At 65.6% G+C, this 113463-nt stretch carries 108 protein-coding genes and 2 riboswitches (1 of these 110 only partly in view); of the genes, 44 read left to right on the top strand and 64 right to left on the bottom strand.

Translation table 11 applies throughout. The features are described 5' to 3' along the window. The first annotated feature begins 244 nt into the window (after positions 1-244). The 4 genes from hemP (at position 245) to RPC_RS09865 (ending at position 3337) form a co-directional block, all read left to right on the top strand. Entirely contained in the window at positions 245-451 is a 207-nt protein-coding gene (gene hemP / locus RPC_RS09880) for a hemin uptake protein HemP (protein WP_157043169.1), read from the top strand. 62 nt (positions 452-513) lie between these two features. Continuing rightward, positions 514-1437, top strand: a complete 924-nt coding sequence (locus RPC_RS09875) for a heme/hemin ABC transporter substrate-binding protein (RefSeq protein ID WP_041802665.1) — start codon at positions 514-516, stop codon at positions 1435-1437. Further along, on the top strand, positions 1434-2531 hold the full coding sequence (locus RPC_RS09870) for a FecCD family ABC transporter permease (RefSeq protein WP_011472428.1): 1098 nt from the start codon (positions 1434-1436) through the stop codon (positions 2529-2531). Before RPC_RS09875 ends, RPC_RS09870 begins: the two co-directional genes overlap by 4 nt. Next, the gene (locus tag RPC_RS09865) at positions 2528-3337 is read left to right on the top strand and encodes a heme ABC transporter ATP-binding protein (protein WP_011472427.1); all 810 of its coding nucleotides are present in this window, start codon (positions 2528-2530) and stop codon (positions 3335-3337) included. Before RPC_RS09870 ends, RPC_RS09865 begins: the two co-directional genes overlap by 4 nt. Positions 3338-3688: 351 nt before the next feature. Here the strand turns inward: RPC_RS09865 and RPC_RS09860 are convergent, their stop codons facing one another. The 3 genes from RPC_RS09860 to adh form a co-directional block, all read right to left on the bottom strand. Beyond that, entirely contained in the window at positions 3689-4729 is a 1041-nt protein-coding gene (locus RPC_RS09860; RefSeq protein WP_011471442.1) for an IS110 family transposase, read from the bottom strand. Between the two features lie 350 nt (positions 4730-5079). Next, positions 5080-6231 carry an L-threonine dehydrogenase gene (gene yiaY, locus RPC_RS09855; RefSeq protein ID WP_011472426.1) on the bottom strand — a complete coding sequence of 384 codons (1152 nt, stop codon included), beginning with the start codon at positions 6229-6231 and terminating at the stop codon, positions 5080-5082. Between the two features lie 115 nt (positions 6232-6346). After that, entirely contained in the window at positions 6347-7867 is a 1521-nt protein-coding gene (adh, locus tag RPC_RS09850; RefSeq protein WP_011472425.1) for an aldehyde dehydrogenase, read from the bottom strand. 297 nt (positions 7868-8164) lie between these two features. On the opposite strand from adh, the gene RPC_RS09845 reads away from it, so the two are divergent. Beyond that, positions 8165-10108, top strand: coding sequence for a sigma-54-dependent Fis family transcriptional regulator (locus RPC_RS09845; protein ID WP_011472424.1), 1944 nt, complete (start codon positions 8165-8167; stop codon positions 10106-10108). Positions 10109-10387: 279 nt separating this feature from the next. Here the strand turns inward: RPC_RS09845 and RPC_RS09840 are convergent, their stop codons facing one another. The 10 genes from RPC_RS09840 to RPC_RS26110 all read right to left on the bottom strand — a co-directional run bounded on the left by RPC_RS09840 (position 10388) and on the right by RPC_RS26110 (position 19188). Beyond that, positions 10388-11086, bottom strand: coding sequence for an energy-coupling factor ABC transporter ATP-binding protein (locus tag RPC_RS09840; RefSeq protein ID WP_011472423.1), 699 nt, complete (start codon positions 11084-11086; stop codon positions 10388-10390). Then, a complete protein-coding gene (gene cbiQ, locus RPC_RS09835; RefSeq protein ID WP_011472422.1) occupies positions 11070-11855 on the bottom strand; it encodes a cobalt ECF transporter T component CbiQ in 786 nt (261 codons plus the stop codon). The genes RPC_RS09840 and cbiQ (RPC_RS09835) overlap by 17 nt, the downstream gene beginning before the upstream one ends. Before the next feature lie 11 nt (positions 11856-11866). Beyond that, positions 11867-12478, bottom strand: coding sequence for a cobalt ABC transporter permease (locus tag RPC_RS09830; RefSeq protein ID WP_415914820.1), 612 nt, complete (start codon positions 12476-12478; stop codon positions 11867-11869). 25 nt (positions 12479-12503) lie between these two features. Continuing rightward, a complete protein-coding gene (gene cbiM, locus RPC_RS09825; protein ID WP_011472420.1) occupies positions 12504-13130 on the bottom strand; it encodes a cobalt transporter CbiM in 627 nt (208 codons plus the stop codon). Positions 13131-13142: 12 nt separating this feature from the next. After that, on the bottom strand, positions 13143-13937 hold the full coding sequence (locus RPC_RS09820; RefSeq protein ID WP_011472419.1) for a DUF4198 domain-containing protein: 795 nt from the start codon (positions 13935-13937) through the stop codon (positions 13143-13145). A gap of 137 nt (positions 13938-14074) precedes the next feature. Further along, a riboswitch (cobalamin riboswitch) is annotated at positions 14075-14287 on the bottom strand. A gap of 537 nt (positions 14288-14824) precedes the next feature. Continuing rightward, positions 14825-15652 carry an iron uptake system protein EfeO gene (gene efeO, locus RPC_RS09815; RefSeq protein WP_011472418.1) on the bottom strand — a complete coding sequence of 276 codons (828 nt, stop codon included), beginning with the start codon at positions 15650-15652 and terminating at the stop codon, positions 14825-14827. Between the two features lie 4 nt (positions 15653-15656). Further along, positions 15657-16985 carry an iron uptake transporter deferrochelatase/peroxidase subunit gene (gene efeB, locus RPC_RS09810; RefSeq protein WP_011472417.1) on the bottom strand — a complete coding sequence of 443 codons (1329 nt, stop codon included), beginning with the start codon at positions 16983-16985 and terminating at the stop codon, positions 15657-15659. Positions 16986-16998: 13 nt separating this feature from the next. Further along, complete coding sequence (locus RPC_RS09805; protein WP_049766083.1) at positions 16999-18099, bottom strand: cupredoxin domain-containing protein; 1101 nt, start codon at positions 18097-18099, stop codon at positions 16999-17001. A gap of 1 nt (position 18100) precedes the next feature. After that, a complete protein-coding gene (gene efeU, locus RPC_RS09800) occupies positions 18101-18970 on the bottom strand; it encodes an iron uptake transporter permease EfeU (RefSeq protein WP_011472415.1) in 870 nt (289 codons plus the stop codon). After that, positions 18970-19188 (bottom strand): hypothetical protein, encoded by a 219-nt coding sequence (locus RPC_RS26110; protein ID WP_157043167.1) that lies wholly within the window; start codon positions 19186-19188, stop codon positions 18970-18972. Before RPC_RS26110 ends, efeU begins: the two co-directional genes overlap by 1 nt. Before the next feature lie 366 nt (positions 19189-19554). Between RPC_RS26110 and nikR the strand changes: the two genes are divergently transcribed. The 5 genes from nikR (at position 19555) to cbiQ (RPC_RS09770) (ending at position 23041) form a co-directional block, all read left to right on the top strand. Beyond that, the gene (gene nikR, locus RPC_RS09790; RefSeq protein ID WP_011472414.1) at positions 19555-20058 is read left to right on the top strand and encodes a nickel-responsive transcriptional regulator NikR; all 504 of its coding nucleotides are present in this window, start codon (positions 19555-19557) and stop codon (positions 20056-20058) included. A gap of 116 nt (positions 20059-20174) precedes the next feature. Continuing rightward, the gene (locus RPC_RS09785; protein WP_041802662.1) at positions 20175-20951 is read left to right on the top strand and encodes a DUF4198 domain-containing protein; all 777 of its coding nucleotides are present in this window, start codon (positions 20175-20177) and stop codon (positions 20949-20951) included. A 19-nt stretch (positions 20952-20970) separates the two neighbouring features. After that, positions 20971-21606: a cobalt transporter CbiM gene (gene cbiM, locus RPC_RS09780; protein ID WP_011472412.1), complete on the top strand. Its 636-nt coding sequence runs from the start codon at positions 20971-20973 to the stop codon at positions 21604-21606. 2 nt (positions 21607-21608) lie between these two features. Beyond that, entirely contained in the window at positions 21609-22241 is a 633-nt protein-coding gene (locus RPC_RS09775) for a carboxypeptidase regulatory-like domain-containing protein (protein WP_415914819.1), read from the top strand. After that, on the top strand, positions 22238-23041 hold the full coding sequence (gene cbiQ, locus RPC_RS09770; RefSeq protein ID WP_011472410.1) for a cobalt ECF transporter T component CbiQ: 804 nt from the start codon (positions 22238-22240) through the stop codon (positions 23039-23041). Before RPC_RS09775 ends, cbiQ (RPC_RS09770) begins: the two co-directional genes overlap by 4 nt. Before the next feature lie 182 nt (positions 23042-23223). Here the strand turns inward: cbiQ (RPC_RS09770) and RPC_RS09765 are convergent, their stop codons facing one another. The 6 genes from RPC_RS09765 to RPC_RS09740 form a co-directional block, all read right to left on the bottom strand. Then, positions 23224-23976 (bottom strand): ABC transporter ATP-binding protein, encoded by a 753-nt coding sequence (locus RPC_RS09765; protein WP_011472409.1) that lies wholly within the window; start codon positions 23974-23976, stop codon positions 23224-23226. Beyond that, positions 23973-24743: an ABC transporter ATP-binding protein gene (locus RPC_RS09760; protein WP_011472408.1), complete on the bottom strand. Its 771-nt coding sequence runs from the start codon at positions 24741-24743 to the stop codon at positions 23973-23975. The genes RPC_RS09765 and RPC_RS09760 overlap by 4 nt, the downstream gene beginning before the upstream one ends. Next, a complete protein-coding gene (locus RPC_RS09755; protein WP_011472407.1) occupies positions 24740-25975 on the bottom strand; it encodes a branched-chain amino acid ABC transporter permease in 1236 nt (411 codons plus the stop codon). Before RPC_RS09755 ends, RPC_RS09760 begins: the two co-directional genes overlap by 4 nt. Positions 25976-25979: 4 nt before the next feature. Beyond that, on the bottom strand, positions 25980-26987 hold the full coding sequence (locus RPC_RS09750) for a branched-chain amino acid ABC transporter permease (RefSeq protein WP_011472406.1): 1008 nt from the start codon (positions 26985-26987) through the stop codon (positions 25980-25982). A gap of 224 nt (positions 26988-27211) precedes the next feature. Next, a complete protein-coding gene (locus RPC_RS09745) occupies positions 27212-28564 on the bottom strand; it encodes a substrate-binding protein (protein ID WP_011472405.1) in 1353 nt (450 codons plus the stop codon). A gap of 571 nt (positions 28565-29135) precedes the next feature. Next, positions 29136-31388: an alpha,alpha-trehalose-phosphate synthase (UDP-forming) gene (locus tag RPC_RS09740; RefSeq protein ID WP_011472404.1), complete on the bottom strand. Its 2253-nt coding sequence runs from the start codon at positions 31386-31388 to the stop codon at positions 29136-29138. A gap of 382 nt (positions 31389-31770) precedes the next feature. Between RPC_RS09740 and RPC_RS09735 the strand changes: the two genes are divergently transcribed. From RPC_RS09735 to RPC_RS09725, 3 genes are all read left to right on the top strand, one after another. Beyond that, complete coding sequence (locus tag RPC_RS09735) at positions 31771-32157, top strand: BA14K family protein (protein WP_011472403.1); 387 nt, start codon at positions 31771-31773, stop codon at positions 32155-32157. Between the two features lie 412 nt (positions 32158-32569). Continuing rightward, on the top strand, positions 32570-33838 hold the full coding sequence (locus tag RPC_RS09730) for a cation:proton antiporter (RefSeq protein WP_011472402.1): 1269 nt from the start codon (positions 32570-32572) through the stop codon (positions 33836-33838). A 224-nt stretch (positions 33839-34062) separates the two neighbouring features. Beyond that, entirely contained in the window at positions 34063-35457 is a 1395-nt protein-coding gene (locus RPC_RS09725) for a mechanosensitive ion channel domain-containing protein (protein WP_167532065.1), read from the top strand. A gap of 87 nt (positions 35458-35544) precedes the next feature. On the opposite strand, the gene RPC_RS09720 is transcribed toward RPC_RS09725, so the two are convergent. Continuing rightward, positions 35545-36159 carry an SAM-dependent methyltransferase gene (locus tag RPC_RS09720; protein ID WP_041801617.1) on the bottom strand — a complete coding sequence of 205 codons (615 nt, stop codon included), beginning with the start codon at positions 36157-36159 and terminating at the stop codon, positions 35545-35547. Positions 36160-36342: 183 nt separating this feature from the next. Here RPC_RS09720 and RPC_RS09715 point away from each other — a divergent pair, with 183 nt between their 5' ends. The 5 genes from RPC_RS09715 (at position 36343) to RPC_RS09695 (ending at position 39666) form a co-directional block, all read left to right on the top strand. Continuing rightward, on the top strand, positions 36343-37470 hold the full coding sequence (locus RPC_RS09715; protein ID WP_011472399.1) for an NAD(P)/FAD-dependent oxidoreductase: 1128 nt from the start codon (positions 36343-36345) through the stop codon (positions 37468-37470). A 47-nt stretch (positions 37471-37517) separates the two neighbouring features. Further along, entirely contained in the window at positions 37518-37880 is a 363-nt protein-coding gene (locus RPC_RS09710) for a rhodanese-like domain-containing protein (RefSeq protein WP_011472398.1), read from the top strand. Between the two features lie 164 nt (positions 37881-38044). After that, entirely contained in the window at positions 38045-38338 is a 294-nt protein-coding gene (locus tag RPC_RS09705; protein WP_011472397.1) for an ArsR/SmtB family transcription factor, read from the top strand. After that, positions 38335-39396 carry a permease gene (locus RPC_RS09700; RefSeq protein WP_011472396.1) on the top strand — a complete coding sequence of 354 codons (1062 nt, stop codon included), beginning with the start codon at positions 38335-38337 and terminating at the stop codon, positions 39394-39396. Before RPC_RS09705 ends, RPC_RS09700 begins: the two co-directional genes overlap by 4 nt. 33 nt (positions 39397-39429) lie before the next feature. Continuing rightward, complete coding sequence (locus RPC_RS09695; protein ID WP_011472395.1) at positions 39430-39666, top strand: thioredoxin family protein; 237 nt, start codon at positions 39430-39432, stop codon at positions 39664-39666. 20 nt (positions 39667-39686) lie between these two features. Here the strand turns inward: RPC_RS09695 and RPC_RS09690 are convergent, their stop codons facing one another. From RPC_RS09690 to RPC_RS09635, 12 genes are all read right to left on the bottom strand, one after another. After that, complete coding sequence (locus RPC_RS09690; protein WP_011472394.1) at positions 39687-40403, bottom strand: ABC transporter ATP-binding protein; 717 nt, start codon at positions 40401-40403, stop codon at positions 39687-39689. Continuing rightward, positions 40397-41224, bottom strand: coding sequence for an ABC transporter permease (locus tag RPC_RS09685; protein ID WP_011472393.1), 828 nt, complete (start codon positions 41222-41224; stop codon positions 40397-40399). Before RPC_RS09685 ends, RPC_RS09690 begins: the two co-directional genes overlap by 7 nt. 1 nt (position 41225) lies before the next feature. After that, positions 41226-42218, bottom strand: a complete 993-nt coding sequence (locus tag RPC_RS09680; RefSeq protein ID WP_011472392.1) for an ABC transporter substrate-binding protein — start codon at positions 42216-42218, stop codon at positions 41226-41228. A gap of 170 nt (positions 42219-42388) precedes the next feature. Continuing rightward, complete coding sequence (locus RPC_RS09675) at positions 42389-42757, bottom strand: cytochrome b5 domain-containing protein (RefSeq protein ID WP_011472391.1); 369 nt, start codon at positions 42755-42757, stop codon at positions 42389-42391. Then, positions 42754-44031: a ferric reductase-like transmembrane domain-containing protein gene (locus RPC_RS09670; RefSeq protein ID WP_011472390.1), complete on the bottom strand. Its 1278-nt coding sequence runs from the start codon at positions 44029-44031 to the stop codon at positions 42754-42756. Before RPC_RS09670 ends, RPC_RS09675 begins: the two co-directional genes overlap by 4 nt. 4 nt (positions 44032-44035) lie before the next feature. Next, positions 44036-44377: a hypothetical protein gene (locus tag RPC_RS09665; protein WP_415914818.1), complete on the bottom strand. Its 342-nt coding sequence runs from the start codon at positions 44375-44377 to the stop codon at positions 44036-44038. Between the two features lie 152 nt (positions 44378-44529). Continuing rightward, positions 44530-46377: an ABC transporter ATP-binding protein gene (locus RPC_RS09660; RefSeq protein WP_011472388.1), complete on the bottom strand. Its 1848-nt coding sequence runs from the start codon at positions 46375-46377 to the stop codon at positions 44530-44532. A gap of 29 nt (positions 46378-46406) precedes the next feature. Then, positions 46407-47144, bottom strand: coding sequence for an SDR family NAD(P)-dependent oxidoreductase (locus RPC_RS09655; protein ID WP_011472387.1), 738 nt, complete (start codon positions 47142-47144; stop codon positions 46407-46409). Beyond that, positions 47137-47598, bottom strand: coding sequence for a NifB/NifX family molybdenum-iron cluster-binding protein (locus tag RPC_RS09650; protein ID WP_011472386.1), 462 nt, complete (start codon positions 47596-47598; stop codon positions 47137-47139). Before RPC_RS09650 ends, RPC_RS09655 begins: the two co-directional genes overlap by 8 nt. Further along, a complete protein-coding gene (gene ybgC, locus RPC_RS09645; protein ID WP_415914817.1) occupies positions 47592-48056 on the bottom strand; it encodes a tol-pal system-associated acyl-CoA thioesterase in 465 nt (154 codons plus the stop codon). Before ybgC ends, RPC_RS09650 begins: the two co-directional genes overlap by 7 nt. Before the next feature lie 665 nt (positions 48057-48721). Beyond that, a complete protein-coding gene (gene petA / locus RPC_RS09640) occupies positions 48722-49258 on the bottom strand; it encodes a ubiquinol-cytochrome c reductase iron-sulfur subunit (protein ID WP_011472384.1) in 537 nt (178 codons plus the stop codon). 406 nt (positions 49259-49664) lie between these two features. Then, positions 49665-50591, bottom strand: coding sequence for a hydrogen peroxide-inducible genes activator (locus RPC_RS09635; RefSeq protein WP_011472383.1), 927 nt, complete (start codon positions 50589-50591; stop codon positions 49665-49667). A gap of 101 nt (positions 50592-50692) precedes the next feature. Here RPC_RS09635 and RPC_RS09630 point away from each other — a divergent pair, with 101 nt between their 5' ends. The 3 genes from RPC_RS09630 to RPC_RS09620 all read left to right on the top strand — a co-directional run bounded on the left by RPC_RS09630 (position 50693) and on the right by RPC_RS09620 (position 53233). Next, a complete protein-coding gene (locus RPC_RS09630) occupies positions 50693-51586 on the top strand; it encodes an MBL fold metallo-hydrolase (protein ID WP_011472382.1) in 894 nt (297 codons plus the stop codon). A gap of 33 nt (positions 51587-51619) precedes the next feature. Further along, positions 51620-52345: a peroxiredoxin gene (locus tag RPC_RS09625; RefSeq protein WP_011472381.1), complete on the top strand. Its 726-nt coding sequence runs from the start codon at positions 51620-51622 to the stop codon at positions 52343-52345. Between the two features lie 99 nt (positions 52346-52444). Beyond that, positions 52445-53233: a sulfite exporter TauE/SafE family protein gene (locus RPC_RS09620; RefSeq protein ID WP_011472380.1), complete on the top strand. Its 789-nt coding sequence runs from the start codon at positions 52445-52447 to the stop codon at positions 53231-53233. 22 nt (positions 53234-53255) lie between these two features. On the opposite strand, the gene RPC_RS09615 is transcribed toward RPC_RS09620, so the two are convergent. The 12 genes from RPC_RS09615 to RPC_RS09560 form a co-directional block, all read right to left on the bottom strand. Further along, on the bottom strand, positions 53256-53915 hold the full coding sequence (locus RPC_RS09615; RefSeq protein ID WP_415914838.1) for a class I SAM-dependent methyltransferase: 660 nt from the start codon (positions 53913-53915) through the stop codon (positions 53256-53258). Between the two features lie 210 nt (positions 53916-54125). After that, positions 54126-54656 carry an SRPBCC family protein gene (locus RPC_RS09610; RefSeq protein ID WP_011472378.1) on the bottom strand — a complete coding sequence of 177 codons (531 nt, stop codon included), beginning with the start codon at positions 54654-54656 and terminating at the stop codon, positions 54126-54128. Positions 54657-54668: 12 nt separating this feature from the next. After that, positions 54669-55637: a vWA domain-containing protein gene (locus RPC_RS09605; RefSeq protein ID WP_011472377.1), complete on the bottom strand. Its 969-nt coding sequence runs from the start codon at positions 55635-55637 to the stop codon at positions 54669-54671. Beyond that, complete coding sequence (locus tag RPC_RS09600; RefSeq protein ID WP_011472376.1) at positions 55634-56251, bottom strand: hypothetical protein; 618 nt, start codon at positions 56249-56251, stop codon at positions 55634-55636. The genes RPC_RS09605 and RPC_RS09600 overlap by 4 nt, the downstream gene beginning before the upstream one ends. Next, on the bottom strand, positions 56248-57249 hold the full coding sequence (locus RPC_RS09595; RefSeq protein WP_011472375.1) for a vWA domain-containing protein: 1002 nt from the start codon (positions 57247-57249) through the stop codon (positions 56248-56250). The genes RPC_RS09600 and RPC_RS09595 overlap by 4 nt, the downstream gene beginning before the upstream one ends. Then, complete coding sequence (locus RPC_RS09590) at positions 57246-58145, bottom strand: hypothetical protein (protein ID WP_011472374.1); 900 nt, start codon at positions 58143-58145, stop codon at positions 57246-57248. The genes RPC_RS09595 and RPC_RS09590 overlap by 4 nt, the downstream gene beginning before the upstream one ends. Further along, entirely contained in the window at positions 58142-59017 is an 876-nt protein-coding gene (locus tag RPC_RS09585) for a DUF58 domain-containing protein (protein WP_011472373.1), read from the bottom strand. The genes RPC_RS09590 and RPC_RS09585 overlap by 4 nt, the downstream gene beginning before the upstream one ends. Positions 59018-59028: 11 nt before the next feature. Next, on the bottom strand, positions 59029-60069 hold the full coding sequence (locus tag RPC_RS09580) for an AAA family ATPase (RefSeq protein ID WP_049766081.1): 1041 nt from the start codon (positions 60067-60069) through the stop codon (positions 59029-59031). A gap of 121 nt (positions 60070-60190) precedes the next feature. Beyond that, positions 60191-60487, bottom strand: coding sequence for a methanol dehydrogenase [cytochrome c] subunit (locus RPC_RS09575; RefSeq protein ID WP_011472371.1), 297 nt, complete (start codon positions 60485-60487; stop codon positions 60191-60193). Beyond that, positions 60481-61101 carry a cytochrome c(L), periplasmic gene (gene moxG, locus RPC_RS09570; RefSeq protein WP_011472370.1) on the bottom strand — a complete coding sequence of 207 codons (621 nt, stop codon included), beginning with the start codon at positions 61099-61101 and terminating at the stop codon, positions 60481-60483. The genes RPC_RS09575 and moxG overlap by 7 nt, the downstream gene beginning before the upstream one ends. Before the next feature lie 70 nt (positions 61102-61171). Then, positions 61172-62101, bottom strand: a complete 930-nt coding sequence (moxJ, locus tag RPC_RS09565) for a methanol oxidation system protein MoxJ (protein WP_011472369.1) — start codon at positions 62099-62101, stop codon at positions 61172-61174. A gap of 137 nt (positions 62102-62238) precedes the next feature. Further along, positions 62239-64113: a methanol/ethanol family PQQ-dependent dehydrogenase gene (locus tag RPC_RS09560; protein WP_011472368.1), complete on the bottom strand. Its 1875-nt coding sequence runs from the start codon at positions 64111-64113 to the stop codon at positions 62239-62241. Between the two features lie 377 nt (positions 64114-64490). Between RPC_RS09560 and RPC_RS09555 the strand changes: the two genes are divergently transcribed. The 3 genes from RPC_RS09555 to RPC_RS09545 are packed head-to-tail and all read left to right on the top strand — an operon-like array spanning position 64491 to position 67134. Further along, complete coding sequence (locus RPC_RS09555) at positions 64491-64997, top strand: hypothetical protein (RefSeq protein ID WP_011472367.1); 507 nt, start codon at positions 64491-64493, stop codon at positions 64995-64997. Then, the gene (locus RPC_RS09550) at positions 64997-66478 is read left to right on the top strand and encodes a histidine kinase (protein WP_011472366.1); all 1482 of its coding nucleotides are present in this window, start codon (positions 64997-64999) and stop codon (positions 66476-66478) included. Before RPC_RS09555 ends, RPC_RS09550 begins: the two co-directional genes overlap by 1 nt. Continuing rightward, positions 66478-67134 (top strand): response regulator transcription factor, encoded by a 657-nt coding sequence (locus RPC_RS09545; RefSeq protein ID WP_011472365.1) that lies wholly within the window; start codon positions 66478-66480, stop codon positions 67132-67134. The genes RPC_RS09550 and RPC_RS09545 overlap by 1 nt, the downstream gene beginning before the upstream one ends. A gap of 197 nt (positions 67135-67331) precedes the next feature. Here RPC_RS09545 and RPC_RS09540 read toward each other — a convergent pair whose 3' ends face one another. Next, on the bottom strand, positions 67332-70532 hold the full coding sequence (locus RPC_RS09540) for an efflux RND transporter permease subunit (protein ID WP_011472364.1): 3201 nt from the start codon (positions 70530-70532) through the stop codon (positions 67332-67334). A gap of 27 nt (positions 70533-70559) precedes the next feature. Beyond that, a complete protein-coding gene (locus RPC_RS09535; protein WP_011472363.1) occupies positions 70560-71789 on the bottom strand; it encodes an efflux RND transporter periplasmic adaptor subunit in 1230 nt (409 codons plus the stop codon). 102 nt (positions 71790-71891) lie between these two features. Between RPC_RS09535 and RPC_RS09530 the strand changes: the two genes are divergently transcribed. Further along, complete coding sequence (locus RPC_RS09530) at positions 71892-72497, top strand: TetR/AcrR family transcriptional regulator (RefSeq protein WP_011472362.1); 606 nt, start codon at positions 71892-71894, stop codon at positions 72495-72497. A gap of 131 nt (positions 72498-72628) precedes the next feature. On the opposite strand, the gene RPC_RS09525 is transcribed toward RPC_RS09530, so the two are convergent. From RPC_RS09525 to RPC_RS26770, 3 genes are all read right to left on the bottom strand, one after another. Beyond that, on the bottom strand, positions 72629-73123 hold the full coding sequence (locus tag RPC_RS09525; protein WP_011472361.1) for a ferritin-like domain-containing protein: 495 nt from the start codon (positions 73121-73123) through the stop codon (positions 72629-72631). 186 nt (positions 73124-73309) lie between these two features. Then, positions 73310-73786, bottom strand: a complete 477-nt coding sequence (locus RPC_RS09520) for a DUF3833 family protein (protein ID WP_011472360.1) — start codon at positions 73784-73786, stop codon at positions 73310-73312. Continuing rightward, entirely contained in the window at positions 73767-74021 is a 255-nt protein-coding gene (locus tag RPC_RS26770; protein WP_080507326.1) for a hypothetical protein, read from the bottom strand. Before RPC_RS26770 ends, RPC_RS09520 begins: the two co-directional genes overlap by 20 nt. 136 nt (positions 74022-74157) lie before the next feature. On the opposite strand from RPC_RS26770, the gene RPC_RS09515 reads away from it, so the two are divergent. Next, entirely contained in the window at positions 74158-74889 is a 732-nt protein-coding gene (locus RPC_RS09515; RefSeq protein ID WP_011472359.1) for a DUF72 domain-containing protein, read from the top strand. A 42-nt stretch (positions 74890-74931) separates the two neighbouring features. On the opposite strand, the gene RPC_RS26765 is transcribed toward RPC_RS09515, so the two are convergent. The 5 genes from RPC_RS26765 to cobS form a co-directional block, all read right to left on the bottom strand. Beyond that, entirely contained in the window at positions 74932-75054 is a 123-nt protein-coding gene (locus tag RPC_RS26765) for a hypothetical protein (protein WP_415914816.1), read from the bottom strand. A gap of 67 nt (positions 75055-75121) precedes the next feature. Further along, positions 75122-75859 carry a DUF4336 domain-containing protein gene (locus tag RPC_RS09510; protein ID WP_011472358.1) on the bottom strand — a complete coding sequence of 246 codons (738 nt, stop codon included), beginning with the start codon at positions 75857-75859 and terminating at the stop codon, positions 75122-75124. A gap of 124 nt (positions 75860-75983) precedes the next feature. Then, complete coding sequence (gene cobF / locus RPC_RS09505; RefSeq protein ID WP_011472357.1) at positions 75984-76742, bottom strand: precorrin-6A synthase (deacetylating); 759 nt, start codon at positions 76740-76742, stop codon at positions 75984-75986. A gap of 16 nt (positions 76743-76758) precedes the next feature. After that, complete coding sequence (locus RPC_RS09500) at positions 76759-77319, bottom strand: histidine phosphatase family protein (RefSeq protein WP_011472356.1); 561 nt, start codon at positions 77317-77319, stop codon at positions 76759-76761. A 7-nt stretch (positions 77320-77326) separates the two neighbouring features. Continuing rightward, the gene (cobS, locus tag RPC_RS09495) at positions 77327-78115 is read right to left on the bottom strand and encodes an adenosylcobinamide-GDP ribazoletransferase (protein ID WP_011472355.1); all 789 of its coding nucleotides are present in this window, start codon (positions 78113-78115) and stop codon (positions 77327-77329) included. A gap of 197 nt (positions 78116-78312) precedes the next feature. Here cobS and tcuA point away from each other — a divergent pair, with 197 nt between their 5' ends. From tcuA to cobJ, 8 genes are all read left to right on the top strand, one after another. Beyond that, the gene (tcuA, locus tag RPC_RS09490; RefSeq protein ID WP_011472354.1) at positions 78313-79686 is read left to right on the top strand and encodes an FAD-dependent tricarballylate dehydrogenase TcuA; all 1374 of its coding nucleotides are present in this window, start codon (positions 78313-78315) and stop codon (positions 79684-79686) included. Beyond that, complete coding sequence (tcuB, locus tag RPC_RS09485) at positions 79676-80794, top strand: tricarballylate utilization 4Fe-4S protein TcuB (protein ID WP_011472353.1); 1119 nt, start codon at positions 79676-79678, stop codon at positions 80792-80794. Before tcuA ends, tcuB begins: the two co-directional genes overlap by 11 nt. Positions 80795-80876: 82 nt before the next feature. Further along, a riboswitch (cobalamin riboswitch) is annotated at positions 80877-81094 on the top strand. 116 nt (positions 81095-81210) lie between these two features. Then, positions 81211-81639: a DUF1636 family protein gene (locus RPC_RS09480; protein WP_011472352.1), complete on the top strand. Its 429-nt coding sequence runs from the start codon at positions 81211-81213 to the stop codon at positions 81637-81639. A gap of 9 nt (positions 81640-81648) precedes the next feature. Beyond that, positions 81649-82680, top strand: coding sequence for a cobalamin biosynthesis protein CobW (gene cobW, locus RPC_RS09475; protein WP_011472351.1), 1032 nt, complete (start codon positions 81649-81651; stop codon positions 82678-82680). A gap of 4 nt (positions 82681-82684) precedes the next feature. Further along, the gene (cobN, locus tag RPC_RS09470) at positions 82685-86011 is read left to right on the top strand and encodes a cobaltochelatase subunit CobN (RefSeq protein ID WP_011472350.1); all 3327 of its coding nucleotides are present in this window, start codon (positions 82685-82687) and stop codon (positions 86009-86011) included. Then, on the top strand, positions 86008-86637 hold the full coding sequence (locus RPC_RS09465; protein ID WP_011472349.1) for a precorrin-8X methylmutase: 630 nt from the start codon (positions 86008-86010) through the stop codon (positions 86635-86637). Before cobN ends, RPC_RS09465 begins: the two co-directional genes overlap by 4 nt. Beyond that, entirely contained in the window at positions 86634-87365 is a 732-nt protein-coding gene (locus RPC_RS09460) for a precorrin-2 C(20)-methyltransferase (protein ID WP_011472348.1), read from the top strand. The genes RPC_RS09465 and RPC_RS09460 overlap by 4 nt, the downstream gene beginning before the upstream one ends. Further along, a complete protein-coding gene (gene cobJ, locus RPC_RS09455; protein ID WP_011472347.1) occupies positions 87362-88123 on the top strand; it encodes a precorrin-3B C(17)-methyltransferase in 762 nt (253 codons plus the stop codon). Before RPC_RS09460 ends, cobJ begins: the two co-directional genes overlap by 4 nt. On the opposite strand, the gene RPC_RS09450 is transcribed toward cobJ, so the two are convergent. Then, positions 88090-88869 (bottom strand): cobalt-precorrin-6A reductase, encoded by a 780-nt coding sequence (locus RPC_RS09450; protein ID WP_011472346.1) that lies wholly within the window; start codon positions 88867-88869, stop codon positions 88090-88092. The genes cobJ and RPC_RS09450 overlap by 34 nt on opposite strands. Here RPC_RS09450 and RPC_RS09445 point away from each other — a divergent pair. Genes RPC_RS09445 through cobA form a run of 5 tightly spaced genes read left to right on the top strand, consistent with a single transcriptional unit; the run spans position 88868 to position 93335 of the window. Then, positions 88868-90091: a bifunctional cobalt-precorrin-7 (C(5))-methyltransferase/cobalt-precorrin-6B (C(15))-methyltransferase gene (locus RPC_RS09445; RefSeq protein WP_049766080.1), complete on the top strand. Its 1224-nt coding sequence runs from the start codon at positions 88868-88870 to the stop codon at positions 90089-90091. The two genes, RPC_RS09450 and RPC_RS09445, sit on opposite strands and share 2 nt — an antisense overlap. After that, a complete protein-coding gene (locus RPC_RS09440; RefSeq protein WP_011472344.1) occupies positions 90088-90477 on the top strand; it encodes a cobalamin biosynthesis protein in 390 nt (129 codons plus the stop codon). The genes RPC_RS09445 and RPC_RS09440 overlap by 4 nt, the downstream gene beginning before the upstream one ends. Continuing rightward, the gene (cobM, locus tag RPC_RS09435) at positions 90474-91253 is read left to right on the top strand and encodes a precorrin-4 C(11)-methyltransferase (protein WP_011472343.1); all 780 of its coding nucleotides are present in this window, start codon (positions 90474-90476) and stop codon (positions 91251-91253) included. Before RPC_RS09440 ends, cobM begins: the two co-directional genes overlap by 4 nt. Further along, positions 91246-92571 (top strand): cobyrinate a,c-diamide synthase, encoded by a 1326-nt coding sequence (locus RPC_RS09430; RefSeq protein WP_011472342.1) that lies wholly within the window; start codon positions 91246-91248, stop codon positions 92569-92571. Before cobM ends, RPC_RS09430 begins: the two co-directional genes overlap by 8 nt. Next, positions 92568-93335 carry a uroporphyrinogen-III C-methyltransferase gene (gene cobA, locus RPC_RS09425; protein WP_011472341.1) on the top strand — a complete coding sequence of 256 codons (768 nt, stop codon included), beginning with the start codon at positions 92568-92570 and terminating at the stop codon, positions 93333-93335. Before RPC_RS09430 ends, cobA begins: the two co-directional genes overlap by 4 nt. A gap of 17 nt (positions 93336-93352) precedes the next feature. Here cobA and moaA read toward each other — a convergent pair whose 3' ends face one another. The 5 genes from moaA to RPC_RS09400 all read right to left on the bottom strand — a co-directional run bounded on the left by moaA (position 93353) and on the right by RPC_RS09400 (position 99216). Beyond that, positions 93353-94417, bottom strand: a complete 1065-nt coding sequence (gene moaA, locus RPC_RS09420; protein ID WP_011472340.1) for a GTP 3',8-cyclase MoaA — start codon at positions 94415-94417, stop codon at positions 93353-93355. Then, positions 94414-94719: a hypothetical protein gene (locus RPC_RS09415; protein ID WP_011472339.1), complete on the bottom strand. Its 306-nt coding sequence runs from the start codon at positions 94717-94719 to the stop codon at positions 94414-94416. The genes moaA and RPC_RS09415 overlap by 4 nt, the downstream gene beginning before the upstream one ends. 86 nt (positions 94720-94805) lie before the next feature. After that, positions 94806-97295: a trimethylamine-N-oxide reductase TorA gene (gene torA, locus RPC_RS09410; RefSeq protein ID WP_415914815.1), complete on the bottom strand. Its 2490-nt coding sequence runs from the start codon at positions 97293-97295 to the stop codon at positions 94806-94808. A 65-nt stretch (positions 97296-97360) separates the two neighbouring features. Next, positions 97361-98002 (bottom strand): molecular chaperone TorD family protein, encoded by a 642-nt coding sequence (locus RPC_RS09405; protein ID WP_011472337.1) that lies wholly within the window; start codon positions 98000-98002, stop codon positions 97361-97363. A gap of 38 nt (positions 98003-98040) precedes the next feature. Next, a complete protein-coding gene (locus tag RPC_RS09400) occupies positions 98041-99216 on the bottom strand; it encodes a NapC/NirT family cytochrome c (RefSeq protein ID WP_011472336.1) in 1176 nt (391 codons plus the stop codon). Positions 99217-99349: 133 nt separating this feature from the next. On the opposite strand from RPC_RS09400, the gene RPC_RS09395 reads away from it, so the two are divergent. Then, positions 99350-100057, top strand: a complete 708-nt coding sequence (locus RPC_RS09395) for a response regulator (protein WP_011472335.1) — start codon at positions 99350-99352, stop codon at positions 100055-100057. On the opposite strand, the gene RPC_RS26470 is transcribed toward RPC_RS09395, so the two are convergent. The 4 genes from RPC_RS26470 to RPC_RS09375 all read right to left on the bottom strand — a co-directional run bounded on the left by RPC_RS26470 (position 100011) and on the right by RPC_RS09375 (position 108969). Next, positions 100011-102782, bottom strand: a complete 2772-nt coding sequence (locus tag RPC_RS26470) for an ATP-binding protein (protein ID WP_011472334.1) — start codon at positions 102780-102782, stop codon at positions 100011-100013. The genes RPC_RS09395 and RPC_RS26470 overlap by 47 nt on opposite strands. A gap of 290 nt (positions 102783-103072) precedes the next feature. After that, positions 103073-104602, bottom strand: a complete 1530-nt coding sequence (locus tag RPC_RS09385) for an efflux transporter outer membrane subunit (RefSeq protein WP_011472333.1) — start codon at positions 104600-104602, stop codon at positions 103073-103075. 18 nt (positions 104603-104620) lie between these two features. Next, positions 104621-107761 (bottom strand): efflux RND transporter permease subunit, encoded by a 3141-nt coding sequence (locus RPC_RS09380; RefSeq protein ID WP_011472332.1) that lies wholly within the window; start codon positions 107759-107761, stop codon positions 104621-104623. Next, positions 107761-108969: an efflux RND transporter periplasmic adaptor subunit gene (locus tag RPC_RS09375; RefSeq protein ID WP_049766076.1), complete on the bottom strand. Its 1209-nt coding sequence runs from the start codon at positions 108967-108969 to the stop codon at positions 107761-107763. Before RPC_RS09375 ends, RPC_RS09380 begins: the two co-directional genes overlap by 1 nt. A gap of 203 nt (positions 108970-109172) precedes the next feature. On the opposite strand from RPC_RS09375, the gene RPC_RS09370 reads away from it, so the two are divergent. The 4 genes from RPC_RS09370 to RPC_RS09355 all read left to right on the top strand — a co-directional run. Then, positions 109173-109820, top strand: coding sequence for a TetR/AcrR family transcriptional regulator (locus tag RPC_RS09370; RefSeq protein ID WP_011472330.1), 648 nt, complete (start codon positions 109173-109175; stop codon positions 109818-109820). Positions 109821-110002: 182 nt separating this feature from the next. Beyond that, positions 110003-111220, top strand: coding sequence for an efflux RND transporter periplasmic adaptor subunit (locus RPC_RS09365; RefSeq protein ID WP_011472329.1), 1218 nt, complete (start codon positions 110003-110005; stop codon positions 111218-111220). A 3-nt stretch (positions 111221-111223) separates the two neighbouring features. Continuing rightward, complete coding sequence (locus tag RPC_RS09360) at positions 111224-113191, top strand: MacB family efflux pump subunit (RefSeq protein ID WP_011472328.1); 1968 nt, start codon at positions 111224-111226, stop codon at positions 113189-113191. A gap of 207 nt (positions 113192-113398) precedes the next feature. Beyond that, positions 113399-113463, top strand: partial view of an AI-2E family transporter gene (locus RPC_RS09355; protein WP_041801614.1) — the beginning only. The gene runs 1906 nt beyond the window's last position; 65 of the gene's 1971 nt are visible here — the first part of the coding sequence; the start codon lies at positions 113399-113401; its stop codon lies off the right edge, out of view.

The raw sequence follows: 113463 nt of genomic DNA, 5'->3' as shown, positions 1-113463 counted from the left end.
CATCGCAGCTCCACTGATCTATTATCTGGGCGTGGCTGGCGGGCGATGCAGGAAATGCAGGTAGCTTGCTGGCTGCCGAATGTCTGGCGGCAAGGGATAGTTCCATCGCCGCGAATGCCAACGTCGCGTAGCACGCGGCCATCGTCAAGCGGACGACAAACCATTTTATAACGATTGTAAACCGCAACTGGCCCGGATGGCGTATAAGGCTACTAATTGCCATCCTCAAAGGCGAATGAAATCAATGATCTTCAGATCTGGAAACGATGACATCGACCCTGCAACTTCGGGAAGCGCGGCATCGGTTGCCGGACGCTCGATCACCGTCAGCGGCAATCGTCTCGATAGCCGACAGCTCTTCAGCTCCGATCGCGAGATCCTCATCGCACACGGCGAGGAGACCTATCGCTTGCGGCTGACCTCGCAAAACAAGCTGATCCTGACCAAATGAGCCGCCGCGCTTTCAAACCGTTTTCATGGTCCGCGGGACGCCACTTCGCGTTCGTGGCGACGATGATCTGCGGCGTGGCCGCGCCCCTCGCGGCCGTCCACGCCGGCGGCGTCGTGGTCCGCGACGCGCGAGATCGCGATGTGGAGATCGAAGATCCCTCGCGCATCATCGCCATCGGAGGTTCGATCACCGAGGTTCTGTTCGCGCTCGGTCTTGACGGCCGGATCGCGGGAGTGGATTCCACCAGCCTGTATCCGCCGACTGCGCTGCAAGAAAAGCCCAATGTCGGCTATCTGCGGCAGCTGTCCCCGGAAGGCGTGATCGGGTTGAACCCGACGCTGATCCTCGCCATGCAGGGCGCAGGCCCGAAGGAAACCATGCAGGTGATCGAAGCCGCACGAATTCCGCTGGTCGTGGTTCCGGAGGATTTCTCCGAGCAAGGCCTGCTCGACAAGATCAGCCTGGTCGGCCACGCCATGGGCGCCGATCGCGGCGCCGCCTGCCTCACCGCCGCGGTGTCCGGCGATCTGGCGAAACTGCGCGAGCTGCGCGCCAGGGTGACGAAGCCGGTGCGGGTCATGTTCGTGATGGCGCTGGTCAATGGCCAGGCGATGGCCGCCGGCCACAACACCGCGGCCGACGAGATCATCAAGCTGGCCGGCGGCATCAATGCGGTCGACGGCTATGACGGCTACAAGCTGATCAACGACGAAGCCATCGTCGCGTTGCGGCCGGAGGTAGTGCTGTCGATCCAGCGCAGCAAGGATTCGCTCGAGGCCGAGGCGATCTACCATCATCCCGCCTTCGCGCTGACACCGGTGGCCGCGAACAAGGCCTTCATCTCGATGGAGGGCCTCTATCTGCTGGGCTTCGGCCCGCGCACCGCGGCTGCCGCCCGTGACGTCGCGGCGAAACTATATCCGGAGCTCGCGGACGAAGCTGCGAAATTCCAATCCGCGGCGTTGACGGCGAACTGTCGCCAATGACCGTGGCGGAGGCGATCCACGAGCAACGCAGCGAGCGCAGCACCCGCGCGTTGCGGCCGTCGGCGATCTTGATTTTATCCACCCTGCTGGCGGCGCTGCTCGCAACCGCGCTGATCGCGCTGACCGTCGGTGCCGCCGGCATTCCGCTGTCGCGGCTTCCCGCCGCACTCGGAATCGCCGAACCGGGCTCCGGCAACACGCTGGCGGTGCGCGATCAACTGGTGCTGTGGTCGATCCGCGTGCCGCGCATCGTCGCCGCGGCGATGGTCGGAAGTTTGCTGGCGGTGGCTGGCGCACTGATGCAGGGCCTGTTTCGCAATCCGCTGGCCGACCCCGCCCTGGTCGGCGTGTCGAGCGGCGGCGCGTTTGCCGCGGCCACCGCGATCGTGATCACCGACAGTGCGCTCGGCGCGCAGCTTCGGTTCATGCAGAACGAATTGCTGCCGATCGCCGCCTTCGTCGGATCGCTGGCGACCACTATGATCCTGTATTCGATCGCAAGCCGCCAAGGCCGCACCTCGATCGCGATGTTCCTACTCGCGGGCCTGGCGATCGCCGCGATCGCCAATGCCGGCATCGGCGTGCTGGTCTATGTCGCCGACGATCGGCAGCTGCGCGACATCACATTCTGGATGTTGGGCTCGCTCAGCGGCGCCACCTGGGCCAAGACCGCGACGATCGCGCCGGTGCTGGCGATCGCGCTGTTGGTCTGCGCCGTGATCGCACGACGGCTCGACCTGCTGGTACTGGGCGAATCCGAGGCGTTTCACAGCGGCGTCGACGTCGAGCGGTTGAAACGGTTGTCGATCGTGCTGATTTCCGCGATGACCGGCGTCGCGGTGGCGATATGCGGCGTGGTCGGATTCATCGGCATCATCGTGCCGCATCTGTTGCGCCTGGTGATCGGTCCTTCGCATCGGCTGTTGCTGCCGGCCTCCGCCTTGCTCGGCGCCGTTCTGCTGGTCGGCGCCGACACGCTGGCGCGCACGCTGGTGGCGCCGGCCGAAATGCCGATCGGCATCCTCACCGCCGCGATCGGCGCGCCGTTCTTCCTGGCGATGTTGTTGCGCCAGCGCGGGCTGATCGGACTGTGAGCGGATTTCTCGACGCCGAGGCCGCCTCGTTCGCGATCGGTGGAGCGACGCTGCTCGACCGCATCGACCTGCGCATCGACCGAGGCGAACTGATCGCCATCGTCGGGCCGAACGGCGCCGGCAAGTCGACGCTACTGCGGCTGCTGTCCGGCGACCTGCGCCCGACACGCGGCGCGGTGAGCCTGCAACAGCGCGCGATCCACAGCTACGCGCCGCGCGAATTGGCATCGCGGCGCGCGATGCTGTCGCAGCACGTCAATGTCAGCTTCCCGTTCACGGTCGAGGAAGTGGTCTGGATGGGAGCCGGCGACCGCGGCCGCGGCACGTCCCAATCGCTAGTGGACGCCGCCTTGCACGAGGTCGGCCTCGACGCGTTTCGCGATCGCCAGCTTCCGACGCTGTCCGGCGGCGAGCAGCAGCGCGCGCATTTCGCCCGCGTGCTGGTGCAGCTGCGCTGCGGCGAGGTCGAGCACGGCCCCGGCCTGCTGCTGCTGGACGAGCCGACTTCAAGCCTCGACCTGCGTCACCAGATCGATTTGGCCGGCACCGCGCGCCGCTGCGCGCGCAACGGCACCACCGTGATCGCGATCCTGCACGACATCAACCTCGCCGCCCGCTTCGCCGACCGGATCGTCGTCTTGCACCAGGGCCGGCTCGCCGCGGACGGCGCACCGAGCCAGGTGATCGAGAACTCGCTGATCCGGCGGGTATTCGACATCGCGCTCGTGGTGCGGACCGCCGAGGACGGCGTGCCGTTCTTGCTGCCTCAGATGATCGACGCGGCCCGGCCGCAAAGCGAAGGCTAGAGACTTTTCAAGTTGGGATCGATACCTTCAAGAGTCTCAGGCCGTCATTCCGGGGCACGAGCAGCTTCAGCTGCGAGTGAGCCCGGAATCCATATGTGGACGGCCCCCGAGCCACAAGAGTTTTTGATGTCGGATCGGATCGCTTGCATCCATATGTCCGGCCTGTTGATGCGGTCGCTTTGGACCGCTGGCCAAGATGGTTTCCGCGACGCGAGCTCCACACATAGTCACGACCTTTACGTGCCAATGGATTCCACGGACTGTCTCGCCTCTCGGATCGATCGATCGCGCCATCTGTCTCCTCTTGCAGCTCCGGCCCGGCCGGCGGGCGAATGCCTGCCGGCCGATCTCTCAGGCGGCGTGCGGCGATGCGTTCAGCATCCGCGCGCCGTCGTAATTTTCTCCGGTCAGCATCAGCTTCCAGGCGATCCGGGCGATCTTGTTGGCGAGCGCTACCGCCGCGAGCTTGGGCGGCTTGCGCGCCAGCAGCGCCAGCAACCACGGCGACGCCCGGCCGCGGCCACGGCGCACCTGCTGGATCACCGCGGTCGCTCCCGCCACCAACAGGCTGCGTAGCAGTTCATCGCCGGCGCGGGTGATGGTGCCGAGCCGAAGCTTGCCGGCGGTGGAATGATCCTTCGGCGTCAAGCCGAGCCAGGCCGCAAAGGCCCTGGCCGAGGCGAAGGTCTGCGGCACCGGCGTTTTCATCACCAGCGCACTGGCGCCGATCGGTCCTACTCCGGGAATCTGCGCCAGCCGCCGGCTGCAGGCGTCGGCGCGATGCCAGGCCAACAGCTTGGCGTCGATCACCTTCAGCTCATTCTGCAGTCGCGCGTAGTCCTGGCCCTGCAGCGCGAACAGCTCGCGCGCCAGCGTCGGCACGGTGTCGTCCTGCGCGATCCGCAACAGCAGCGGCTCGATCTTGTCGAGACCTCTCGGCGAGATCAGGCCGAATTCCGCGGCATAACCGCGAATCGCATTGCTCAGCTGGGTACGCCTTGCGATCAGCTGCTGCCGCAGTCCCATCAGCATCAGCGCCGCCTGCTGCTCCGCGGTCTTCACCGGCACGAACTCCATCGTCGGCCGGCTCATCGCCTCGCACAACGCCTCGGCGTCGCGCCCGTCGTTCTTGTTGCGCTTGACGTAAGGCTTGACGTGCTGCGGCGCCAACAGCTTCACCACGTGGCCGAGTTTGCCCAGCTCCCGCGCCAGGTAGTGCGCCGCACCGCAGGCCTCGATCCCGATCGGCGTCGGCGGCAGCTTGGCGAAGAACGCCAGCATCTCCTTGCGCCGCAGCTTCTTGCGCAGCACCGGCTTCTCGGCGGCATCGACCCCGTGCAGCTGGAAAAAATGCTTCGACGTATCCATCCCAATGCGGATAATCTGCTCCATGGACGGCTCCCATGTTTGAGTTTGCGACAACCTCATTCTGGCACAAAGCGATGCCGTAGGGGGCCGTCCACACCATCATAACCACCGCGGGAGTTATGGATTCCGGACTTGCTCGTTGTTCGAACTCGCAATCCGGAATGACGACCACATTTTGGTTGGATGATTCAATCCCAACCGAAATGCTCGACCGCATCAGTGAGCCTTTGGTAACTCGCCTCGACGACCGCAGTCGCACTCCACACGCCACCGCCGGGGCGCAATCTGGAAAGATTGCGCCCCTTTGCTCTAGCCTGCCGCTCGGCAACCGGGCGGAGGGTGGCGTGCCTCGAACTCGCTCACAGCGCGTCGGCTCACGCGGCGACGCGGAAGATGGCTTCGATGTCGGCCTGGCTGGCGCGGCGCGGATTGGTCAGGCCGCAGGCGTCTTTCAACGCGTTGGCCGCCAGGGTCGGAATGTCTTCTTCCTTGACCCCGAGCTGCGCGAGCCCGGTCGGAATGCCGATGTCGGTCGACAGCCGCTGGATCGCATGGATGCAAGCCTCCGCGCCCTGCTGGTCGCTCATGCCGTTGGTGTCCACGCCGAGCGCGTGGGCGACGTCGCGCAAGCGGGCGGCCGAGACCTCCGCATTGAAGGCTTCGACATGCGGCAGCAGCACCGCATTGCAGACCCCGTGCGGCAGGTCGTAGAAGCCGCCCAATTGATGCGCCATGGCGTGAACGTAGCCGAGCGAGGCATTGTTGAAGGCCATGCCGGCCATGAAGCCGGCATAGGCCATGGCTTCGCGTGCCGCCAGATTGCTGCCTTCGGCGACCGCGGTACGCAGGTTGTTGGCGATGATCGCGATCGCCTTCAGCGCGCAGGCGTCGGTGATCGGCGTCGCCGCGACCGAGACATAAGCCTCGATCGCATGAGTCAGTGCGTCCATGCCGGTGGCCGCGGTCAGCATCTGCGGCTTGCCCAACATCAGTTCGGGGTCGTTGACCGAGAGAAGTGGCGTGACGTTGCGATCGACGATCGCCATCTTCACCAGCCGCTTCTCGTCCGTGATGATACAGAACCGCGTCATCTCGCTGGCGGTGCCGGCGGTGGTGTTGATGGCGATCAGCGGCAGCTGCGGTTTGGCCGAGCGGTCGACGCCTTCGTAATCGCGGATGTTGCCGCCGTTGGTGGCGGTGAGCGCGATGCCCTTGGCGCAGTCGTGCGACGACCCGCCACCGAGCGAGATCACGCAGTCGCAGCCGTCGGCCTGGAGTTGAGCCAGACCGCTCTCGACATTGCCGACGGTGGGGTTGGGTTGCGCGCCCGGAAAGATCGAGGCGGCGATGCCCTGCTGCTCGAGCTGTGAGGCGAGCTTGTCGGCCATGCCGAGCTTGAACAGCATCTGGTCGGTGACGATCAGCGCCCGCTTGAAGCCGTAGCGGCTCACGCTGGAGACGGCGCCGGTGAGGCAGCCGGCGCCCATCATATTCAGCGAGGGAATGAAAAAGGTGGTCTCGGTCATCGGATGATCTCTCTTCTGGTTAGCCGACCGGACAGACTCCGGCCGTTCCCCGTAGCGGCGTGCAGGCGCGCAGGGGGACGAAGGTTTCAAGGACGAAGCGGCAGAGACGCGGGGCTTAGAAGAAGCCCAGCGCGTCGGGGCTGTAGCTGACCAGCAGGTTCTTGGTCTGCTGATAATGGTCTAGCATCATGTGATGGTTTTCACGGCCGATCCCGGATTGCTTGTAGCCGCCGAACGCCGCATGCGCCGGATAGAGGTGGTAGCAGTTGGTCCACACCCGGCCCGCTTTGATGCCGCGGCCGAAGCGGTAGGCCCGGTTGCCATCGCGGGTCCAGACGCCGGCACCGAGGCCATAATGGGTGTCGTTGGCCAGATGCAGCGCCTCGTCCTCATCCTTGAAGGTGGTGACCGCGACGACCGGCCCGAAGATCTCTTCCTGGAACACCCGCATCCGGTTGTGCCCCTTCAGCACGGTCGGCTGGACGTAGTAGCCCTCGGCGAGATCGCCGCCGAGCTCGGCGCGCGCGCCGCCGGTCAGCACCTTGGCGCCCTCGTCGCGGCCGATGGTGAAGTAAGACAGGATCTTCTCCATCTGCTCGGAGGAGGCTTGAGCTCCGATCATGGTCTCGGTGTCGAGCGGATTGCCCTGACGGATCGCCGTCACCCGCGCCAGCGCCCGATCGATGAAGCGGTCGTACAGCGACTCCTGAATCAGCGCGCGCGACGGACAGGTGCAGACCTCGCCCTGGTTGAGCGCGAACATCACGAAGCCCTCGATCGCCTTGTCGAAGTAAGCGTCGTCCGAAGCGGCGACGTCGTCGAAGAAGATGTTCGGCGACTTGCCGCCCAGCTCGAGCGACACCGGGATCAGATTGGCGCTGGCGTATTGCATGATCAGCCGGCCGGTGCTGGTCTCGCCGGTGAAAGCGATCTTGGAGATGCGGTTCGAAGACGCCAGCGGCTTGCCCGCCTCCAGGCCGAAGCCGTTGACCACGTTGAGCACGCCCGGCGGCAGCAGATCGGCGATCAGCTCCACCAGCACCAGGATGCTGATCGGAGTCTGCTCGGCGGGCTTCAGCACGATGCAGTTGCCGGAGGCCAACGCCGGCGCCAATTTCCACGCCGCCATCAGGATCGAGAAATTCCACGGAATGATCTGGCCGACCACGCCGAGCGGCTCGTGGAAGTGATAGGCGACGGTGTGTTCGTCGAGCTGCGCCAGCGTGCCTTCTTGCGAGCGGACGCACGAGGCGAAGTAACGGAAATGATCGATCGCCAACGGAATGTCGGCGGCCAGCGTCTCGCGGATCGGCTTGCCGTTGTCGACGGACTCCGCATAAGCGAGCCGTTCGAGATTCTCTTCCATGCGGTCGGCGATGCGGTTCAGCACCAGCGCGCGTTCGGCGACGCTGGTGCGGCCCCAGGCATCGGCGGCGGCGTGAGCGGCGTCGAGCGCGAGCGTGATATCAACTTCATCCGAACGTGCAGCCTGGGTAAAGGCTTGCCCGGTGATCGGGGTGACGCTGTCGAAATAGCGGCCGTTCACCGGCGCCGACCAGCGGCCGCCGATGAAATTGTCGTAGCGCGACTTGAAATCGACTGGGGCTCCGGCGGTGCCGGGAGCGGCGTACTTCATGGTGTCCCTCCACATGATTAGCTGTAGGTCCGTACCGCCTTGTTTCCGGCGGCCGCAGCGTCCTCAGCACGTCGCGTGCCAAGCAACTAACCTCTTGATCGCACAGCAAACCGTCGCGGCCGTGCCGGCCGGCGGCACTGCACCGTTTCGCCACGGCTGTAGCGAAACTGAACAACGCGCGGTTGTTCAATGGTTCTACTTGCACCCGGGCCGGCAGCTCGGTAGTGACACTGATCGATAATAATTTGGAGGCGACCGCCCTTGGCAGGACGCCCCACCCGATGGGAGGGCAACGAGATGACTGACGCCCGGAATCCGGGAGACGCCGCGGGTCGCCATGCGCGACGTCTGCTGAACCGGGGCGAAATCCCGCCGCCGGGTCTGCTCAACACCACCGTCAGCCGCTCCTGGGAGCGCTGTCTGAAGTCCGGCCTCGAACCGCTGGCCGGACCGGCGACGCCCGACCCGGTGTCGCCGCCGCAGCTCAAACAGGCGCTGGAACAGCGGCGCGAATGGCTGCGCCAAGCCCGACCTATTGTCGAATACCTTTACAGCCAAGTCAGTGGCTCGGGCAGCATGGTGATCCTGGCCGACGACCAGGGCCTGCTGATCGAAGCGCTCGGCGATGCGGAGTTTCTCAAGCGGGCCGAGCGGGTAGCGCTGCAGCCGGGCGCCTGCTGGCACGAGCAGGACCGCGGCACCAACGCCATCGGTACGGCGCTGGCCGAGCGGGCGCCGGTGGCGGTGCACGGCAGCGAGCACTTCCTCGACTGCAACCGCTTCCTCACCTGCACCGCCGCCCCGGTGATGGGCAGCGACGGCAAGCTGCTAGGCGTGATCGACATTTCCGGCCACCACAGCGCCCGCCACCCGCACACGCTGGGGCTGGTGCAGATCGCCAGTCACATGATCGAGAGCCGGGTGTTCGAGCTGTGGCACGAAGGGGCGACGCGGTTGCGACTGCATCCGCAGGCCGAGGGCATCGGCACCTTGGCCGATGGGTTGCTGGCCCTCGATGAGGACGGCCGCATCGTCGGCGCCAATCGGACCGCGCTCAACCTGCTGGGGCTGGCGGACATCGAGATCGGCCATGTCGGCATCGACGGCGTACTCGCGTTGGCCTCGGACGGGCTGCTGCAACAGGCCCGGCGGCACCCCGGAGCCGTGCTCAACGCCGAGACGCGCTCTGGCCGGCGGCTGTTCGTCAGGGCCGAACCGGGACGATCGCTCGCGCCCAGCGCCCTGCCCCGCCGGACAGCCCCGGCGCGCGACGCGCTAGCCGAACTGGACACCGGCGACGAGCGGATGCGGCAATGCCTGGAGCGCGCCCGCAAGGTGGTGGGCAAGCCGATCCCGATACTGCTGCAGGGCGAATCCGGGGTCGGCAAGGAGCTGGTGGCCGCCGCGATCCACGCCTCCGGCCCGCGGCAGAAACGAGCCATGGTGGCGGTCAATTGCGCGGCGCTGCCGGAGCATCTGATCGAAGCCGAGCTGTTCGGCTATGCCCCCGGCGCCTTCACCGGAGCCCGCCGCGAGGGCTCTCCGGGGCGGATCCGCGAGGCCGATGGCGGCACGCTGTTTCTCGACGAAATCGGCGACATGCCGCTGTCGCTGCAGAGCCGGCTGTTGCGCGTGCTGCAGGAGCGCCAAGTGGTGCCGCTCGGCGGCGGCAAGCCGACCACGGTCGATTTCGCGCTGATCGCCGCCAGCCACCGGCCTTTGAAGCTCGAAGTCGAGCATGGCCGGTTTCGCGCCGATCTCTACTACCGCCTCAACGGCATCACCCTGACGCTGCCCTCGCTGCGAACGCGTAGCGACTTTCCCGTTCTGATGAGCCGCCTGCTCGAGCGCTTCGAGCCCGGCGCCGGATTGCTGGTCGAGCCGAGCGTCGTAGCGGCGCTGGCGGAGTATTCCTGGCCCGGCAATTTGCGCGAGCTGGCCAACGTGCTGCGCTTCGCCTCGGCGCTGCTGGACCCCGGCGAGACGGTGATCGGCTGGCAGCATCTGCCGGAGGATCTGGTCGACGAGCTGCGGCGACCACAGCGGGCGCGGCCGGACAACTGCGCGGGCTTGCCGTCGCTGCGGGCGGCCTCGGATTCGCTGATCGAGCGCGCGCTGCACAACAGCGCCGGCAACCTCTCCGAAGCCGCCCGCCGGCTCGGCATCAGCCGCACCACGCTCTATCGCCGCATCGGCGGCGACCACCGCCGCAGCGTCAGGGTCAGCCGTGAGGTGCCGTGAGGGAGAGCCGAACTTCTTCCTTTCCACCCGCTTGTTCGGCCCTTTCAACGCCTCGGACGCGGCAAGAACTCCGTCGATGCACATATTGATATCGGATTTGCCGTTGGCCGGATCGAGAGTTCGGCTAGTGGCCGCGGCGCGGCGTTTCCGCTGCGATGCAACTCGGGCATGACGAGATCGGATGGCGCGTTCTCATCAAAAGCACCGCTCTCGCGCATGATCAGCAAGGTTATTTGGACTATTGGCTGCTAGCTCGCGATCCCCGCCCGGCGGTTTCGGTCAGACCGGCCGCGGCAAGATCCGAGAATCGACACGAGACGCCTCGTCGAGCGTCGATAGCCGTCCCTCCTTGAGACCGACGCTGCGCGAGCCGATGGCGTGTCGAAAGTGTGGGTCGTGTGACACCACGATCATCGCCTGCGGAAGGCCGGTCAGAATATCGATCAACCGGTTGTAGAAGCGCTCGTCGAGGGCGTTGGTCGGCTCGTCGAGCAGCAGGACCTCGGGCTGCATCGCCAATACGGCAGCCAATGTGACCAGCCGCTTTTCGCCGCCGGAGAGTTTGTGGGTGACGCGATCGCGCAAATGCTTGAGGTCGAGCCGTTCGAGCGTATCGTTCACGATCGTCGCAACCTCCTGGCGACTCTTGCCGAGGTTGAGCGGGCCGAACGCGACGTCTTCGGCGACGGTCGGACAGAACAGCTGGTCGTCGGGGTCCTGGAACACGAAGCCGGCGCGCTGGCGGACTTCGTGGAAGTCGCGCTCGGTCCGTCGGGCGCGGCCGAACGCCGTCACCGCTCCGGCGCTCGGCACCAAGAGGCCGACCAGAATTTGCAGCAGCGTACTTTTGCCGGCGCCGTTGGGGCCGACCAGACAGAGTCGTTCGCCGGGATACAGCGACAGGTCGACGCCGTCGAGAACCCTGGACTGCCCGGGATAGGCGAAGACGATCCCGCTGACTTCAATGAGAGGTGGCAAGGATCATCATCTCCCACAGGATCAGGCCGCCGACAAATGCGGTGAACAGCGAACCGAAGACGATGTCAATGGTTCCGACGCGTTCCTCGGTATCAAGGAAAAGCCGGCCGGAGAATCCCCGGCACTTCATCGCCTGCAGGATTCGCTCCGACCGCTCCAGCGCGCGGATCAGCATCATCCCGATCAAATAACCGTAACTCACATAGGTATGGCGCGAATTCGCCGGCCGAAAACCGCGCGCCCGCATCGCGACGCGCAGCCGCTGCTGCTCCCGATCGAGCACGTCGATGTAGCGGATATTGAACATGATGAGATGGACCAGACGTTCGGGCATCCCGAGTCGCGCCAGTGCCCGACCGAACGCCACCGGGTCGAGAGAGGACAATAGCGCCATCGCGGCGAGAACCACGGTATTGGCCTTGAGCGCGATCGTCGTCGCCTCGATGATGCCTTCCCGGCTCGCCGGCCAACCGAGGACGGTGAACACCGGATCACCCGGCACCGTAAAGGGCAGCATCGCGATCATGAATACGATGAAGGAATCCATCGCCACGACGCGGCGAAGGGTACGGGCGATCGGAAGCTGCGCGAGCAGCATGATGCCCATGGCGCCGCTCAAGGCCAACAGCAGCGGCGCCAAATTCTGCAGCGACACGACGGTGACGGCGAACCCGGAGACCGCGACGATGCGGACGCGTCCGTCGAGACCGCCGAGCAAGCTCCGACGGGGCGCCGCGGTCACCAGAACGCCGGCCACCTCGTCGGGCATGAGTTGCACCATCAACCGGCCAGCGGCTTCTGACGTCGCGCGGCCAAGAACAGCCACAGGCCGAACAGGCCCACGATGTAGCCGAGGCCGCCGAGGATCGACTGCAGATCGTTCTTCTCCTTCAGCGCGATGATCTCGCGCCGCAGCGGCTTGATCTCGTTGCGCACCGCCTCGGCGAAAGCGGCGCGCTGCGCGTCGCTGATCGCAGAAGGCCCCGGAGCGCCGGCGGGCGGCGCGGCGGCGGACGGCGTTGCGCCCGTCGGCACCGGAGCCACGGCCACCGCCGCGTCCCCATCAGCCGCGACCGCAGCAAGGCTGGCGGGCAGATCGGAGACATCCAGGCGGATGTTGGCGACGTGGCCGCCGCTGAGATCGGCGTGGAAGATGTGGACGACCCGCTTGGTCGGCACGAAGACGAAGCTGCCGTCCTCACCGGTGCGGGCCTCGCCGAGTTTGCTGCCGTCTTCGGCGAGCACCTCGACCACCACGTTCTTGGCCATCGAACCGTCGGAAAAGCCGATTTCACCTTCGATCCGGTCCCCACTGGCGAAGGCACCGGCGACGACCTTGTGTGCGAAGGCTGAACCGGAGGCGCCGCCGGCGACGACCAGCGCAAGCAGCAACGAAGCAATAGTCTTGTTCATGGCATCACGCTCCCTTGAGCACAGGCGCGGCGAAGGCGTTGAAGAGCTCCGGTTTGACCCGGCGGACGAGATAGACGGCGGCCGCGGTGAGCACGGCCTCGATCGCCATGACCGGGATATGAGCGATGAAGACAAGCTTCGCGGCGGGCACGAACTCGTCGCCGGAGAAAGCCAGCGCGATGCCGACACAGACGGTCGTCAGAGCGATCGCCAGCGCGCCGCCGATCGCGCCCCAGATCGCCGCCACCGCTGGCTGCGCGTGGACGATGCCGGGCCGGCAGACGTAGTAGACGATCACCGCCGGCAGAGCGATATCGACGGTGTTCACCCCCAGCACCGTGAGGCCGCCGAAACCGAAGAACACCGCCTGCAGCAACAGCGCGACGAACAGCGCCGGAAAGGCAGCCCAGCCGAGCACCAGCCCGGCCAGACCGTTGACGATCAGGTGGACACTCGATGGTCCGATCGGGACATGCACCAACGAGGCGACGAAGAACGTCGCGCTCAGCACGCCGGCTGCCGGAATCTTATCGATCGGCATCTGGCGGACGCCGATGCCGATCCCCGCAACGGCGAGCGCGGATCCGGCCACCAGGACCGGCATGGAGAGTGCTCCGTCAACGATGTGCATGTCCCGCCCTCCTCACTTGAGGTCGTTGGCGCGGATCCAGATCACCGCGTCCTGCGACAGTTCCTTGCCGTCGAATTTCTTCGACGGTCCGACACCGAGCGCGGCGAAGCCCCAGAAGCCCGCCTTGGGAATGCCGAAGGTGAAGAGGCCGTTGGCGTCGGTCTTGGCGATCAGCGTGCCGCCGGGCGGCGGCGTGACGCTCGGCTTGCCGGCGGTGCGAGTCGTTAGGTCCGGCTCGGCTGCGATGTATTCGATCTCGATCTCGGCGTCGGCAACCGGCTTGCCTTTGGACAGCACGCGGCCGGAGAAGGTCGAGCCGACGACGATCGCGGTCGGCTTGTTGAGCGGCACGATCTCGGTGGGGAGTCCCAGCGGCTTGTCCCAGTCGGTCGGCGCGCCGCCCTGGTTCACGAAGGCCTTGGTGACCTGCTGGATGTACTTGTCCTCGGACTTTTCCAGGTATGGCGCGGGCACCAGACCGAATACGTAGTCGCCGAGGCCCTTGGCGGCGAATTTGCTCTCGAAGGCGGCGGCGGAATTCTCCGCGCCCTTGAAGGTGGTAGGCGAAAGTTTGCCCAGCAGGTCGGTCTTCTTGTCCTTGTTGACGACGAAGAACTGCTCCGGCTTGGCCATGTCCATGACGTGGCCATTTTCGAACGGATGCCAGAACACCAGCAACAGCGGGATCTCCGCCGGCTTCTCCAGATTCACTTCGGGCGTATAGATCAGCTGGAAGTGGGATTCGGCGGGTGCCGCCGCGAAGCAGGCGAACACACCGGCGGCTAAGGTTGATTTGAAGAGTTTCAAGATCGGGTCTCCCAACGCGAGCCGAATTGCGGCTGCGGTTCCATAAGGAGACGCGCGAGGACCCAGTGCTCACACGGGCGGAGTCAGTCCGTGGTGTTGCACAACGCTCACCCCGGCGTCAGACGAACGAGCCGCTCGCAGGTGCGAACGGGTGTGGCAGGTCTCCTGGCTCACGGGTCATCATCTCGCCGAACCTTCCCAGCCGTTGCGGGCCAGTGGTGTTCGTCGGCGAGATTCGCCGCTTACAGTTGCGGGGGCAGCCTCGGAATAACCGCGCGGACGCGGTGCACCGTGTTCCCTATTATCTCGTCCGGCACCGCCGGGCGAGAACCACGGGTGATGCGTATCAAGTAAGAAGACTGCTGTAAATGGTCCTACTGGATGGTCCACTGACGGTACCTGCATCCATCCGAGGCAACAGCCGGCACAACGCGGCCGGTCGATCCGATCCTGAATCGGATCAGCGGATTCGCGCCGCTCCTCATTGAAAAGATCCAGCACTCTGCCCTTACATGGGATCGGGTCCGCCGTGACCTTGATCAGGCTTTCGTCACGGCTTGCGGCACTGCGAGAGCGCCTAGGCGCCGATCGCCTCCGGCCATTACATGGCCCGGGATGGAAAGCGTCGGATCATTCTGCTCTAGCTTTTTGATTGAGCATGATCTTTTGCGAAAACCGGCATCCACTTTTCGGGATCATGCGCTCGGCATCGACGACGATCCGCCTCCAGCGATGACGCGCATGACCGTCGCGATGGCCGATTGAATTGCCGGGAGTATGTCAAGCCGCGCCTTGGCGCAGCCCGGGGGCTGATCCGCCCCCAAGCCGCGATGCCATCGCTTTGGTTTCGACCGCAGGCGCCGCTGCGCGCCTGCGATCGCCAAATGCTACTTCAGACCGAGTTCGCCCCGCAGCCTGGAGAGATCCTCGGCCAGCGCGGTCACCGGACCGCGCACCGTATTGCGGTCCTTCTTGGTCAATTCGTCGTAGCTCTTGTAGCCACCGCCCGGCACCGCGTATTTGGCCAGCACGGTTTCGACCTTGACGAAATTGGCGTCGATCCGCGTCACCAGCTTGGGATTGGCCTTCTCTGTGAGCGGCCGCAGCAGATCGTGGATCTTCTTTGCGCCCTCGACATTCGAGTTGAAATCCCACAGATCGGTGCGGCTGTAGCGGTCTTCTTCGCCGGAAATCTTGGTCTTCGCGACTTCTTCCAGCAGCACCGCGGCGCCGCCAACCACCTTCTCCGGCGGCACGGTCAGCCCCTTGATGCGGCTCTGCAACTCCTTGATGTCGGCATCCAGCTTGTCGGCCAGCGGCGCCAGGCCGTCGACCGACTTCTTGGCGAACAGGCCGTATTCGATGCGGTGAAAGCCGGTGAATTTCGGATCGGCTTCCTTCTTGGCAAAGTCGTCGGCGCGGACGTCGATCGCCTTGTCGAGATCGGAGAACAGTTCGGCGATCGGTTCGATCCGCTCGTAGTGCACCCGCGCCGGCGCATACAGCGCCTGCGCCTTGGCAAGATCGCCGGCGCGGACCGCGTCGGTGAAGGCCTTCGACGTGCTGACCAGCGCCTCGACCTCCTCGCCGACCCAGATCTTGTACTCGGAGATCGGCGTGACCAATTCACCCGGCGCGATTTTCGTTGCGGCGTGAGCCAGCGTCGCGACGGCGACACTGGCGATCATGATCAACGGCAGCTTCAGTCGCTTCATAGTGTCAGCCTTTGTTCGAGGGCGCTTTTGCGGGCGCCTGTTGCGAGGGAGTGGGAAGGGATGCGGCGTCGGCGAACAGGCCTTGGCCGAGATGACCGCCCGGCGCGGCAACGCCCGGAAGCACGAAGTAATAACCGCCGCCGAACGGCTTGATGTATTCCTCGAGCGGCTCGCCGTTCAGCCGGTTCTGCGTGGCGATGAAGCCCTGCGCCAGATCCGATTGGAACGAGACGAACAACAGGCCCATGTCGAGCTGGCCCGATTTGCTGACGCCGTTGGAATAGTTGAAGCCGCGCCGGATCAGTCGCGCCGTTGCTTCCGGAGTCCGCGGGTTGGCGAGGCGGATATGCGAGGTCAGCGGGATCTTCTCGCCGTTCGGGTCGGCTGGGTAGCCGGGCTCGTCGAATTCGTCGGCCTTGCCGAGCGGCGCGCCGGAATTGCGCGCGCGTCCGAAGATCGCCTCCTGCTCGCTGAGCGGCGTGCGATCCCAGCGCTCGACGAAATTGCGCACCAGCCGCACCACCTGATAGCTGCCGCCGACGCTCCAGGCCGGCTCGCCGGCATCCGGCTGCACCCAGACGTAGGCGTTCATCATCGCATCGTCGCGGATGTCGGCGTTGGCGGTGCCGTCCTTGAAGCCGAGCAGATTGCGTCCGGTGCCGATCGGCCCACTGCGCGCGCCATGGGTGGCGGCGAAGCCCTCCTGCTTCCACTTGATCGCGAGCAGGTCCGGCGTCGCCTTGACGATGTCGCGCAGCGCATGAATCACCTCTTCGGGGGTCTCGGCGCAGAACTGGATCATCAGGTCGCCGTGGCACAGCTCGGCGTCGAGCGCGTCGTTGGGAAAGTCCTCCATCTCGGCGAGCTGCTTCGGCTTCAGCGGTGCGAGGCCGAACCGGCCGTCGAACAACGAAGCGCCGACCGCGACCGTCATGGTGAGGTGTTCGGGTTTGATGGTGGGCCCCAACACGCCGCTGTCGGCCGGCGGCAGCGCCTCGTCGAGCTCGGGCGGCGTGCCGCCATGCATGAGAAATTCCGCGCGGGTCGTCAGTGTGATGAAGAGCTGGCGCAACTCCTCGCGGTTCTCCGCGAGCACATCGAACGCGGCGACGAGGCCGGCATAGGGTTGCGGCGTTGTGATCCCGGCCTGATGCGGACCGTGAAACGGGATCACCAGCGATGACACCGCGGCGGGTGTAGTAACGGCCGCCGGCGCAGCCGACGGCATCAGACCGAGGCTGCCCGCAGCCAATCCGAGCAGCAGGCCGCGGCGTTGCGGCGACGCCGGCGCGTCGCTTGATGAGCCGGCCGCGTCTTGATCGTGAGCTTTCATGGCATTATCCTCATCACAGCCCCAGGATCGCGGGCAATCGCGCGCTGCTGCGGGCGAAACTGTCGGCGGCCGCAGCCACGACGCGGCGATCGTCGTCGCCCGCCGGGCGGGTTTCGACGCCGGCTGCCCTGCCCGCCTTGGCCAACGCCTCACGCAAGCCCGCGGCAGCGGCCCTCAGCTCGGCTGCGGCGGCGCTGTCGGCGCGCTCCGTCAGCGGGCCGAACAGCTCGACGACGCGGATCGCGCCGCGCAGGCGAGCCTCGGCCTCGGCAAGATCCAGCGGCCGTTGTGGCGCCGCTTCGCCGAGACGGTCCGCAAGCGTCTTCGCCACGCTGATGGCGCCGGCGATCAAGCGCTCCGGGGTCGGCGTCAGCGCGCGCGCCGCGCGGCGGAAAGCCTCGACGTCGGTGATCAGCGTCGTCGCCGGCTGCGCCAGTCCCTCGATGGTGTTGCGGTCGAAGATCGCGGCCCCCAGTGCGGTGAGATCGACATCGACCGCCTTCGCCTCGGCCGCGATCAACGGCTCAATCGGCGCGACCCGCAGGACTCCGGCACGAACCTCGCGCCAGCGCGCCTTGGCGGCGGCAACATCGCCCGCCGAGACGGCCACACCGAATGACCGCGCCGCCGCATCGAGAGCACTCAATTCGCCCGCCAGCCACACCCGATACTCCGCGACCGGGCCGATCAGCTCGGTCGCGCTGGGCTTCTGCACATTGGCGGCGGTGGTGCCGGCGGCATTGACCACGATCAGCCGTCCGCGCGGATTGTCGAGCAGCCCGCAGGTGATTTCATATTCGCCGGGCTCGAGCCGCGTGGTCATCTTCTGGCGAAAGCCCGGCGCGATGTTCTCGCGCTCGTCGATCACCATGACGCCCTTCAGGATCTCCCATTCCAGCGCGCGGCTGGAGCGGTTGGTGATCTGAAAGGTGACGAGGCCCGCCGGCACCTTGAGCTCGTTGGGCTCACAGGCCTTGGCGGTGACCACGACGGCGACCGGGCCGAATGGCGCCTCGGCCGCGAGGCTTGGCGTCGCAACGATCAACAGGGCGAGCACCATGCCAAGCGATCCAGCCAGATGCTTCGGTTCGGGGATCGGCTTCAACGACATCATCTCACCTCGAAATCGGTTGCGACGAAGGCGCGTCTGCCTGCGCGGCCAGCGGCACGACCGGCCTGGATTCACCGCGCAGAAACAGCACCAGCGTGGGGATCAGGAAGACCAAGTAAGCCAGCACCTCGCCGATCGCGGGCGTATCGTGATAGCCGAACAGCCCGGACAGCAGCGTGCCGAGCACGCCGTCTGTCGGCAGCACCTCCGACCAATTGAAGGCGGTCGTCTGCAGGCCGTTCCAGATCCCCGCCTCGTGCAGCGAGCGTACCGACCCTGCGAGCAGGCCGGCTGCGACGAACAGGATCAGCACGCCGGTCCAGCGGAAGAACCGCGCGAGGTTGAGCCGGCGACCGCCGCGATAGATCGCCACGCCGATCCCGACCGCGGCGGCGAGACCCAACAGCGCGCCGGCCAACGCCTCGATGCCGACCTCGTCGCGCTGCTGAAACGCGGCGAGCAGGAACAGCACAGATTCCAGACCTTCGCGGGCCACTGCGAAGAACGCCAGCGCCACCAGCGCCAGGCTTTGCCGGCCGTCGCCCGCCAGCGCATGGTCGATACTGTTGTGCAGCTCCGTCTTGATCGAGCGCGCCGCCCGCCGCATCCAGAACACCATCGCGGTGAGCACAACCACCGCGAAGATCCCGACGCCGGCCTCGAACAGTTCCTGCAACTTCTGCGGCAATTCCGCCGACATCGATTCCAGCGCGATCCCCAACGCTAGGCTCAGCAGCACAGCCGCCGCGACCCCGATCCACACCAGATGCATCGCGGCACCGCGCCCGGTCTGGCGCAGATAGCCGGCAACGATCCCGACGATCAGCGCCGCCTCGACGCCTTCGCGCAGCATGATGAGAAACGGCACCAGCATCAGAGATCCTCGCGCGTTTGCAGCCGATCGAACGTTTCAACAAACGGCATGCCGGCGTCAGGGCATTGCATCGGCTCGCGAACGCCCAGTCGCTGACCGATCACCGCCAGCTCTAACCGAAAGGCCGAGCGCACTTGCGCAATCAGATGGCTCGATTGCGCGGCAGCCCCGATGGCCGCCCGGATCGCTGAGCCGATAGCTGTGAGGATGGTTTGCATGGCCCTCGACCGGCGCGATCACGCTATTGCGACGCATGCGCAGGCTGCGGAAGTAATCGAGGATAAAATGCGCGTCAACGAGATTGCGCGACCTGGAGTCATTCTAATTTATTCAGATTATAATCGCTCTAACCTCGCTCACGACTCTTCCGAGTAGTTCGAGCGCTTCGTGTGATTTCCAGATCTTCCCGTTGGACGTTGGGCCGTGGCCACCAGGCCAGGTCGAAGCCGCTCGGTTCGTCATGAAGCCTGCGCACCAGCCGCAACGGGTTGACGCGACGTTTCGGCGGCAGGCAAATCAGACATGCCGGATTTGTCTGCCTGTGCTAGATCCTGGTCACATTTTCATCTTACCGGTGGCGACACATGGAACGGGTAACGGTTTCGCTCGACGACGATCTGCTGGAGCAGTTCGACGGGTTCATTCGCCGCAAGGGCTATATGAACCGATCCGAGGCGGTGCGCGACGTGTTGCGCGACCGGCTGCAGGAAGACCGGCTGTCGGAAAACAACGCCCCGCTGTGCGTGGCCTGCCTCAGCTATGTCTACAACCACCACGAACGCGAACTGGCGCGGCGGATCGCTGAGATCCAGCACGCCCACCACGACCTGATCCGCTCGACCATGCACGTTCATCTCGACCACGACAGCTGTCTGGAAGTGTCGATGATGGAGGGACCGACGATCGCGGTGCGCGAACTCGCCGACGCCCTGATGGCACAAACCGGTGTTCGTCACGGCCGGGTCAATGTGGTCCCCGTCGATGTGACGGTGACGTCGCATACTCATGGCCATCGCGGTCATCATCATGACCACGGCGACGAGACAGCCAAGCCCGCTCCGCACTTCCATACCAGCCCGAAAACCTAAGGCACCACCGCAAGCGAAAACACGAAGAGGCGCTAAGCGGCCCATTGCGCTTAAAACCGACGCCGAGTATGAAGAATTACGAAAACGTCGTAACGTCGCATGAGAGTTGCACCACCATGAATAAATTGGGGAAATTTCTTTCCACCGCGGCTGTGATCGGGCTGGCGCTCGGCGCCCGCAGCGCTGCTGCGCATTTCCAGGAGATCATTCCCTCGGCCGACATCGTGGCCGTGGAAGGCGAGCGCACCGTGGCGCTCGACATCGTGTTCACCCATCCGATGGAGCGCGGCCCCACCATGGACATGGGGCAACCGGCGCAGTTCGGCGTTCTGACCAAGGGCAAAAAGACCGACCTACGCGGCGCCTTGACCAAGAAGGACGTCAACGGCAAGGCCGCATTCGGATCGACCTACCGCTTCACCGAGCCCGGCGACTATGTGTTCTATATCGAGCCCGCACCGTTCTGGGAGCCGGCAGAGAAGAAGTACATTCTGCATTACGCCAAGGCGGTGGTCGATTTCGGATCTGGCGAAGACTGGGATGCACTGGTCGGCTTTCCGATCGAGATTCAACCGCTGACCCGTCCCTACGGCGTCTGGACCGGCAACCTGTTCCGCGGTGTGGTGAAGAAGAACGGCAAGCCGCTCGCCTTCGCCGACGTTGAAATCGAATGGGTCAACGACGGCTCGGTCAAGGCGCCGGCTGATCCGTTCATCACCCAGGTGGTCAAGACCGATGCGCAGGGCGTGTTTGCCTATGCGATGCCGCGCGCGGGCTGGTGGGCCTTCAACGCGCTGACCGATGCCGACAAGCCGATCAAAGGGCCGGACGGCAAGCCGGCCCGCGTCGAGATCGGCGGGACCATTTGGGTCAAGGCCGTCGATATGAAGTGATCGGCAGCGGAACGCGCAAATGGCCCACATTCCCGACGGCGTTCTCTCCCTCCCGGTGCTCGCCGTCGGTGCCGCTGTGGCGGCTGCGGGTTGTGCTTACGGGCTGAAGCGGCTGGATGCCGAGCGCATCCCGCAGGTCGCGGTGCTGTCGGCGGTGTTCTTCGTCGCCTCGCTGGTGCATTTCCCGGTCGGCCCCTCGAGCGTCCATTTGATCCTCAACGGACTGGTCGGCGTGGCGCTCGGTTGGGCGGCATTTCCGGCGATTCTGATCGCGCTATTGCTACAGGCCGTGATGTTCGGTTTCGGTGGCTTGGTGGTGCTCGGCGTCAACGTGATGAACATGGCGGTCCCCGCGGTGCTGTGCGGCTTGCTGTTCGACGCCGTGCGCGCCCATGCCGGCGAGCGCTGGGCGGTGCCGGCCGCCGGAGCCGCCGGCGTGTTGGGCGTGCTGTTGACCGCATTGTCAGTGGCGCTGGTGCTGGCGCTGAGCGGACGCGAATTCGTCCCGGCCGCCAAGCTGGTGCTGGTCGCCCACGTCCCGGTGATGATCATCGAAGGATTCTTCACCGCCGCCGCCATCGGTCTGCTGCTGCGCGTCAAACCGGAATTCCTGGATCGCACGCCCGCCTGCCTTGCCGAGGAGATCGCGTCATGAGGATGGTCGTCTTCTCGCTGGCGTTGGCTGCGGCGCTGCTCGGCCCTGCAAACCAGGCGCTTGCCCATAAGATGAAGCTGTTCGCGACGGTGGAGGGCGCCATCGTATCAGGCTATGTCTATTTCAGTCCCGGCGGACGGGCGCAGGATGCCCAGATCACCGCCACCGCGCCCGATGGGGCGACCGTGTTCCAAGGGCGAACCGACCCGCAAGGTGGATTCCACTTCGAAGCCCAGCGCCGGGTCGATTACCGTATCGCTGCGGATGGTGGCGACGGCCACGAGGCAGGCTTCACCATCAAGGCGGCCGAATTGCCGGAGAGCCTGCCCGGCGACCTGACCGCGGGAAACGCCACCGCACCGACGCCAAGCGCCACCATGCCGCCAGCGGTTGCCGTCGCGACGGCGGCCCCCGTTCCTGATCTGGCCGCGTTGGTCGAGCAGAGCGTGGCGCGACAAATCCGGCCGCTGCGCGAACAACTCGACAGCTACCAGGAAGTCGTGCGTTGGCACGACGTGCTGGGCGGCATCGGCTACATCATTGGGCTGGGCGGGCTGGCCTATGGCTTCGCGTCACGGTCGGGCCACAAGCTGCGCCGACGCCTCGCCGATGGCGAGAAGGAAGCGGCACAATGAGCGTGCTCGATGCCAACACGGTCGTCGCAGGCGACGCTTGCATCTGCGACGCGCCTCTCGACCTCGCAGCCGATGCAGGTCCGATCGATTGTCTCGATCCGCGCACGCGGCTGCTCGCCGCAATCGTGTTCGCCTTGGTCGTTGTCGTCCTGAACGCGCCCGCCGCAGCGGCGGTTGCGCTCGGCCTCGCCGCCGCGCTCGGCATCGCGGCGCGACTCCCGCTACAAGCGACGTTGCACAAGCTGGCGACGCTCGACGGCTTCATGGTGATGGCGCTGATTTCGCTCCCCTTAACCGTCCCCGGGGAGCCGTGGCTCTCGGTCGGCGGGATGTCGGCGAGTTGGTCGGGTGTCGAGCGCGCAGTGCTGATCCTGCTGAAGGGAAACGCCGTCGTGATCGCCATGTTGGCTCTGCTCGGCAGCATGGACAGCGTGCTGCTCGGCCGCGCGCTAGCGCGGCTGGGAGCGCCGCACAAGCTGGTGCATCTCTATGCGTTCACCATTCGCTATCTCGACGTGCTGCACCGTGAATACCAGCGGCTGCGCACCGCGATGAAGGCGCGCGCGTTTCGGCTGCGCAGCGACCGCCACACCTGGCGCAGCATCGGCTGGCTGTTCGGCATGCTGATGGTCCGCTCGATCGAGCGCGCCGAACGCATCACCGCGGCGATGCGCTGCCGCGGTTTCGACGGTCGTCTGTGGCCGATGCAGGACGACTCCGCTTTCCGCAAGCCCGACGCTGTATTTGCCCTCGTCTCGACCGCCGGCATCGCGTTGCTCATGGTGATCGCCAGTCTGTGACGAAGCCGGCGCGTGGATGCCCGTCGGCGAGCGGGGATCGACCACCGCTTCCCGAGCACACCGACCGGACCCTGCCCGCTCAGCATCGCGGGCTACGGTCGCACGACTTGCCGTGACGCCGTTGTCGTCTCGACTTCGGCTGAACGGTTGCGCCGACACCTGCGGCAGACCGCGACTCGGCCTCAAATCGCCAGAAATTTGTGACGCAGTTCCTCGCTGTCGAGCACATCGCGGGCGGTGCCGTCGAACGCGACCTCACCGGTATCGAGTATCACCGCACGATCCGACAATTCGAGCGCCGCCACCGCGTTCTGCTCGACGATGATGCTGGTGATGCCGGCGGCACGCACTTCCCTGAGCGCTTTGGCGATGTCTTGACGCACCACCGGGGCGAGGCCTTCGTAGGGCTCGTCCAGCAGCAGTAATTTGAGATCGCGCGCCAGCGCGCGGGCGATCGCCAGCATTTGCTGCTCGCCGCCCGACATCGTCACGCCTTCCTGTTTGCGCCGTTCGGCGAGCCGCGGAAACAGCGCGTAGATCCGCTCGAACGGCCAGCCGACACTGCCGGAGATCACCGCCAGCTGCAGGTTCTGCTCTACCGTCATGCCGGGAATGATGCGGCGATCCTCCTGGACGAGTTGCACGCCCGCCTCTGCCGCATAGTAGTTCGGCTTGCCGTGCAGCTTGATGCCGTCGAGGACGACTTCGCCGGAATGCAGCTCCGGTGTCGAGGCGCGGGCGATCGCCCGCAACGTCGAGGTCTTGCCGGCGCCGTTGCGGCCGAGCAGCGCCAGGATCTCACCCTTGTTGAGCGAGAACGAGACGTTCTGCACGATGTAGCTGTCGCCGTAATAGGCGTTGAGGCCTCGGCAAGAAAAGAACGGCGCGGCCTCGGCGTGGTCCGCGCGGGCGCGTTCGACGGTCTTCGTGCTCATACCTGCTCCTCGCCAAGATAGGCTTCGATCACCTTCGGATTGCCCTTGATCTCGTCGGGAACGCCCTGCGCTATCACCCGTCCGCCGGCCAGCACGGTGATGCGGTCGGCGAGCGAGAACACCACGTGCATGTCGTGCTCGATGATCACGATGGTCATCCCCGACTGCTTGATCTGCCGCAGGATCCCGATGGTGGCGTTGGTGTCGGCGCGCGCCATGCCGGCGGTCGGCTCGTCGAGCAACAGCAATTTCGGCTTCTGCACCAGCCCGATCACCATCTCGAGCCGCCGCTTGTCGCCGCGCGACAGCGCGCCGCCGAGATGATACAGATGCTCGCCAAGCCCGCGCTCGCGCAGCGCCTGGATGGCGCGCTGACCGATTTCGCCCTGCTCGTCGAAGCGCGACACCAGCTTCAGCCGGAACGCGCCGTCGCGATGCGACAGCATCGCCATCATCACGTTCTCGAGTACGGTGAGATCGCCGAAGATCTCCGGGGTCTGGAACACCCGCGCCACGCCGAGCTGGTTGATCTCGTAAGGCTGGAGTCCGGTCAGCTCGGTGCCGTGGAACATCACCTTGCCCTGGGTTGGCGGCAGCACGCCGACGCAGACGTTGAGCAGCGTCGACTTTCCGGCGCCGTTCGGCCCGATGATGGCGTGGGTTTCGCCCTCGCGGATGTCCAGATTTACATCGGCTAGCGCGTGCAAGCCCGCGAAGCTCTTGTGCACGTGATCGATGTGCAGGACGATATTGTTGGTCGCAGTCATGGCGCAACGGCCCTCTTCTTCTCGGCAGTCTCGTGCTCGGCGACCTTCTTTTCCGCCGCCGCCGCGCCGTGGCTCGACGGCATCTCCTCGATCACGCTCTCACCGAGGGCATCGCGCTGCGGCGAGTCGCCGAGCGACTTGACCCTCGGCGTATGCTTGAAGCCGAGCAGCCGGTTGATGCCTTCCATGATGCCGCCGGGCAGGAAGATCACCACCGCCATGAACAACAGGCCCAACGTGAGCTGCCAGCCTTCGCCCACGAACAGCCCGGCCGTCTTGACCACCAACTCGCGGACTCCGTCCGGCAAGAAGGCAAACACGGCTGTGAGTTGCGGCTCGTTGTAGGCCGAGAAGATGTTCTCGAAATACTTGATCAGGCCGGTGCCGAGCACCGGGCCGAGCAGCGTTCCGGCGCCGCCGAGAATCGTCATCAGCACCACTTCGCCCGAGGCGGTCCATTGCATGCGCTCGGCGCCGACCAACGGATCGGTCGCCGCCAGCAAGGAGCCGGCCAGGCCGGCGAACATGCCCGAGATCACGAAGGCGGACAGCAGATACGGCCGCGTATGATAGCCGGTGTAGCCCATTCGGTTCTGGTTCGACTTGATGGCGCGCAGCGTCATGCCGAACGGCGAACGGAAGATTGCGATCGACAGGCCGAACGCCGCGACCAGCACCGCGCCGCAAATGTAGAAGCCGGTCCAGCCGGTGATCGGCAGGCCGAGCAGCGACGGCGTCGGCGACACGTAACCGAACATGGCGTCGAGATGGCGTGGATCCTGACGCAGCACGCGCAATCCGGTCTCGCCATTGGTGATCGGCGTCAGCACCGAATACGCCATGTTGTAGCACATCTGCGCAAACGCCAGCGTCAGGATCGAGAAGTAGATGCCGGAGCGCCGCAGGCTGATGAATCCGATCGCCAGCGCCAGCACGCCCGCGAGGACGACCGAGAACGCCACCGCCGGCAACAGGTCCATCGACACCAGCTTGAACGACCACACCGCGGCGTAGGAGCCGACCCCGAGAAACGCGGCGTGGCCGAACGACAGATAGCCGGTGAGACCGAACAGGATGTTAAAGCCGATCGCGAAGACGCCGTAGATCGCGAACTTCTGCAGCAGGTCGGGATAGCCGGCGCCGATCGGGGTGAAGATCACCGGCCCGAGCGCCACCACGATTGCGAAGCCGATCAAGAGGGCGATATCGGCGAATTTCGACGTGTGCTTCATCGGATCAGCTTTCCATCACGCCTTTGCGCCCCAGCAAACCGCGCGGGCGCACCAGCAAGATCACGACGGCGACCAGATAGATGATGATCTGGTCGATGCCCGGCACCAGGCTCTTGACCTCGTTCATCGAGGCGAAGGACTGCAAAATTCCGAGCATGAAACCGGCCAGCACCGCGCCGGGCAGTGATCCCATGCCGCCGACCACGACGACGACGAATGACAGCACCAGAAAATCCATTCCCATATGGTAATCAGGCGGCACGATCGGCGTGTACATCACCCCGGCCAGCCCCGCGACGACCGTCGCAAGCCCGAACACGATGGTGAAGCGGCGCTCGATATTGATGCCGAGCAGACCGACGGTCTCGCGGTCCTGCATCCCGGCGCGCACCACCATGCCGAAGGTGGTGAGCTGCAGGAAGGCGAACACCGCCGCGATCACCGCCAACGAGAACGCCAGATAGACGATACGCCAGTACGGATAGACGATCGCCTCGGTCAATTGCAGACTGCCCGAGAAGATCTGCGGCGCGGATTGGGCGATCGGATTGGCACCGAAGAAATGCTTGACGATCTCTTGCAGCACAATGGCGAGGCCGAAGGTGACGAGGATCTGGTCCGCGTGCGGGCGCTTGTAGAAGAACCGGATCAGGCCGCGCTCGATGATGATGCCGATCAGCAGCATCACCGGGATCGCCATCAGGATCGACATCGGCACCGAGTAGTCGATGAAGATTTTTCCCCAGTCGCCAAGCATCGCCTGCACGTAAGGCGTCTTGACCTCCAGCGGCGATCCCCACGGGGTCAACTTGGTCGGATCGACACGGATGATCTCCAGCGTGAGCAGCTTGTTGAACACCACGGCGCAGAACGCGCCGAGCATGAACAGCGCGCCGTGCGCGAAATTCACCACGCCGAGCGTGCCGAAAGCGAGCGTCAACCCGAGCGCGATCAGCGCATAGGCCCCTCCTTTGTCGAGGCCGTTCAGGATCTGCAGAAAAATGGCGTCCATGCGTCGTCAATCTCCCATCGAGCCACGCGCGGGGCGCGTGCCCACGAAATCACCGGCGACGAGATCGTCACCCTGAACGAAGTATCGGTCGTACGAGCGCGGTGATGTCGAGACGACGGCAACGCCCGCAAGACACAGCCGGCCGGCTGCGCCGCAAGGACGCAACCGACCGTCATAGGAGTGAGGCCTAACGAATGGCCTGCGGAAAATCCGACAAGGTCAGATTATCCGCACTTCTTGGCGTCCTTGGAGCCGAGTTCGCCGCCGAAGATGCTCGGATCGTAGGTGACCTGCGATGCAGGCACGATCTTCCGGACCTCGAGCAGGTCGAACTTGTCCTTGGGCTTGTCCTTGCCCTGCACGACCAGCACGTCCTTGAAGCACTGATGGTCGGCGGCGCGGTACAGCGTCTTGCCGTTGCCCATGCCGTCGAACTCGAAGCCCTCCAGCGCCTTGATCACGGCGGACGGGTTGAAGCTGCCGGCGCGCTCGCAGGCGTCGGCGTAGAGGATCGCCTGAACGTAGCAGGTCTGCGCCGCCTGCGACGGCGGCGTGCCGTAGGCCGCACCGAACGACTTGGTGAAGGCATTGGTCGCCGGGTCTTCCAGCTTCCAGTCCCAGTTCGCGGTGCCGTAGATGCCCTTGATCGCATCGCCGGCGCCCTGCGCCATCAGTTCGGAGAACAGCGGCACGACGATCTCGAACTTCTTGCCGTTTGCCATCTTGTCGCGAAGACCGAACTGCACCGCCTGGGTCAAGGAATTGATCATGTCCTTGCCGTAGTGGTTCAAGATCAGCACGTCGGCGCCCGAATTCAGCACCGGCGTGATGTATTGCGAGAAGTCGGCTGCGCCGAGCGGCGTGCGAACGGCCTTGACGGTCTTCCAGCCCTGCTTCTCGGTGGCGTCCTTCATCGACTCTTCTTGGGTCCAGCCCCAGGTGTAGTCGGCGGTCAGATGATAAGCGGCGCGATCCTTGCCATAGGCTTCCGAGAGCACCGGGCCGAGTGCCACGCCCGACATGTAGGCGTTGAAGAAATGGCGGAAGCCGTAGGCGCGCTTGTCCTTGCCGGTGGTGTCGTTGGAATGGGTCAGGCCGGCCATGAAGATCACGCCGACGTCCTGACACAGCGACTGCACCGCGACCGCCTCGGCAGACGACGAGCCGCCGGTGATCATGATCGCGCCGTCTTTCTCGATCATGCGCTTGGCGGTGGCGCGCGCCTGGTCCGCCTTGGTCTGGGTGTCGCCGGAGACGTAGGCGACCTTCTTGCCGAGCACGCCGTTGCCCTTCAGCGCCAGCGGCTTCATGGTCTTGAGCATGCCGCCGTCGCCCTCACCATTGAGATGCTTGACCGCTAGCTGGTAGGCCTTGAGTTCGTCCATGCCTTCGTCTGCATACGCACCGGACTGCGGCACGTTGAAGCCGAACGTGACTTCCTTGCCCTTCGGCATATTGCAGAATTCATCCGCCCAGGCGTCGCGAATGAAGAACGTCGGTGTCGCCAGCGCGGCTGCGCCGGCAAGCCCGGTCTTGAGCGCGGTTCTGCGAGTGATGATGAGCTTATTGTCGACCATGTTTCCTCCTTGGCGTCCCATTGCGACGGATTATTTTCAACCTGTTCGCCGCCGACCGAAGGTGTCGGTACGCGGCATTCAGATGTTTTTCTTCTTGTCCGACTGATCGTTGGAAGTACGCGCCCGCCCGGTCAACCGCTACGTTTGTCTAGGTTGCCAATGACGCGCAGAGCTGCGGCGACGATCTGCCATCATAGTGCGGCGCAATATCGCTTGCTAATAGATGACTTCTCAAATGGATTCCGCCTCCGGCGCAAACATCATCGCAATACCGTTGAACCGAAGCGACCGATGGAAATCTACGTCGAGCGTCAAATAGCCGCGGATGACACTATCTGCGTTACGAGGGCTCGTGCTCCCACCCCGCAGCGATCCACGCGTTCCACCTCAGGCAGGTTGCTACTCGCGACTGCACCGGCAACAAATCCGCTCCAGACGTCACTGCCATGACGTGCATGTGACTGTGAAAGTGGAGGATGAGCCGTCTGCTCGGCGCGACGCGGCGGCGATCTCAGCGCCGCGCGGCCCGCCGCCGCGCCGTTCGGACACGCGCAACGACGCCGCTTCCAATTTAGCGGAGAGCGTCCGCCGATGGCAGCCGGCCGAGATTGGCGAGGTTCATGATGCGTTGCTGCCGCCTCTTGTTGGCGGCGTCGATCAGCATCCGGCCGGCCCAACGATAGACGTTCCATTCCTTGATTTGCTGTCGCATCACCCGCATACGCTCCTGTTGCTCGAGCAGCGGCATTCGGAGCGCGGCATCAAGCGCGCCAGACATCTCGTGGACGTGGTAGGGATTGACGATCAACGCCTCGGACAACTCCCGCGACGCTCCGGTGAAACTCGACAGCAACAACACCCCACTTTCATCTTCGCGGGCGGCAACGAATTCCTTGGCGACCAGGTTCATGCCATCGTGCAGACTGCTCACGATACAGACATCGGCCGCCCGGAACAATTTGAACACCTCATCTGCCCCATGATGCCGGATCAACAACCGGATCGGTGTGTAGGAAGCCGAGCCGTGCCGACGGTTGATCGATTCGGCGAGCGACACCGCATCGGCTTGCAGCGTGCTGTAGGCGGCGAGTTTGCTGCGGGTCGGGGCGGCAACCTGAACAAAGACCAGCCGCCCCTTCCACTCCGGGTAGCGCGACAATAGATCGTCGATGGCATTCATGCGATCCAGGATGCCCTTGGTATAATCGAAGCGCTCGATGCCGACCGCCAGCTTCATGTCGGCAGCGATGTTGAGCGACTGCCTGACCTCTTCGCGGCAAGTCGCCATCGCGGGCTGGCCTTGCAACGCCGCGGGCGGCCATTCGATCGAAATCGGATAGGCGCGCACCATCGTCTCGTGGCCCCCGAGCGAGACGGTCGCATGTTCGCGGTCGATCCGGCTTTCGACAAACCGGTCGACCGTTTCGAAGAAGTTGTTGCAGTGAAACTGGGTGTGAAAGCCGAGAATCGTGCTCCCGAGCAGACCCTCGATGATTTGCTCCTTCCAAGGACAGATACTGAAGGTCTCGGCGTTGGGCCACGGGATATGCCAGAAGGTGACGATGGTCGCCTTCGGCAACCGTCGGCGAATCATCTGTGGCGCTAACGCGAAGTGATAGTCCTGCACCAGAACGATCGGATCGTCCGACTTTGCCTCCTCGACGACAGCCATCGCGAACCGTTCATTGATCGCCTGGTACTGTTCCCAATCCGATACTCGAAACGACGGTCTGATGAAGGCGATGTGGCACAGCGGCCAGAGCCCCTCGTTGGAAAACCCGTAATAAAAACCATCCTGCTCTTCGTCGGAGATCCAGATCCGACGCAAGGTGTAACTTGGATGATCGGGCGGCACCCTGACCCGGTCGTCGTGATCGACGGTTTCGCGGTCGGCGTCGCCGCTGCCATGCGCGATCCAGGTGCCGCCGCACGCCCGGATCACCGGCTCCAGCGCCGAGACGAGGCCGCTCGCCGGGATTTGGACGGCGATGTGCGTTCCACCGCTGACGTGGTTGTGGATGTAGGGCTCGCGATTCGAGACGATCAACACTTCGGCGCCGGGCAGCGTGGTGCGCAGCAACTCCTGCAACGTTGCCGGCGACCAATCGATCTGCGCCGAACGAATTGAATTCTGCCCAACCTCAACCTCGCCGAGCAGCTTCTTGATCTGCAGGCCGATCGCGGTTTGGTCGCTTCCCGTCGGCGATGTCGCCCCCGATCGCAGGTCCTCGATCGCGCGTCGCAGCGAATGCATCCAGCCCCGAAGCATCATGACCACGAACAGCGCCGCGCCGCCGGCGATGGCGATGGTCATACCGATCAAGCCGGCGATCATCAGCCCTTGCGCCTGGCTCGAACGTTGATCGATAAAGCTCAGATCATGAAGAACGACCAGATAGGATTTGTGGTTTCGATCGACGATCGGAAACGAGCTGACCAAGATGCGGCGGCCGTCGCTGGCGATGCTGGAGAAGCTCTCGGCTTCCGACCGCGCGACTTTTTCACACGAGAACGTCGCCGGCATCAGTTTGGTCGGCGCCGTCAACCGGCCCGCGTCGTTGCAGAGTCCAACCGCCAAGATCCGTTGATCCAGCGCGATCGCTTCAAAGATAACCGAAAGCTGCACGTTATCATTGTCAGCCATTGCGCGCATGACTTGGTCCTGGATGGCATTGTAGACCAGTCGCGATCGCGCCTCGACGTCGCTCCTCGACCACTGTTCAACCAGCCGCTTTGAAAACGGGGCAATTGCGACGCCGAGTAACAGCGTCAAAGCCACTCCAACTCCAAGATACCTCGCGGCTGTCTTGTATCGGTACGACATCGGGAACCTCCTGGGCGGAATGTCTCTCTACACCACCGAGCCGACCACGTCAGGTGGTTTTCCCCATGCCCTGGCAAACTGCCTGAGATGCCGACGTTGCCACTGCGTCGTCATGCACGCATTCGCGTTGCAACCTCTCGGCAGAGGTCGCTTGAGGCAACGTGCATGTTCGGCACTGATGTGACGTTGCATATTGCGGGATCGCTGCGGACGGCGTCCTATACAGCGCGTCAGATCTGTTTCATCGAAACGAGCGGACGGGCCGCTCGCCGCGATCCGACTGTTTCGCGGCGCGCATCAAGCGCTCGAATTCGCGGCGATTCATGGAACGCTACGCAATGCCTCGCGTTGCTCGTTACTGTCAACGAGAGAGGATCTTTCAATGAAAATTGCAACATCACTTCCGACCATGGCACTGATTCTCGGTTCGCTGAGTTTCTCGATGCAACCTGCGACCGCGGCACCGACGATGCCGCAGAGCTTGGTGAAAGCACCGATGGAGTTGCAGACCGTCCAATATCGGCACGGCTGGCACAACCGGCACGGCGGCTCGCGACATGGCGGCTGGCGGCGTGGCTACGACCGGCGTGGTTATGGGCCGGGGGTCGTCGGGGGACTCGCGGCGGGCGCTCTGATTGGCGGCGCGATCGCCAATAGTCAGGCGCGCGGAGCCGACGCGGACGCCTATTGTTCACAACGATTCAAATCCTACGATCCCGGCTCCGGCACCTATCTGGGCTACGATGGCCAACGACACCCCTGCCCGTAATTGACGACTTAGCAGACAAGACGACTCGGCAGACAGAGAGTCCGTCCGGCAACGGACGGACTCTTTCGTCGTCCGGACGGGGCCTCGACTCGACCGAAGCGGTGTGACGCTCGTGGGTCCCGATCGGGGGCAGTTCGTGAGCCAGGTTTGAACACTCAGGTTTGAATCCAATGGCTCCCTTCGAGAGCATTTTCTGCGGCCGATTGGCGCACCCGACGCCGGCCTCGCACCAAGGGGATTGCAGCCTTGGATTCCGGAGCGTGATGCCCGTTTGGCTTTTTGATCCGTAACCCGGTACACTGGTGATTGCAGCGAACCGGCCTAGCGGAGACGACCTCGTTCTGCAGATCGATTCGGTGTCACCCCGTGGCGCCAGGCTTGAGTGCTCGTCGTCACGTCTGCCGGAGCGTTGATGCTTTCGCTGTTCGAGATCTTTACCGTCCTGCTGGTGCTCACAGCCGCGTTCGCCTGGCTTAATCACGTCGTATTGGGCCTGCCGAATCAGATCGGCCTCCTGATGATGGCGCTCATCGCCTCGCTGGTGCTGGTCGGCTGCGAACTGATGTTTCCGCGCGCACCGATCTTCCACAACATTTCGGACCTGCTGCGCCGCATCGACTTCTCCGATACGCTGCTCAACGGCATGCTCGGTTTCCTGTTGTTCGCCGGCGCGTTGCAGATCGATCTGTCGCGGCTACGCAACCGCAAATGGATCGTCGCAACGATGGCCACGGTCGGCGTATTCATTTCCACAGCGCTGATCGGCATCGGATTCTGGTACGCCGCCGAGCTTTTCAACGTGCCGATGCCGTTCACCTGGGCGCTGGTGTTTGGTGCGCTGATCAGCCCGACCGATCCGATCGCCGTGCTATCGACGCTCAAGACGATCAAGATCCCGGAAACTCTGGAAATGGACATCTCCGGTGAGGCGCTGTTCAACGACGGCGTCGGCGTGGTGCTGTTCACCCTGCTGCTGACGGCCGCGACCACCGCGAGCCACGAATTCGCAGCATTACAATTCGCCCAGATGTTTGCGCTCGAGGCCGGCGGCGGCGCGCTGCTCGGCTTTGCCACCGGCTATATCGCCTATCGCGCGATGCGGGCGTTGGACGATTATCCCATCGAGGTGCTGATCTCGATTGCATTGGCGACCGGGACCTACGCGCTGGCGCTGCGACTACACCTCAGCGGTCCGATCGCCGTCGTCGTCTCCGGCGTGCTGATCGGCAACCGCGGCGCGGAACTGGCAATGAGCGACCAAACCCGGCGTTATTTGTTCGGCTTCTGGACCCTGATCGACGAGATGTTGAATTCAGTGCTGTTTCTGCTGATCGGAATCGAGGTTCTGGTACTCGGATTCAATCTCGCGCTGGCGCCGCTGGCGCTCGCGGCGATTCCAATCGTGATGGTCGCACGGTTGGTCTCGGTTGCGGCCCCCGTCGGGCTGCTTCGGCTGGGTTACAAATTCGAGCACGGTACCGTGGCGATCCTGACCTGGGGCGGCGTGCGTGGCGGCATTTCGGTGGCGCTCGTGCTCGCGATCGCAGCCAACGAATTCAAGCCGGCCCTGACCGCGGCCACCTACACGGTGGCCGTGTTCACCATCATCGTGCAAGGCCTCAGCCTCGGCTGGTTCGTGCAAAGACTTGGCGTTGGCGAACCAAAGCTGCCGTTGCGCTGAGCCGCTCGACGAGAGCGATCGACAGGCTCCTTGTGAGAAACGGTGCTTCGCTCCGGTTACTCGGAGGCGGGCCCGGCAGCCTGGAACCATACGTTGGCAACTCGGTTGGCTTCGGAAGCATCTCATGTCTCGCGTACCAAAGGACCTTGATGATTCCTTCGCCGTTGCGCCACGCGGTGAGATTTTTCGCGAGCGGAATCGGCGGCTGCGGTCGGCTCAGGATGATGGCGTCCCGGGCAGTTTCGCCGCTGGCGGGCCTACTGATCTTGTTTGCCGTCTGCGCGCCCCCCGCTTCCGCCCAAACGCCGCCGCCGCCCGGTGGGTCTGAGGACAACGCCGTCTCCAAGTCCGTCGAGGTCGATCCGACCGCCGGCGATCGTGCGATCGCCAACCGCATCGAACGCATCCTGCAGTCCACCAACTGGTTTGATGGGCCCAAGGTCGCGGTGCGGGACGGCGTGGTCTTCATCGACGGCAAGACGCAAACCCAGGAACACCGGCGTTGGGCCGGCACCCTGGCGCAGAATACCCAGGGCACCGTCGCGGTGGTCAACCGGATCGCCGTCGAGGCCGACGTCGGATCGACCTTCGGACGCGCCGGCGACGAGTTCGTCAGGCTGTATCGGCAGGCAGAGCAAGCTTGGCCGTGGATCCTGCTCGCCGTCGTCATCATCCTCGTCACCTGGCTGGTGGCGCGTCTGGTCGGATTTCTGGCGAACCGCTTCGTCGCGCGGCGGGTGACGTCATCGCTGCTGCGCGCCGTGATTGTCCAGGCGTTTTCGATTCCGGTGTTTCTGCTCGGGGTGTATTTCGTGCTCCAGGTCGCCGGCCTGACGCGCCTCGCCATCACGGTGCTCGGCGGCACCGGGCTGTTCGGCATCATCGTCGGTTTCGCGTTTCGCGAGATCGCCGAAAATTTTCTCGCCAGCATCCTGCTCAGCGTCCGCAACCCCTTCAGCACCGGCGACCTGATCGAAGTCGCCGGCAACACCGGGATCGTGCAAAATCTCAATGCGCGGAGCACGGTGCTGCTGACGCTGGCCGGCAACTACGTCCAGATCCCGAATGCCATCGTGTTCAAGAGCACGATCACCAATTACAGCAGCACGCCGAGCCGGCGCGCGACCTTCGCCATAGGAATCAGCTACGCCGCCTCCACCAGCAAGGCGCAGACGCTGATCGCGGAGGTGCTCGCGCAACATCCCGCCGTGCTGCGCACGCCGGAGCCGCTGGTGCTCGTCGAGGAGCTCGGCGCCACGACCATCAACCTGCGGGTGTATTACTGGTTCGCCAGCGCGACCTATTCGCCGGCCAAGATCAATTCAGCGCTGTTGCGCCTTGTCAAAGATGCGCTGCTGAGCGGCGGGATCGCGCTTACGGAATCCGCTGCCGCGGCGGCGAAAGGCGAACCGGTTGTCGATGCCGACGGCGACGACGTTCGATCTCGGCACGCGGTCGGCAAATCTGCCGCCGACGAGGAGCGAAGTCCGTCTACGCCCGCCGAGGGCGACCTGCGTAACGAAACCAGTGAGATCTGTGAGCGCTCATCCCAAGGCCGGCCGCCGGAGGCTGAGGAAAATCTGCTCAAGCCGCAAGCTGCTCCTCAGCGTGGCATTTGAAGTTCACGGCTGGACAACCAAGTTGGGAGGAGCCGACTGCCGCGCGCCAGACGCTTGCGACAACAAGTTGAGATCCGTTGCCGCCGCTCAGCCCGGCTTGCGCCCGATCAGGTCGATCAGCGCCGAGAGGCCATGGTGGCCTGCGCCCTCGTTGATCACGCTGTCATGCTCGCTGATGCACAGGCGGTCGAAATCGCCGAACGCCTGTTCGAGGATTTCTCGGGTGTAGAGGTTTTCAGCCCGGCTTGGCCCGCCGGTCTTGTAGTCCAGTTGCTTCGGTCGATAGCCGTGCAGCAGCAACAGCCCGCCGGGATTGAGCGCCGCGCGGATCTTCGCGAACACCAAGCGGCGCTGCTCCGGATCGACGAACTGAAAGAAAATCCCGGCGACGACGTCGAAGCCCGACGGCCAATCCCAGCTCAGGATATCGGCGGTCAGCACCTCGATCGACACGCCGTTTGCTGCGGCGAGGCTCTGCGCCTTGCGTTGTGCGGCCGGCGAGAAATCCACCGACAGCACTGACAATCCGCATTGCGCCAGAAACACCCCGTTGCGGCCTTCGCCATCGGCGATCGCCAGCGCGCGTCCTTGGGCCGGCAAGATATCGCGGCACGAGGCCAGGAACGCATTCGGCGCGGTGCCGAACACGAAATCCGGATTGGAAAATCTGGTTTCCCAGCGATCGAATTCGTCCGACGTCATGACAATTCTCATCTCTGTTCGCTGTGCGGCAGCATGCCGCGGTCTGCTCCGGTCGGCAAACGCCAGGCTGATCTACCTCATTGCGGACGGCTGGTGCAGTGACATCGTCACAGACGACGCGCCGCCGCCGTGGGATCAGTCGTCTCATTGGTCGGAACGGACCGATAACGGAGGCGTGGTCGCATGACAAACATCACCATCATCGGCTCGGGTTTCGCCGCGCTGACCGCGGCGCGACAATTGCGCCGGCGCAAGGTCGACGTCAGCATCACGATGATCTCGCCGCGGCAGGATTTGCACTTTCTGCCCAGCGTGATCTGGATCCCGGCGCGGTTGCGCAGCGGCGACCGGCTCAAGGTTCCATTGGCGCATTTCTTCCGGAAGTATCGGATCGATTTCGTTCAGGCTTCGGTCACTGGGTTGAGAGACAACGGCCGTACGGTGGTCACCGACCGTGGCGAATTCAGCAACGACCACTTGATCGTGGCGAGCGGCGGCAAGTTCATCCGCAAACTGCCCGGGATCGAGCACGCCTTGATCCCATGCGACGGCATCGCCGCGGGCGAGGACATCGCCAGACGGCTCGATGCGTTGAAGGGCGGCAGCATCGCGGTGGGCTTCGCCAGCAATCCGGAAGAGCCCGGCGCGATGCGCGGCGGCCCGATGTTCGAATTCTTGTTCATCATCGACACGCTGTTACGGAAGCGCGGCCGGCGTCCCGGCTTCCAGATCGTGTTTTTCAGCCCTGCCGTGCGGCCCGGTGCGCGGCTCGGCGAGCGCGCCGTCGATGGCCTGCTGGCAGAGATGAAGCGCCGCGGCATCGCCACTAAGCTCGGCCGCAAGATCCTGCGCTTCGAACCACGCAAGGTGGTGACGGAAAGCGACGAGATCGATGCCGACCTGATCCTGTTCATGCCCGGGCTCACCGGGCCGGCATGGCTGGCGGATTCAGGCCTGCCGCTATCCGCCGGCGGCATGGTCAAGGCCGACGCGATGTGCCGCGTCGAGGGGATGGCCAACGTCTGGGTCGCCGGCGACGCCGGGTCGTTTCCGGGGCCGGACTGGATGCCCAAACAGGCCCATCAGGCGGATCTTCAGGCCATCGCGGTGGCCGCCAACATCGCCGCGATCGAAGCCGGAGGCGAGCCGTCCTACCGCTTCAAACCCGAATTGGTGTGCATCGTCGATACGCTGGACGCGGGGATGCTGGTGTTCCGCAACGAGCGCTTCAGCTTCGTCGGACCGAAGCTGAAGATCTTCCACTGGCTGAAGCGGATCTTCGAACGCCACTACCTGACCACATTCCGCTGACTTGGCGCGGTTCGCCGCCACAACGTGCCGGATCACAGGAGAGCGACATGAAATTGAAAACTATTGATGCCAAGGAGGCCGATCGTCTGGTCGCCGGCGGCGCCGCGCTACTCGATGTTCGCGAGCGTCACGAGATCGACCGCGAGCAGATCGAGGGCGCGGTTGCGGTGCCGCTGTCGCGCTTCGCCGAGGCCGACCTCGAACCGTTCCGCGGCCGCAAGGTGATCTTCTTCTGCCATTCCGGCGGCCGCACCAGGCTGTATGCCGCAAAGCTCGCCGCCAGGCTGCAGGGCATCGGCGAAGGCTATGTGCTCAGTGGCGGCATCGTCGCCTGGCGCAAGGCCGGTCTGAAGACCTCGCTGGGTCCGCGGCCGCCCGGACTGCTCGCCAGATTGTTCGGCAGCAAATAATCCGCCCCGACCGTGCCCGTGGCGCAAGTCGCGGCCGAAGCGTGGATCTCCATCGCCCCCCCCGCTCGGCGATATCGCGTCGTCCCTGCGCCCGCAGTGCTATTGCGTTCCGTCAGCAATGCTTTATATGCGTTCATGCGCATATGCGCCAAGATGGATATCAGATGGACGCGATCACGGTATTGTCGGCGCTGGCGGAACCGACCAGGCTGCAAGCCTTGCGGCTGGTGTGGGACGGACGCGAGCATTGCGTCTGTGAGCTGATGCAAAGACTCGGCGCCACGCAGTCGCGGATGTCGCGCCACATGGCGGTGTTGAAGGCCGCAGGCCTGGTGGTCGATCGCCGCGACGCCCAATGGGTGCGCTATCGTCGCGCGCAGCATCTGCCCCGCGCACTGATCAAGCTGGTCGATGCCGCGCTGGCGCTGCCCACCGCCCGCGAAAGGCAGGTCGCATGAGCCTCGATTCCCTCGCCGGCACGACGCCGCCTCCCCGCCCCGCCACGCGCAAATGGATCGCATCGACCACAGCGGCGCTGATGCTCTGGGGCCTGCTCTACAGTCAGCTCGCTGCGATGGCGACTTGGCTGGTCGGCTTGACCCCGGTCGATCCCAACAGCCACCTTGGCGAAGCTATCGGCTTCTTCGTCTACGATACGCCGAAGGTGTTGATGCTGCTGGCGCTGGTGGTGTTCGCCATGGGCGTGGTGCGCAGCTTCTTTTCGGCGGAGAAGACCCGCGCGCTGCTGGTCGGCAAGCGCGAGGGCGTCGGCCACGTGATGGCGGCCGGCCTTGGCATCGTCACGCCGTTCTGCTCGTGCTCCGCCGTGCCGCTGTTCATCGGCATGGTCAGCGCCGGGGTGCCGCTCGGCGTCACCTTCTCGTTCCTGATTGCGGCGCCGATGGTCAACGAGGTGGCGCTCGGCCTGCTGTTCGGGCTGGTCGGCTGGAAGATCGCCGCGACCTATTTGGTGTTCGGGCTCGGCGTTGCGATCGTCAGCGGCTGGATCATCGGCCGCCTGCATCTCGAACGCTGGCTCGAACAATGGGTGCGCAATCTTCGCTCCGGCACGGTCGAGTTACCTACGCAAGAGCTCTCCGCTATCGACCGCATCAAGGCCGGGCTGGACGCGGTGCGCGACATCGTCGGAAAGGTGTGGCCCTGGGTGATCGCCGGCATCGCCGCCGGCGCGCTGATCCACGGCTATGCGCCCGCCGATCTGCTGGCGTCGATCATGGGACGCGGCGCCTGGTGGTCGGTGCCGGCGGCGGTGCTGATCGGCATTCCGATGTATTCCAACGCCGCCGGCATCATTCCGGTGGTCGAAGCGCTGCTCAGCAAGGGCGCCGCGCTGGGAACCGTACTGGCCTTCATGATGTCGGTGATCGCGCTGTCGCTGCCCGAGATGATCATCCTGCGCAAGGTGCTCACCATGAAGCTGATCGCGGTGTTCGTCGGCGTGGTCGGCGGCGGCATCCTCGCGGTCGGGTTTCTGTTCAATGCCCTGTTTCAATGAATCCTCGTATCACGACGTCCTGGAGCAATCGCCATGAAAGACATTAAGATCCTCGGCCCCGGCTGCGCCCGCTGCACCACCACCGCCGAGATGGTGCAAAAGGAAGCCGACCGGCTCGGCACCGAGATCCAAATCGAGAAGGTCAGCGACTATGCGGCGATCGCCGGCTACGGCGTGGTCTCGACGCCGGGCATCGTCATCGACGGCAAGGTGGTGCATGCCGGCGGTCTGCCCAAGGCGGACGACATCGCCAAATGGCTCACGGCCTAGTCTGGCCAAGGCCGTCTGGGTCAGGCCGGCTCGAAGGCAGCGGTGATCTCCGCGCGTCGCGACAACTCGGCGACCGCCGACCACATCTCGCTGAGGCTCGACGCCGGGCGTTGCGGCAGTTCGGCGGTGATCGTCCCCGGCGCGCCGCTGATCACTACGATGCGGTCGGCGAGGCACACGGCTTCCGCCAGATCATGCGTCACGAACAGCACGGCCGCGCCGGTCTCGCTGCAGAGCGCGCGGGTCAGCGCCTGCAGATCGCGCCGCAGCGCCAAATCCAGCGCAGCGAAAGGTTCATCCATCAGGATCAGGTCCGGCTTGGTCACCAGTGCCCGCGCGATGGCGACGCGGGCCTGCATGCCGCCGGAGAGCTGCAGCGGATGCTTGCTTAAGTCGGCGGCGTCGAATCCGAGCCGACGCAGCCATTGCGCGGCCAGCTCGCGACGTTGCAGCCGTGATCGATCGCCGCCCTCCAGCGCCAGCGCGACATTGTCGAGCGCGCTCGCCCAGGGCAGTAATCGCGGCTCCTGAAACACCATCGCGGTTCGCGCGAATGAATTGTCGAGCGCGCCGCTGCTGACCCGTTCCAAGCCGGCCGCCAGCCGCAGCGCGGTGGTCTTGCCGATGCCGGAACGCCCGACCATCACCACGATGTCATGCGGCGCGATCACCAGGTTCAGCGACGCGAGCAGAAGCCCGCCGTCGATGACGAAGCCGACGTCGGAGAATCTCAGCATGACTTGTCCCGCATCGCGCCGCCGCCGCCGCTTGCGGCCCCGCGGCTCTGCTGCGCGAGCGCCGGCGCGCGGCAGCGGCCAACCCAGCGCCGCAGCCGACCGAGCAGCAGCACGTCGCTGATCAGCACGAAGCTGACCACGATGACGATCCAGGCCATCGCCTCCGGCAGATCGAGGTGGGCCCGCGCGGTGGCGAAGCGGCCGCCGATGCCGCTGCCGTCGCCGAGCACCTCGGCCATCAGCGCGACCTTCCAGGCCATCGCGAAAGTGGTGGCGAGCGCCGGCGCCAGTATGGTGGCGAGCTCCGGCAACATGATCCGGAATAACCGGCTACGCATCGGCAGCCGAAACACCCGCGCCATTTCCGCGAGCTGCGGATCGCGGGAGCGCACGCCCTGCAAGCTGGCGGCGAACACGATCGGCATCGCGGTGATCGCCACGGTGAACAGCGGCCCCAAGCCGCCCGGCCCGAACCACAACAGCGCCAACACCACCCAGGCGATCGGTGGCACGCCGAGGATCGCAGTGGCGATCGGAGCTATGGTGGCGCCGATCGGTCGGGCGAAACCACCGGCTAACCCGACCATGAAGCCGATGCCGGCGCCGATCGCCACGCCGCCCAGGGCGTGTTCGAGCGTGGCGGCGACCGTCGGCAAGGTGTCGGCCGATCTGATGATACGCACGAGCGCCAGTCCGGTGTCGCCGAGACTCGGCAGCACGAACGGGCCGGACGCCCGATTGATCCAGCTCCAGCCGCCGGCCAGCAGCGCCACACCGAGGGCGCCCCACATTAGATCGCTGGCGCCCTCGCCGCGCCTCATGTCAGAGGTCGAGATAGAAATCGTCGGGCGGCAGCTTGCCGCCGAGCGCTTCCGGCTCGAGCGCGAGCAGCGTGGTGTAGAAGTCGATCAGTTCGGCCTTGGCCTCCTTCGCCGACACCACGTCGATATGCATATAGGGAAACGCCTTCTCAAAAATCTGCGGCCGCATCTCCATGCGGCGTTCGGCGAGCTTCGCCGCCGCCGCGGGATCGGCCAGCACGCGCTGCTTGGCCGGCAACAGCCCGGCACGCAATGCTGCAACCAAATCCGGCGCGTCGTCGAGCAGGCTGGCATGCAGCGCGATCCCCGCCATCGGAATCCGCGGCTTCGGCTTGTGTCGGCCCCAGATCGTGGTGAGTTCGAAGGCGCGACGCAATTTGCGCTCCTGCTGCGCGGCCATCACCATGGCGGCGGTGGCCGGCGGCTCGGACAGGATCGCGGTGGTGGCGCGGCCGGCGGCGAGCATCTGCGCGGCTTCCATCGCGGTTTGCACGTAGCTCAGCTGAATGTCCTTGTCGGGATCGAGCCCTTCCATTTTTGCGATCGCCCGGAAGGTCAAATCCGGCATGTCGTTGCGGAAGAAGCCGAGCATCGGCTTGCCGGCCAGGTCATGAAAATCCCGGATGCTGTCGTCGCTGGTGATCACCGACAGATGCCCCATGCCGAGCAGGCAAAGCATCTTCAGCGGCATGCCGCGGCTCGCGAGGTTGGCGGGCACATGGCTCGGCGTCGAAAAGATCTTGGTATTGCCGGAGACGATGCCGGCGCGCAGATCGTCGGTGGTTCGCCACAGCCGGAAGCTCACGTCCGGCGCCGCCGCCGCCAGCGCCCCGGATTCGATCAGATCGACCAGCACGACGGTCGAGCCGTTCGGTGCTCCCAAAATCTGCAGCCCGCGGGACGGCGTGGACAATGCGCGACGCGGCGCCAAGCCGGCCAGCGCCAAGGAGCCTAGTCCGACCATGAGTGAGCGGCGTGTCGCAACGGCAGGCATGATAATCTCCACGGATTGATCGGATGGCGGCGGCGTGCGGGGCGATCGAAACGACCCCTCAATAATCGTCATATAGCCAATCTATATAACGCATCATAAGGTCGCGCAAATCAGCCCCACGCCGCCGTGCTGATCCGATCGTGCCCCGGGTTCGGCATTTTGCCGTGGGACTAACGCTCCGGCAAAAGCCGGCCAATCCGGTATTTAGGTAGCATCTCGTCGGCTTCCTTGGAATGCGGCCGGTTCTTGGTCTTGGTGTTGTAGGCCTCGGTGGCGTCTTTGCCGCACCATGGTTCGATGATCTGCGGCCGTGACGGATGGTCCGGCAGATAGGCGGCGAGATCGTAGACGTCGCCGCGGATCGCCATCCAGCAGGTTTCGGGTGTGGTGTGCTTGGCCAGTTCGGCGGCGGCAATCGCGCGGTCAGGGGCTGCGGCGAGCGGCTGCTCGGCGTCGGGCGACCACAGGCTGCCGCCCCAGAATGCGAGCACCATGGCCCAGAACGTCGCAGTCGTTGCGATGAACAGTTTGCGCATCATCTGAACTCGAAGTTTTCGTAATGGATATGGCGGGCGGTGACGCCCTTGGCGCGCAGCAACGGCTCCAGCGCCGCGATCAAGCCCGGCGGTCCGCAGAAATAGCAATCGCAGCCGGATAACTGCGAGGCATCGGGGAGAATCTGCGTCAGGTCCGGCAAAGTATCGCCGGTCGCCACGGCCTGCAGCGACAGCCGCGGGTCGGATGCCGCGATCGTGCGCAATTCCGACAGAAACACCGCGTCGGCCTCGCTGCGATAGAGGTACAGCAGCCTCGTTGCGTCGCTGAGATGACCGGCCCGCAGCAGAGCGACGAACGGTGCCACGCCAATGCCACCCGCCACCCAAAATTGCGGAGCGGCTTTACGGTCAGCGAGAAAATTGCCGAACCCGCCCATCACCCGCGCCGCGACGCCCTGCTCAATCGACAGCATCCGCCGGGTGCAGTCGCCGAGGGCCTTCACGCCGACATGTAGCACCCGGTCAGGATCGATCGAACTAACCGTGAAGGGATGAAATTCGCCGCAACCGCGATAGGTCGGGCCGGCAAAGAACGCCACCAATACGAACTGTCCCGCGGCGATGGCGAGCGGATCGCCGAGCGGGCGCAAGCCAATCTCGACGGCGCCTTCTGCAATCGGCTGCACCGAGCTCACGATGTAGGGATGCGCCGCCAACCCGAGATCGCCGCGCAGCGCACGCCAAGCCAGGATCAGCGCCACCACGGCGATGATCGGCAGCACTGGTTCGTCGATGCCGAGCAGCACAAGATGAACCAGTCCGAGCAATACCCCGAGGGCCAGCGCAGCGTGCAGCCAGCGCCAGGTGCCGTATGACAGCCGTTGGTTCAACGTCGGACTGAACGTGACGATCAATCCCAGCATCAGCACCAGCAGCCCAAGCCAGCCAGACCAGACCGCCCATCCCTCGTCGAACGCCGATAACGTCTCCCAGGCGAATGCCGGCGACGTCGAGAGTCCATTCGCCGCCAGCGCCAGCGGATGCAGCAGCAGCGCCACATAGGCCAGGATGCCGGTGACGTGGTGCCAACGATACATGCGCTCCAACCCGCCGAGCCAGCGCGCCAGCCGGGGTTCGCGCAGCATCAACAGCAGGCTGACCAGCAGCAACCCGCAGCCGATCCAGCCGACGACGATCCCGATCATCCGCGCCGGCGCCAGGTCCTCGGGAAAAGCCCACAGCACAAAGCCGAACGGCACGGCGACGGAGAGCAGCGGGATGGACAGCAACCGCAGCGTCGATGCCAAGCCGGTCATCGGCTCACTCCGAAGCCGGCGGCGAGGACGGCATCGACTTGAGACGGTCGCAGAAATCCCAGTGGGAGCCCGGCAATACTAAGCCGCGTTGTTGGGCACGCTGCACCATCAGGTCGTGATGTCGGCTCCGGTAGGCTTGGCAGGTCTCATAATCGGTGAAACCACGCACCCGCGCCTGGTGCTCGATGCGTTCTTGCGGGCTCATCAATTGCCAGCCGCGAGTGTTGCCCTCACCCGCTCGCCACGGCCCCGCCGCTGCCGCGCCCACCACGCCCCCTAACAGGGCGAGCGCGCTCAGCAGCCCGATCCGAGTTCTGCGCATCTTGCGTTTGACGACGATCATCATGGAGATCATCCAACTCGCGGGGCTGTTGCGGAGGCTATGCCAGGTGTGGCGCGGCAACAAGCTGGAGTTGCGGTAGCCGGTTTCGAGAAACCGGCTCTCATCCTGAAATTTACGGTTCTCGCACCAGGCGCATACGGAGCGCGGGCCAGCCGCTAGCGATAGCCGGCGGCCTGCAGCTCGAACAGATCGGAATAGCGGCCGCCCTGCGTCATCAGTTCGTCGTGCGTGCCGGCGGATTCCACCTTGCCGTCGGCGAGCACGAGAATCCGATCGGCCATCCGTACGCTGGAAAAGCGGTGCGAGATCAGAATGCCGGTCTTGCCGGCACTGAGCGCCTTGAAGCGCTGGAACACCTCGAACTCGGATCGCGCGTCCAGCGCCGCGGTCGGCTCGTCCAGGATCAGTACCGGTGCCTCGCGCATATAGGCGCGCGCGATCGCGATCTTCTGCCATTCTCCGCCGGACAATTCGACGCCGTTGCGAAACCGCTTGCCGATCATCTGCTCGTAGCCGCCCGGCAATCGCGCAATCACCTCGTCGGCCTGGCTGCTGCGGGCGGCCCGTTCGATGCGGTCACGATCGTCGCGCGCGTCGATCTTGCCGACCGCGATATTGTCGGCGGCGGTGAGGTTGTAGCGGAAGAAGTCCTGAAAGATCACGCCCATATGGCCGCGCAACGCGTCGAGGTCATAGTCTCGCAGATCGTGGCCATCGAGCAGCACCCGGCCTTCGTCCGGGTCATAGAGCCGCGCAAGCAGCTTCACCAAGGTGGTCTTGCCGGCGCCGTTCTCGCCGACCAGGGCGAGCATCTCGCCGGCGCGCAGCGCGAAGCTGAGATGGCGGACCGCCCACCGTTCGGCGCCGGGATAGATGAAGCCGACATCCTCGAACACGAAGCCCTCGCGGATCGGCTGCGGGAACGGCCGCGGATCGGACGGCGACAGGATCTCCGGCTTGACCTCGAAGAACGCAAACAGGTCGTTGAGATACAGCGCCTGGCTTGCGGTGCTCGAAAAACTGCTCAACAGCCCTTCGAGCAGCGTGCTGAGCCGGCGGAACGAGCCCGCCAGAAAGGTGAGATCGCCGACCGAAAATTCGCCGGCCAGCGTGCGCCACACGATATAGCCATAGGCCAGATAATAGCCGGTGGTGCCGAGCGCGGTGAACAGGCTTCCCCAGCCGGCGCGGCGCAGCGCCAGATTGCGGTTGGCGGCGTAGAACTCGGTGGCGAGGCGCACGTAACGGTCGATCAGAAAGCCGCTGAGCCCGAAGATCTTCACTTCCTTGGCGGTCTCGACGCTGGCGGCGGTCTGCCGGACATAGTCCAGCCCGCGCCGCTCCGGCGTGCGCACGAAATCCAGCGAATAGCTCTTGGCGCTGAAGTGCGCCTCGCCGAGAAACGACGGCACCAGCGCCAGCAGCAACAGCGCGATCAGCCACGGCGCGTAGAAGATCAGCCCGCCGGCGAAGCTGACCACGGTCACGATGTCCTGCGCCTGACCGAACAATTGCGCCATCAGCGTCATCCGGCCGCTGGTCTGCCGGCGCGCCCGCTCCAGCTGATCCTGGAAATCGGCGTCCTCGAAATCTTCCAGATCCAGCGTCGCGGCATGCTGCATCAGCCGCACGCTGGAGGCGTTGGTCACGCGCTCCGACAACAAGCTGTCGACCAGCGCCACCACGCGCCCGAGCAGATCCGCCACGATCGCCAGCGCCAACTCGGCGGCGAGCAACAGGCCCAGCCAATTCAGCCGGCCGCTGTCCAGCCACTGCGCGAAAGTCGACGGCTTGTCCGGCAGCTGCACCAGCAGCACGACGTCGTCGATAATCAATTTGCCGACAAACAGCGTCGCCACCGGAAGCACGGCGCGCAACAGCCGCAGCAGCAGCGAGGTCAGGGTCAGCGATGGGCTGGTGCGCCAGACCATCGCGATAAACGGCTTCAGGTTCCGCAGCGCGCCGAGCCGTTCCCTGATCGATCGCTTGTCCGAGGTCTGCATCGATCCAGATAAACCTATCGCGCTGCGATTCACAGCACGGCAAAATCCTTCACCGTGCGGCTCGTGTAGTCATAAAGCTTGCCGCTTTCGGCAAAGTCGGCGGCACACAGCGGCACGATCTGCTCGGCAACCTGCTGCGGCGTCGGCAAGGTCTGCGGGTCTTCTCCGGGCATCACCGTGGCGCGCAGTTTGGTGCGGGTCGGGCCGGGATCGAACAGGTTGATCTTGATCTTGGTAATCGCGGTCTCGCGCGCCCACACCCGCGCCAAGGTCTGCAGCGCCGCGTGGGACGCCGCGTAAGGGCCGCGATAGGCAGGAGCCCCCGCAGCCGCGGCGGAGGTCAGGAACACGGCGCGGCCGGCGTCCGAATTGCGCAGCAGCGGCTCCATGCAGCGGATCAATTGAAAATTCGCGGTGAGGTTGATCGCGATCACGTCGCTCCACGGCTTCATCGGAATGTGGCCGAGCGGCGACGACGGCCCGGCGATGCCGGCTGACGCGACCATAACGTCGAGTCTGCCGTGGCGCTCGTTCAGCGCGGCGCCGAGCCGCGCGATGGCTTCGAAATCGGTGAGATCGAGCGGCACCAGCGTGGCGCTGCCGCCGATGCCGCGGATGGCGTCGTCGAGCTCTTCGAGGCCGCCTTGGGTGCGCGCCACCGCGACGATATGCGCGCCGGCTTCGGCCAGCGCGAGCGCGGCGGCATAGCCGATGCCGCGCGAGGCGCCGGTGACGAGAGCAATGCGGGAGGCGAAGGGTTTAGTCATGATCGATTTTGCTTTCAGGAAGGGGGCACCGGGTGAAGCCCGGCTGTGTCGTGAGGTGGTCCGACGCGAGCGAGGCGTCGGTCAGGCACTCGCATTCGCATCTGTCTTTCCCGACAGACGCTGGCCGCGTCGGCGGAGCGAGTGTTCCGGCCATGAAGCGCGCGACCGCGAGTGCCGGATTGATCTCGGCAGTCGCAACGGCACGAACGCCGCGCGCCGCCATCCGGCTGGCGAATCCTGTTCCGACGCTGCCGGCGATCACCACATCCACCGCGTCAAGCGGATGCGGTCCGTCGCCCTTGAATGCGTGGATCGACAGCTGCTTCGGCAGATCCAACCGCTCGACCTCGAGAGGCGCGCGGCAGGGTGCGACCTTGAACACCAGGAAGCGACAGCTCTTGCCGGCATGAGCGGTGACCGTCCAAAAATTCTGGCTGGCGACGGCGATCAGCATGGCTCGTCTCCAGAGATCGATTTCGACGCCATGACGTTTGAGCTTGCGAAATCCGGGCCGGCACCGTCCGCCGACATCGCGGTCCGGATCGCTTTCGGGATCGGGCGCGGCCGCCCGCCGGATACGAACGCCACCTTGACCTTGGCTTCGAACAGCACGGTTCCATCGCGGAGAATTCGCTGCCCCATCGTGATCGAAGCGCCCTTCACCTCGAGCGGCCGGGTCTCGACTTCGAGCAGGTCGTCCATCCTTGCGGATCTGAGAAATTCGAGCTGCATCGCCCGCACCACGAACGCGTATCCTGGCGCTTCGCCGACGCCGTCCGAAAACAGCGCGCGCTGATCGGCGCCGAGCAGGCGCAGATAGTTGCTGCGGCCGCGTTCCAGGAAGCGAAGATAGTTGGCGTGGTAGACGATGCCGGAAAAATCGGTGTCCTCATAATAGACCCGGACCAGCATGCGATGGCCGCCATCGCAAATCTCGCCATCGAGATGGGCGTGAGATGGCGCGGCCGGTGTCGACGCGACGTGAGGCTTTGGCAAATCGATGCCGTGGGCTCCATCGAACATCATAAAGCGTGGCATTTTTCGACCGGGCCATGACGCGTTCATTGTCTTCGATCCAGTTGAGCCCCATGGGGCGCGAGTAAGTGGACACGCCGCGCGGACGCACGCGGCGCGAGATTGTGCTGTCCCGGCGGCCGGCGGAAGCGTGGCGTTCCGCAACAGCCGGCGGATCGGGTCTTGGTGGCCTGTGATCGAGTGACGGTCTGCCATTGGGTGGGGATCCGACGCATGGGATTGCGGTTCTGCCGGCGGGCGAGGTTCTGGCCTGCCGGTCTCGACGTGAAGTCGTGGAGCTCGCCGGAGCGCTGGTGCTGCTCTGCCATGCTTGGCCTTGTGCTCGGGCTCGACGTCGATCGTTACGATGGCGTGCTCGTCGTCGGCTTCGGCAGGTCGATGCCGTGCGCCCCGTCGAACCCGACAACGCGCAACGTCTGGCTTGCGGCCGACCAGCCGTCCATCACAGGGATTCCAACCAACGCAGAAAGCGCAAGCAAACCGCGCCGCCCTACGCGGCGCGAGACGTTGCAGCCGGCGATCACACGTCGGGCGCCCGGAATTCAGCTCGTGCCGATGCGGATCTTGCTGTCGGAGAGAAACTCATACGGCACCAGCGCAAGATTGAGCGGCGCCGGGCCCAACCGGGCGCGACCGGAGGAATCATATTGTGAGCCGTGGCACTGGCAGAACCAGCCGTCGTAGTTGCCCTGGTGCTCGGTCGGGATGCAGCCGAGATGGGTGCAGATCGCCGAGACCACCAGCCATTGCTCGTGGCCGGCCTTGACGCGTTCGGAATCAGGTTGCGGATCGCGAAAGCTCTTCCAATCGGCGTTCTGTGCCGATTGGATTTCTTGCGGCGTGCGATGGCTGATGAAGATCGGCTGGCCGCGCCAAAACACCTTGATCACCTGCCCGACCGCAAGCGGCGCCAGATCGACTTCGAGCGGAAAACCCGCAGCAACCGTGGAGGCATTCGGATTGAGCTGCGCCACCAATGGCCAGGCCACGGCGGCGGCACCTAGTGCAGCGACGGCGCCGGTCGCGACAAAAAGCACGTCACGCCGGGTGGGTTGGTCGGGAATTGTTGCGGAGGTCATGTCGTTCTCCTGCTGGTTGCCTTGAGGTCTGAGCGATCAATCGATGCTCCCATAGAAATTCGTCGGAGCGTTGGCGACAAGGGTGAGAGCTTTCCGATCCGGCTCGCTCGAGCCGTCAAAGATATATCTTTTTTGTCAAGGCCGAACTTATATCTCAAGGCCTGAACTGTAAAGATATATCTTTCATTCAGCAAAAACATATCTTTTTGAGCGATTCTCGGCGACTATGGGCCGCAGCTACGCTGCAAGTCCCCTTGGGTCGGAGGCTTTGGGCCGGAAGCGGGAGGTTGCGGATGCGGAAACGGCTCGCGACTTGTCGCATCCTTGACCGTTGCTCTGCGCGAGCGTGGCCTTGCATAAACAGGTCGGCCGGCAACGGGCGATGTTCTATTCGAGAGGGCGCGAACTAACGCTCTTTGAACGCTCTCACATTCACCGCGGCCCAATCCCGCAACAAATGGCCCAGTCGGATGAAGGCGTCCGAGCGCGCCGATTGCTTGCGCCAGGCGAGGCCGATTTGTCGGTTGTTGGCGTCGCCGGCCAGCGGCCGGATCGCCACCGCGCTGCCTTGCAGGATGCCGCCGTTGATGGCGAGGTCAGGCAGCAACGTGGTGCCGAGATTTTCCGCCACCATGGCGACAAGGGTGTGCAGACTGGTGGCCGCGAAACTGGTGACGGCCTGTTCGGGAGCGATTTCGAACAGCGGCAGCGCGTGGCTGTGCAGGCACTGCTCTTTCTCCAGAAACATCAGCGCCTCGCCATCCAGCGTATGGACGTTCACCAACTCGGCCTTGGCCAGCGGATGCCGGGTCGAACAGGCGAAGCGATAGGCGTCGTCGAACAGCATGAACGTCTCGCAGCCCGGCGTATCGTAGGGAAAGGCCATCAACACCAGATCGAGACGACCGGCGCCAAGCCAGTCGAGCAGTGCCAGCGTCTTGTCTTCCCGCAACGTCAATCGCAGCAGCGGATATTGCCGATTGATGTGGGGGACTAGCCGCGGCAGCAGGAACGGGCTGATGGTCGGAATCACGCCGAGTTCGATCATGCCGGACATCGGCTCCGATGCATCGGCCGCCAAATCCATCAAACCTTCGGCGTCGCGCAGCAACAGGCGCGCGCGCTCCACCAGCCGATGCCCGATCGGGGTGAGAATGACCGACCGCTTGGTGCGCTCCGCGACTGCAACCCGCAGCAGAACCTCGAGTTCATGAATGCCGGCGCTCAGCGTGGACTGCGTCACCGCGCAGCTTTCCGCGGCCCGGCCGAAATGCAGCTGATCAGCCAGCGCGACCAGATAACGCAACTGACGCAGGTTCGGCAGCGGGCGCACGGTGATCGCCTCCTCCGATTACAGAAACAAGTTTAATTCGCTTTTGTGAATATATCGCCAGGTCTACCACACGACAACGCTTGAATTTCAGGACCGCCAAAATGACCAGATCCGAACCACTCGCCGATCCGGCACTGCGCCCCGAGGTGAAAGCCTTGTTCGACGAAGTCACCAACACCATCAGTTACGTCGTGAAGGACCCGCGCTCCCCGGCCTGCGCGATTCTCGACAGCGTGCTCGACTTCGACTACGCCGCCGGCCGGATCAGCTACCGCTCCGCGGACACCATCATCGACCATGTCCGCGGCGCCGGCTTGCGCGTCGAATGGCTGATCGAGACCCATGTTCACGCCGACCATCTGTCCGCCGCCCCCTATCTGCAGCAGCATCTGGGTGGCAAGATCGCCATCGGCGACCGCATCGCCGTGGTGCAGGACACCTTCGGCAAGGTCTTCAACGAAGACCGCGGCTTTCAGCGCGACGGCAGCCAGTTCGATCATTTGTTCGCCGACAACGAGGCTTACGCGATCGGCGGGCTCGCAGCGCGCGCCCTGCTCACCCCCGGCCACACCCCGGCCTGCATGACCCATGTGATCGGCGACGCGGCATTCGTCGGCGACACGCTGTTCATGCCGGACGCCGGCACCGCGCGGGCGGATTTTCCCGGCGGCGATGCGCGAAAGCTCTACCGTTCGATCCAGCGGATCCTGGCGCTGCCCGGCGAAACCCGGCTGTTCATGTGCCACGATTACGCGCCGAACGGCCGCGACATCCGCTGGGAAGCCACGGTCGCGGAGGAGCGCGCCACCAACATCCACGTTCAGGAGGCGATCAGCGAAGACCAATTCGTCTCGATGCGCAACGCCCGCGATGCCGGCCTCGAAATGCCGCGGCTGATCATTCCCTCGCTGCAGGTCAACATGAAAGCCGGACAATTGCCGCAGCCCGACGCCAGCGGCAAGCGCTTCCTGAAAGTGCCGCTGAACGGCCTGTAATTCCCCTCCCCTCCAACAGAACGGACCACTCACATGAGTTGCACCACCACCGCCATTGCCGTCCCTGCGATCCCTGAAACGCCGGTGCCGGCGGCCGCTTTGGCGCCCGCGCCGGTTTCCGCACCGATGACCTCTTCGCTGCCGCGCATCAATGCGCCGGCGCCGCATTTTGCCGCCAAGACCACCTTCGGCGACCGCACGCTCGCCGATTATCGCGGCCGCTGGCTGGTGTTGTTCTCGCATCCGGCCGACTTCACCCCGGTCTGCACCACCGAATTCATCGCCTTCGCCAAAGCCGCCGACAGCTTCAAAGCGGCGAATTGCGATCTGCTCGGCCTGTCGATCGACAGCGTGTTTTCGCATTTGGCCTGGGTCGGCAACATCAAGGAAAAATTCGGCGTCGAGATTCCGTTCCCGATCATCGAGGACCTGTCGATGAATGTGGCGAAAGCCTACGGGATGATCCATCCCGGCGCCTCCGACACTTCGGCGGTGCGCGCCACCTTCATCATCGACCCAGACGGCATTCTGCGCGCGATGGTTTACTACCCCATGACCAACGGCCGCAGCGTGGCGGAGATCCTGCGCCTGGTGCAGGCTCTGCAGACCAGCCTCAGCCAAGGCGTCGCCACGCCCGAGGGCTGGCAGCCCGGCGAGAAGATCATCGTCGGTCCGCCGATGACCGTCGCGGAAGTCGCCACGCGGATGTCCGAGGGGCTTGAAACCGTGGACTGGTATTTCTCCAAGCGGGCGCTGTAACCACTCTCTCGCCCGCTCCGCCAAACAGCTTTGGCGGCGTTCGACAGGCCTGATGCGACCGCAGCGAAAATCATCGCTGCGGTCCGGAAACAAGCAACCATGCTATTCCAGAGTATCTCCAGCGTGCTGTCCGGCGCGTTGTCGGGCTTCATCCTCGGCCTGATCGGCGGCGGCGGCTCGGTCCTGGCGACGCCGCTATTGCTCTATGTCGTCGGTGTGGGCGAGCCTCACGTCGCGTTGGGCACCGGCGCATTGGCGGTTTCGGTCAACGCCTATGCGAATTTGATCGGCCACGCGCTGCGAAAGCACGTGGTGTGGCGCTGCGCGATGGTGTTCGCACTGGTCGGAACGGTGGGAGCGCTGATCGGCTCCAGCCTGGGGAAGATCATCGACGGACAGCTGTTGCTATTCCTGTTCGGGATCGTGATGGCGATTATCGCCGGCCTGATGCTGCGGCCACGGCGGATCACCGCCGCCGACGCGCCGCCGATCGACCTGAAGCTGTGCGTCAAAGCCGGGATCGCCGCGCTCGCCACCGGCGCGGCCTCCGGCTTGTTCGGCATCGGCGGCGGCTTCCTGATCGTTCCGGCGTTGATCCTTTCCACCGGCATGACAACTCTCAATGCGGTCGGCACTTCGCTGCTGGCGGTGGGGACATTTGGACTGGCCACCGCACTCAATTATTCGCTGACGGGCCTGATCGATTGGCGCATCGCCGGGGAATTTCTGGCCGGCGGCCTGGTCGGCGGGCTGGCCGGCACGTTGCTGGCAGCCCGGCTCGGCGCCCGCAAGAACACGCTCAGCCGCATCTTCGCGGTCGTCGTCTTCACCGTGGCCGGCTATGTGCTGTATCGTTCAGGCCACGCATTGTGGGCGCGGCCATCCTGACTCCGGTAGGATATCGTCGCGCCTAGGACGATCGGCGTGCGACGATATAATGGCTGTGACGATTGCGCCCGAAGCTGCGCTCGGCTTCGATTGCAAAGCCGGTGTCAACGATGGCTTGGCGCAACTCGCTCAATGTCAGAACGCTGACCGGAGGCACCATGCCGAATGCCTGAAGGGCGGGAAGGACGGCACGGCGCATCACGATATTCATGTCACCGAAGCAGAACGTCTTGCTCAGCAACAGACCGCCGGGTTTCAGCTGATCGCGTATCGCGGCAAGCGATGTGCGGAGGTCCCTGACCAGATGCAAAATCAGAAAGGCGCAAACCGCGTCATAAGGCGCCTCGCCGGCCGCCAGCTCTGCACCTGCCATGGCGAAGCTCAGATTGGCCGGCGCGGGTTTGGCCTGCGCGATCCGCAGCATTTCAGGTGACAGGTCAGTCGCCTTCCATTGCAAGACGCCGGGGGCAAGGCGAATCGCTGTCCCGCCGGTGCCGCAGCCGATCTCCAACACCCGGTCCGACGCCGAAAGCCGGGACGCGACATCCGCCAGCATGGCTTCGTAAGCCGCAACGTCCTTGATCGGCCTTGCTGCATATCTGTCTGCGACCCGGTCCCAGAATTGGACGTCGCTACGCTCGGTCATGCCGGACGTGAGGACGATGGGCGTTGTCTGGCGCATCTGCATGCTCGGTGATTCTCCTCCCCGCATATCGACAAACCCGGCGTCGGGGCTTCGTCCGCGACAATACGGCAGCGAAAGACTCCACGCCATGATGCAAGTTGCCGCGTGTGAGTCCGTGTGTCCCGAGGCGACCAAGAGCCGGACAAGACGCAACATCATGGCTTGCGGTGATAGCTCCGCGCGACGAGGCATCATAGCCCGCCGCCGTCATCGCGATGCTTCGATCTTGGCCTTGAGACTTTCCAGACCGTCGCGAAAGAACTTGCTCATCGCCGCGGTCGCCGCCGCATCGTCCTGCGTCTCGGGCGGATAGTTTCCGGTGTCGCCGCGGTAGTATCGGCCGCTCCATTCGACTTCGCTGCCCTCGCCCTTGGCGTTCACCGTCAAGGTGGCAGAGTAGAAACTGACCGGAAACGCTTCGAGGTTTTCCTGCGCCAACCGGTAGCCATAGGATTTCTCGGTTTCGTTGTACTCGTCGAGGCTGTCGACCAGCTTGCCGCCGGATTTGAGCGTGACGGTGCGCGTGGCCCCGTTGGCATTGCCGCCTTGGCCCTCGCAGGCGGCAACCGATGCATGCCAGCCCGCCAATCCGGCAAAGTCCTTCACCGTACGCCATACCGCGGCGGGCGACGCCTGGATCACGATGGTCTCCACGATCTTCTGCGGCGTCGGCCCATGGGCGAAGGCCAGGCCGGGCGCCAACAGCAGCGCGACGATGAGTACAAGTAATTTCGGCATCGAAGATTCCTTTCATCTCGGTTCTGAACGCAGCGACCGGCCGGCGGCCACGAGCGGCCACAGGCCGTAGAGCACGGCAAGGAGGAGGAGCGCGCCGGCAGCGGGATAGACGCCGATCTCGGTCGGCTCGACCAGGTTGCGCTTGCGCAGGGTCCGATGCGCAGCATCGAGCAAGGCGCGGTCGGAGCCGAGCCGCAGATAGCCGAGCCCAGTGGCCTCGGCGAGTGCCCGCAAATGCGGCTCGCGTAACGATGACAGATGTTCGTCGCCGCTCGCCGCCGTGGCGCCGAACGGCGCGTTGCGCGGGTGCCAACCGGCGGCCGCCTCCACGCCCGCGGGAGGCAGGCCGTGGCGGTTGTCCTGCGCAACGTCGTGCGGACCATAGGCTCCGATCTCGCGGCCACTGTCGTCGAATTTCGGGATCGGAGATTTCGCATCGCCGCCGACGCCGACGATCAGCCCTTTGATCGCGCCGGGCTTGCCCTCAAACTCCGGCACGCGCCCCCCCGACAATGGCGGCGCCTCGTGGCCGTCGGTGAAAAACAGCAGATCAGCATCGAGGCTGGCGCCCAAATCGATCGCCGAATACAGGCCCTTGGCGATGTAGCTGTCGCCCTCCCACGCCATCCGCCAATCGAGCTGCCTGATCGCGCCGGTGATCGCGTCGAAATTCGCGCACACCGGCACCGGCTCGAACAGCAGCAAGGCGCGCCGTTCGGTGAACACTCCGAGCCCGAGGCGCGACCTGCAGGGCAGCAGCCCGGCAAGTCGCTCCAGACCATCGCGGGCGGCGGCAAGCCGGCTGAACGGTCGCGCCACGTCTCCCATGTCGCGGCTGTTCATGCTGCCGGTGATATCGACCACCGCGACGACGTCATAGACCTCCTGTCGTAGCCCGAGCGGCGGCATCAACGCTGCGGCCAAGGCCGCGATCAGCGCGGCGACCAACAGCCAGGCTTTGATATCCCGCGCGGGCGTCATGGCAGGCCACGCGGCAGACCGGGCAGATCGCTCCACAGCGGCTTGGCCTTGTCGGTTGGGGGCGGCTCGTCCTCCTCCGACGCCGAACCGCGCGGCAGGTCGCGCACCAGGCGCTGCGCGACGTCGAGGTTGTGTTTGAGATTCCAGTCTTGCGGCTCGATGCCGAGCGCCTGCCGGTAGTTCGCCTTGGCAAGGCCGATCGACGAGGCGGCGCGGTCGAGATCGGCGTTTTCGATATAGCCGAACGCCTGCCGCACCCGGGCATTGCCGAGATTGTACAGCAGCAGCGCGCGAACATGCGGCGCGGCACGTGGGATCGCGATCTCGGCGAAGATCTGCGCCTCATCCAACTGGTCGTGGACAATGAGAAAATGATGCCGCGCCAGCAACAGCGCATCGGGCGCGGTGGCGGGATCGACGGCCACGTCGCGGCCGTCGGCCAATTGCGCAACCACCGCGTTCTGTCGGTTGGTCTCCATCATCGCCGCGATCACGGCCGCCGTGCCGGCCAACGCGGCGATCAGCACCACGACGAGCGCCCCTCCCCGCGCCGCCCGCAGCGCGGTCCACGTCGCGCGCCAAATCTGCTGCAGGCGACGACGCAGCATGCTCATGGTAGCCGTCCCGCGGTGATACGCACCTCGGCGAAGCGCGCTGCGACCAACAGCGCCAGCGCCAGCGCCGCGACCGCATAGGCCAGCCGACTCAAGCTCCGCGCCGGGCTGCGCTCGGCGTAGACGATCGGATGGCGTTCCAACCGGGCGATCTCGGCAATCGCGTCGCCGATCGATTCCGGGCGCTCCGCCTCGAAGGCGCGGTAGGGAATTTTCAGACTCTGGAAGAACCGATGCAGATGCCGCTCCGGCGCCACTTGCGGGACGTCCCGCTCCCCCGCGCCCGGCGGCTCGAAAATTCCGCGAGCATTGGCGGTGCGCAGGAACACCCAATACAGGTTGATCGGGCGTTTGCGGAATGCGGCGCGTAGTTTCTCCTGCACCCGCCGATCGATCACGCCGGCACCGTCCGACACCAGAACGATGGCGCGCGACGCCGCCGACGGATCGTCGTCGTGCATCGCCAGCGCCATGGCGATGCCGCGCGCGATGTCGGTCTCGCTGAGGCCGGGGCGATCGATCGCATCGATCGCGGCCAGCACCGCCTCGCGGTGGCTGGTCAATGGCAGCGCCTGCAGCGGCGCCGTCGAGAAGATCGCGACGCCGAACATGTCGTGCTCGCCGATCGAAACAAACGATCGGAGGAAGCGCCGCGCCTCGGCCGATTTCGACGCCTGCTCCGCGGTCGGACGGCTGCCGGCGAAACTGTCGTCCATGCTGCTGGAACGGTCGATCACCAGCACGATATGGGCGCCGCTGCCGATCTGCTGACTGCTCTGCCCCGCCAGATGCAGGCCGCCGGCGCCGAGCAGCAGCGCCAGGATCGCCAGCGATCCGGCGAGCCGCAGGCCAACGTCGAGCGCCGCGGACAGCGGATCGCCGGCGAATGCGGCCAGCGACGGAAAGGCCTGCGGCACATGAAGCCGGACCGCGAGCGGCAGCAGCGCCAGCGGCGCAAGCCAGAGCACCTCCGGCGTGCTGAGCGCCAGCGCCTTCAACGTGCCCGCTCCGCCGCCGCGAGCTGTGCGGCGAGGGTCTTCACCGCCTGCAGTGGCATCGATGCGGTGGCGCGGCCTCCGAAGAAGCTGTCCCGGGAACTTTGAAAGAATCGCACGACCTCGGCACGACAGGCGGCGAATTCCGGATGCTGGGCCAGGAAACCGTCGACGTCGTCGGCGAGCAACCGGCGCTTTGCGGTGGCGTCGAAGGCGCGGTGCAGCGCCAGCAAGGCGGCGCGATAATCCACCGCGGCGACGGCATCGCCGGCCAGCCCGGCGATGACGCGGGCGGCGCGGGTAAACGGCCGGTCCGGCCGGGCCACGAACGGCCACCACGCATAGTGCCACGCCAGCAGCACCAGTGTGAGCAGCGCGATCGCGGCGCTGAGCGCCAGCCCATGCGGTGCCCATCCCGCGCTGACCGGCGTGGCTCTGGCGTCAGGCTTGAGGAAAGTCGCAACGGTCTCGCCGCTCTTCTCGGGAAACAATTCGCGGATCGGAGAGGCAGTGAAGGCGAAGGCCGGGATCACCCCGCCGCCATCGCTGAGCTGCAGCGGCCATTCGGGGATCGTCAGCTTGCGCGGATCCAGCGGCACGTAGAAGTTCTGATAGACCAGCGTGACGCGGTAGAGCTTGCCACCCTGCGCGCGGCTTTCGCGGACCGCGACGCCGGTGAGATCGAGCCAGTAGCTGATCGGGCCGGGTTTCGGCAACGATGCGGCCTGCAGCGTATCCTCGGGATCGACCAGAATGTAAGCCTGCCGCTGCAGCGTATCGCCGACGAAATAGCCGAAATTGCGCGGCTCCTCCATGCGCAGCCAATGCACGGCGGCGTTCGCCGGCACCGACATCAGCAACAGCATCAGCAGAAATCCGACAAGGCCGCGCGTCCTCATCCGCGCGCCTCCATCAGATGCGCGGCGAGCCGCTCCCAGTCCAGCCGGTCGACGATCCGCAACGGCGCCCGGGCGTAGCGTGCGGCCAGCGCTTCGAGCCGGGCGTCATGCTCGGCGCGCGCCCGCTCCCAGGCGGCTTTGAGCGAAGGGCGCAACAGCACCAATCGACGCTGCCCCGTCTCCAGATCGGCCAGCGGCAGCAATCCCCAGCGTGGCAGGCTCACCAATTCCGCGCTGTCGATCAGCTGCACCGGAACGGTGTCGTGCGCGGCACAGGCTTCGAACACGGCGCTCAATTCGTCGGCTTCGATCTGGAAGTCCGAGATCAGCAGCACCAATTTGCGCCGTCCCGCAATCCGCGCCGCCGCGTCGATCAACCCGCCGGCGCCGCGCCGCTTTGGCCGGAACGCCGACAGCGCCGCGGCGGCTGCCCCGGCGCGCGAACGCGTGGCGGGAAAATGCAGCTCCGGCACGATCTCGCGGTCGCAGCCGATCACGCCGAAACTGTCGCCGATCCGCCGCGCCGACAACGCCAGCGCCGCGCAGATCGCCGCCGCCACCTCGAGCTTGCGCATGTTGCCGACAAAACCCATCGACGCCGAGACGTCGACCAGCGCGTACAGGGTGATCGCCGTGCTTTTCTCGAAGCGCCGCACATAAAGCTGCTCGAACGGATCGCGCACGCTGGCGCGCAAATCGAGCCGTCGCGGATCGGGTGCCTCCAACAGCGTGGCAAGGTCGCGAAACAAGCCGCCGGCTCCGGAGGAACGACCGCGATGCGCACCGGCATGGACGCCGCGGGCCCGCCACGCCACGCGGTAAGGCAGATCGCGCGAGGATCCCGATCGCAGGGACGCAGGATCTGCCATCATCACACTCCACGTTACGGCGCCGGCACCGTCTCGAACAATTGACGGATCAGCGCCGGCATGATCTCCGCGCGGCGCATCTCGTGGATCGGATCGAGAAAGATCCGGTGCGCCATCACCTCGAAGAACACCTCGCGCAGATCTTCCGGCACCACCATGTCGCGGCCGTCGAGCCAGGCCACGACGCGGGCGGCGCGGAGCAGAAAGCTCATGCCGCGCGGGCTCGCGCCTGCTTCGACCAAACGCTCGCTGTCGAGCCCGGCGAGCTTGATGCCGTGGCGTCCCGGATAGCGCACCGCATCCCACAGCTTGAGTGCATAGAGCTGCAACGCCTCGCTGGCGCCGACCCGACGCTGGATCGAACGGCCGACGCCGTCCAGCGCCCGGTGATCGGGTACCGTCTGGCGCAGCTCGCCAACCAGCCGATCGGCGTCGTGAAATCTTGTGTCAAACATCAGGCAGCGGCGGACCTCGGCATCGGCCGGAGTGTCGATCGCGATCTCCATCAGGAAACGGTCGCGCGCGGCGGCGGGGAGTTCGAACGTCTCCTCGCGCTCGACCCGGTTGCGGTCGGCGAACACCAACAGGTGCGGAAACGCATAGTCGCGGTTGAAGGCGCTCAGCGTCCGCTCGGCCATCAGCCGCAACAACAAGGAATGCACCTGCGGGCGGGCGCGGTTGATCTCGTTGAAGAAGAAGATCGCCAGATCTTCGCCGCTGCGCAGCACCGGACCCGGCTCGACGCGCGGCCGGCCGTCCTCGCCGAGAAACGTGTAGTACACCAAATCGGCCGGCATCAGATCGATGGTGCCCTCGATGCGTTGGTAACTGCCGCCGAGGCAACGCGCCGCGGCTCGCAGCAAGGTGGTCTTGCCGACGCCGACATCGCCTTCCAACAGCACGTGACCGCGGGCGAAGATCGCCACGGTCAAAAGATGGATCACGCGCCGCTGGCCGAGAATTGCCTTGCCGAGTTCGGCTTCGAATTGCAGCGCGGCGTCGCGCCATGCCGCAAGGTCGACGGTGTCCTCGTCAACCCGCTCCTCGCCAGCCATGCCGAACGCCTTTGCTGGTCTTGCGATCATCGGATGACCCAGGCAATAAAAAAGGGGGGCGAACCGCGCCCCCATGGGAGCTGATAATTTGGTCGCGATCTAACCGATCATTGCAGGTCGGTCATTTCGGCAGTTTGTTGACCTCGTAGACCCATTTTCCGGTCTTCTTGAAATTGGCGACGCGCAATTCATTGCGCTGCTCCATCGCCTTGATGGAGTCAGACTGCTTGTTGAGCTCCGCGACATTGTGCTTGGGATCGTATTTCGAGCCGGCGACCTTTTCCGGGTAGCCCGGCTTCGGCTCCCAGCAATTGCCGGGCGCCTTGCATTTGGTGCCGTCATAGGCGAGCGCACCGCTCGCGGAAAGCGATCCCACGAGGAATGCGGCTGCAATACCAAGACCCGTTGGCTTCAACATGCTGTTTTCTCCGGTTTGACGTCGTGATTTGCGGCATCGGCGTGCTCGAATGTCTGGCCGGAGCAGGCCGTGTCGTCGTCCTTGTGCTTCTGTGCGAACCGCGTGAACGTGCGCTTCTGCTCGGCAGTCAGCCAATCCGCCTCGTCGACCGGTCCGGTGTAGAGATGCCGGACCCAGGCCATCACCGTCAGGATCTCGTCGAGTTCGAGATCGTGATGCGGCCCCATCATGCCCTGCGCGCCGCCGTAGATGGTCTCGAACAGGCCCTTGTCGGTCTTGTTCTTCGGATAGGTCCAATAGGAATCGTTGAGACCGGGACCGATCTTGCCTTCGCCGAAATGACCGTGGCAGCCCGAGCAGGCCGACAGAAAGGTCTCCTCGCCTTTCGCCAGATGCTCCTTGACCTCGGTATACGGATTGACGCCGGTGTTGAGAAAGTTGCGGACCGCTTCGGTATCGCGCCCGCTCGGCTGACTGGTCTCCATGATCTTCAGATCTTCGCCGGTGACGGTGTGGCGGAACACCTCCTGCCCCAACGCCACGACCGGCGCCAGCAGGCCGACCGCAAGGGTGGCGGAGATCGCGATCGATCGGTTGAATGACGGCATTCTCATCGCAACTCCTGGCTCAGTGAGGCCCCAATCGTAATTCTGATGCTTGTGGTTGTCCGGATCCGCTGGCGGCTCACGATCGCGGCCCCCGTGGCGGCTGCGGCTTCGGCATCGGCAGCAGCGGAATGCCCTCCGCGGCCAAGATCGCCTCGATCTTCGGCCGCGCCTTGGGCAGCGCCGCGTCGATGGCGTCGCGCAGCTCGCGATCGTCCTCGCGCACGCCGAACGACTGGTCGAAATGATGCGGGATCTTCGCGCCATCGGCGCCGACATTGTCGTCGGGGATCACCGTCATCGCCAACTCGGCATTGGCCTTGACGTAGCGCGCGACTTCCGGCGCGAACATCACCGCGGCATTGGCGGTGCCGTTGGCCACCTCGCCGACCACGCGGCGCGGCGAGATCCGGGTGTATTTGTTGCGGCGATCCTGGAAGTCGGTCAGCGAATGCATGTAGTTGAAATGCACGTTGAACAGCCCGATCTTCTCCATCATGGTCTGCGCCGGCGATCCCGGCACGAAGCCGATCTTGTCGGCCTTGGCCAGATCCGGACTGTTCCAGTCCTTGATCGAGAGCTTGGAATCCTTGCGCTGAATGAAGACATAGGGCGCCCGATAATACGGCGCGCTGGTCAGCACCCGCTGGTCCCCGGTATCCAGGCCGACGACGACGTCGCACAGCTTCAGCGACAGCTGATCGCGCACCAGATAGATCGCCGGCTTGTTGTACCATTTGAACACCGCCTTGCGGCCCATCGCGGCGGCCAAGGCTTCGGCGACCTTGTTTTCGAAGCCGCTGCCGTCCTTGACCGAATACGGCTCCTCCTCCGACGCCGCACAGACCCGCAGTACGGTCTTGTCGTCCGCATAGGGGTCTTCGTCCGAGGCCAAGGCCGGCACAAAGCCGAGCCCCAATGCGACCAGCAGCGCGCCGCACCGCCAAGCCACGCCTTGCGCGCGGCGCGTGGTTCGTCCTTCGCGGATTTGTCCACCACATCGATCCATCGATCGGTCCCTTCCCTGAAGCAGTCTTCTTTTTTGAATTCTCTGAGTTTTGAATTCTCTGAGTTCATCGACGCTGTCGCGAGCCGTGGCCGCGAGTTCCGCGGCGGTCGAAGCCGACCGCCGCGGCTCAATCAGGATCAGTTGGCCTCGAACTCGCCGACCTTGACGTCGTCATAGGGGCCCTTGCCGTCGAGCGAGAACACCATCACGCCGCCGCCCATCTGGGTGTAGTTCTGCAGTTCCTTGAACGCGCCGACCGCGCCGAGACCGGCGGTCGGATCCTGCAGATCGAACACCAGGCCGACGCCCGGCCAGCCGCCGACGCCGTACATCACCGCGACGTATTGCACGCCGTCGTGCTCGTAGGTCATCGGATAGCCGATGCCGCCGGACGGCAGCTTGAACTTCCACAGCAACTCGCCGGTGTCGGCGTGCCGCGCCTTCAGGAAGCCGTCGAGCGTGGTGTAGAAGACCAGATTGCCCTTGGTCGCGAGCGTGCCACCCCAGACCGCGAACTTCTCCATCTTCTCCCATTTGTATTTGCCGCTGATGGCGTTGTAGGCCTTGATCTGGCCGAGCCCGAGCGAGTTCTGGCGATCGCCCTTCGGCCCCGGATACATCGACAAGGTGGCGCCGACGAAGAACTGGCCGGCCCGATAGGGCAGCATGAACGGCTCCCAATCCATGCAGATGTGGTTGATGCCCATGAAAAACAGCTGGCGATCCGGGTCGTAGCTGTCGTGGCCCTGATTGTGATAGCCCATCGCCGACGGGCAGACGTCGCGAGCGACGTGATCCATCCTTGTGGCCTTCTCCGGCACCCGGATCGGGACGCCGCTCTTCAGATCGACCTGGGTGAAGACGTTCACGGTGTCGTCGATCTTATCGGCCGAGACCAGCTCGCCGTTCTCGCGGTCGAGCGTATAGACGATGCCGTTGCGATCCGGATGGGTCAACAGCTTGCGCGCTTTGCCGTTCTTGTCCTTCTGATCCGACAGCATCATGACGTTGACGCCGGCATAGTCCCACTCGTCGTGCGGGGTCTTCTGGTAGCCGAACTTGGCCTTGCCGGTTTCGGCGTCGCGGCCCCAGATCGTCATGGTCCATTTGTTGTCGCCGGGCCGCATGGTCTCGTTCCACGGCGCCGGGTTGCCCGAGCCGTAATAGAACAGGTCGGTGCCGGGATCGTAAGCGTACCAACCCCAATTGGTGCCGCCGCCGATCTTCCAGGCGTCGCCTTCCCAGGTCGCGGTGCCGAGGCCCTTCTGGCCGTAATGCGGATTGGCTTTGTTGAAGTCGTCGGCCAGGCCGATGTCCTCGTCCGGCCCGGTGGCGTAATAGCGCCATTTCTGCGCGCCGGTCTTGACGTCATAGGCGGTGACGTAGCCGCGCACGCCGAGCTCGGCGCCCGACGATCCGATCAGCACCAGATCCTTCACCACATAAGGCGCGATGGTCAGCGTCGAGCCGACCTTGATGTCGGAGTTCTCCACTTTCCAGAATTCGTCGCCGGTCTTGGCGTTGAGCGCCAACACATTGCCGTCGAGCTGGGTCTTGAGGATCAGCGGCGGGGTGGAGCCATCGCCCGGCCAATAGGCCAGGCCGCGATTGACCAGATCGCAACACGCCACCGAGCGCGCCGCGGGGTCCTGCTTCGGCTTATGCTGCCACAAGATGTGGCCCGGGTCCTTCAGGTCGAGTGCAAACGTATAGTTGGGAAACGAGGTGTGGACGTACATCACGCCGTCGACCACCAACGGCGCACCTTCATGGCCGTGCAGCAGGCCGGTCGAGAAGCTCCAGGCCGCCTTCAATTGCTTGACGTTCTTGTCGTCGATCTGGGTCATCGGGCTGAAATTGTCGGAGTTGTAGTTCTTCCCCGGCATCACCCAATTCTGGTTGCTTTTCGCCAATTCAACCAGCTTGTCATTGGCGAACGCCGCGTTCCCAGATGGAACGGACAGCGTCAACGCAGACGCAGCAAGCAGCAACGCAAACCGTGCGCGTTTCATCAACAGCCTCCCTTTGTCGTTTCCCGGATTCAAGGCGGCGTTTGTTATGTCCCTCTGCTGGGGCGCCGTCTTCCTGTGGTCTGTTTAGGATGTGGTTTCGTCGATACTCCCAGCTCTCGTTGCTCTTGTTGTTGCTCTTGTTGTTATCGCCAGCATCGGACTCGCGCCCCGCGGAACTGGAGCTTGCTGACGTCCGGGGTATCCCGTGCAGCCTATGGCCAGAATTGACCATAGAGCCAAGCATCGCACGGCGTCTTTAGTCCGACTTCCAATAACGTCCGGGAAGTATTTCCATGCACCCAGGGATATTTTTGATGTAGCCTGCCCCCTGAAGCTAACGCACGTTCAACGAACGGCGCCTGGGAGGGAGGACAAGGGTGATCATCGGCGATCGCAATGCCAGGCGTTTTCGTCATCTCACGGTGGTCGCCCAGGTGCTGGCGAGCGGGTGCAGCAATGAGACCGCGCCGGAGCTGCCGCCGGAGAGCAACGAGCGCGCCACCGAGGCAGGGCCGCAGCGCTGGCTGGCGCAAAGCGATGGCGTAACGCCGGAACATTGGCTTCTTGAGCACCAACGCAGGGCCAATGCCGCCGCGCCGTCGGTCGCGCAAATCCGCGACAGCCTGGCCAATGCGGCGCGAAACTTCGCCGATTCTCCGCGGATGATCGCCAACCGCGTGGTGCAGCTCGAGGCGATGCTGGCGCAGCAAGGCATCGCAGAGAATGCCTTGGAGCTGCTCGGCGACCTGTCGTTCGCCGCTCCGGCGGGACGGCGCGCCGAAGGCTTCGGCGCGCGTTGCCAGCAATACTATCTGCTGCGGATTCGATCCCCATCCAAGCAGCAAGCCTTGTCCGCGCTCAGAGCCTCGAACCACAGGGATTGATGCAAGTGGCCGCCAGCGTGACATCCAGCGTCCACGAGATCGGCCTCCGCGTTTGGTCACGGCGGCTCGCCCAGGTGTTATGGTACGAACGGCCGGTACGCACCCGGATTCTGGTCGCGCTGGTGGCGCTGAGCGCTTTGATTTCCGTGCTCGGCGGCGCGGCCACGCTATTCGGCATCCGAAATAGGATCGAGGCTGAGTTCATCTCGCCGACCGCGCTCGCCGAACAGTACATCATCCAGACCAACCGGAATTTCGCCGCCGACGAGCAACTGCTCAAGACCCTGCCGATCGCGTTGGCGATGCAGCTACGGCATATCCGCCACCTCAAGGTCAACGTGCTCGATGCCGAGGGCAACAGCGTCGCGCTGCAGCGCAGCATCGACGAGCCGCAGCCCTCGGCGAGCGAGGTGCCACGCTGGTTCGCGGCACTCGCTGGAAACGTTGCCGAACACCGCGAAATTCCGCTCACCGCCGGCGCCCGCCGGATCGGGACGGTGATCCTGAATTCCGACGCCTCCGACGAGTTGGCGGAGGTGTGGCAGGAAGCCCAGCATCAGGGGGTGGTCTGGCTTGCCGCCAACGCGGTGATGATCGCGGCCTTCTACTTCATCTTGGGGCGGATCCTGCAGCCCCTGGTCACGGTGTCGCGCGGCATGGCCGATCTCGGCAAGGGGAACTATCAGGTCCAGATCGATCCGCCGCGGGGGCCCGAATTCGACGCCATCATCGGCAGCTTCAACGGGCTGGCCTCGGCGTTGAGCGCCGCCCGCGCGGAAAACGGTCGGCTGTATCGCGAACTGATCACGGTGCAGGAGGACGAGCGGCGGCAGATCGCCAGCGAGTTGCACGACGAGGCCGGCCCCTGCCTGTTCGGCATCACCACCACCGCCGCGGCGATCGAGGCGCGGATCTCGCGCGGTCACCACGACGAGGCGGCGGAAATCAGTCGGCAATTGGCGGAAATCGCCAGCATCGCCGGGCGCCTGACTGCGCTCAATCGGCAGATCATGAAGCGGCTGCAGCCGATCGCGCTCGGCAAGGTGACGCTCGGCGAGTTGATCGGCGACCTGGTCGCGGACTTTGCCCGCCGCTACCGCGATGTCCGCTTTTTGAACGACCTCAATATCGCGCCACGCAGCTATGGCGACGTGGTCGATCTCACCATCTATCGCTGCATCCAGGAGGGCATCGTCAACGCGCTGCGGCACGGCAAAGCGCGCTGCGTCAACGTCGAACTCAGCGACGTTGCCCCGTCAGCGGACGCGGCGCCGACCGCCCTGCTGCTGGTGCTGCGCGACGACGGCCAGGGCATCGCCGCGGCCGCGACCCCGGGCTTCGGCCTCGCGGTGATGCGCGAGCGGGTGCAGTCGCTGGGCGGGGTCTGGGAGCTGTCGCAGAACTGGCCCTGCGGCGTCACCATCACCGCAACGCTGCCGCTGTCGTGGCCGCGCCCGACCGCCGCAAACCGGAGACTCTGATGACGACAGTGCTGATCATCGACGACCATCCGATCGTGCTGCAGGGCTGCGCGCGGATCCTGGAGGCCAATGGACCGACCAAGGTGCTGACCGCGGTCAGCATGGTCGACGGTTTCCGGCTGTACCGGCAACATGACCCGGACGTCATCATCGTCGATCTGACGATGCACACCGGCCTGCTCAGCGGACTGTCGTTCATTCGCAGGATGCGGGTCGTCAACCGGCGGATTCCGATCCTGGTGCTCAGCATGCATCGCGACCCGGTGATCGTCAGCCGCGCGTTGCAGGCTGGCGCCTCCGGCTATGTGCTGAAGGATTCCGCCGCCGAAGACCTGTTGAAGGCGATCAAACGGGTCAGCGACGGCCGCCCCTTCATCAGCGATGAGCTCGCGGCCGACATCGTGCTGATGGAAACCCGCGGCCAGAAGCACCGCCTGCAAACCATGACGCTGCGCGAACTCGAGCTGTTGAGCATCCTGGCCGAAGGCAAGCCCTATGGCTTGATCGCCGAAGAACTCAACGTCAGTTACAAGACGGTGGCCAACTCGGTGGCGCTGATCAAGAACAAGCTCGGCGTCCGCACGCTGCCGGAACTGATGCGCATCGCCATCGACCAACTGCCCTCGATCGAAACCACCGCAGCGCCCAGACGCTAGAGCATTTTCGGTTAGGATTGAATCATCCAACCAAAATGTCGTCGTCATTCCGGATTGCGAGTTCGAAGAACGAGCAAGTCCGGAATCCATAACCCCTGCGGTGGTTATGGATTCCGGGCTCACTCGCAGCGAAGCTGCTCGTGCCCCGGAATGACGGCCCGGGACTCTTGAACCGCATCAATCCTAATCCAAATGCTCTAGACGGTCGCGGGCTCGACCGCCTCGCTCTCCGCCGCCAGCGTTCCGCCGCTGCCGTGCTGGGTCAGCGGCTTCGAGCCGGTGACGGTGCGCAGCAGCACATAGAACACCGGGGTCAGGAACAGACCGAACAGCGTCACCCCGATCATGCCGGAGAACACCGCCACCCCCATGGCGCGGCGCATTTCCGCGCCGGCGCCGGTCGACAGCACCAGCGGCAGCACGCCCATGATGAACGCCATCGAGGTCATCAGGATCGGGCGCAACCGCAGCCGGCTGGCCTCGATCGCCGCCTTGATCGGGGTGCGGCCGGCGAATTCCAGTTCGCGGGCGAATTCGACGATCAGAATGGCGTTCTTCGCCGACAGTCCGACCAGCACGATCAGCCCGATCTGGGTGAACACGTTGTTGTCGCCCTTCGACAGCCAGACCCCGAACATCGCCGCCAATAGCCCCATCGGCACGATCATGATGATCGACAACGGCAGCGTCAGGCTTTCGTACAACGCGGCCAGCACCAGGAACACCAACAGGATCGCCAAAGGAAACACCCACAGCCCGGAATTGCCGGCGATGAACTGCTGATAGGTCAGATCGGTCCATTCGAAGGCGAAGCCCGGCGGCAGAGTCTCAGCCGCGATCCGGGTCGCGGCGTCCTGCGCCTGGCCCGAGGAATAGCCCGGCGCCGCCGCGGCGTTGACGTCCGACGACAGAAACCCGTTGTAGCGGATCGCGCGTTCCGGGCCGGCGCTCTGGTGGATCTTCAACAGCGCCGCCAGCGGCACCATGTCGCCCGACGCCGAGCGCACCTTGAGCTGGCGGATGTCGTCGGCCCGCGCCCGGAACGGCGCGTCGGCCTGCACATAGACCGAATAGGTGCGGCCGAATTTGTTGAAGTCGTTGACGTAGTAGGAGCCGAGATAGATCTGCAGCGTGTTGAACACCTCGGTCACCGGCACGCCGAGCTGCAACGCCTTGGTGCGGTCGATGTCGGCGAACAATTGCGGCACGTTGACCTGGAAGCTGGAGAACGTTCCGGCGATCTCCGGCGCCTTGGCCATCGCCGCCAGGAACGCCTTGGTGGCCTCGTTGAGCGCGTCGTAGCCGAGCCCGGCGCGGTCCTCGATCTGCAGCTTGAAGCCGCCGATGGTGCCGAGGCCGTTGACCGGCGGCGGCGGAAACATCGCGATGAACGCCTCCTGGATGCCGGCGTATTTCTTGTTCAGCTCCATGGCGATCGCGCCGCCGCTGAGCGAGGCGTCCTTGCGCTCCTCGAACGGCTTCAGCGTCGAGAACACGATGCCGGCGTTGGACGAGTTGGTGAAGCCGCTGATCGACAGTCCGGGGAATGCCACCGAGCTTTCCACGCCGGGCTGGGTCGCCGCGATGTCGCTCATCTGGCGAATGACGGCTTCGCTGCGGTCCAGCGTGGCGCCGTCGGGAAGCCGCGCAAAGCCGACCAGGTACTGCTTGTCCTGACCGGGCACGAAGCCGCTCGGCACCAGCTTGAACAGGCCGGCAGTGGCGATCACCAGCACCACATAGACGCCGATCACCAGCGCCTTGCCGGAGATCACGCCGCCGACGCCGCGGCTGTAGCCGTGCGCCGAGCGCGCGAAGGCGCGGTTGAAGCCGCGGAAGAACCAGCCGAGCGCGCGGTCGAGAATCCGCGTCAGCCGATCCTTCGGATCGTTATGGCCCTTCAGCAACAGTGCCGCCAGCGCCGGCGACAGCGTCAGCGAATTGATCGCCGAGATCACCGTGGAGATCGCAATCGTCAGCGCGAACTGCTTGTAGAATTGGCCGGTGAGGCCGCTGATGAAAGCCAGCGGCACGAATACCGCGATCAGCACCAAGGCGATGGCGATGATCGGCCCCGAGACTTCCTTCATCGCCTGGTAGGTGGCGTCGCGCGGCGAGCGGCCGGCCTCGATGTTGCGTTCGACGTTCTCCACCACCACGATGGCGTCGTCGACCACGATGCCGATCGCCAGCACCAGACCGAACAGGCTGAGCGCGTTGATGGAAAAGCCGAACATGTGCATCACCGCGAAGGTGCCGACGATCGACACCGGCACCGCCAACAGCGGGATGATCGACGCCCGCCAAGTCTGCAGGAACAGGATCACCACCACCACCACCAGCGCGATGGCTTCCAGCAGCGTGTGGATCACGGCTTCGATGGAAAAGCGGACGAATTGCGTCGGGTCATAGACGATCTTGTACGCCACGCCCTCCGGCATCGTCTTTTGGATCTCGGCCATCGTGGCGCGAACGCTGTCGGAAATCTGCAACGCGTTGGAGCCCGGCGCCTGGAAGATCGGAATCGCCACCGCCTGCTTGTTGTCGAGCAGCGAGCGCAGGCCGTATTCGGAGGCGCCGAGTTCGATCCGCGCCACGTCGCGCAGCCGGGTCACCTCGCCGTGCGCGCCGCTCTTGACCACGATGTCGCGGAATTGCTCTTCGGTGGAGAGCCGGCCCTCGGCGTTGACCGAGAGCTGCAGGTCGAGCCCCTTGACGCTCGGCGAGGCGCCGACCACGCCGGCGGCGGCTTCGACGTTCTGCGCCTGGATCGCCTTGACGATGTCGCTGGCGGTCAGCGCGTGCTCCGCCGCCTTCTGCGGATCGACCCAGATCCGCATCGAATAGTCGCCGGCGCCGTACAGCTGCACGTCGCCGACGCCATCGAGCCGCGCCAGCCGATCCTTGACGTTGAGCACCGCGTAGTTACGCAAATACGTCATGTCGTAGCGGTTGTTCGGCGACAACAGATGCACCACCATAGTGAGGTCGGGCGAACTCTTCTTGGTGATGATGCCGAGCTGGCGCACCACCGCGGGCAGCCGCGGCTCGGCTTGCGCCACGCGATTCTGCACCAGTTGCTGCGCCTTGTCGGGGTCGGTGCCGAGCCGGAAGGTCACCGTCAGCGTCATCGCGCCGTCGGTGGTGGCCTGGCTCGCCATATAGAGCATGCCTTCGACGCCGTTGATCTGCTCCTCGATCGGGGTTGCCACCGTCTCGGCGATCACTTTCGGGTTGGCGCCCGGATAGGTGGCGCGCACCACCACCGAGGGCGGCACCACGTCGGGATATTCCGAGATCGGCATCGACAACAGCGAGATCAGCCCGGCCAGGAAGATCAGCACCGACAACACGCCGGCGAAGATCGGACGATCGATGAAAAATTTCGACAAGTTCATGGCCGGGCTCCGGTACGAAGGTTTTTGTCAGCGCTGCGCGAGATGGCGGGCGCTGTCGGCGGCTTGCGAGCCGCCGGCGTCGGCGACTTCGGTCTTCACCAGCGCGCCGGGGCGCACCCGTTGCAGGCCGTTGACCACCACCCGATCGCCGGACTGCAGGCCCGAGGTGACGATCCGCAGCCCCTCGACATTGCCGCCGAGCGTGATCGCGCGGTACAGCGCGCGGTTGTCGTTGCCGACCACCATCACGAACTTCTTGTCCTGGTCGGTGCCGATCGCGCGCTCCTCCAGCATCACCAGCGTCTGCTGTTGCGGATGCCCCATCCGCAGCCGCGCGAACTGGCCGGGGATCAATCGACCGTCGGCGTTGTCGAACGCGGCGCGGACCCGGATGGTGCCGCTCTGGCCGTTGACCTGATTGTCGATCAGCTGGATGTGGCCCTTCGCGGTCTCGCTGGCGGAAGTCGACGTCGACATCTCGACCGGAATACGGTCGAGCTTGCCGGAGGCGCCGCCGACCGAGTTCAGCGCGCGGATCACCACGTCCTCGTCGGCGTCGAAACTGGCATAGATCGGATTGACCGAGACCAGCGAGGTCAGTACCGGAGACGAGGTGCCGGCGGCGACCAGGTTGCCGACGGTGACTTCGATCTTGCCGACCCGGCCGGCGACCGGCGCGCGGACCCTGGTGTAATCCAGATTGAGCCTGGCCGATTGCAGCGTCGCCTCGGCGGCGGCCACATTGGCGATGGCTTCGCGGCTGGCATTGTCGCGCTGCTCGAAGTCGCGCCGGGTCACGATATTGTTGCCGACCAGCTGGCGGCCGCGCTCGAGTTCGCCTGCGGCGAACAGCGCGCGGGCTTTCGCCGCCTCGAGCTGGGCCTGCGCCTTGTCGACCTCGGCCGCATAGGGCGCCGGATCGATCTGGAACAGCACGTCGCCGGCCTTGACCAGCGCGCCCTCGGTGAAATGCGTCGTCAGAATAGCGCCGGCGACCCGCGGTCGCAGCTCGACGCGGTTCACCGCTTCGAGCCGCCCGGAGAAATCGTCCCACAGCGTGGCCTGGCGAGGCTGCACCACCGCGACCGTCACGGGGACGGCTTGCTCAGGGGGCGGTGAGCTCGCGGTGGCCTGCTCAACATGGAAATAGCGGTCGGCGATCACCGAGCCGCCGAGGATGGCGGCGCCGGCAATCGCCAGGCCTGCGATGGTTCTGCGAATACGATGCGATGGCGGGACGGTGGCGGACGGCGTCATGTAGCGCTCCATAACTGTAGTGCTCGCTACAGATGTAGAGCTGGACGCCCGCCGTCAAGAGGATTATGTATCGGACACTAAGAAAAGTCGAGGTACCCTAATATGGCGATGGGTCGACCCCGCGCCTTCAACGCCGACAAGGCGTTGGACGAAGCGATGGAGATCTTCTGGCGGCACGGTTACGAGGGCGCGACGATCGCGCAACTCACTGACGTCATGGGCATAAATCCGCCGAGCCTGTATGCGGCGTTCGGCAGCAAAGAAGGCCTGTTGCGGGCCGCGCTGGACCGTTACACCGCCAAACGGGCGGCCTTTCTGACGGAAATTTTACAAGCGCCGACCGCCCGCGCGGTGGCCGAAAAGCTGTTGATGGGGATCGCCGACGTTCAGACCGACCCCTCGCATCCGCCGGGCTGCCTGCTGGTGCAAGGCGGGCTCGCCTGCGGCAGCGGCTCGGAGAACGTGCCGTTCGAGCTGGCGTCGCGCCGCGCCGAAACCGAGGACCGGCTGCGGCAACGCTTTGAACAGGCCAAGGCCGAGGGCGATCTCACCGCCACCGCCGACCCCTGCGCGCTGGCGCGCTATCTTTCGGCGGTCACCGTGGGCATGGGCGTGATGGCGTCGTCCGGCGCCGGGCGCGAGGAGCTGCGCGAGATCGCCAGCCTGTCGCTGAAGGCGTTCGAGCAGCAGGCCGCGACAGTCAGCTAGCGCAGGCCGAACGCCGTCCGCGCCATGCTGGCGTGGCACGGCGCGGGCCTAATGTTTGCAGATCGGGCGTTGCGCAAAGAGGCGCAGCAAAGCCGCGCCTCCTCCCTCGCTCATCGACTATCGACGACGGGTCAGGCGGCCTGCGCCACCCGCACGTAGGAGCGGGTCACGCTGTCGATATTTTGATCGATCCAGGCCGCCATCGACTGCTCTTCCTTCAGCGAGGCTTCGAGCAACGGCTTGGCCGAACTCATGCCGGTGAGATCGGCAAGCGACAGCAGCGATTTGTAAGCGGCGATCTCGAAGTGCTCGAAGGCGTTATTGGCGAAGGTGTTTTTCAGGATTTCGTCGGGCATCACGGTGTGCGCCATCGCCGCCATGTTGCCCATGAACGACTGCGCCGCGTCCTTCAAGCTGGAGGACGTTTCGCCGCAGGCGGCGAGACACTCGTCGAGCCGCTTGATCTGACCTTCGGTTTCGCGCAGATGCTGCGTCACCCGCGCTTTCACCTCCGGATAGTCGCCGAGCCGTTCCGACTGGCGTTCCATCATTTCGCGGGCCTGGATTTCCATTGCGTGGGCATTCCGCAGCCCGACGACGAAGATCTCACGTGCGTCCTGTGCCATGTGCTGTCCTTGTTGAGAAAGATTCGTTCACCAACGTGGCATTGCGCTAAGCGTTCCCCGCAATCGGCGTCGCGCACGGTCGCCAGAGTTCGAACAGTTCGCCGGCCGGGTCGCCGCCTCCCAGCGGCTGAAGTACGCGGACCGGCCGCGCGAGATAATTGAGCAGAGCGTCGATCGGTATCGGCTCTACAGCTTCCGATAGGTGACGTGCGCCGTCCCGAACGGAACGCCAGCCCGCCCGGCGCTGCCGCGGACGATGCAGGCGCGATCGTCGATCCGATAGAACCAGTCGTCGAAATTCAGCTTGGTGGTGCTGCCGTCGTTTTGCGGCGTCTCGCGCGTGTAGCGCCAATTGAACGCGCAGCCTTGCTGCTCGCCCTGGGCCTCGCCGTCGAGCCGCGTCTCCGAACCGGAATACTTGCCGACACCCAGCTTGCGGATGGTCCAGCGCAAGGTGTCCTCGTGACCATCGTCGAAGCGATAGGTTTCGGTGAAATGCACCGCCTGCTGCAGATCGTCCCATCGTCCTTCGGCAATGATCGTGGCGCGCTTTTGCAGGCCGCCGATCAGGCTTTCGATCACGCCCCAGCCTTCCAGACGGCCGTTGAAGAAGTCCTCCGGGAGGAAGACCGGAGTGGTGCCCTTAAAATCGTCGATCGCCATCGATGCTCCAATGCCAGTTGCCGTGCTGAGGAACCCGGAGCGCGCCGACTTGTTCCCTGACGTTCAACGCTCGCCTGCGGCCGATGGGTTGACGTTGTCCGCAAACATGTTGCGTAACGCTTTCGTCCGCGGCGATCAGCAGGTCGTATCCTGCTTTGCCACAGCACTTCGCAAGCTCATATCCGATGCCGGTGGAGGCCCCGGTGACGACGGCAACTCGACGATCTTGGATCATGGCAAGCTCCCTTGGTTAACCCCACAACCAGCTCATGCGCGGCCCGTTCCTGCAGGCGGCTTGCGAAGCGCCTCGGAACAAGCGCTCCGTTGCGGCACTTGTGTGTAAACGTGAATGCCGGGAGACGATGGAGAGGATGGCGCGGATTTTGATCGGCACCTCGGGGTGGCACTACGCGTCCTGGCGCGGCCCGTTCTTTCCCGAGCGACTGCCGATCGCCCACCAGCTGCAGTATTACGCCAGCCAGTTCTCGACCGCCGAACTCAACGGCGTGTTCTATCGCACGCCGACCCGCGAGGCGGTGCAGGCTTGGCACAACCTGACCGGCAACGACTTCGTATTCGCCTGGAAGGCCTCGAAGTTCATCACGCATTGGAAGCGGCTGTCGGCGGCTTCGGCGAACAGTCTGGAGCTGATGGAGGATCGGCTGGCGCTGCTCGGCGCCAAGGCCGGGCCGATCCTGTTTCAACTGCCGCCGCAATTTGCCGCAGATCCGGATCGGTTGGCCGACTTCCTGCGCATGCTGTCGAAGCGGCGCCGCTACAGCTTCGAGTTCCGGCATCCGAGCTGGTACACGCCCGCCGTGCTGCGGTTGTTGCGCGAGGCCAATGTGGCGCTGTGTCTGTCCGATCACCACGACGCACCGGCGCCTTGGAAGCGCACGGCGGATTTTGTCTATGTGAGAGGTCACGGACCGGGCGGCCGCTACAAGGGCCGCTATCCGGCCGCAACCCTGCAGCAATGGTCGGCACGGATCGGCGCGTGGAAACGGCGGGGCTACGACGCCTATGTGTACTTCGATAACGACCAGAAGAGTGCTGCGCCGAGCGACGCGCTGCGGCTGCGGCAACTGATCACGCCGCGGTGACGGCGATCGGAAGCGCGCTTACAGGCCACGCGACGAACTGGACTACCCGAACAGACCGAAAGCCCAGCCCGCGACCGCGAGCAACGGCACCACCGCGATCGCGACCAGGAGCAAAGGCGCGGGCTCATTGCCGGTTCGCTTGCTGTCGATATCATCTTCTGCCATGGCGGACGAACGCGCGCAGCGTGGACATGTTCCAAGCGTGGCCGCTGGGCCGTCGCGGCACCATGCGTCAGGTCAACAACCAGCGTAGCGAGGTGCGCAATTGTTCGGTTCCGTCGCGCTCGAACCATTGCCCGTGCTCGAAGATCACCCGTTCGGGACGGAACTGATCCACCAGTTCGCGGGCGATCCGCTGGGCTTCGCTGCGTTTGCGATTCACCGCAAAGCGATAATGCGGCGGCGCCTCGCCGTCCGGCGCCACCACGCCACCGAGCCGGGCCAGCGGCCGCAGCGCCGGCGATATTTTCTCTGCTTCGAAGTTCTGCACCAGATCGACCGCGATCAGCGTGTTGCTCGGCTTGTGCAGAAACACCACTTCCGTGAGCCCAAAGCCGCCGGTCAGCAATCGCTGATCGAGATCCTCGCTCCAGTCCGCGGGCGGCTGTGCGCCAAGATCATGGTCGATGCGCAGACCCGACGTCTTCACCGCACCGCGCCGCCGCAGCCCCGGCGCCGCCCAGGTGACCGCCGCCGGGAAGCGGTCCTGCCACTCCTTCACAAACGTCCAATGCGCGATGTTCGGCGCCACCAGATGGCGGATCGGCCCGATCTGCTGGATCGCGCGCGCGAGTTCGGAAGACCATGGCGTCGGCGAATGCAGCCAGACGTCGCCATTGGCCAGGCGGACGATGGTCATGCGGACCGGGATGGAGAGGCCCATCGGCCGCATCGGCCCGCTGTCGACGATCCAAAGGCTATCGGCGACCGGCTTCGGCACGTTCAATGGCGGGTAGGTGACGCGGCTCATGGCAATCGATTCCTGTGTCGTCGCCCGGACGTGATGTCGGACGGCGAACGTCAGGTGGGCGATTTGGTTCCGAACGGCTCGCGCTCACAGGCATTCGACCAAGCGGCATTCGTCGCCGCACGTATCACCTCGGATCGCACCGTCGCAGCAGGTAGATATCCATGATCCAGCCGTGGCGTTCGCGGGCCTCTTGGCGAACCGTTACGATCTCGTCCTTCACCGCGGCGAGGTGACCCGCGATCAAAATCTCGTCCGGCGTGCCGAGATAGGCGCCCCAGAAGATCTCCAGGTGAGGATCGCTGAGTTGGGCAAACGTCTGGGTGCCGTCCAGCATCACCACGACGCTGCCGGCGTCGCTGGGAAAGCCTTTGGCAAGCTTGCGCCCGGTGGTCAGCAGCACCGGCTCGCCGATCTGGTTCAGCGTGATGCGATGCTTGGCCGCCAGCACCTGCACGCTGCTGATGCCGGGGATCACCTCGTAGTCGAGCGCCAGCCCCTTGGCGCGCAGCCGTTCGATGATCCGCAGCGTGCTGTCGTACAGCGCCGGATCGCCCCACACCAACAATCCGCCGACTTCGCCTTCGGCGAGATGCTGCTCGAATTGATGGCCGTACCGATCGGCGAGCTCGGCGTGCCAATGATCGACATTGTGCTGATAGCAGCCCGACGATGCCCGCTGCGGCACCTCGATCGCCACCATGCGAAGCTCCTGGCGCTCGACGAAGCGCTCGCAGATCGTGGTGCGCAGGTGTTTCAGCGCCGCCTTCTCGGCGCCCTTGTCGGGCACGAAGAACACGTCGACGCGATTCAGCGCCTTGATCGCCTGCAGCGTCAGATAGTCGGGATCGCCGGCGCCGATGCCGATCACCAGAATTGTACGCATCCGTCCCCCACACCGCTCATCGATTGACGTAGACCACGCGCCAGCCGGCATCGAGCCGATCGATCCTGGTCAGCGACAACGGATCGATCACGAAGCGCAGCGCTGGCTCCGGCGCGATCTCGAGCGCAATCGCCAAGGCGGCGCGCACCGTGCCGGAATGCACCACCAGCACCACGTCGCCGGCGGGCAAACGATCGAAACCGTCGCGCACGCGAAGAATCTGATCGGCGAAGCTTTCGCCGCCGGGCGGCCGGTTGTCGGCCGGCGCCCGCCAGAACGCGGTGTAAGCGTCGCCGAGTTCACGGGCGAGCTCCTCGTGCCGGCGGCCGGTCCAGGCGCCGAAATGCTGCTCGCGAAATTTTGGCTCGGCGATCGGCTGCAGCGCCAGCGCCGCCGCAGTCTCCATCGTGCGGCGGCTGGAGCTGGCAAAGCAGGCGGCGTCCGCCGGCAGTCTCGCGCGCAGCGCGGCGAACGCTGCGGCATCGCCGATGTCGGCGGGCGCATCGGCATCGTGAATGACGCCCCGGGGTCCCGCCACCGGCGCGTGCCGCACCAGCCACAGCCGCGTCTCTGTCATCCCGCCCTCACCCGAATCGCGCGGCGAGCATCACCAGCACCGCGGTTTCGGCGACCTGCTCGGCGGCGCCGAACACGTCGCCGGTGACGCCGCCGATCTGCCGCCATGCCAGGAGGGCGACCGCGGCAGCACCGGCCGCAGTCAGCAGCAGCGCCAGAATCGCGGCCTTCAGCGGCAGACACAGCAGCGCCACTATCACTGCGAGCACCACGGCGGTGAGCGCGCCTGCCGCGGCCGGGCGGCCCGCGGTCTTGCCCAAGCCGTCGGCGCGGGCGAACGGCATGTTCGCCGCCAACACCGGAATCGCCGCGCGGCCGAGCGCGTGGGCGACGATCAGCGCCGGAATCGCCATCGCCGCGGGCAGACTTGCCAGCGCCGACAGCCGCGTCGCGAATCCCACCAGCAGCACCAGCGTGCCATAGGTGCCGAGTCGGCTGTCGCGCATGATCAGCAGTTTGGCTGCGCGGTCGCGCCCGCCGCCGAAGCCGTCGCCGACGTCGGCGAGCCCGTCCTCGTGCAGCGCGCCGGTCAACGCGGCGCTGGCGCCAAGCGCCAACGCGGCTGCGGCGAGCGCCGGAACGCCCATGCCCATCAACGCCACGTCGATCAGCCCGACCACGCCGCCGATCAGCGCACCGACGATCGGGAACACGCGTTGCGCGCGCGCGATATCCGGCGGCACCGCGCCTTCCGGATGCGGCATCGGCACCCGCGTCAACAGCGCCATCGCGACGCGCAGATCGACCAACCATTCGCCGAGTTGCGCTGATTTAGAGGCCGGATTGTCATTCACCATGGTGCCGTCTCAATGTGGATTGCAGGACCGTTGCGAGGCACCGAAGACGCCGGCAAAAAAGCATGACCGCTCGCCGCACGCAAGCACGGCGCGCCGCTGCACGGTTGACAAGGCGAGGCCGGCGTTCCTATGAGTGCGGCGATCGTCCCCCGAGTGCCCTTGGACCGCGGTGCTGACATGATCGATAAAGTGCGATCATGACCGGCGCATCCCCCGCGACGACGATCGATGTCTTGGTGGTCGGCGGCGGCAGCGCGGCGCTGTGCGCGGCGATCGCGGCGCGACGCCTCGGCGCAAAGGTGCGGCTGGTCGAGCAGGCGCCTTCGAGCTTGCGCGGCGGCAACAGCCGCCACGCGCGCAACTTTCGCCTGATGCATGACGAAGCGCATTGGTACGTGCCGGACAGCTACGGCGAGGCGGCGTTCCTCGGCGATCTTCGCCGCGTCACCGCGGGGGCCACCGACGAGGTTTTGGCGCGGCTGTTGATTCGCGGCTCGGCGAGCATCGCGCCCTGGCTGCAAGAGAACGGCGTCGCGCTGCAGGATCCGCGCAGCGGGGTGATGCCGCATTCCAAGCGCACCGCGTTCTTTCTCGGCGGCGGCAAGGCGATGGTCAACGCGCTCTATGCCACCGCGGCCGCGGTCGGCGTCGAGATCGGCTATGACAGCGAGGTGGTGGCGCTGCATCTCGACGATGAACATTGCAGCAAGGCGGTGATCGCGCGCGCCGGCATTGCCGAAACGGTCGCCGCAAAGAGCGTGGTGCTAGCTTGCGGCGGCCATCAGGCCGACCGCGCCTGGTTGCGCGAGAGTTTTGGCGACGTCGCCGACGGGTTGGTGATCCGCGGCACGCCCTATGTCACCGGACGCGTGCTGCGCCTGCTGCTCGAGGCCGGCGCCAAGCCGGTCGGCGATCCGGCGCAAGCCCACATCGTCGCGGTCGATGCCCGTGGGCCCGCGGTCGACGGCGGCATCGTCACCCGAATCACCGCGATCCCCTACGGCATCGTGGTCGATCGCAACGCGCAGCGATTCCATGACGAAGGCGAAGACGCCCGCAAGACGCATTACGCCCGCTGGGGGGCGCGGATCGCGCAATGCGACGGGCAAATCGCCTATCTGATCATGGACGCCGCCGGCCGGGCCCGGGCATTGCCGACCGCACTGCCGCCAATCGAGGCGGACAGCCTCAACGAGCTTGCCGGCAAACTCGAACTCGATGCGGCGGCGCTGAGCGCGACGCTCGGTGCATTCAACGCCGCCGTCCGCAGCACCGGCGCCACCGAGGCTTTGGTGCCGCCGAAAAGCCACGGCGCAAAGCCGCTCACGGAGCCGCCGTTCGCCGCCTACCCGATGCGGCCGGGGCTGACCTTCACGCATTTCGGCGTCGCGGTGGACGAGCGGATGCGGGTGCAGACCAAAGACGGCGACCGGCTCGACAATATCTTTGCCGCCGGCATGATCATGGCGGCGAATGTGCTCGGCCGCGGCTATCTGGCCGGGCTCGGCGTCACGTTGTCGGCGGTGTTCGGGCGCCTCGCAGGCGAGGAGGCTGCGCGCCATGGCCGATGAACTCACCGCCGAAGCCGACCGCGTGCTGCGGATCTGCACCGCCTGCATGTATTGCGACGGACTGTGCGCGGTGTTTCCGGCGATCGCCGGCAAACACGATTTTGCGCCGAACGACTTGGACTATCTCGCCAACCTTTGCCACAACTGCCGCGGCTGCTGGTATGCCTGCCAATACGCGCCGCCGCATCCGTTCGCGGTGAACCTGCCGAACGCACTCGCCGAGTTGCGGCAGCGCTCCTATGCCGACTACGCCTGGCCGCGCTGGCTGCGCACCGGCTTTGCTTATAACGCCACCGTGGTCGCCGGCATCGTCGGCGGCCTCACCGCGCTGACGGTGCTGGCGACGTGGCTGTTGGTGCCGGCCGAGGTGTTGTTTGCCGCGCACCGCGGCGAAGGCGCCTTCTACCGCGTGGTGCCGTGGCCGATCATGGCCGGCGCCGCGGCCGCCGCGCTGCTGTGGGCGATGGTCGCCATCGGCATCAGCGCCGCCACCTATTGGCGGGCGATTGCGCCGCGCGCCTCCGCGAAGACAATCATGCGCGCAATATATCCGGCGCTGCGCGACATCGTCACGCTGCGCAATCTCGGCGGCGGCGGTCCCGGCTGCAACGACGTGAACGAACACTTCTCGCAGCAGCGCCGTTGGTCGCACCACATCATGGTGGCGGGTTTTGCGGCCAGCGTGGCCTCGACGCTGATCGCGGCACTCTATCACCACGTCTTTGCGATCGCGGCCCCCTACCCGCTGAGCAGCCTGCCGGTGTTGGCCGGCGGCATCGGCGGCGTGATGATGCTGATCGGCATCGGCGGTCTCTTACGATTGGAACGCCGCGCCGACCGCGCCCCGTCCGCCGCTGCCGAGGTCCGGCTCAATGTGGTGTTTCTGCTGCTGCTGGCTGTGCTGGCGGCGAGCGGCCTCGCCGTGCTGGCGCTGCGCGACACCGCGGCGATGGGGCTTACGCTGAGCCTGCATCTCGGCCTGGTGATCGGCTGCTTTGCGGTGCTGCCGGTCAGCAAGGCGGTGCACGGGCTATACCGATCGTTGGCCTTGCTGCGCGCCGCGATCGACCGTATGGCGCCGCGCCGGCGCCGGGATGGCGGCGAATGACGCCGCCCGGCCGCCGCCGGCGGTCCCGGTCCTGCCGTCGGCCGGCGCACGTCAAGGATTGACTTCGCGGCGTTTCCGTCTGATGCAGTCCATAGCCGACGGTGCCCTGTCCTCGGACAGGGCGAAGAGGGAATACCGGGCGCCGGGTTAAGGGATGGTCCCTTAGGCCGGTGAAGCCGGAGCTGCCCCCGCAACTGTGAGCGGACAGCCTGCACCGAAAACCACTGGGTCTCGACCTGGGAAGGTGGTGCCGGCCATGACCCGCGAGCCAGGAAACCTGCCGTCGCCTGCGATTTCGCCATTCCGGGCGGGGAATTCCGGAGTGAAGACGTTGGTCGAACGGAGTGCAGGTCCGCTCGCCGCATGTCTGGGTGCCACGCTTTGCGCGGCAGCCCATCCAGCGACGGGCCTTGCCTATGGACCATGCCGCCGAACACGCGCCCGGCCAGCGACCAAGCCGTGACTCCGTCGATCCGATGGTGACGCTGCACGTCTGCGTCAATTGCCTGGCCGGCGAGGACCGCGACTCTCACCCGCGCGCCGGTGCCCGGCTGTACCAGGCGCTGCTCGAAGCGCAGCAGCGTCAGGATCAGCCGCCCGAGGTGCACATCGCCGCCGCCGAGTGCCTGTCGAACTGCAATCGCGGCTGCAGCGCGGCGCTGTGCGGCGCCGGGCGCTGGAGCTACGTCTATGGCGATCTCACCGAGGCCGCGGTCGACGATCTGCTGGCCGGTGCCGCCCAATACGCCGCCACCGCCGACGGCCTGGTGCCGTGGCGCGAGCGGCCGACGATCTTCCGCAAGGGCGTGATCGCGCGAATTCCGCCCGTGCCGCGGCCGGCCTAGGAGCACCCGATGTCGATCGAAAAGATTCCCGTTACCATCATCACCGGCTTCTTAGGCTCCGGCAAGACCACGCTGGTGCGGCACCTGATGCAGAATCCGCAGGGCCGCCGCCTCGCCATCCTGGTCAACGAATTCGGCGACATCGGCGTCGACGGCGAGATCTTGAAGGGCTGCGCCGACGCCAATTGCCCGGAAGACGCCATCGTCGAACTGACCAACGGCTGCCTGTGCTGCACCGTGGCCGACGATTTCGTGCCGACGATCACCGCGCTGCTGGCGCGTCCCAATCCGCCCGATCACATCCTGATCGAAACCTCCGGCCTGGCGCTGCCGAAGCCGCTGTTGAAGGCGTTCGAATGGCCCGACCTGCGCTCGCGCATCACCGTCGACGGCGTGATCGCCGTCACCGACGCTGAAGCCGTCGCCGACGGCCGCTTCGCCCACGATCTTGCGGCGATCGCGCGGCAGCGACAGGAAGATACCAGCGTCGATCACGACACCCCGCTCGGCGAAGTGTTCGAGGATCAGATCGCCTGCGCCGACATCGTGATCCTCAACAAGGCCGACCTGGTCGATGCGGCGCGGCTCGCCGCGGCGCGCGAAGCGGTGCAGGCGGAATCGCCGCGCAACATTCCGATCGTGGACGTGATCGAAGGTCGGGTCGATCCGCGCATCGTGCTCGGCATCGGCGCCGCTGCGGAAGACGATCTGGACCAGCGGCCGACCCACCACGACAGCCACGACGCCCATGATCACGACGATTTCGAAACCCTGGTGATCACGCTGCCGAGCCATGCCAGCGCAGAGGCCGTCATCGCCGGGGTGGAGACCATCGCCCGCGAGCACGGCGTGCTGCGCGCCAAGGGCTACGTCGCCATATCCGGCAAGCCGATGCGGTTGCTGGTGCAGGGCGTCGGCTCCCGGGTGCGGGCGCAATTCGACCGTCCGTGGCGCGCCGACGAACCGCGGACCTCGCACCTCGTGGTGATCGGCGAGCGCGGCATCGACCGCGACGCCATCACCGCCGTGCTGGCCGGGTGATGCGATGCATATCCTGCTGCGGGAACGCCATGGACTCGAGGAGACCGCGACCGCCGAAGATCTCGGCCAGACGCCGGCCGACCTCGTGGTGCTATCGTTCTCCGACAGCGACCTCGGCGGTTTCGCGGCGGCGTGGCGCGGCTCGCGCGGCACGCTGCCGAGCCTGCGGCTGGCCAATCTGCGCCGGCTGATCCATCCGCTATCGGTCGATCTCTATATCGAGAAGACGCTTTGCGGCGCGCGCGGGATTTTGATCCGGCTGCTCGGCGGCATCGATTACTGGCGCTACGGCATCGAGCAGGTCTCGGCGCTCGCCGCGGCCAAAGGCATCGCGCTGGCGATCATTCCGGGCGACGGCCGGCCCGATCCGCGGCTCGACGCAGCCTCTAACCTCCCGCCCTCGACGCTGCGCCGGCTCGCCGCGCTGTGCGACAAGGGCGGCCCGGATGCGGCGCGGGCAGCGCTGGCGCAATTGGCGCTGGCCTCCGGCCTGCCCGCTCCGCCGCTATGCGATAGCGCGGCGCTGCCGCGGCACGGCTGCTACGCGCCGGGTATCGGCCCGGTCGGCGACGACGTGCTCGATAGCGCAGCGGATGGCGCGCCGGTGGCGCTGGTGGTGTTCTATCGCGCGTTTCTCGCCGCCGCCGACACCGATCCGGTCGACCGGCTGATCGGCGAGTTCTCGCGACGCGGCGTCCGCGCCATCGGGCTGTTTGCCGGGAGCCTGAAGGATCCGGAGAGCGATGCCTGGCTGCGCGCCTCGATCGCGCGGCTCGCGCCCGACGTGATCGTCAACGCCACCGCCTTCTCGGCGCGCGGCGAGCACGGCGCGCCGTTCGACGTGGTCGATGCCCCGGTGCTGCAGGTCGCGCTCGCCGGCTCGACGCGCGCGGTGTGGGCCGAGTCGGATCGCGGATTGTCGCCGCCGGATCTGGCGATCCATGTGGTGCTGCCGGAAATCGACGGCCGGGTGTTCGCCGGCGTCGCCTCGTTCAAGGAAGCCGAGGCGCCCGATCCCGAACTCGGCTACGCCCGCATCGTGCATTGCGGCGACGACGAACGCATCAAAGCCATCGTGGCGCGGGCCTGCGGCTGGATCAACCTGCGACGCAGCGCCGACGACAACAAGCGGCTTTCGCTGGTGCTGTCGTCATATCCCGGCCGCGACGACCAGATCGCCCACGCCGTCGGCCTCGACGCCTTGGCGAGCGCGGTCGAGCTGCTGCGGCTGTTGCGCCAGCAGGGGTTTGCCATCGAGGATGAGCCGGAGGACTCTGCCAAGCTGATCGCGCGGCTGAAGACCGAGACGGTGCGCTGGCCGCTGCAGGATTATCGCGATGCGCTGGCCGGACTCGATCCGGCGCTCATTGCCGACCTCGACGCGCAATGGGGTCCTGCGGAATCCGATCCTGCCATCGTCGACGGCGCATTCGTTTTCAGATTGGCGCGTTGCGGCCACGCGCTGGTGGCGGTGCAGCCCGACCGCGGCCAGAGGCTGGATCGCGCCGCCGAGTATCACGATCCGCGCCGCGCACCGCGCCATGCTTACGTCGCGTTCTATCTGTGGCTGCGCCACGCCGCCGAATCCGACGCGCTGATTCACATCGGCGCGCATGGCACGCTGGAATGGCTGCCCGGCAAATCGGTGGCGCTGTCGCGGGCCTGCTGGTCCGACGCGCTGCTCGGCGCCACGCCGCTGATCTATCCGTTCATCGTCAACGATCCGGGCGAAGCGGCGGCTGCAAAGCGCCGGCTCGGCGCCGTCACCATCGGCCATATGACGCCGCCGATCAGCGCCGGCAAACTGCCGCCGGGGCTGCACGCGATCGAGCGGCTGCTTGACGAATATTCGCTCGCCGAAGGCCTCGATCCGCGCCGCCGCGAGCGGCTGGCCTCCAGCATCATCGATAGCGCGCGGCAAACCGGGCTCGATCGCGACAGCGGCTTGACCGCCGATATGTCGCCGCGCGAAGCGGTGGTGCGGCTCGATTCGTTCGTCTGCGACGTCAAGACCACGCTGGTCGCCGACGGGCTGCACATCTTCGGCCGCGCGCCGCAGGGCGGCGATCAGTTAGCGATGCCGTTCGCGCATTGCGCCGCCGGCGAACGCGCGGCACTGCTGGCCGCGCTGGATGGCCGCCGTATCGCGCCGGGCCCGTCCGGCTCGCCGTGGCGCGGCCGCCGCGACGTGCTGCCGACCGGGCGCAATCTGTTCACCGTCGATCCGCGCGCGGTGCCGAGCCGCATCGCCGCCGACCAGGGCGAGCGGCTCGCCGAAGCCTTGCTGACCCGGCATCTGCAGGACCACGGCGACTACCCGCGCAACGTCATGCTCGACCTCTGGGGCTCGGCGACGATGCGCACCGCCGGCGAGGAATTCGCGATGGCGCTGCGGCTGATCGGCGTGGTGCCGGAATGGGACCAGACCTCGACCCGCGTCATCGGCTTCGACATCATTCCGCTGCCGCTGCTGGGGCGCCCGCGCATCGACGTCACGCTGCGGATCTCGGGGCTGTTCCGCGACGTGTTCCAGAACCTGCCGCTGTTGTTCGAACAGGCGGTCGCAGCGCTGGCACTACGTGACGAGCCCGACGAGGACAATCCCTACCGCCGCAGCGAAGGCCCGCGGGTGTTCGGCCCGGCGCCGGGCGGCTACGGCGCCGGCGTGGTCGAAACGGTGACCGATCTGGCGCCGCAGAGCCTTGACGATGCCGGCGAGGCCTGGCTCGCGGCGAGCGGCTTTGCCTATGGCGGCACGCAGGACGGCGCCGCGGCGCGTCCAGAACTGGAACGCCGCACGCGCGCCGTCGAGGCCTTCGTGCACACCCAGGATCTGCCGGAGACCGACCTGCTCGCCGCACCCGACTACGCCGCGCACGAGGCCGGCTTTGCTGCGGCGGCGCGCAAGCTCGGCGGCGCTGCGCCGACGATGTATCACGCCGACTCCGCAAGGCTGGATGCGCCGAAGATGCGCACGCTGAACGAAGAAATCGCCCGCGTGGTGCGCGGCCGCGCCGCCAATCCGCGCTGGATCGAAGGCCAGATGCGCCATGGTTTTCGCGGCGCGGCGGAAATCGCTTCGACGCTGGACCAGATGGCGCTGTTCGCGCATCTCGCCGGCGCCGCTACCAGCGCGCACTTTGACTTGTACTACGACGCGACGCTGGGCTGCGACGCGGTGCGCGATTTCATCGAGCAGGCCAATCCCGAGGCCGCCGCGGCCATGCGCCGCCGCTTCCAGCAACTGCTCGACGCCGGCTATTGGACGACGCGGCGCAACTCGGCGATCGAGATCATCGCGACCTCCCCAGAGATCAAGGCTGCCTCATGAGCTACGCTTACGAAAAGGACGGCGCCGCGATCTACGCGCGATCCTTCGCGATCATCCGCGCCGAAGCCAAGCTCGCGCGCTTCGATCCAGCTGATGAGAAGGTCGCGGTGCGGATCATCCACGCCAGCGGCATGGTCGAGGTCGCCGACGACATCGTGTTCAGCGCGGGTTTCAGCAACGCGGCGCGCGCGGCGCTGCGCGACGGCGCCCCGATCTTCTGCGACGCCCAGATGGTCGCCAACGGCATCACCCGGGCGCGGCTGCCGGCCGATAACGAGGTGATCTGCACGCTTTCCGATCCGGGCGTGCCGGCGCTCGCCGCCGAACTCGGCACCACCCGCAGCGCCGCGGCGATGGAGCTGTGGCGCGACAGGCTCAAAGGCTCCGTCGTGGTGATCGGCAACGCGCCGACGGCGCTGTTTCGCCTGCTGGAGATGTTGCAGGAGCCGGGCTTAGCGCCGCCGGCGGCGATCATCGGCATCCCGGTCGGTTTCGTCGGCGCCGCGGAATCCAAGCAAGCGCTGATCGACAGCGGCGTGGCGCCGAGCCTGATCGTGCGCGGCCGGCGCGGCGGCAGCGCGATGGCGGCGGCCGCGGTCAATGCGCTGGCGAGTGAAATCGAATGAGTAGCGCAGCGACCATCTACGGCGTCGGGCTCGGCCCCGGTGATCCCGATCTGATGAGCGTCAAGGCCGCGCGGCTGATCGGCCAGGCTTCCGTGATCGCGCATTTCCGCAAGCCCGGCCGCGCCGGCAACGCCCGCACGCTGGTCGAAGGCCTGCTGGCCCCCGGCGCGATCGAAGTCGCGATGGAATATCCGGTGACGACCGAGATCGCGATCGACGACCCGGCCTATAACGATAGCCTGCGCGAGTTCTACGACGACTGCGTGCAACGACTGCTAATTCACGTCGCCGAGGGGCGCGACGTCGCGGTGCTGTGCGAGGGCGATCCGTTCCTCTACGGCTCGTTCATGCATCTGCACAGCCGGCTCAAAGGCAAGGCCAACGTCGTGGTGGTGCCGGGCATTTCCGGGATGTCCGGCTGCTGGACCGCCAGCGGCCAACCGATCACCTTCGGCGACGACGTTTTGTCGGTGGTGCCGGCGACGCTCGATGAAGCGAGCCTGCGCGACCGCTTCCAGACGATCGACGCGCTGGTGGTGATGAAGCTCGGCCGCAATCTGCCGAAAGTGCGCCGTGCGCTCCAGGCCGCGGGGCTGATCGAGCGGGCGGTCTATGTCGAGCGCGGCACCATGGCGGCGCAGAAAGTGATGCGACTTGCTGAGAAGACTGACGACGAGGCGCCCTACTTCTCGATGATCCTGATCCACGGCCAGGGGCGGCGGCCATGAGCGGATCGCTGATCATCGCCGGCCTCGGCCCGGGTGCCGCGCAACTGATCACCCCGGAAGTCACCGCGGCGCTGAACGAGGCCACCGATCTGATCGGCTACGCACCTTATGTCGCGCGCGTCACCGAGCGCGACGGCCTCACGCGCCACGGCTCCGACAACCGCGAAGAGCTCGACCGCGCCAGCCACGCGCTGCGGCTCGCCGCGCAGGGCCGCCGCGTGGTCGTGGTGTCGTCGGGCGATCCCGGGGTGTTCGCGATGGCGGCGGCGGTGTTCGAGGCAGTCGATGCCGGCGATCCGTCTTGGCGCGAACTCGACATCCAAGTGCTGCCCGGCATCAGCGCGATGTTCGCCGCGGCGGCAAGGATCGGCGCGCCGCTCGGCCATGATTTCTGCGCCATCAATCTGTCGGACAATCTGAAGCCGTGGGATCTGGTCGAGCGCCGGCTGCGGCTGGCAGCTCAGGCCGGTTTCGTCATCGCGCTGTATAATCCGTTGTCGAAAGCGCGGCCCTGGCAGCTCGGCCGCGCGCTGGATCTGCTACGCGAGGAATTGCCGGGCCAGGTGCCGGTGATCTTCGCCAGCGCGATCAGCGACGCCCGCGAAGCGATCGACACCGTGCCGCTCGCGGAGGCGATAGCGGAGCGCGCCGACATGCGTACGCTGGTGATGATCGGATCGACGCAAACTAAATTGATCGCGCGCGCCAACGGCAAGCCGTTCGTCTATACGCCGCGGTCGGTCGGAGCGGCGACGTGACCGAGCCAGCGCAGCACATCATCAACGGTTTCGACGCTGTGCCGCGCCGGAACAAACGGCCGCCGCACCATCACCACCGGCAGCGCCAGATCTCGCGCCGCCTCGATCTTGGCGGAGGCGGCGTCGCCGCCGGCGTTCTTGGCGACGACGCAATCGGCATGGAAGTCGCTCAGCATGGCGCGGTCGGAGGCCCGATCGAACGGCCCGCGCGCCACGATCACTTGCGCATCCGGCAAGGGCAGCGGCACGCGCGGCGGATCGACCAGCCGCACCAGATAGTCGTGCTGCGGATAGTCCGCGAAAATCTTCAGATGCATGCGGCCGATGCCGAGAAACACCCGGCGCGGGGCCTTGCCCAAGGCAACCGCTGCGGCCTGCAGATCGTCGACCTCGATCCAGCGATCGCCGCTTTGCCGCTGCCACGGCTTACGCTCAAGCGCCAGCAACGGAACGCCGGCCTGCGCGCAAGCGGCCACCGCATGCGCGCTCATTTGCGCCGCGAACGGATGCGTGGCATCGACCACCCGCGCGATGTCTTCCGCGCGCAGGTAGTCGACCAATCCGTCGACGCCGCCGAAGCCGCCGACGCGCCAGGCAATCGGCGGCGGCGTCGGATGGTCGGTGCGCCCGGCATAGGACAGCACTGCGTCGATGCCCTGCGCGCTGGCCAATGCCTGGGCCAGCCGGTTGGCGTCGGCGGTGCCGCCGAGGATCAGCACGCGGAGTTTGGTCGTGGAGGCGTTCATGACCGCAAGCGATGACACGGCGGCGCCCTGGCTGTCCATTGTCGGAATTGGCGAGGACGGGCTCGACGGGCTGTCGACGGCGGCGCGCGCGCTGCTCGCAAAGGCCGAGTTGATCGTCGGCGGCCCGCGGCATCTGGCGCTGGTGGCGGCGTTGGCGAAGCCCACGCAGGCGTGGGAAATTCCCTTCGCGGCCTCATTGCCGAAGCTGTTGGCGCAGCGCGGCAAGCGCGTGGTCGCGCTGTGCTCCGGCGATCCATTCTGGTACGGCGCGGGCTCGGTGATCGCGGACAGCGTGCCGGCCGCCGAGACACTTGCGCTGCCGGCGCCATCGAGCTTCGCCTTCGCCGCGGCGCGGCTGCGCTGGCGGCTCGAAGAGACCACCACGCTCGGCCTGCACGCCCGGCCGCTCGACTTGCTGCGGCCGCATTTGCATAACGCCGCACGTTTGATCGTGCTGGCGCGCGACGGTGCCGCGCCGGCCAAGATCGCGGCCTATCTGACCGGCTTGGGATTCGGTCCGTCGCGGCTGACCGTGCTGGAAGCGCTCGGCGGTGCGCGCGAGCGGGTTCGCGCAACCACCGCCGACGACTTTGCGCTCGATGATATCCAGTCGCCCGTCGCCGTTGCGATCGAAGCGATCGCCACCCCCGGCGCGATCATCATGCCGCGCATCGCCGGCCTGCCCGACGACTTGTTCCAGCACGACGGCCAACTGACTAAAAGGGAAATTCGCGCGATAACGCTGTCGACGCTGGCGCCGCGCGGCGGCGAATTGCTGTGGGACATCGGCGCGGGCTCGGGATCGATCGGCATCGAATGGCTGCTGGCCCACCCAACTAATCGCGCGATCGGCATCGAGCCGCGCGAGGATCGCCTCGCCAATGCGCGAGCCAACGCGGCTTCGCTCGGCGTGCCGCATTTCGATCTGCGGCTCGGCTCGGCGCCCGAGGCGTTGCAGGATTTGCCGACGCCCGACGCGGTGTTTGTCGGCGGCGGCGCCAGCCGCGACGGCGTGCTCGACGCGGTATGGCAGGCGCTGCCCCGCGGCGGACGGCTGGTGGTCAACGCGGTGACGCTGGAAACCGAGGCCGAGCTGATCGCGCAGCAGGCGCGGCACGGCGGCAGCTTGCTGCGGCTTGCGGTGGAACGCGCCGGCGCCGTCGGCGGCATGACCGGCTGGCGCGCGGCGATGCCGGTGGTGCAATGGAGCGCGGTGAAATGAGCCGGCTGGTGATCGGGCTCGGGTTTCGCAACGAAGCCCCCGCGGCGTCGATCGGCGAGGTGTTGGAAGCGGCACGCGCGCAGGCCGGCGGCGCCGCCGACACCATTGCGGTGCCGGACGACAAATCCGTCCATGCAGGACTAGTGAATGCTGCCCTCGCCGCGGGCTTGCCGATCGAACCGATCGCCGCCGAAGCGATGTGGGATGCAGACGCAGACATCACAACGCGCTCGGCAGCAAGCGCAAAACATCGCGGCGTCGGCAGCGTCTGCGAGGCTGCCGCGCTGGCAGCAGCCGGCGACGGCGCCCGCCTCGTGGTGAGCCGCATCGTCTCGGCCGATCGCAGCGCCACCGCCGCCGCCGCAATTAGCAAGGAACCAACATGACGGTGCATTTCATCGGCGCCGGCCCCGGCGCGCCGGACCTGATCACGGTGCGCGGACAAAACCTGGTCGCGCGCTGCAAGGTGTGCCTGTTCGCCGGCTCGCTGGTGCCGCGCGAGATCGTGGCACTGTGTCCGCCCGGCGCGCGGGTGATCGACACCGCGCCGCTCGACCTCGACGCCATCGTCGCAGAATTCGTCGCCGCGCATGACGCGGGCCTCGACGTGGCGCGGCTGCATTCCGGCGACCTGTCGATCTGGAGCGCGATGGGCGAACAGATCCGTCGCCTTGAGGCGCTCGGCATTCCCTACACGGTGACGCCGGGCGTGCCGGCGTTCGCTGCCGCCGCCGCCGTGCTCGGACGCGAGCTGACGCTGCCCGGCGTGGCGCAGACCGTGGTGTTGACCCGCACCTCGGGGCGGGCCTCGGCGATGCCGTCGCGGGAAAATCTCGCGGCCTATGCGGCCACTGGTGCGACGCTGGCGATCCATCTGTCGATCCACGTGCTCGACGAGGTGGTAGCGACGCTGCGGCCGCATTACGGCGCGGACGGCGCCATTGCGGTGGTGGTACGCGCGACTTGGCCGGAACAGATCGTGTTACGCGGCACGCTGTCGAGCATCGCCGATAAAGTACGCAGCGCCGCGATCGAGCGCACCGCGCTGATCCTGGTCGGGCCGGCGCTCGCCACCACCGATTTCGCCGAGAGCGCGCTGTATTCGACGGATTACGATCGCAGGTTTCGTCCCAATTCGCAGACCGGACTGATCCGTGAGTAATCCCCCTGGCCTGCTGATTGCCGCGCCGGCGACGCGCAGCGGCAAGACCACGCTGACGCTGGCGCTGCTCGCAGCGCTGCGGCGGCGCGGCCGCGTGGTGCAACCCTACAAATGCGGCCCGGATTACATCGATCCGGCATTCCACAGCGTCGCGGCCGGACGCGCCTCGTTCAATCTGGATTCCTGGGCGCTCGGCCGCGGTCAGTTCGAGGCGCTGCTCGATCACGCGGCCGACGCCGATCTGTGTCTCGCCGAAGGCGTGATGGGATTGTTCGACGGCGTCGCCACGCCTGGCGCCTGGGGCAACGGCTGCAGCGCCGACATCGCGGCGGCGACCGGCTGGCCGGTGGTGCTGGTGCTCGACGTCTCCGGACAGGCGCAATCCGCCGCCGCGGTGGCGCTCGGCTTTGCGCAATATCGCGCCGACGTGACGATCGCAGGCGTCATCCTCAACAAGGTGGCGAGCGAACGCCACGCCGCTTTGGTGCGCGACGGCTTTGCCAGGCACAACATCACGGTGTTCGGCGCGGTGAAGCGCGACACCTCGCTGACCATGCCGGAACGCCATCTCGGACTGGTGCAGGCGCAGGAAGATGCAGCACTCTCCGCACGGCTCGAGGCGCTCGCCGATCTGGTCGCGCGCGACGTCGATCTCGCAGCGCTCGAAGCGGCGGCGCGTCCCACGATGCGCGGGTCTGCATCCGTTGCATCGCGCACCTCGCCGCCCGGGCAACGCATCGCGTTGGCGCAAGACGCCGCATTCTCCTTTGTCTATCCGCATCTGCTGGCGGGCTGGCGTTGCGCCGGCGCCGAGATCGTGCCGTTCTCGCCGCTCGCCGATCAGGCGCCCGATCCGTCGTGCGACGTCGCCTGGTTGCCGGGCGGCTATCCGGAACTGCACGCAGGCCGACTCGCCGCGGCTTCGCGCTTTGCCGATGGCCTGCGCGACTTCGCGCAGAACAAGCCGGTGCACGGCGAGTGCGGCGGCTACATGACGCTGGGCGCCGGAATGATCGACGCCGCGGGCCAGCGTCACGCGATGCTGGGGTTGCTTGGCCTGGAAACCGATTTCGCGCAGCGCAAGCTGCATCTCGGCTATCGCAGCGCGACGCTGCTGGCGCCGATCCCGGGCCATGCGGCGCACAGCGTGCTCCGCGGCCACGAGTTTCATTATGCGCGGGTGATCGCGCAGCCCGACCCACCGCTCGCCGCTATCCGCGACGCGGCGGGCGTGCCGACCGCCGAGACCGGCAGCCGGCGCGGCCATGCGACCGGTAGTTTTTTCCACATCGTCGATGTGGCCGAGGAGACGTCATGACATCCGCTTCCCGTTCCGATGGCGCTGCGATCGGCAGCATCGCGCTGGTCGGCGCCGGCCCCGGCGACATCGACCTGTTGACGCTGCGCGCGGTGGAACGGCTGCGCGCCGCCGACGTGATCCTGTACGACGACCTCGCCGGCGACGCGCTGTTGTCGTTCGCGCGCGAGGATGCCGAATTGATCGCGGTCGGCAAGCGCGCCGGGCATCCTTCACCGAAGCAGGATGAATTGAACCGGCTGATGATCAGCTATGCCAAGCTCGGCAAGCGCGTGGTGCGGGTCAAGGCTGGCGATCCGGCGATCTTCGCCCGCGCCGACGAGGAGATTTGCGCCGCGCGCGACGCCGGCGTGCCGATCGAGATCGTGCCCGGCATCACCACCGCGACGGCGGCGGCGGCGTTTCTCGGCACCTCGCTGACCAAGCGCTTGGTGGCGCGCCGGGTGCAGATGGTCACCGGCCATGATGTCGGTGGCACGCTGCCGATCGACCTCGACATCGCAGCATTGGCCGATCCCGGCGCCACCACCTGCGTGTTCATGGGCAAGGCGACCTTCCCGGCGCTGGCGGAGAAGCTGATCGCAAAGGGGCTGTCGGGCGAGACGCCGACGGTGGTGGTGGAAAGCCTCGGCACGCCGAACACGCATGTACTCGCCGGCACGCTGAGCGAGATCGCCGCGCAGCTCGCCGTCGAGAAACCGCAGGGGCCGTGCCTGATCCTTTACGGACAGGCACTGGCCGGCGCCGGGCGTGGTCTGGCGTAACCCAAGCGCAGCGGCGTTCAGCCGCCGGTCACGTTGATGAAGCGACTGACCGCGCCGGGCCGCGCGATCGAGAAATCGTGCCCCTTGGGTTTCAGGAGGATCGCGGCGCGGATCGCGTCGATCAGTTGGCCGTCGTCGCTGCTCCGGCGTAGCGGCGCCCGCAGATCGATCGCGTCGTCCTGGCCGAGACACATGCAAAGCTGTCCGGTGCAGGTCAAGCGAACGCGATTGCAGCTTTCGCAGAAGCTGTGGGTGAGCGGCGTGATGAAGCCGATGCGTTGTCCGGTTTCCTTCACGGTCATGTAGCGCGCAGGGCCGCCGGAGCGATGCGAGCTCGGCTGCAGCGTCCAGCGTTCTTCCAGTGCAGCGCGGACCTCGCTCATCGGAACATACTGATCGCTGCGCTCGATGCCGCCGAGCGGCATGATCTCGATGAAGGTGAGATCATAGCCGCGCTCGCCGCACCAGCTCACCAGGCGGTGAAACTCACCGTCATTGATGCCCTTCATCGCCACCGCGTTGATCTTGATCTCGAGCCCGGCGTCGGAGCCGGCCTGAATGCCGTCCAGCACCTTGGCCAGTTGGCCGAACCGCGTCACCGCCCGGAACTTGTCGGGGTCCAACGTATCCAGCGAGACGTTGACGCGCCGCACGCCAGCGGCCACCAGCTCCTTGGCGTAGCGGACCAGCAGCGTGCCGTTGGTGGTCAGCGTCAGTTCATCGAGCGCGCCGGATTGCAAATGCCGACCGAGCGCGCGGACCAGATCCATCACCCCGGAGCGCACCAGCGGTTCGCCGCCGGTCAACCGCAGCTTGCGGGTACCGAGCGCGATGAAACTCGCACAGAGCCGGTCGATCTCTTCCAGCGTCAGCACTTCCGCCTTCGGCAGGAAGGTCATGTCCTCTGCCATGCAGTAATGGCAGCGCAGATTGCAGCGGTCGGTCAGCGACACCCGCAGATAAGACACCGCGCGGCCGAACGGATCGACCAGCGGTTCGACCACCCGCGACGCGGCTCGCTCCAACAACAGCGGCCGCGGCGCCTGGCCGATCTGGTCCAGGGAGGGTGATGAGCAGGTCATTGGGTCGAAATGTCGCCGAGCCGATCGACGCCGACTCGCAGATTGATGCCGGAGCGCTCGGCTTTACCGCGCCAGATGCCGCTGTCGTCCAGCACCAGATCGCTGGCATTGGAGAGCCCGGCGCGCATCAGCCTTCGCTGCACCTGTTTTTCAGTCAGAGTATTGGTCCCGGTGGCCAGCGGGCCGCCGTTGATTTTCGGTGGGCCGGAGAGATCGACCGTTGCCGGGGCAGCGGTCTGCGCCGAGACCGCGGCGGGAAATGCAACACTAAGTAGCAAAACAGTGAGGGCAATACGAAGCATCGTTGGGCTCCTTGAGATTGCGCAAGATCAGGATCGGGCGCCGCCGGGACTGTGCACCCGGCGGCGGCCTCGTAGCTTGACCTAGGTCATGCGTTGGCCGGGGCGTCGAACACCGTCACCTTCTGCAGCGGACCGGTGTACTTCTCGACGTCGACCAGGCAGGTGTGCGCCGAGGTCGCCTGCGCCAGCCGTGAGCTGCCGATGTCCGGCGTCAGCACGTTGACGTCGCCATGCTTGCACAGCGTGTTCGGATCCTTGATGTCGACCGGATCGTACCAGGCGCCTTCCTGCAGTTGCACCACGCTCGGGCGGATGTCGTCGGTGACCACCGCGCCGGCGAGGCACTGACCGCGGCCGTTGAACACCCGCACCACGTCACCATTCTTGATGCCGCGGGCTGCGGCGTCCTTGGTGTTGATCATGCAAGGTTCGCGATCGGCGACCTCGTAGATCTTGCGGACGCGGGTGCCGTTGAGCTGCGAGTGCATGCGGTGCAAGGGATGGTTGGAGTTCATGTGCAGCGGATAGGCCTTGTCCTTTTGGCCAAGCCATTCCAACGGCTCCAGCCAGGAGGCATGCGGCGGGCAGTCGTCGTAACCCATCTTCTCGATCGGTTTCGAATACAGCTCGATCTTGCCGGTTCCGGTCGGCAGCATGTTCTCGATCGGGTCCTCGCGGAAGTCCGCGTATTTCACCCAACGCAGGTTCTTGGCCGGCGTCTCGAACTCGATGATGCCCTTTTCCCAGAACTCCTCGAAGCTCGGCAACGTCACCGACTTCTTGGCGTCGGCGGTCTTCTTCGCCGCCGCGTAGACGTCGCGAACCATGTCGAGTTCGCTCTTGCCCTCGGTGAACTCCTGGCCGACGCCGAGCCGCTCCGCGATCGCGGTGAAGATCGCGTAGTCGGTCTTGGATTCGAACACCGGCTCGACCACCTTCTTCATCGCGATGTAGGCGCGCTTGGAATTGGCGCCGACCATCTCGATGTCGTCGCGTTCCGTCGTCGTGGTGGCGGGCAGCACGATGTCGGCGAAGCGGGCCGATGCGGTCCACTGGAAGTCCTGCACGATCACCGTTTCGAACTTCCGCCAGGCCTTGCGCATCCGGTTGCGGTCCTGGTGGTGGTGGAACGGATTGCCGCCGACCCAATACGTCAACTTGACGTCGGGATAGATCTTGGTCTCGCCGTTGTGCTCATAGGTCTTGCCGGGCTTCTCCAGCATGTCGACGACGCGGGCGACGGGAATCGATTTTGCGCCCTTTTCCTTCGGCCACGGCATCTTCTCCTTGCGGGTGCCGCCCGACATGCCGGGCGCCAGCGCCGGCGCCAGGGTTGCCGGCGATCCAAGGCTGTAGAGATGATAGTTCTGGCAGAAGCCGCCGCCGGGAAGCCCGACCTGACCGATCATCGAGGCCAAGGTGACGAACGCCCACGGCCATTGCTCGCCGTGATGCTGCCGCTGGCAGCTCCAGCCGCTGACCAGCATGGTGCGATTTTCGACGAACTGATGCGCCAGCCGGCGGATCACGTCGGCCGGAATCTCGGTGAGCGCTGCCGCCCATTCCGGGGTCTTCTCGACCTTGTCCCAGCCCTTGCCGAGCAGATAGTCGGAGAACTTGTCGAAGCCGAAGGTGCAGTTGGCGACGAACTCCTTGTCGTAAAGATTCTCGGTCAAAAGCACGTGGCAGATCGCGATCGCCAGCGCGACGTCGGAATGCGGGCGGATCGCCAGCCATTCGGCGTTGAGGTATTTGCTGGCCTCGACGTTGATCGGGTTGATGAAGATCGCCTTGATGCCGGCCTTCTTCATGTCCTCGAACCACTTGTACTCCTCGTGGTCGGGCAGCGCGAAGGCGATCTGATTGGTCTTGAACGGGTCGGCGCCCCAGAACACGATGGTCTTGGTATTCTCGATCACCGATTGGTAGGTGGTCTGCGGGCCGGCGGCGTCGATCGAACCGACGACGTAGGGCATGATGCCTTCGAGCGCCGCCTTCGAGTAGTTGCTCGACGAATAGACCGCGCCGCCGTTGAGGTTCATCAGCCGCGTCAGCATGATCTGCGGATTGCCGATCTCGCCCGAACTGCGCCAGCCGTAGCTGCCGGCATAGACCGACCACGGCCCCTCCTGCTCTTCCAACCGCTTCAATTCGCCGGCGACCAGATCGAGCGCCTTGTCCCAGCTGACGCGGACGAAGTCGCCATTGCCGCGGCTGTCGCGGTCGGCCTTGATGCCGTTTTCGAGATAGGCGCGGCGCACCATCGGATAGCGGATCCGGCTCGACGAATAGACCACGTCCTGCACGCCATCGAGCGCCTTGTTCGGATGGAAGTCCTTCTCCCACGGACGCAGGCTGACGAAGCGACCGTTGTCGACCTTGGCGTAGAACGCGCCCCAATGCGACCCGGTCAGGATCTCCTTCGGAGCCTCCGCCGCGAACGCCCGCCCGACCGCGCCCGGCAGCATCATGTCCGCCGCGGCGAGGGCTGTGAGCGACGACGTCGCGCTGAGAAAGCGCCGCCTCGACAACGAATGGGCTTCCGACATTTTCTTCTCCTTCAGGTTCTGGAGCATGGCCGGCTCATTCGAGCGTCCCATCTCCGCATCGTTCGAAACGTTCGCGGCTGGATCGGCGCGGTTCAGGCCGCGGAGGCGATTCCAGGAATCGGCAGGTTCAACAACAAGTCGAGCACGCCGGCCACCGCGGCATAGAAACCGCTGCTGTCGTGGGTCTGGCAGGCGGCGACGAAGTCCGGCACCCAGCCGCGCAGCCGCGTCAGCAGCATGGTCACGGTCTCGCCGTCGTCGACGTTGCCGGAGCTCGCGGCGAACTCCAGGGCTTCCGAAAGCAAGGCGAGTTCGATCACCAGATGATCGGGGGCCTCGGGAAAATCCTCCGCGGTGCGCCGGCCGCGGCGCTGCAGCAGCAGGGCCATCTCGCCGGCGGGCTCCTGGTAGAGCCGGCCGCTGCCCTGATAGGCGGACTCATAAGGCGGCGCCGACATCGGCCCGCCCGATCCCAAGAACAAGCGGCAGAACGCCACGTTGAGCAGCGACTCCGCCTGCGCCGGATCGAGGTCGCGAACTACTGCCGCGGCGGTCTCGACGCCCGGCCGCAAGGCGTCAATTCTGGCCAGCGGCGCCAGCGCGCCGGCCATCACCGGCAAGCGGATTTCCGCAAGAACGGCTTGCTCCAGTGGCGCGCCGAACAACGCGGCGATCGTATTGATCGCTTCGGCAAACGCGGTCACAGGCAACGATGCAGAGGTCAGTGTCGTCATGATGATCGAGCCTCATTTGCTATCCAGACCGCTGGGGATCAGTGTCCGGCGTTCGGCATGTCCTTGGCGCGCAACTGGAAGTAGGTCTGCAGCAGACGGACGTCCTCGGCGCCGAGCGCGGTGCCGTCCTTCATTTCCTTGATCACGCCGATCCACTGGTTGGCCGGCAGATGACCGGGCTGCGGCTGGCTATGGCAGGCACCACAGGCGGCGCTGGCCATCTCGGCGCCGTAGTGCCCGAGACCGACGCTGTCGGCGGTGAACGCGGTGGCCTTCACCCAGCCGGCGATGCTGCCTTGCTGCCAGGACAGCGTGGTGTCGGGATCGACTTCGGCCTCGCCGAGCTTGACCGTGGCGGCCATCGCGTCGTTCATGTTGAGTTCGAAGATCCGCCGCGCCTTCGCCGCGACCATCAGGCGCTTGACGCCTTCCTGGACCCAGCCGTTGATCTCCACCTTGATGAAGTCACCCTTGCGCTCCAGCACCTTGACCTTGGTCAGCGGATAGACGTTGCCGCCGCCCTTGCCGGCGTCGCCATCGGGACGCTCGGCATAGAACGGGGTCGACTCCAGCGCATAGAGCGTGTCGGCGCTGCCGCTCTTGGCAACGGCCTGCGCCTTGAGGTCGTCGAACAGCGTTTTGTAGCCACTCGACATGTCCGGCAACTTGTGCGCGATGCCCTTGTGGCAGGAAATGCAGGTTTCGCCCTTTTCGAGCCCCTTCTGCATCAAGGTCTGAGCTTTCGGGCGCTGCTTGTGGATGTCCATCGCGTCTTGCGAGTGGCAGCTGCGACATTCGCGCGAGTCGGTCGCTTCCATCTTGGTCCACACCCGCTTGGCCATTTCCAGCCGGTGCGCTTCGAATTTTTCCGGGGTGTCGATGGTGCCGAGCACGGTGTGCCAGACGTCCTTCGCCGCCATCACCTTGGCGATCAATTTGTGGCCGAGCGCCTTCGGCACATGGCAGTCGGAACACACCGCACGAACGCCCGAGGCGTTTTTATAATGCGGCGATTTCTGATATTCTTCGTAATTGCCTTTCATCGAATGGCAGGAGACGCAGAATTCAAGCGAATTGGTCTTGTCGAGCAGAACGGAAAAGGCCCCCCATCCGGCCAGCGAGCCCCCGGCGGCGATGACGGCCACGAGAGCCACGGTGCTCATTCCCACCGGCTTCTTCAGCCAATTCTTCAACCGCGTAAACCGCAAACCCATCGTCGTTTCTCCTGCGCCACCCTCGAGGGGGAAGGCTGCGCAGGGGTTATGGTGGCGATGTAAATGCCGTTCCGTTAACTTGCGAATGAGATATTAACAGAGCCTCGTGTTCGTCCCCTAAGTAAAGATACGTATGATCAACCAAACACATCTCGTCGTTGTCGATGATGAGCCGGTGGCTCGTGAATCCCTTGCGGCCTATCTGGAGCGCGAAGGCTTTCGCGTCACGATGGCCGAAGACATCCGCGGCTTGCGCGGCGTTCTCGAACACCAGAAAGTCGATCTGGTGCTGCTCGACATTCGTCTTCCGGGCCAGGACGGCTTGAGCTTTTTGCGTGAGCTACGCTCGCGGTCCAATCTGCCGGTGATCTTCGTCACCGGCCGAGTCGATGAAATCGATCGCGTGCTCGGGTTAGAACTCGGCGCCGACGATTACGTCACCAAGCCGTTCGGCCACCGCGAACTGCTGGCGCGGGTCCGCACCCTGCTGCGCCGCACTTCGGAGAGCTACCGACTGGAACACAACAACCTCGCGCGGCACTTTGCGGGTTGGACTCTCGATCTGTCGCAACGCTGCCTGACGGATGCGCATGGTGAGGATGTCCGGCTCACCCGTGGCGAGTTCGACATCCTGGCGGCGCTGGTCCGACGCCCCGGGCAAGTGCTGTCCCGCGACGCTCTGCTCGACGAAAGCGTCCATCGCGACGGCGCGCCGAACGATCGCACGGTCGACGTGCTGATCGCCCGCCTGCGCCGCAAGATCGAAACCGATCCGGCAATTCCCCGCCTGATCATCACCGAGCACGGCTTGGGTTATCGGTTCGTCGGGCCCGTGCACTGAGCACGGCGGCCCAGGAACGCTTCAAGCCTTCGATCTTGCCGGGGGCTTTCGCCGCCATCGCCCGCGCGCAGCGCCGCATCGCGCCGTGGTCGTTCGCCGCCGCCGCGCGCTCGGCGAGTTGCGCCAGCCGCGCCAGATGGTTGAGCCCGACGTTTCCCGCCGCGCTCTTCAGCCGGTGGGCGGCATCGCCGAACGCCCTCGCATCGCCGGCCTGAAGCGCCCGGCTTGTTTCTGCCAGCAGCGACGGCGCGGTGGAGACGAACAGGTCGATGATGTAACCGGTCTTTTCCTCGCCGAGATCGTCGCAACGCTGCTCCAGCAGCGATCCGGTGCGGGCGGACTGCGGCACGCCTTCGTCCTCCAGCGCGCCGACGGCGTCGGCCAGCGCCTGCCGCAACGTCTCCTGCCGGAACGGCTTCTCGATGTAGCCGGTCATGCCGGCGGCGAAACACTGCTCGATACGGCCTGCGGACACGTTGGCGGTGATCGCGATGATCGGCACTTCGCGGCGGGTGGCGTGCGGCAGCCCACGAATCGCCTTCGCCAATCCGATGCCGTCGAGACCGGGCATCGCCAGATCGGTCAGCACGATGTCGTAGTCATGCTGGCCGGCCAGAGCCGCCGCGGTGAGGCCGTGCGACGCATGGTCGACCGTATGCCCCATCTTCTCCAACATGGCGCGGGCCACCGCGGCATTCACCTCGTTGTCTTCCGCCAAGAGGATCGACAATTGCGGCATCGCTTCGAACGCGGCGGTCGTTGCCGCGCCGCGCAGCGACGGCCGCGCTATTGCGAAATCCAACACCACGGTGAAGACGCTGCCGCAGCCGAGCGTGCTTTCGACGGTGATCTTGCCACCCATCGCGTCGATGATGCGCTTGCAGATCGCGAGCCCCAATCCGCTGCCGCCGAACCGGCGGGTGATCGAGGAGTCGCTTTGCGAGAACGGGTCGAACACATGCGGCACGGCCTGGCGGGCGATGCCAATGCCGGTGTCGGTGACTCGGAATTCCATTCGCCCCCGATCCGGCCGTTGCTCGTCGGGCGCCCAGTTGACGCTCAGCACCACCTCTCCCGAATGGGTGAACTTGACGGCGTTGCCCACCAGATTGAGCAGCACCTGGCTGATCTTCGCGGGGTCGCCGATCAGCCGTGCCGGCAAAGCCGGATATTCGGTGAGGAACGCCAGCCCCTTGCCGGCGGCCTGCGGCGTCATCGCCGCGGCGATGGTGCGCAGCAGTTCGTCGGGGCTGAACGCGATCGACTCCAGTTCCATGCGGCCGGCCTCGATCTTGGACAGGTCGAGAATGTCGTTGAGGATCGCGAGCAGCAGCGAGCCGGATTGTGCGACGGCATCCAGCCATTGGCGTTGTTGCGCCGACAGCGGGCTGTCGTCCAGCAACTGCGCCATGCCGAGAATGCCGTTCAACGGGGTGCGGATCTCGTGGCTCATGGTGGCGAGGAAGTCGGTCTTGGCGCGGCTGACCTCGTTGGCCCGTTCGATCTCGACCTCCTGGGCTTTCTCCAACAGCCGCTGCAGATGCTGCGCCTTCAACGCGCCGACGCGTAGTTCCTCGAGCGCCCCGGCCATCGCCCCCATCTCGTCCGGATAGCCGGTGGCGGGAACGGGCAATGCGAACTCCTGACGCGACAGCCGGCCGATGGTGTCGACCAGCATCTTCATCGGCGTCGACAGCCGGCGCCGCACCGTCTGAATCCAGAAGCCGACCAAAAGAATGCCCGCCACCGCGACGACCGCCATCGCCAGCAGCATCAGCGAAGCTCTGGTCTTGCGGTCTTCGGCGTGGGCGATCGCCTGATCGAGCGCATCGTTGCCGAGTTTCAGAATCGGGTCATAGGCGGTGACGCACAGCTCCGACCATTCGGCGGCCGGCATCGCCGGCAAGCCTGAGCCGTCGAGGCCGTACAGCACCTCGTCCATGCGCTTCTGCACGATTTCCGTGGCGATGCGGCCGTTGATCACGTCCTCGACCAGCTGTGGCGACGCCCCGGGCCGGCTGAGATAGGATTCGAGATAGCGCCAGCGCGCGGTGTACTCCCCGACCCCTTCGCGCCAATTGGCGAGCTTTTCACGGTCGAGCGGCAGGCTGCGTTGCACATTGGCCCGCAACGCCGAGCACGGACGTCCATAACGTTCGCGGATGACGTAGGACGCCTGCCGCAATTGCACCAGTTCGGCGATCTCGGAATCGAGCATGCGCGCGTCGTTGCCGACCGCGATCGAGGCTTCCTGCAGCCGCTCAGCGACGTTGTACATCGCCATCAGCCAGGGATCGGCGGTCGCCATGTCGCGGGCCGGCAAAGGCTGCGCCGTTATCGCCGACAGCAGCGGCCGGCTGCGTTCGAGGTCGGCATAGGCGTCGCGCGACGCCGCCAACAACGCGTCACGTCGCTCGAGCTTGGAAGCGTCGATCGCCGCCATTGCTTCCGCAAAGAGGCCGTCAACCTTGCGGTTCGACGCCTCGACCATCGCGTCCGGCTGATCCCGCGACAGCACCGCGACGCCGGCGACACCGACTTCGAAACGTATCCCGGTCATCGAATTGAACAGCACGCGATCGGCGCGGGTCAAAACCACGATGCGGTCGGCGTCGACGAAGGCGAACCATTCCTGCGCAGCCAATAGCGAGGTGATGGTGACCAAAGCCAGGATCGAGGTCCAGTGCAGCACCAGGACCAATTTTGCCAGCGAGTGTTTGAACACGCAGATCCCTTCCGCTTGCTCCGTGCGCAAGGCGCGCCGTCAAAGGACGCGCGAACACCGCGACGAGTCCCAAAACGCCTCCATCAAAATCGGCGATTGTTCACCTACTCGGACGCAACCGGCGGAGATCGCCGGGCAACTTGTCGGGCCTCGCGTCTGTCCCGCGGATCGGCCGGTGCCGACGTACTCAACTGTAGCAGGGTCGCGGAGCCGGCCACAAGGCCGACCACTCCGGCGATCCGGCAAGCCGACGTGGCGGCGGCGCGCGGCCGTCGCCGCCGCTTGGTCAGCTATTGGGCGACCGCCAGATGCGGCCCGGTGTTGACGTCGATCACGTCAGGCCTTGAGCTGTCGATGGCGCCGTCCCAGCCGCCGCCGAGCCCCTTGGCCAGCGCGATGAAGCTGGTCGCGACCGTGACGCGGCTCTGCAGCAGCGAATCCTCGGCGGTGTACAACGAGCGCTCGGCGTCGAGCACGTCGAGGAAGCTCGACGATCCGGTCTCGTAGAGCGATCGCGACAACCGCGCGGCATCGCGATAGCGGCGGCTGGCTTCCGCAAGACTTCGAATTCGCAGTTGCTCCTGCGCCAATGCGACGATGGCGTTCTCGACGTCTTCCAGCGCGGTGAGCACGGCGCTGCGCCAGGCGACGTAGTATTGGTCGCGCTGCGCTTCGCTGATCTCGACCGCGGCGCGCAATTGTCCGCCGTTGAAGATCGGCACGCTGAGCGTCGGCCCGACCGACCAGCCGATCGTCGAGTTCTTGGCGAGGTCGCCGATCTTCAGCGCCGAGGTGGAAACCGAGCCGGTCAGGCTGACGCTCGGATACAGCGCGGCCTCGGCCTGGCCGATCTTGGCGGTGTATTGCGCGAGCTGCCGCTCGGCCTTGCGCACGTCCGGCCGCATCACCAGCACGTCGGCCGGAATGCCCTTCGGTAGCGGCAGTCGCGGCGACGGAATCGCGGTGCCGCGCGCGAGTTGCTGCTCCAACGCGGTCGGCTCGCGGCCCAGCAACACGCCGAGCCGATGCACCGCCTCGGAATAGCCGACCTGATAGGTCGGGATATTGGCCTCGGTGGTGGCGGCCTGCGCGGACGCCTTGGCGACATCCACCGCCGACGACGAGCCGGCGTCGAACTTGCGTTGCGTCAGCGCCGCGGTTTCGCGCTGCGAGGCGGCGGTGCGGCGCGCCAAGGCGATGCGGGCCTGATAGCCGCGCGCCTCGGCGTAGTACGCCGCGACGTCGCCGACCAACGTCAGCAAGGTGGCGCGCAAATCGTCCTCCGCCGCATCGACGCCGTAGCTGGTGGCCTCGACGCCGCGGCGGTTGGCGCCGAAAATGTCGAGCTCCCAGCTGGCATCGAAGCCGGCCTGAAACTGATTGTAGGTGGACGTCAGCGCCTGGCCGCTCGTGGTGCTGCTGGCGCTGACCTGGTTGCGGGTCGCCGAACCGGTGCCATTGAGCAACGGAAACAGCGCGCCGATCGCCTGGCGCCTGGTGGCGCGCGCTTCGCGGATCCGCGCCTTGGCGCTGGCGACGCTGAGGTTGCTTTCCACCGCCTCCTCGATCAGCCGGCTGAGCAGCGGGTCGTTCAGCCGCCGCCACCATTGCCGCAGATCGGCGACCGGCGGCGCCGTGCGCGGCGGCTTGGCATTGGCCCAGGCGGTCGGAAGCTCGATCCCGGGTGGGCCGTAATCCGGACCGACGGCGCACCCGGCGAGCATCGTGGCTGCCACAACCAGCGTCGCCAGCGGCCTCGCAAATCGACGGCGAGCCTGCCCCGTGGTCCGGTCGCCTTGCGGCCTTGCCAGCGTCATCATCGAACTTGAAACCCCATCTTACGCCTGCTCATTGGCAGGCTCGCCGGTCGAAGCCGCATTCGCCGCCTTGCCCTTGAACAGCCGGCGCACCGTGACGAACAACAGCGGCACGAAGAAGATGCCGAGCACGGTCGCGGCGATCATGCCGCCCATCACCCCGATGCCGATCGAATTCTGCGCGCCGGAGCCGGCGCCCGAGGCGATCGCCAGCGGCGTGACGCCGAGGATGAAGGCGAACGACGTCATCAGGATCGGCCGCAAGCGTTGTCTGGCCGCATCCAGCGTCGCCTCGACCAGAGGCAAGCCCGACGCCTGCCGCTCCAGCGCGAATTCGATGATCAGGATGGCGTTCTTCGCCGCCAGACCGATCGTCGTCAACAGCCCGACCTTGAAATAGACGTCGTTGGTCTGGCCGAACACCAGCGCCGCCAGCAACGCGCCGAAGATGCCGATCGGCACCGCCAGCATCACGCCGAGCGGAATCGCCCAGCTTTCATACAGCGCCGCCAGACAGAGGAATACCACCACCACCGAGATCGCATAGAGCGAGGCGGCCTGGTTGCTCGACAGCCGCTCCTGCGCCGACAGCCCGGTCCATTCGTGGCCGTAGCCCGCCGGCAATTGGCTGACCAGCGTGTCGATCTCGTCCATCGCCGTTCCGGAGCTGATGCCGGCGGCGGCCTCGCCCTGGATCTCGACGGCGGAGGAGCCGTTGTAGCGCTCAAGCCGCGGCGAGCCGAAGCTCCAGTGCCCGGAGGCGAACGCCGAGAACGGCACCATCAGACCCGCGGAATTGCGCACGTACCAGCGGCCGAGATCATCCGGCTGCATCCGGAAATCCTTGCCCGATTGCAGATAGACCTTCTTGACACGGCCGCGATCGATGAAGTCGTTGACGTAGTCGCTGCCCCAGGCGGTCGACAGCGTGGCGTTGATATCGGCGAGCCCGACGCCGAGCGCGCTGGCTTTCTCCTGATCGATGGCGACGGAAAATTGCGGCTCGTCCTCCTGGCCGTTGGGACGGGTGTTGGCCAGTTGCTTGCTCTGCGCCGCCTTCGCCAGCAAGGCGTTGCGGGTCTCGATCAGCTTGGCATGGCCGGCGCCGTTGATGTCCTGCAGATAGAAGTCGAAGCCGTTCGAGGTGCCCATGCCCTGGATCGCCGGCGGCGCCAGCGCGAAGATCCGGCCGTCCTTGAACTTGCTGAACGCCCGCATGGCGCGGCCGGCGACGGCCTGCGCCGACACCGCGGCGGCCTTGCGCTGTGCGAACGGCTTCAGCCTGATGAACGCGATGCCGATATTCTGGCCCTGCCCGGAAAAGCCAAAGCCGGCGGTGGTGAACACGCTGTCGACGGCGTCCTTCTCCTGCGTCGCGTAGTAATCGCGGACCTGCTCCAGCACCCGCAGCGTGCGGTCCTGGGTGGCGCCGACCGGCAGCTGCACGCTGGTGATCAGGATGCCCTGGTCCTCCTGCGGCAAGAACGAATTCGGCAGCCGCAGGAACATCACGCCCATCGCCACCGTCAGCGCCACGAACACCAGGCCGAACCGCAGCGAGCGCGCGATGATGCCCTGGGCGCCGCGACGATAAGCGCTCGCGCCGCGATCGAAGGTGCGGTTGAACCAGCCGAACAACCCCGTCCCGGTGGCATGCGCCTCCGGCGTGCGCAGGATGGTGGCGCACAGCGCCGGCGTCAGGATCAAGGCGACGATCACCGACAGCACCATCGCCGACACGATGGTGATGGAGAATTGCCGGTAGATCACCCCGACCGAACCGCCGAAAAACGCCATCGGAACGAACACCGCCGACAGCACGGTGGCGATGCCGATCAGCGCCCCGGTGATCTCGTCCATCGATTTGCGGGTCGCCTGCTTCGGCGACAGCCCCTCCTCCTGCATCACCCGTTCGACGTTCTCCACCACGACGATGGCGTCGTCGACCAACAGGCCGATCGCCAGCACCATCGCGAACATGGTGAGCGTATTGATCGAGTAACCGAAGATCGACAGGATGCCGATGGTGCCGAGCAGCACCACCGGCACCGCGATGGTCGGGATGATGGTGGCGCGGATGTTCTGCAGGAACACGAACATCACCACGAACACCAGCACGATCGCCTCGATCAGCGTCTTCACCACCTCTTCGATCGACAGCCGCACGAACGGCGTGGTGTCGTAGGGATAGACCACGGTGACCCCCTGCGGAAAGGTGGTGGACAGCCGGGCGATGGTGGACTGCACGGCTTCCGCGGTGCTGATGGCGTTGGCGCCGGTCGCCAGATTGACCGCGAGGCCGGCCGCCGGCATGCCGTTATAGGCCGCGCTCGTGGTGTAGCTTTCGGCGCCGAGTTCGACCTCGGCGACGTCGTTGAGCCGCACCAGCGAGCCGTCGGTGGCGCTCTTCAGGATGATGTTGCGAAACTGCTCGGCGGTCTGCAGCCGGCTGCGCGCGGTGACGGTGGCGTTGAGCTGCTGGCCGGCGCGGGCCGGCAGGCCGCCGAGCTGACCGGCCGAGACCTGGGTGTTCTGCGCCTGGATCGCGGCCTCGACGTCGCTCGGCATCAGCGCGTATTTGGCGAGCTTGTCCGGGTTGAGCCAGATCCGCATCGCGTAACCGGAGCCGAACAGTTGAGTGTCGCCGACGCCGCCGATCCGCTTCAAGGTGTCGTTCAGCGTGCTGTTGACGTAATCGGCGAGATCGATCGACGACAACTTGCCGTCGGTGGAGACGAAGCCGATCACCATCAGGAAGCCGGTGGAGGATTTGGTGACCGACAGCCCGGTGCTCTGCACGATCTGCGGCAACAGCGCGGTGACCAGCTGCAGCTTGTTCTGCACCTGCATCTGCGCGACGTCGGGATTGGCGGCGCTGGTGAAAGTGAGCGTGATCTGCGACTGGCCGGTGGAGGTCGAGGTCGAGGTCATGTAGTCGAGATTGTCGATCCCGGTCATGCCCTGTTCGATCACCTTGGTGACCGAGTTCTCCACGGTCTGGGCGTCGGCGCCGGGATAGCTGCCGGTGATCCGTACCGTGGTCGGCGCGATCTGCGGATATTGCGCCACCGGCAGGCTGCGCAGCGCCAGCAGACCGCCGAGCATGATGGTGATGGCGATCACCCAGGCGAAGATCGGCCGGTCGATGAAAAAACGCGACATCAGCGGCTTCCGACCGCGGCGACGCCGTTCGGCTCATCGTCGCCGCCCGCGAACCGCAGCGGCGCGGATGGCGACAACGAGCCCTGCTTGTGAGCCCGCACCTCGCCGGTGTTCTCGTCGATGGTGACTTCGACGGCGGTGACGTCCTGCCCCGGCCGCACCAGTTGGGTGCCCTCGACGATGACGCGATCGCCGTCCTTGACGCCGGCACTGGCCAGCCAGTTGTTGCCGACGCTTTTGCCGACCGTCAGCACCCGCTGCTCGACTTTGCCCTCGGCGGTGACGATCAGCGCGGTGGCTTCGCCCTTGGTGTTGCGGGTGACGCCGCGTTGCGGCACCACGAAGCTGTTGTCGGCGACGCCCTCCTCGATCAGCGCGCGCACATACATGCCGGGCAACAGCAGACGGTCGGGATTGGGAAACTCGGCACGCAAGGCGAAGGTGCCGGTGGTCTCGCTGACGTTGGATTCGAAGAACGCCAGCTTGCCGGTCTGCGCGTAGATCGTGCCGTTGTCGAGCTTCAGTTTGATGCTGACGTCGGGGCCGGTGTATTTGATCCGACCTTCTTTGACCGCTTGCCGCCAGTTCAACAGATTGGTGCTGGATTCGGTGACGTCGACATTGATCGGATCGAGCTTGCGGATCGTGGTCAGCGCGGTGGTCTGGCTCGCCGTCACCAGCGCGCCGGGAGTGAGCGACGACTTGTCGATGCGGCCGCCGATCGGCGCCACGATCTTGGTGTAGTCCAGGTTGATGCGGGCGGTCTCGACGCTGGCCTTGGCGGAGGCAACGTCGGCCTTGGTCTGTGCCAGCGTCGCCACCGCGTCGTCATAATCCTGCTTGCTGACCGCGTTCTGCTTGACCAGGCCCTGATAGCGCTCGACCTTGGCGGCGGCGCTCGGCACCGACGCCTCGGCCTTCTGCTGCGCCGCCACGGCGCTGTCATACGCCGCCTGATAGCTCGCCGGATCGATCTGATACAGCGCCGCGCCCGCCGCCACTTCGCTGCCTTCCTGGAACAGTCGCGACTGGATGATGCCGTTGACCTGCGGCCGCACTTCGGCCGTCAATGACGCCGTGGTGCGCCCCGACAGCTCCGTGGTGATCGCCACCGATTGCGGATGCAGCGTCACCACGCTGACCTCCGGCCGCGGCGGAGCGGCCTTCTGCGCCGCCCCCTGCTCCTGCCCGCCGCATCCGGTGAGCATCAAACCCAGCAACAGGCTGGCGCCGGCCGCGGCGCGCCAGTGCGGGGCACGCCGGCACGTTGAGATAAGTTGGATCACGGGTGTCGCTCTTATTTACAGTACGATTAAGTACCGTTATTCTCGATCCACCGGCAATGTCAATCGCGGCCGGCGTGTACAAACATTAATTCTGAAACCTTCAGCGAAACCGACGGGGTTTGAACGTGCGCTCTCCACCGCATGCCTTGGACAAGCCGCGACAGCGCGGGCGGCCGAAACTGATGCCGGACGACGCGCAGCGCCGGCTGATCGCCGATTGCGCGCAAGAGCTGTTCCTGGAAAAAGGCTACGGGCGAACCACAACGGACGAGGTGGCGGCGCGGTGCCGGATCTCCAAGCACACGCTGTATCGGCTGTTTCCGGGCAAACCGGCGCTGTTCGCCGCCATCGTCGAGCTGCATCGGCAGGCCATGCTGGCGCTGCCCGGCGATTATGACGGCCTGCCGCTCGATCGCGCGCTGGAACGGATCTTCATGATCGACATCGATCCGCAAGCCGACAAACAGCGTGTGGCGTTGTTGCGCCTGGTGATGCTGGAAGCCCATCAATCCCCCGAACTCGGCGAGATCATCCGCCGACACGGCGCCGACAAGTCGCGCGCCGAACTTGCCAACTGGCTGGCCTTGCAGGCCAAGAGCGGAGTGCTCGTCATCGATGATCCGGACAGCGCTGCGCGGATCTTGATGGACATGATTTTTGGCGCCATTGCGTTCAAGGCCATCGACAATCTAAGTTGGCCCGGCGACGAAGACCGCAACGCGCATATCCGGCGCTGCATCGCGGTTTTTCTCAACGGTGTCCGGCCGCGCTGACACATTCGGCAATGTAGCGCAGTCCTCGTACATCATCACGCCCAAGACTGATCACTTTGCCCTTTCATATCCGACTGTTAATGGCTTCCGGGCCGACATCTGGTTGACTCCGCGGCGGAGTCGTGGACGTGAATATCGAACTGTAACAGCCGAGCCGTCGTGGCACCGAGGAATCAGCAAGAATGTTCAAGGCTCGTCGCGTGGCGATCGTTGTCGTATTGATCGTCGCAGCCGTCGCGGGGTGGCTGATCAAGAATAGCTTATTTCCGAAGCCGGCGGAGAACTTGGTGACGGCGGCCGTGAAAGTTGCCGATATCGAAGAAACCGTGCTGGCCAGCGGCACGCTGAAGCCGATCAAGATGGTCGCGGTCGGCGCCCAGGTGTCCGGACGTGTGCTCTCGCTCAAGGTCAAGATCGGCGACAAGGTCAAACAGGGCGACCTGATCGCGCAGATCGATCCGGTGACCCGGCAGAACGATCTGCGCACCTCGGAAGCCGCGCTGCAGAACATGCACGCGCAGCGCGCCGAGAAGGAAGCCACGCTGGCGCTGGCCGAGGCCTCGCTCGCCCGCCACCAGCTGACCTTTGCGCAGAAGGCCACCTCGCGCGCCGATTTCGACACCGCCGACGCCACCGTGAAACAGACCCGCGCGCAGATCGCCGCACTCGACGCCCAGATCACCGAAGCCCAGGTGTCGGTGGAAAACGCCCGCGTCAATCTCGATTACACCAGGATCATCGCGCCGATCGACGGCACCGTGCTGTCGGTGGTGACCCAGGAGGGCCAGACCGTCAACGCGGTGCAGTCGGCGCCGACCATCGTCATCCTCGGCCAGGTCGAACTGATGACGATCCGCGCCGAGATATCCGAGGTCGACGTCATCAAGGTCCGCCCCGGTCAGGAGGTTTACTTCAACATCCTCGGCGACCCCGATCATCGCTACAGCGCGCGGCTGGACTTCATCGAACCGGCCCCGGAATCGATCAAGAACGACAGCAGTTTCAGTTCGAGCAGCGTGACCACCAGCTCATCGACGTCGTCATCGACCTCGACCTCGGCGATCTACTACAACGGCATCTTCACTGCGCCGAACTCCGATGGTCGGCTGCGTACCTACATGACCGCTGAAGTTCACGTCGTGGTGGCGCAGGCCCATCAGGTACCGACCATTCCGTCGGCGGCGCTGGCGCAGCGCAACCCCGACGGCAGCTATCAGGTGGACGTCGTGGAGCCCGGCGGCGCGGTGGCGTCGCGCGCGGTGCGGATCGGCATCAACAACAAGCTGAACGCGGAAGTCACCGCCGGCCTCGCCGCCGGAGATCAAGTGGTGATCCGAAAGACCGCGGGCGACACTCAGCCGTCATCGCCGCCGCGGCGGCCGCCGCCGCCGGGAATGTGAGCCATGGCGCGTTCGACCATCGTGCTGCGCGGCCTGCGCCGGGAATATCCCTCCGGCGAAGCCACCGTGGTGGCGCTGCGCGACCTCGATCTGACCATCGAGCCCGGCGAGATGGTCGCGGTGATGGGCGCGTCGGGCTCCGGCAAATCGACGCTGATGAACATTTTGGGCTGCCTGGACCGACCGAGTTCGGGGAGCTACCAGATCGCCGGCCGCGAAACCGCGTCGCTCGACGCCGACGAATTGGCGGCGCTGCGCCGCGAACATTTCGGCTTCATCTTCCAGCGCTACCATCTGCTGCCGGAATTGAGCGCCCTCAGCAACGTCGAAATCCCGGCGATCTACGCCGGGCAGAGCCGCGATGAGCGGCGCGACCGCGCCAATGGCCTATTGGCACGGCTCGGCATCACCGACCGCGCCAGCCACCGGCCGAACCAGCTGTCCGGCGGTCAGCAGCAGCGGGTGTCGATCGCCCGCGCGCTGATGAACGGCGCCGACGTCATTCTGGCCGACGAGCCGACCGGCGCGCTCGACCGCCGCAGCGGCGACGAGGTGCTGCGGATTCTCGACGAGCTGCACGCCGACGGCAAGACCGTGATCATCGTCACCCACGATGCGTCGGTGGCGGCGCGGGCCAAACGAGTGATCGAACTCAGCGACGGCGTCGTGATCGCCGACCGCGCCACGTCGACCGTGTCCCCCGCGGTCGCAGCCCCGACGGCCGCTGCGGCACAAGCCCAGCCCCGATCGCGATGGCCGTGGCAAAGCCGGCTCGACCGCATCGGCGAAGCGTTCCGGATGGCGATGCTGGCGATGGCCGCGCACCGGCTGCGCACCTTCCTGACCATGCTCGGCATCATCATCGGCATCGCCTCGGTGGTGTTCATCGTCGCGGTCGGCGACGCGGCCAAGCGCAAGGTGCTGGCGGACATCTCGAGCCTCGGCACCAATACGATCGAGATTTTTCCGGGCAAGGACCTCGGCGACGTGCGCTCTTCCAAGATCAAGACGCTGGTGGTGGCGGACGCGCGCGCGCTGCGGCTGCAACCTTACATCGACGGCGTGACGCCGACGGTCTCGACCAGCAGCACGTTGCGCCACGGCCCGCTCGAGGCCAACGCGCTGGTCAACGGCGTCGGCGATCAGTATTTCGCGGTGAAAGGCACCAAATTGTCGGCCGGCCGGTTTTTCGACGCAGACGGCCTGCGCGATGTCAGCCAGGACGTGGTGATCGACGAAAAGACAAGGCAAACGTTCTTCAGCGACGATCCGGATGGCCCGATCGGCAAGGTGCTGCTGGTCGGCCGGGTGCCGTGCCGAATCATCGGCGTGACGCAACAGCAGCAGGGCGGCTTCGGCTCCAGCCAGAATCTCTCGGTGTATCTGCCCTACACTACGGTGCAGGCGCGCTTTCTCGGCAACTCGTCGCTGCGCAGCATTTTGGTCAAGGTCAACGACGAGGTCACCACCAAAGCCGCCGAACTGGATGTCACCCGGTTTCTGACGTTGCGGCATCGCGTGAAGGATTTCGTGATTCTCAACACCGACGACATTCGCAAGACCATCACCAACACCACCGAGACGTTGACGCTGATGATCGCCGCGATCGCGGTGATCTCGCTGGTGGTCGGCGGCATCGGCGTCATGAACATCATGCTGGTGTCGGTGTCCGAGCGGGTCGGCGAAATCGGGGTACGGATGGCGGTCGGCGCGCGGCGCAGCGACATCCTGCAGCAATTCCTGATCGAAGCGGTGATGGTGTGCCTGATCGGCGGCGGCCTCGGCGTCGCCGTCGCCTATGGCCTCGCCGCCACCTTCAACGCGCTGGTGCCGATGTTTCAGCTCGGCCTGTCGGCCGGCTCGATCATCGCCGCATTCATCTGCTCGACCGGCATCGGCGTGGTGTTCGGCTATCTGCCGGCCCGCCAAGCCTCGTTCCTCGATCCTTTGGCGGCTTTGTCGCGCGACTGAGCCGCCTCGCGCGATTTCAAGACCGCCGGAACAAATCCGCGCCGTTCTTATTGTCTGCCGTAGCCTATCTGAGCGCTTTCGGTATGAGACGTTCGATCCGCGGCGCCGATGGCTGGAATGCAGCGAGCAATCGCGCGGCGCAATCCGGCAGACGTGCCATGGCATCGCGCGCCTCGACCCGAGCGGCCACGCGAGAAGAATCTGACCATGGTCGCAAAATTGGCGAAAGCGAAAACGCTGGAAGACGTGGTGCCGTTGGTCGGCGCCGTGGC

The sequence above is a fragment of the Rhodopseudomonas palustris BisB18 genome, from assembly GCF_000013745.1.
Classification (GTDB): Bacteria; Pseudomonadota; Alphaproteobacteria; order Rhizobiales; family Xanthobacteraceae; genus Rhodopseudomonas_A; species Rhodopseudomonas_A palustris_F.
Note: the sequence above shows the minus strand (reverse complement) of the source record. Positions and strands in the feature narration are given on the sequence as shown.

Bases quoted from the DNA above. Each gene is read 5' to 3' on its own strand.
- hemP (WP_157043169.1), top strand. From the start codon at position 245: ATGATCTTCAGATCTGGAAACGATGACATCGACCCTGCAACTTCGGGA.
- RPC_RS09875 (WP_041802665.1), top strand. From the start codon at position 514: ATGATCTGCGGCGTGGCCGCGCCCCTCGCGGCCGTCCACGCCGGCGGC.
- RPC_RS09870 (WP_011472428.1), top strand. From the start codon at position 1,434: ATGACCGTGGCGGAGGCGATCCACGAGCAACGCAGCGAGCGCAGCACC.
- RPC_RS09860 (WP_011471442.1), bottom strand. From the start codon at position 4,729: ATGGAGCAGATTATCCGCATTGGGATGGATACGTCGAAGCATTTTTTC.
- yiaY (WP_011472426.1), bottom strand. From the start codon at position 6,231: ATGACCGAGACCACCTTTTTCATTCCCTCGCTGAATATGATGGGCGCC.
- adh (WP_011472425.1), bottom strand. From the start codon at position 7,867: ATGAAGTACGCCGCTCCCGGCACCGCCGGAGCCCCAGTCGATTTCAAG.
- RPC_RS09845 (WP_011472424.1), top strand. From the start codon at position 8,165: ATGACTGACGCCCGGAATCCGGGAGACGCCGCGGGTCGCCATGCGCGA.
- cbiQ (WP_011472422.1), bottom strand. From the start codon at position 11,855: ATGCCCGACGAGGTGGCCGGCGTTCTGGTGACCGCGGCGCCCCGTCGG.
- cbiM (WP_011472420.1), bottom strand. From the start codon at position 13,130: ATGCACATCGTTGACGGAGCACTCTCCATGCCGGTCCTGGTGGCCGGA.
- efeO (WP_011472418.1), bottom strand. From the start codon at position 15,652: ATGAAGCGACTGAAGCTGCCGTTGATCATGATCGCCAGTGTCGCCGTC.
- efeB (WP_011472417.1), bottom strand. From the start codon at position 16,985: ATGAAAGCTCACGATCAAGACGCGGCCGGCTCATCAAGCGACGCGCCG.
- RPC_RS09805 (WP_049766083.1), bottom strand. From the start codon at position 18,099: ATGATGTCGTTGAAGCCGATCCCCGAACCGAAGCATCTGGCTGGATCG.
- efeU (WP_011472415.1), bottom strand. From the start codon at position 18,970: ATGCTGGTGCCGTTTCTCATCATGCTGCGCGAAGGCGTCGAGGCGGCG.
- RPC_RS26110 (WP_157043167.1), bottom strand. From the start codon at position 19,188: ATGCAAACCATCCTCACAGCTATCGGCTCAGCGATCCGGGCGGCCATC.
- nikR (WP_011472414.1), top strand. From the start codon at position 19,555: ATGGAACGGGTAACGGTTTCGCTCGACGACGATCTGCTGGAGCAGTTC.
- RPC_RS09785 (WP_041802662.1), top strand. From the start codon at position 20,175: ATGAATAAATTGGGGAAATTTCTTTCCACCGCGGCTGTGATCGGGCTG.
- cbiM (WP_011472412.1), top strand. From the start codon at position 20,971: ATGGCCCACATTCCCGACGGCGTTCTCTCCCTCCCGGTGCTCGCCGTC.
- RPC_RS09775 (WP_415914819.1), top strand. From the start codon at position 21,609: ATGGTCGTCTTCTCGCTGGCGTTGGCTGCGGCGCTGCTCGGCCCTGCA.
- cbiQ (WP_011472410.1), top strand. From the start codon at position 22,238: ATGAGCGTGCTCGATGCCAACACGGTCGTCGCAGGCGACGCTTGCATC.
- RPC_RS09765 (WP_011472409.1), bottom strand. From the start codon at position 23,976: ATGAGCACGAAGACCGTCGAACGCGCCCGCGCGGACCACGCCGAGGCC.
- RPC_RS09760 (WP_011472408.1), bottom strand. From the start codon at position 24,743: ATGACTGCGACCAACAATATCGTCCTGCACATCGATCACGTGCACAAG.
- RPC_RS09755 (WP_011472407.1), bottom strand. From the start codon at position 25,975: ATGAAGCACACGTCGAAATTCGCCGATATCGCCCTCTTGATCGGCTTC.
- RPC_RS09750 (WP_011472406.1), bottom strand. From the start codon at position 26,987: ATGGACGCCATTTTTCTGCAGATCCTGAACGGCCTCGACAAAGGAGGG.
- RPC_RS09745 (WP_011472405.1), bottom strand. From the start codon at position 28,564: ATGGTCGACAATAAGCTCATCATCACTCGCAGAACCGCGCTCAAGACC.
- RPC_RS09740 (WP_011472404.1), bottom strand. From the start codon at position 31,388: ATGTCGTACCGATACAAGACAGCCGCGAGGTATCTTGGAGTTGGAGTG.
- RPC_RS09735 (WP_011472403.1), top strand. From the start codon at position 31,771: ATGAAAATTGCAACATCACTTCCGACCATGGCACTGATTCTCGGTTCG.
- RPC_RS09730 (WP_011472402.1), top strand. From the start codon at position 32,570: ATGCTTTCGCTGTTCGAGATCTTTACCGTCCTGCTGGTGCTCACAGCC.
- RPC_RS09725 (WP_167532065.1), top strand. From the start codon at position 34,063: ATGGCGTCCCGGGCAGTTTCGCCGCTGGCGGGCCTACTGATCTTGTTT.
- RPC_RS09720 (WP_041801617.1), bottom strand. From the start codon at position 36,159: ATGACGTCGGACGAATTCGATCGCTGGGAAACCAGATTTTCCAATCCG.
- RPC_RS09715 (WP_011472399.1), top strand. From the start codon at position 36,343: ATGACAAACATCACCATCATCGGCTCGGGTTTCGCCGCGCTGACCGCG.
- RPC_RS09710 (WP_011472398.1), top strand. From the start codon at position 37,518: ATGAAATTGAAAACTATTGATGCCAAGGAGGCCGATCGTCTGGTCGCC.
- RPC_RS09705 (WP_011472397.1), top strand. From the start codon at position 38,045: ATGGACGCGATCACGGTATTGTCGGCGCTGGCGGAACCGACCAGGCTG.
- RPC_RS09700 (WP_011472396.1), top strand. From the start codon at position 38,335: ATGAGCCTCGATTCCCTCGCCGGCACGACGCCGCCTCCCCGCCCCGCC.
- RPC_RS09695 (WP_011472395.1), top strand. From the start codon at position 39,430: ATGAAAGACATTAAGATCCTCGGCCCCGGCTGCGCCCGCTGCACCACC.
- RPC_RS09690 (WP_011472394.1), bottom strand. From the start codon at position 40,403: ATGCTGAGATTCTCCGACGTCGGCTTCGTCATCGACGGCGGGCTTCTG.
- RPC_RS09685 (WP_011472393.1), bottom strand. From the start codon at position 41,224: ATGAGGCGCGGCGAGGGCGCCAGCGATCTAATGTGGGGCGCCCTCGGT.
- RPC_RS09680 (WP_011472392.1), bottom strand. From the start codon at position 42,218: ATGCCTGCCGTTGCGACACGCCGCTCACTCATGGTCGGACTAGGCTCC.
- RPC_RS09675 (WP_011472391.1), bottom strand. From the start codon at position 42,757: ATGATGCGCAAACTGTTCATCGCAACGACTGCGACGTTCTGGGCCATG.
- RPC_RS09670 (WP_011472390.1), bottom strand. From the start codon at position 44,031: ATGACCGGCTTGGCATCGACGCTGCGGTTGCTGTCCATCCCGCTGCTC.
- RPC_RS09665 (WP_415914818.1), bottom strand. From the start codon at position 44,377: ATGATGATCGTCGTCAAACGCAAGATGCGCAGAACTCGGATCGGGCTG.
- RPC_RS09660 (WP_011472388.1), bottom strand. From the start codon at position 46,377: ATGCAGACCTCGGACAAGCGATCGATCAGGGAACGGCTCGGCGCGCTG.
- RPC_RS09655 (WP_011472387.1), bottom strand. From the start codon at position 47,144: ATGACTAAACCCTTCGCCTCCCGCATTGCTCTCGTCACCGGCGCCTCG.
- RPC_RS09650 (WP_011472386.1), bottom strand. From the start codon at position 47,598: ATGCTGATCGCCGTCGCCAGCCAGAATTTTTGGACGGTCACCGCTCAT.
- ybgC (WP_415914817.1), bottom strand. From the start codon at position 48,056: ATGCTGGTCCGGGTCTATTATGAGGACACCGATTTTTCCGGCATCGTC.
- petA (WP_011472384.1), bottom strand. From the start codon at position 49,258: ATGACCTCCGCAACAATTCCCGACCAACCCACCCGGCGTGACGTGCTT.
- RPC_RS09630 (WP_011472382.1), top strand. From the start codon at position 50,693: ATGACCAGATCCGAACCACTCGCCGATCCGGCACTGCGCCCCGAGGTG.
- RPC_RS09625 (WP_011472381.1), top strand. From the start codon at position 51,620: ATGAGTTGCACCACCACCGCCATTGCCGTCCCTGCGATCCCTGAAACG.
- RPC_RS09620 (WP_011472380.1), top strand. From the start codon at position 52,445: ATGCTATTCCAGAGTATCTCCAGCGTGCTGTCCGGCGCGTTGTCGGGC.
- RPC_RS09615 (WP_415914838.1), bottom strand. From the start codon at position 53,915: ATGCGCCAGACAACGCCCATCGTCCTCACGTCCGGCATGACCGAGCGT.
- RPC_RS09610 (WP_011472378.1), bottom strand. From the start codon at position 54,656: ATGCCGAAATTACTTGTACTCATCGTCGCGCTGCTGTTGGCGCCCGGC.
- RPC_RS09605 (WP_011472377.1), bottom strand. From the start codon at position 55,637: ATGACGCCCGCGCGGGATATCAAAGCCTGGCTGTTGGTCGCCGCGCTG.
- RPC_RS09600 (WP_011472376.1), bottom strand. From the start codon at position 56,251: ATGAGCATGCTGCGTCGTCGCCTGCAGCAGATTTGGCGCGCGACGTGG.
- RPC_RS09590 (WP_011472374.1), bottom strand. From the start codon at position 58,145: ATGAGGACGCGCGGCCTTGTCGGATTTCTGCTGATGCTGTTGCTGATG.
- RPC_RS09585 (WP_011472373.1), bottom strand. From the start codon at position 59,017: ATGATGGCAGATCCTGCGTCCCTGCGATCGGGATCCTCGCGCGATCTG.
- RPC_RS09580 (WP_049766081.1), bottom strand. From the start codon at position 60,069: ATGGCTGGCGAGGAGCGGGTTGACGAGGACACCGTCGACCTTGCGGCA.
- RPC_RS09575 (WP_011472371.1), bottom strand. From the start codon at position 60,487: ATGTTGAAGCCAACGGGTCTTGGTATTGCAGCCGCATTCCTCGTGGGA.
- moxG (WP_011472370.1), bottom strand. From the start codon at position 61,101: ATGAGAATGCCGTCATTCAACCGATCGATCGCGATCTCCGCCACCCTT.
- moxJ (WP_011472369.1), bottom strand. From the start codon at position 62,101: ATGGATCGATGTGGTGGACAAATCCGCGAAGGACGAACCACGCGCCGC.
- RPC_RS09560 (WP_011472368.1), bottom strand. From the start codon at position 64,113: ATGAAACGCGCACGGTTTGCGTTGCTGCTTGCTGCGTCTGCGTTGACG.
- RPC_RS09550 (WP_011472366.1), top strand. From the start codon at position 64,997: ATGCAAGTGGCCGCCAGCGTGACATCCAGCGTCCACGAGATCGGCCTC.
- RPC_RS09545 (WP_011472365.1), top strand. From the start codon at position 66,478: ATGACGACAGTGCTGATCATCGACGACCATCCGATCGTGCTGCAGGGC.
- RPC_RS09540 (WP_011472364.1), bottom strand. From the start codon at position 70,532: ATGAACTTGTCGAAATTTTTCATCGATCGTCCGATCTTCGCCGGCGTG.
- RPC_RS09535 (WP_011472363.1), bottom strand. From the start codon at position 71,789: ATGACGCCGTCCGCCACCGTCCCGCCATCGCATCGTATTCGCAGAACC.
- RPC_RS09530 (WP_011472362.1), top strand. From the start codon at position 71,892: ATGGCGATGGGTCGACCCCGCGCCTTCAACGCCGACAAGGCGTTGGAC.
- RPC_RS09525 (WP_011472361.1), bottom strand. From the start codon at position 73,123: ATGGCACAGGACGCACGTGAGATCTTCGTCGTCGGGCTGCGGAATGCC.
- RPC_RS09520 (WP_011472360.1), bottom strand. From the start codon at position 73,786: ATGGCGATCGACGATTTTAAGGGCACCACTCCGGTCTTCCTCCCGGAG.
- RPC_RS26770 (WP_080507326.1), bottom strand. From the start codon at position 74,021: ATGATCCAAGATCGTCGAGTTGCCGTCGTCACCGGGGCCTCCACCGGC.
- RPC_RS09515 (WP_011472359.1), top strand. From the start codon at position 74,158: ATGGCGCGGATTTTGATCGGCACCTCGGGGTGGCACTACGCGTCCTGG.
- RPC_RS26765 (WP_415914816.1), bottom strand. From the start codon at position 75,054: ATGGCAGAAGATGATATCGACAGCAAGCGAACCGGCAATGAGCCCGCG.
- RPC_RS09510 (WP_011472358.1), bottom strand. From the start codon at position 75,859: ATGAGCCGCGTCACCTACCCGCCATTGAACGTGCCGAAGCCGGTCGCC.
- cobF (WP_011472357.1), bottom strand. From the start codon at position 76,742: ATGCGTACAATTCTGGTGATCGGCATCGGCGCCGGCGATCCCGACTAT.
- RPC_RS09500 (WP_011472356.1), bottom strand. From the start codon at position 77,319: ATGACAGAGACGCGGCTGTGGCTGGTGCGGCACGCGCCGGTGGCGGGA.
- cobS (WP_011472355.1), bottom strand. From the start codon at position 78,115: ATGGTGAATGACAATCCGGCCTCTAAATCAGCGCAACTCGGCGAATGG.
- tcuA (WP_011472354.1), top strand. From the start codon at position 78,313: ATGACCGGCGCATCCCCCGCGACGACGATCGATGTCTTGGTGGTCGGC.
- tcuB (WP_011472353.1), top strand. From the start codon at position 79,676: ATGGCCGATGAACTCACCGCCGAAGCCGACCGCGTGCTGCGGATCTGC.
- RPC_RS09480 (WP_011472352.1), top strand. From the start codon at position 81,211: ATGGACCATGCCGCCGAACACGCGCCCGGCCAGCGACCAAGCCGTGAC.
- cobW (WP_011472351.1), top strand. From the start codon at position 81,649: ATGTCGATCGAAAAGATTCCCGTTACCATCATCACCGGCTTCTTAGGC.
- cobN (WP_011472350.1), top strand. From the start codon at position 82,685: ATGCATATCCTGCTGCGGGAACGCCATGGACTCGAGGAGACCGCGACC.
- RPC_RS09465 (WP_011472349.1), top strand. From the start codon at position 86,008: ATGAGCTACGCTTACGAAAAGGACGGCGCCGCGATCTACGCGCGATCC.
- RPC_RS09460 (WP_011472348.1), top strand. From the start codon at position 86,634: ATGAGTAGCGCAGCGACCATCTACGGCGTCGGGCTCGGCCCCGGTGAT.
- cobJ (WP_011472347.1), top strand. From the start codon at position 87,362: ATGAGCGGATCGCTGATCATCGCCGGCCTCGGCCCGGGTGCCGCGCAA.
- RPC_RS09445 (WP_049766080.1), top strand. From the start codon at position 88,868: ATGACCGCAAGCGATGACACGGCGGCGCCCTGGCTGTCCATTGTCGGA.
- RPC_RS09450 (WP_011472346.1), bottom strand. From the start codon at position 88,869: ATGAACGCCTCCACGACCAAACTCCGCGTGCTGATCCTCGGCGGCACC.
- RPC_RS09440 (WP_011472344.1), top strand. From the start codon at position 90,088: ATGAGCCGGCTGGTGATCGGGCTCGGGTTTCGCAACGAAGCCCCCGCG.
- cobM (WP_011472343.1), top strand. From the start codon at position 90,474: ATGACGGTGCATTTCATCGGCGCCGGCCCCGGCGCGCCGGACCTGATC.
- cobA (WP_011472341.1), top strand. From the start codon at position 92,568: ATGACATCCGCTTCCCGTTCCGATGGCGCTGCGATCGGCAGCATCGCG.
- moaA (WP_011472340.1), bottom strand. From the start codon at position 94,417: ATGACCTGCTCATCACCCTCCCTGGACCAGATCGGCCAGGCGCCGCGG.
- RPC_RS09415 (WP_011472339.1), bottom strand. From the start codon at position 94,719: ATGCTTCGTATTGCCCTCACTGTTTTGCTACTTAGTGTTGCATTTCCC.
- torA (WP_415914815.1), bottom strand. From the start codon at position 97,295: ATGCTCCAGAACCTGAAGGAGAAGAAAATGTCGGAAGCCCATTCGTTG.
- RPC_RS09405 (WP_011472337.1), bottom strand. From the start codon at position 98,002: ATGACGACACTGACCTCTGCATCGTTGCCTGTGACCGCGTTTGCCGAA.
- RPC_RS09400 (WP_011472336.1), bottom strand. From the start codon at position 99,216: ATGGGTTTGCGGTTTACGCGGTTGAAGAATTGGCTGAAGAAGCCGGTG.
- RPC_RS09395 (WP_011472335.1), top strand. From the start codon at position 99,350: ATGATCAACCAAACACATCTCGTCGTTGTCGATGATGAGCCGGTGGCT.
- RPC_RS09385 (WP_011472333.1), bottom strand. From the start codon at position 104,602: ATGATGACGCTGGCAAGGCCGCAAGGCGACCGGACCACGGGGCAGGCT.
- RPC_RS09380 (WP_011472332.1), bottom strand. From the start codon at position 107,761: ATGTCGCGTTTTTTCATCGACCGGCCGATCTTCGCCTGGGTGATCGCC.
- RPC_RS09375 (WP_049766076.1), bottom strand. From the start codon at position 108,969: ATGCTCACCGGATGCGGCGGGCAGGAGCAGGGGGCGGCGCAGAAGGCC.
- RPC_RS09365 (WP_011472329.1), top strand. From the start codon at position 110,003: ATGTTCAAGGCTCGTCGCGTGGCGATCGTTGTCGTATTGATCGTCGCA.
- RPC_RS09360 (WP_011472328.1), top strand. From the start codon at position 111,224: ATGGCGCGTTCGACCATCGTGCTGCGCGGCCTGCGCCGGGAATATCCC.